Origin of the sequence: Pseudomonas sp. NBRC 111133, assembly GCF_001320605.1 — a bacterium.
GTDB lineage: Bacteria > Pseudomonadota > Gammaproteobacteria > Pseudomonadales > Pseudomonadaceae > Aquipseudomonas > Aquipseudomonas monteilii.
The window spans coordinates 57,672-155,731 of sequence record NZ_BCBJ01000068.1 but is presented as its reverse complement, the minus strand read 5'-3'; the positions used below and the strand labels follow the sequence as shown (position 1 = coordinate 155,731).

Below are 98,060 nucleotides of genomic sequence, written 5' to 3'. Positions count from 1 at the left end.
TAAATCAGAAGCCGGATTCCGCCGCGGGGTGTTGTGCCCCGCTTTCTCAAGACTGTTAAAGAGATTACTACATGGACGCCCAGCATGAACCTGCTCATGATGAGATGAGGGAATTCCTGCGCCAAGAGCGCGAGGCCTTTGAGGAACGAAACTACTGGCTGCAGCATGCTTTAGGTGCAGAAAATCATTGGCTTTTCGTACAAGCTTATGACGCCTGGAAGCTGGAGCTTTATCTGCCAGCATGTACCGGTTTTCTGACCGGGATCGAGGCGTCGCTTCGTAACACAATGGCCCAGGTTCAGAACCCTGCTCCAGTCGAAAATGTCGACGATATCTCGACGCTTAGTAACTCTCTCCTGCGTCAAGCGAGGGCCAGTGGCATGGTGATCGATGACTTAGCATTCCCAGGAGAGCAAAATTTTGAAGTCAATCTCCCTACTCGATCAATCCATGTTGAGATCGTAAAGGTCAGACATACTCTCTGCCACGGCAACATCCTTCAGTATGTGAGAACCGAGGATGATTTGGGCACTTTCTTTACGCCAGAATGTTGCCGTGACCTTGCTAATAGCCTTCACACGATCTCACGCAACTGGGTGGCGAGTTTGGGAGCGTTCAGAAGAGAAACCCTGGGCCTTCGCTAAGCATTCACTGAGTAGCAAGGCTCCATGCAAGCGGGGCGCGCAGGCCGGCACGGCCGACGAGCGTGAGGATGGAAGCCCGCAGGGCCGAGACACAACGTGGCTCGGTTCACGACAGCCGGCCGCGAATGCGGCACGCCCACAAATGATGAGCAAGCCTTGCTACAACTCGCACGTCATGTCGTTGCAGGACGTAACAACATGGACTGGTATCAGCGTGAACAATCAAACTAAAACGCCTTGAGCTTCAGTCAGCTGCAGGTGATCCCGGAGGGAATTCCTACCACCCTCTCGCCGAAACGTAGCCATCACATAGCGACTACGCTCTACCGTGGTCAGCACCCAAAACCGCCCCTCCTTCTCCACTCGTTCGACCTTCGCAGTCTGGACGACACGACCATCAGCATTACGACCTGCAGGATCGTCACCTTCAAACCCAAACACCACACCTCCTCCGACGCGAGACATGATGAAGGCATCTGTTAGGTAGGCAGTGACAGGTTCAGCGAACCCCTGCTCCATCGCCCGGGCGATACGCCGCAGGTCGAAGTCAGAATGACGCTTGCTGTGAAAGTCGAGATTGATGGAGGTGGTCATTGAGTGTCCTTACAACATGAAGCGCCGGCAGAGTGATCGCTGAGAGCATCAGCTTCGAAAGCCGGCGACGCGGATCTTAAAAGAAAGAGAAGATGGTGCTGAGACTGGCTTTCTGACGACGGCCAGGCCCCAACAAAACGTAGACAGTATTCCTAGTGGAAGCGAAGACATCATCCACTAAAGAGGTACACATCGTCGACCGCACCCAACCACCTTGTGGGAAGCGCCCCTCACTGTCATCAACAACACAGTGGGCAAACACAATCAGCGGCACCAAGCCCGCGGCTTTCACCCTGGCCTGCTCATCCTGGGTTAAGTCAGGTTCAAAAAGCGTCCAGCCTTCGACGATACAGTACGACCTGCGTGGGAAACGCTCAGCAACCAAGGCGCGAGCAGCTTCAGCAGAAATCTCTAGGCCCGCGGCTGGTACATGATCCTCTGTGAGCAGATCACTCTCGGCAGAGCTGCCCGCCTTGGCATCACTCATTGCAAGCTCCTCTCAGCGCTGAGAGCGTCGTACAAAACCCGCATGTTGGTGAGCGAGGCCACATCTAGATTCGAACGGTAGGAGTCGTGGTAGACCGCCCCATCTTCAACCGAAATAACACACACGGCATCACGATCCTGGTCATCGCCGATCGCCAATTTGGCAACCTTCTCCATCTGCCATGTCCCGCTACCGTTCATGTTCGCAGGGGTAACGACCTGGATGCCCCTGACGTAGACTTCATTGTCCTGAGCTTGGAGGACTTGCAGCAGGTTCAGCTCGTCATTGATCATGAGCTTAAACTCATGGCCATTCCCCTCCCCAACCATCACCACCGAGAGGTGGAACCAGGAGCTGCCCAGCTTACCGTCATTCATTGCAAGCTCCTCTTAGCACTGAGAGCGTCGTACAGAACCCGCATGTTGGTGAGCGACGCCACATCTAGATTCGAACGGTACGAGTCGTGATAGACAGCTCCACCGTTGACCGTGACTACACACACGGCATCACGATCTTGGTCATCGCCGATCGCCAGTTTGGAAACCTTCTCCATCTGCCATGCCCCAGTACCGTTCATGTTGGCGGGGGTAACGACCTGAATGTCCTTGACGTAGACCTCATCGCCCTGAGCTTGGAGGACTTGCTGCAATTTCAGCTCGTCATTAACCATGAGCTCAAACTCATGGCCCTTGCCCTCGCCGACCATCACCACCGAGAGGTGGAACCAGTGCTTCCTGAGAATCCGGGTAACGGCATGCCAGTGAGCGAGGCCATGGCCAAACATACCTGGTAGGCCTGCCAAATCATTGTCGTCTGTTCTGAACATCAATCGCCTCGGTGAAGCCATCGCCAAGGCGATGCAATGAAAATTTTGGGTTAATGCCTTACTGCGGGAATGCGTGGTGGCTCCGACGAGCCCTTATCACACTGAACGCTCGCGGGCACGAGGAGAGACGGTGTGGTCACATGGCCTTTGTGGGTCATAGCCCAAGGCGCTGCAGCACATGCATGACCGTACGCCTGTCAAAAGATTTTCCATAAATTGGCGGCTGAGCGCTGAGCTGGGGATCAGTCGTCCGACCCCGTCGCGCTTGGTCAACAAGGCGATCCGTGCAGAATAGGGAATATATTCCATGGATTGAATTTAATCAATGTGGCTCTATCCTCAGCTTTGGGAGCCACCATGCCACTGAGAGAGTCATTAGCCGCAGTCCTCCGGCTCGTGAGGATTTCCCGCGGCCTCAGCAAGGACGATTTCCAAGGGCTGGTCGATCCCAAGCATGTGTACAACCTCGAAACCGCCAGAAGCGGGGTGACCCTCGACACGCTCGAAACAGTGGCCTCGGTACTCCAGGTTGATGCCCTCACCCTCCTCACTGTCGCTGCGAGCCTTGAGCGAAACCAATCTCACAGTGAGTTGCTCATGCACCTCCAACTGGACGCTCAGCGACTGGGGGAATTAGGTGTGATAGCAAGATGGCCTGGAGAATTTCAGGATGGATCACTTGTAAAGACCAAGCCCGGTCGGAGGACGCCCCCGGACACAGTAGAGGCTATTCTGGATTGCCGCGACCGAGGGTTGAGCCAAAAAGAGACTGCAGATGAAGTGGGAGTGCATCGGTCTACTGTCGGTAGGATCTGGAAAAGCGTACAACCTTTATAGCGTTCACGATCTGAGCATACGTAAGTGGTGTGGTTCAGATGTCGGCGGAAAAGCCTCATGCTCGCCAAGCGCTCACCTTAAGGACAACAACACAGCATTGAGCCCACCCATAAAGTCGGCGATGTTCTCGGTCTCATACTTCCTGAGGGCTTGCAGCTTGTGGGATATCACCTCACCCTCTTCCCTACTTGTACAGACTCGTGCAGCTAAAGAACCTAGCATGCGTGGGCTTTTGGGCAATGAACGCCGCACCATACGATTCCCACGAATGGCATTATTTATATCCTTGGCTGGATAGAGGCCTAAGAGCCAACCCATCAACAACATTGCACCTCCTCGTTGAACCCCGTTGGCAGAGTGCATTCCAAAATCCAGTCGCTCTTGCACATCCAGATGCCAGCGATATGGAGATCTTGGTGGATGACCAAATCCAGATGCTGCTACTCCTTCTGCTGCATGGAGCGTACGCCTACTTAGTAGAAGTCCATATAGACTATGGATTACATCAGACTCCAACGGATGAGTTGCGACACGTTTTTGTATCCAAGCTTGAACCTTTCCAGCCAACAACGCCAATCGTCTTTCCTCAGGCTTCGCCGGACTACGCCCTCGCCACAAATTGTGCAGATAGCAATCCCACATACGGCTTTCGATTGGCGGGAGCGTCGGTGGACATGTAAGTAACCTCTGGTGTTCAGGGCAATATGCAGATGTGAGATTACACCAGTCTTTTTTCCAAACAGGAAAACGAAACGAGAAAAAGCTGTGAGCAAGGCAGTCCTCGCAGGATAGGTTCCTGTAGCGCAACTTTGTTAATGGCAACCCACTACTTCGAAAGTAGCTATCAATAAAGGTAGTGCACTCATAGTAGGTATCATGAAACACAGAGATCAGTTCACTGGACTCATCAAACTCCACGTCAGAGCCAAAGGTTTGCTGCCATTCAGAAATCACACCAACTTCAAGTGGATCTGGGGCAGAGCACCTCTGAATGACCATGCGAAATAGGTGCGGATTTTTTAGTTGATCTAAAGAAAGCCCCCGGCATACCCATGATAGAATGGTTTCACCTGTAACAATTTTAGGGTGTTCAATGTTGCTATGAATATTCAACATTTAAAATCTCCAAAGGTGTGAAATATGCCTGGGAGTAGCAACTTGACCTTTGGCCAAGACGCCACTCATTGCCAGAACTTTTATTGTCTGTATTACAGACCCGGTAGCGCCGCATGCGGAGTAATGGAGAGACGCCAAGAAATCTTCCTCGATCACTTGCTGCCTCTCAATGTTATAAGCTCTTGCCACATAGACCACAAATTGTCGAAATTCACTTCCGATTGGCCAGCACTGTAACTCTAAAACGCAATGCCGACTGAATTGGAAGTCCCTAGCCATTGCCCCTACACTGTTAAAATTTGTTACAGTCACTACAAATTTAAGATAGTTGATTTCACGCCTTAAAAACAGAATAAATTCACAAAGTTCTGGATACTTTGATCTCGGCCCGCTCACAAAAGCATCAGCATCGTCAATCACTAAAACCACAGATATCCCACTGCTGTTAATTTCACGCAGGAGGCTTAGTAGTGTTCTAGGTGAATCTTTGACAATCCAATCTGGTAGTCCTAGCGCGCTAACGAGTGATTGCCGCAGTGAGCCACATAGATGCGTGTGGGAAGAGCGAATGACTATCGGCCATATTTTTCGAGCGCTATCAATCCGCGAGAATAGGAACGATAGCACTGTGCTTTTCCCGGAAAGTGGTTTACCTTGCAAAAAAACCAGATCATTCAGGTGGAGAGCGCTGAAAACCTGTTTCTTCGCTTGCATCTGAAGTTGACAGTGAAGGATTTTCATCTCAACTCATTCAGCCGGCAGCTCTTGAAGCCACTTCGATTTTCCCGCCTGCTGGAGAATTTCTATTGTGATCTTCTCTGTGCCGGACGAGATAGCATAAGCTCCAGCAGCCTTCAGTAGGTCGCATATTCGACCGATAACACCTTCCGTTTTCAAATAAATCTCGGTACTCAGCTCAGCAGAAGATAAGCGCGACGGAAACGCCAACGGCATGATGCTTTCCCAAGTATCGAGAAAATTCAGATATTCCGAGTCGCTCTGCTGCCATCTGGTCACCTCGTACTTTTCAAAGCGCCGTTCGTACTGAGGGTCAAAGCTGAGAGCATTAAGTGCCTCGGACACGCCAAAAACAAAAAAGCTCATGTAAAGCGGAGGGCCACACATGCCTCGAAGCATTGACAAAAATGCCAATTGTTCTTGGTTGGACAATTGCAGTACGGAATCCTGAAACTCATCCATAAAAATAGCTCTGACATCATTTGCCAAGCAATAATCCGTGATGATTTTGATGTCAACGCCAGCTTTACCAGGATCAAGGCCCAATGCGCCCATCAATTTCTCGCCGGGACGGGGGCGTACCCTTGTATTTTTTGTGTCGCGCACAAAATTTACATAGCGGATTTTACGGCACCATTCCTGATCCAACCCTCTCACTGCATTGCAGATCGTGGACTTTCCATAGTTGCTGCTCGCAGTCACTATAAGACAAGGTGCTTCCATGCATCCCCTTGGGATGTGAATCATGTTATAAGCTATCGTCTGAACATTTCTCAGGTGCTCAGTAGAAATAACAACATCCTTTCGCATGAAGTCCATGCGGTCTCGGTCAGATAGATCCATTGCAAAGCGTCGACTTTCCTCCAAGTGCTCGTACGGCATTACTCACCCCTTTCAATCGTTTTTATTATTACAAAACAAGGCGACTCCATTCATCATCATGGAAGGCGTCGCCTAGTGGTTAATCAAGTCAACGGCAGGGGTGATACATCACCCTTTCCAGTCGAGCTTTTTGCGAGTTTGATCAGAGGCAAGCGGCTTCAAATCAGTGTCAGCGGGCAAATCTTTCTCAATCGACTGCATTGATTGAGAAATCTGGGATTTCTTCGCATTACTCTGCCGGATTCTTTTGGTTTCCTTGACGGCGTTATCAACATCGTCAAGAGACTGAAGCCTTAGCTTATGGAGGTCAGGAGATGCAAGCTCACCGCGCCGACGCCTACCAGACTTAGTGCGAGCCACGTACTCGCTCATTGAGATAGGCTCTTTGGTTACATCGGCGTATGGGATATCATAGTATTTCCCATCCAATCGCAGCCAGATTTTGCCGAGATTAAGCGGGTTATACTTAAAAACGAGTCTCTGTCCGACCAGTTTGCGAACCACTAATGAAACATAGAACTCGCCATTGAATTCTACGCCCTTGGTCTGGACGGTTCTTGAGATAGACGGGAAAAAATCCAGCAAAAAAGTTCGAAAATCACCCGGCACCGGAGGTACATAATTTTGGCCAAGCTTGGCCATCTCCTCATCCCACACCTCGGATGGAGTCTTGCGTCGCAGCCCCTCGTGAGCTCGACCATGATAGATAGCCACTTGATCAGCAAACCATCTACATAGCTGCTTGTAGGTTAGAGCCGACTCTTTGGCAGAGTCATATTCCGCCTTAGTCAGCACATTTGAATACGTCGTTCCCGGCAGCATGTGTGCTTTGCCCATCAAGGTACCGATTAACCTCTCGACATGCCCACCGTAATGCTTTTTGCCAATAGGTCTAAGAAGCAAATCGATTCTGTAGTAATTCAAAGTTGCTTCGAAAGCGTCTGAAGTAAACTCTGCAGCGTTATCAGCACCTACTGCTGCTGGCGTGCCCCAATAGCGATGCATGGTGCCTTGCCCACCACCCATCATTAATGGTTGCTCTGTCTTTGGATAACAAGCAGAAAGCAGTGCCATCGCAACACTCACTGCGCTCGGCGCATGCAGCGCCAAGTAATACCCTAGAACTATGCGGCTTTTAAGGTCAATAACCACAGTCAACCAAGGTCGCATTAGGGGAAGGCCCTTGGCATCTGTAATTATTACGTCCACTCTTGTATGATCAATTTGTACCATCGACAAAATGGTTTCGACATCAACAGAGCCTGGCTTCATGACAAACTTCTGCAGCATCTGCTCTCGACCATGACGCAACGAGTAGGCAGCGCGTTCACCAAATGCATCAAGTCTCTTCTTGAGCGTATTGGCGCTCGGTGGTTTAAGCCCGGACACCTCACATTTCGACTCAATATACTCATACAGCTCTGAAAAAGTGCTGAGTTTTTTTGTTTGCTTGAGATACCGCGCGATCCCGTCGTCGATGATCTGTTCATGAAGATCGCTCAACATCCGAGTAGCCGCTTTCCTACCTCGCACATTTCTCATCAGCGAGACCGCACCCAACTCTGGGTCATACCTTCTGAGCAGACGTGTTAGTGTTGCTTCGGAAACCTCGATTTCAAGCAGCAATGCAGCGCGCGCGAGTTTGCCTGAGCGATATCTCTCAATGCCCTCTGCGCGCCTCATTGCAACTTGCATCTCTTTAGGGTTGCTTTTTGATTGCTCAAGCCAAGCCAGTCGACGCTCGTCAATGTAGTTCTTGCGTTCGTTATCGACCTCTAACAACGCGACCTCAGTGAAAGGAACACTAAAAGAATTGTTCAGCTCCAGATTTTGAAGTGCGACAGAACCGTCTGGAGAGATCCCTACCACTCGGAAAGTTTTCTCGTCATGTGTTACCAGGCAACCTTCTCTTACCGGTCTTTTCATTTTCAACTCCAGCAATTCAATGCACGCTGAAGTTAAACCACCGAATCAACAACGTCAAAGCTCGACGGAAAGCGACTCTTCTTAAAATAATTATTGAATATTGACAGCGAATCACCCCATTAAAAGCCAAGCAAATTTCAGGCCACTATCTAAGTGGCTCTTTCATAACAAAAAAAATCAATCTGTCAATATATGCAAAATAAAACAATTTTTACTATATTACCTATAAACACGAGCACGACTAATGCGCAGGTGATATTGCATGAAAAAAAATCAAGTAATCCAGCCGAAGTTTTAGGTCGCACGCAACGCCCGAGGAGCTCCTTGAATATTGATGAGGGTTAAAAAAGACTGATTTAAGCTCAAGTGAAAGTGATTGTTTGCTACCGGCAAACCCTCGTTAGCGCGGAAAACCATTCAGTATTTTCATGGGGTTACGAAATGATCATCTTTGAGCGCACGCGCAATATCGCTGCAAGTGTTATTTTTCTTGGCCTCAAGCAATGTCACGCCTGAAGATGATCATATGCTCTATAGAAGCCCTGTTAATGATCACCTTCAGATGATGAGAACGCTGAAAACCTTGAACTAGACGGGGTTGAGGGTACGGTCATTTTCTCTTGAGCGTCACACGGGCTACGCACCCTTACGGGGAATCTGGCATGACGATTATCGTAACCGGCGCTGCAGGCTTCATCGGCAGCAATCTCGTCCAGGCACTTAACCGGCGTAACGAAACGGAGATCATCGCCGTCGACGACCTGACCGATGGCGACAAATTCCGTAACCTGGCCGACAGTGAAATCGCTGATTACCTGGACAAGGACGATTTTCTCGATCGTTTTGCCCGTGGTCAGTTTGGCAAGGTTCGCGCGGTGCTGCACCAAGGCGCATGTTCGAGCACCGTCGAGGCTGATGGTCGTTTCATGATGGACAACAACTACCGGTACAGCCACGAATTGCTTGTATCTGCGCAGCACCAGCAAACGCCGTTCTTATATGCGTCGTCGGCAGCTGTGTACGGTGCAGGACGAGATTTTCGCGAACAGCGCGAATGCGAGCGACCGCTGAACGTTTATGGCTATTCCAAATTCCTGTTCGATCAACAGGTACGCCGTCAATTGACTACAGCACGCAGCCAGATCGTCGGTTTGCGTTATTTCAACGTGTACGGCCCCCAGGAACAGCATAAAGGCGCCATGGCGTCAGTGGCCCTGCACTGCTTCAACCAGTACCAGGCCCAAGGAAAAGTGACGCTGTTTGGCCGTTATGGTGATTATCCCAGCGGTGGCCACCTGCGTGATTTCGTCTCGGTGGATGATGTGGTCAAGGTCAACATGTTCTTCCTTGATCACCCGCAATCAAGCGGCATCTTCAATGTCGGCAGCGGTCGCGCCCAGCCTTTCAATGACGTTGCGTTGGCTGTAATCAATCGGCTGCGTGAGCAACAAGACCAACCCCCGTTGTCACTTGAGACGGCCTTGCTCGAAGGTGTACTGGAGTACTGCGAGTTTCCGGATCATTTGCGTGGCAAATACCAGTGTTTTACCTGTGCCGACCTCGAGCGCTTGCGCGCTGCCGGGTACAAGGCACAAACGTTGACAGTCCAGCAAGGCGTGGCCCGCTACTGCGACTGGTTGTTGGGTGTCCAGCGTCCGCCGCCTGCTCCATTCAAGCAAGCGGCGGAAGCTTAACATTGCGAGAAAGTTGGATTGGGCGGCGATTTCTTCTAATGCATAGGTAGAAATTGGCTGGTAATGACCGTTAACTACACTAAATAGTCATTTAGCGTAGTTATATAAAAGGGCGCATAACTGCCCTCTCTTTGCCCTTACGCCAATCCACCAAAACGCTTGTAAAAGCTTTCGTTAACATCCGGCAATGGTCCGTCTGCCGTCTCCAACGCTGCATTCAGCCATTCCTCTGCTTTGGCAAACACCAACCGGTAGAGGTTACGGCACAGCTGTCGTGCGGCCCTTCCCTCCCAGTCCCCTGGCAGTAACTCCTCTGGCAGTTGCGGGTCGCGCAACAGCAACCGGCGGTACTCGTGAATCAGCAGCGTGCGTGCCAGGAAGCAATCTTGCGCATCAAGCACCGTCTGCTCTTTCAACCCCTGCCACAGCGGCCTGAACAGCTGGATGAATTCGCTGTACTGCTGCCCCAGCTCTTCGATACGCCAGCTCTCCCGCACCTGGGCGCGCATGGCTTTTGACGCGAGTACTTCCTGTGTGTGGGTTTCAAAGACGATGCTGTCGTCGCTGGCCTCGAGTTCGCGCAACGTGGCAGCCAGGTCGGCACGGTCTGCCCGTGGGCAACCCAACAGGTTCGGCGCCATTACGCCAAACCCCTGCCACTCCAGTTCTTCACGCAAGGCCTTGCGTTTACCTGCCTCCAGTTGCGACAGCAGCACCAGCGTCCACGCCCCGTCCCAAGCGGGTTGGCTTGGGCTGTAGACGCGTTTGAAGGCTTTCTCGAAGCGCCTGCGACCCGTGCCCGTCAGGCTGTAGTAGCTGCGCCGGCCAACCTTTTCAGCCGTGAGCCAGCCTTCTTTGGTCAGGCGAAAGATCGATGTGCGAATCAGCCGTTCATTGATGCCGATTGGCTCCAGCAGGTTGATCAGGCTACCTAGCCAAACGGTACCGCCGTGGGGCTCGATGGCATCGCCATACAAGGTGATGATCAGGGAACTGGCGCGGATCGGCGTCTGCTCCTGGAAGCGAGTGATCAAGTTGTTCAGTGGGGCGAGATTGCTCATGGGCGAACTGTGCGCGGATAAAGCACCGACTATACCTGTGCGGCGGGCCGCCTGGCCATTGCGTGACGCAACCAGGCTCATGCCGTCGCCTGGCCTTTGGGCCTGATACCTGTGTCTTCCATACGCAGCCGCCCTGCTTCAACCTCGGCCAGTGGCGGGCATTCGACCATGGTGTTCATGCAACGCTGCGCCAGTTGCTGGTATTGCGCAGTGCCGCGCTGCTTCCAGGCCAGCTCCTGCTCGCTCAGGCGCCGTTTCATCTGGGCTGGCGAGCCCATTACAAGGCTTTGAGCTTCGCACTCGAAGCCGGCTTTGACGAAGCTGGTAGCCGCTACGATGCAGCGTGGTGCGATATGTGCACCATCCATCACCACCGCATTCATCCCGATCAAGGTGTCCTGGCCCACTCGGCACCCGTGCAACACGGCGCCATGTCCGATATGCCCGTTGCGTTCTACCACGGTATCGCCGCCCGGAAAGCCATGCATTACGCAGGTGTCCTGCAGGTTGGCACCCTCCTCCAGCACGATACGGCCGAAATCACCCCGTAGCGATGCCAATGGGCCTATGTAGCAACCAGGGCCGACGATGACATCGCCGATCAGCACTGCACTGGGGTGTACGTAGGCTGATGGATGCACCACGGGCGTCAGGCCGTCCAGTCGATAGCAAGGCATGGGAAAACTCCTGAAATTATTTGAAATGCTGTTAGAGCTTGTATCACAAGCAGCTTGGTCGTCAATCGTGTATCGGTTCTCTGATGGGTGGAAAATTGGGGGTAACCTAGGCGATAACGATGACCAATAGTCAGATGAAACGTTTTACCGGAAGGTTATCGATGCCCGTTTTTGAGCTTTAGAAACGAGCAAAGAGATACATAATAGTATTTTTGCCGTTGCACATCGGTATCGCATGATGCATATACTGGCTGCACCTGGTCGTGATCCAGCATCACGCCTTGCAAAAAATAATTCCAAGAAATGCCGGCGCCACGATGTGCCGTGCGTGTAGCCAGAGGAACCCGACATGCCGCGATATCTCGATGTGCAGGCGCCCGAACGTGGCGTTCAGCTCATCACCTTGCAACGGCCTGAGGCCCTGAATGCCCTGTGCACCGAGCTACTGGCAGAGCTGGCTGCGGCCTTGCAGCTTGCCGAGGGCGACGAGCAGATACGCGCCGTAGTGATTACCGGCAGCCCCAAGGCATTTGCCGCAGGGGCCGACATCCGTGAGATGGCCGAGCGCAATCTGGTCGGCATTCTCAACGACCCTCGTGTAGCCCATTGGCAAACGATCGCCGCATTCGCCAAGCCGCTGATTGCCGCCGTGAACGGCTATGCACTGGGTGGCGGTTGCGAGCTGGTGATGTGTGCCGACATCGTCATTGCCGGTACCGACGCCCGTTTCGGTCAGCCGGAAATCAACCTCGGCATCATCCCCGGCGCCGGCGGCACTCAGCGGCTGTTGCGCGCTGTCGGCAAGCCGTTGGCCATGCAGATGGTGTTGACAGGTGAAGCGATCACCGCCCGCCACGCCCAGCAGGCCGGCCTGGTCAGCGAAACCACTCAACCGGAATTCACCGTGGAGCGCGCCCTGCAGGTTGCCCGCAGCATTGCCGCCAAGGCGCCCCTGGCTGTGCGCCTGGGCAAGGAGGCGTTACTGAAAGCCGGCGACACCGACCTGGCCAGCGGCCTGCGTTTCGAACGGCATGCGTTCACCCTGCTTGCCGGTACCGCCGACCGCGATGAAGGCATCCGGGCATTCCAGGAAAAGCGCCAGGCCCGCTTCCAGGGCCGCTGACCATTTTTCCCTCGACTGACGGAGTGAGTCTGTCATGACTTACCAGCACATCCTGTTTTCCATCGAGGACGGCGTCGCCCTCCTCTCGCTTAACCGCCCCGAGCAACTGAACAGCTTCAACACCGCCATGCACCTGGAAGTGCGCGAGGCACTTAAGCAAGTACGCCAGAGCAGTGATGCGCGAGTACTGCTGCTGACAGGCGAAGGCCGTGGCTTCTGCGCCGGCCAGGACCTGTCCGACCGCAACGTTGCCCCAGGTGCCGAAATGCCAGACCTGGGCGAGTCCATCGACAAGTTTTACAACCCGCTGGTGCGCACATTGCGCGACCTGCCGCTGCCGGTGATCTGTGCGGTCAACGGCGTGGCCGCTGGCGCCGGTGCCAACATACCGCTGGCCTGCGACCTGGTACTGGCTGCCCGCTCTGCAAGCTTCATTCAGGCGTTCTGCAAGATCGGCCTGGTGCCAGACTCTGGTGGTACCTGGCTGCTGCCGCGCCTGGTCGGCATGGCACGGGCCAAGGCCCTGGCCATGCTGGGCGAACGCCTTGGCGCCGAGCAGGCCCTGCAGTGGGGGCTGATCCATCGCGTAGTGGACGATGCCGCACTGCGTGATGAGGCCCTCACCCTCGCCCGCCAGCTTGCCACCCAGCCCACTTACGGTCTGGCCCTGATCAAGCGCGGCCTCAATGCCAGCTTCGACAATGGCTTCGATGAACAGCTGGAGCTGGAACGCGATCTGCAGCGCCTGGCCGGGCGCAGCGAAGACTACCGCGAAGGTGTGAGCGCCTTCATGAACAAGCGCACGCCAGATTTCAAGGGGTGCTGAACATGAGTGCACTCGCAAGCGATGTGCAGGTGGCGGTGATCGGTGCGGGTGCCATGGGGGCCGGCATCGCCCAGGTCGCGGCCCAGGCCGGTCACCCGGTGAAACTGTACGATAACCGCCCAGGCGCTGCTGCCCAGGCGGTGGCCGGCATTGATCGGCAACTCACCCGGCTGGTGGAAAAAGGCAAGTTGCAGGCAGCCGAGCACGAAATGATCCGCCTGCGGCTATGCCCGGTCGACACCCTTGAAGCATTGGCTGATGCCGGCTTGGTGATCGAAGCCATCGTCGAGAACCTGCAGGTCAAGCAGACGCTATTGCGTCAGCTCGAAGCCCTGTGCGCCGACGATTGCATACTCGCCAGCAACACCTCGTCGTTGTCCATCACCAGCCTGGCCGCCGGCCTTGCACGCCCGCAACAGGTAGTTGGCATGCATTTCTTCAATCCGGCGCCGCTGATGGCGTTAGTCGAAGTGGTGTCGGGCCTGGCAACCGAACCGGCAGTGGCCTCCTGCATCTACGATACCGCCCAGGCCTGGGGTAAACAGCCAGTGCACACGCGCTCGACACCGGGTTTTATCGTCAACCGTGTGGCGCGGCCTTTCTATGCCGAAAGCCTGCGCCTGTTGCAGGAAGGTGCAGCCGACTGCGCCAGCCTCGATGCACTGTTGCGCGATGCGGGTGGTTTCCGCATGGGGGCGTTCGAGCTCACCGACCTGATAGGGCACGACGTCAACTACGCCGTCACCTGCTCGGTGTTCGATGCGTTCTATGGAGATTTCCGCTTCCAGCCTTCGCTGGTGCAAAAAGAGCTCGTGGATGCCGGACGCCTTGGCCGCAAGACTGGCGAAGGCTTTTATAGCTACGTCGAAGGCGCCGAACGGCCAGCACCTGCTGAACTGTGCAGCCTCACCAGCGCCGAAGCCTGCGTCATCGAGGGACACTTGGGTGTCATGCAGCCACTGGTCGAGCGCCTGAGCCTCAACGGCATCGCCGTCACCCGGCGTGCAGGTAGCGGTGTGATCCGGGTCGGCGATGCCACCCTGGCACTGTCCGATGGCCGGCTCGCCAGCCAGCGCGCCCGTGAAGATGGCCTGCGCAACCTGGTGCTGCTCGACCTCGCACTGGACTACAGCACTGCCACGCGAATAGCCATCAGCTGGTCGGCGGACATCACCGAAAGCGCACGCGACCACGCCGTGGCCCTGCTGCAGCGCGCCGGGCTCAAGGTCACGGCGGTCGCCGACCTGCCTGGCCTGGTGGTGCTGCGCACCGTGGCAATGCTTGCGAACGAAGCCGCCGATGTCGTGCTGCAAGGTGTCGGCAGCGCCGCCGACATCGACCTCGCCATGCGCGCCGGCGTCAATTACCCCTGCGGCCCGCTGGCTTGGGCCGGGAATATAGGTATTGCCCACACCCTGCGCGTGCTCGACAACCTGCAGCGAAGCTACGGCGAGAGCCGTTACCGCCCTTCCCTGTTGTTACGCCGCTGCGAAGCCAAAGGAGGCACCCTGCATGACTGAAGTGGAACTGGCACACGCCTGTGCCGACGCCATGTACGCCCGCGACCAAGCCACCCAGAGCCTGGGCATCACCCTGCTGGATGCCGGCCCAGGCAGCGCCAGCCTGCGCATGCCGGTACGTGCCGACATGATCCAGGGTCATGGCACCTGCCATGGCGGCTTCCTGTTCGCGCTGGCCGACTCGGCATTTGCCTTCGCCTGTAACAGCTACGATGAGGCCACCGTGGCGCTGGGCTGCAGCATCGACTACCTGGCCCCGGCGCTGCGCGATGACGTGCTCACCGCCAACGCCAGCGAGGTCAGCCGCAAGGGCCGTACTGGCCTGTACGACGTGCGCATCGATAACCAGCGCGGTGAGCTGGTGGCGATGTTCCATGGCAAATCCTACAAAGTGCGCGGCACCGTGCTCGCGCAGGAGACGCAAGATGAATGAACACAGTCTGCCCGATGCCTTGATCATCGACGCCGTGCGCACCCCTATTGGCCGCTACGCCGGCGCCTTGAGCGGCGTGCGGGCCGATGACCTCGCCGCAATCCCGCTCAAGGCGTTGATCCAGCGTCACCCCGAACTGGACTGGAAAGCCGTCGATGACGTCATGCTCGGGTGCGCCAACCAGGCCGGTGAAGACAACCGCAACGTGGCGCACATGGCCAGCCTGCTGGCCGGGCTGCCACTTGAAGTGCCTGGGACCACCATCAACCGCCTGTGCGGTTCCGGCCTGGATGCCATCGGCAATGCAGCCCGCGCCCTGCGCTGTGGTGAAGCCGGGCTGATGCTGGCGGGTGGCGTGGAATCAATGTCCCGTGCGCCATTTGTGATGGGCAAGTCAGAGCAGGCATTCGGTCGTGCCGCCGAGCTGTTCGACACCACCATCGGCTGGCGTTTCGTCAACCCGCTCATGAATGCTGCCTACGGTACCGATTCGATGCCGGAAACGGCCGAGAATGTGGCGGAACAGTTCGGTATTTCGCGCACCGACCAGGATGCTTTCGCCCTGCGTAGCCAGCACAAGGCAGCGCAGGCTCAGGCCCGCGGCCGCCTGGCCCGGGAAATCGTGCCGGTCGAAATCCCGCAGCGCAAAGGCCCGCCCAAAGTGATCGAGCACGACGAGCACCCTCGTGGCGATACCACGCTCGAGCAACTGGCCCGGCTCGGGACGCCTTTCCGTGAAGGCGGCAGCGTAACAGCGGGCAACGCCTCCGGGGTCAATGACGGCGCCTGCGCCCTGCTGCTGGCCAGTAGCGCGGCTGCCCGCCAACACGGCCTCAAGGCGCGCGGCCGTATCGTCGGCATGGCCGTGGCCGGGGTCGAGCCCCGGCTGATGGGCATCGGTCCGGTACCGGCAACCCGCAAGGTGCTGGAATTGACGGGTTTGTCGCTGTCCGACCTCGACGTCATCGAGCTTAACGAGGCCTTTGCGGCCCAGGGCCTGGCGGTGTTGCGCGAACTGGGCCTGGCCGATGACGACCCGAGGGTGAACCGCAACGGCGGTGCCATTGCCCTGGGTCACCCGCTGGGCATGAGCGGTGCACGCCTGGTGACCACTGCCTTGCATGAGCTGGAAGAAACCGCCGGCCGCTACGCCCTGTGCACCATGTGCATCGGCGTTGGCCAGGGCATTGCGATGGTCATCGAGCGCCTCTGAGCGGATCAGACCATCTGCCTGTTACCCAACCGAACGCAGCCGTATATGCTGCGCTCATGACACTCACCGCGCGGCCTGCAACCGGTGCCGCGCGGCGTACAAGAACAATTCGAGTGAAGCCATGAACATGTACCATGATGCCGATCGTGCCCTGCTGGACCCGATGGAAACCGCCAGCGTCGATGCCCTGCGTCAGCACCAGCTGGAGCGGCTGCGCTGGAGCCTGAAGCACGCCTACGACAATGTGCCGTTGTACCGCAAGCGCTTTGCCCAGTGCGGCGCCCACCCCGACGACCTCAAAAGCCTTGAAGACCTGGCGAAGTTCCCCTTCACCGGCAAGAACGACCTGCGTGACAACTACCCCTACGGGATGTTCGCCGTGCCTCAGGAAGAGGTGGTGCGCCTGCACGCCTCAAGCGGCACTACAGGCAAGCCGACGGTGGTTGGCTATACGCAGAATGACATCGACACCTGGGCCAATGTCGTCGCCCGCTCGATCCGCGCGGCCGGAGGGCGTAAAGGTGACAAGGTGCATGTTTCCTACGGCTATGGCCTTTTCACGGGTGGCCTTGGCGCGCATTACGGCGCCGAGCGCCTGGGTTGCACGGTAATCCCGATGTCTGGCGGCCAGACCGAGAAGCAGGTGCAGCTGATTCGCGACTTCCAGCCTGACATCATCATGGTCACCCCCTCCTACATGCTCAACCTGGCTGACGAGATCGAGCGCCAGGGTATCGACCCGCACGACCTCAAGCTGCGGCTGGGCATTTTCGGTGCTGAACCCTGGACCGACGAGCTGCGCCGCTCCATCGAAGGGCGGCTGGGCATCAATGCCCTCGACATCTATGGTCTGTCGGAAATCATGGGCCCTGGGGTGGCGATGGAGTGCATCGAAACCAAGGACGGCCCGACCATCTGGGAGGACCACTTCTACCCCGAGATCATCGACCCGATCACCGGCGCAGTGCTGCCAGACGGCCAGCTCGGCGAGCTGGTGTTCACCTCGCTGAGCAAAGAGGCGTTGCCGATGGTGCGCTACCGCACCCGCGACCTCACCCGGCTGCTACCGGGCACCGCTCGCCCTATGCGGCGGATCGGCAAGATTACCGGTCGCAGCGACGACATGCTGATCATTCGCGGGGTCAACGTGTTCCCGACCCAAATTGAGGAGCAGGTACTTAAAATAAAACAACTCTCAGAGCTTTATGAGATCCATCTGTATCGTAATGGAAACCTGGACAGTGTCGAGGTGCACGTGGAGTTGCGCGGAGAGTGCCAGCACCTCGATGACGGCCAGCGCAAGCAGGTGATCGGTGAGCTGAGCAAGCAGATCAAGACCTACATTGGCATCAGCACCCAGGTGCACCTGCAGCCTTGCGGCACGCTCAAGCGCTCAGAGGGCAAGGCCTGCCACGTGTTTGATAAACGGTTGGCCAGCTGATTCATTCGGCTGCCTTTTCGGCCCCGGCTCAGTCCGGGGCTTTTTTTTGCGTGTTGCACGCCCTCACAGGGGCTGCAAGATCCCTTCGGGGACGGTTTTGCCCGCGAAGAGGCCTGAAAGCGATACAGAAATCTTATTTGATACACACAAAACAGTTTGACGTTATGTTTTGTATCGCTTACAAATGACTCATGCCTTAGCAGGAGTCGCAGCACATGTACGCACAGCTAGTGGAAACCGGAGCCAAGCGCGTCAAGTCGCTGGAAGAGATGTCGCCCGAAGAGCGCAACTTCCAGGAAAAGATCGACGCTGAAATCAAGATCGAAGCCAAGAACTGGATGCCTGAGGCCTACCGCCAGACCTTGATCCGGCAGATCTCCCAGCACGCCCATTCGGAAATCGTCGGCATGTTGCCCGAAGGCAACTGGGTCACCCGCGCCCCCAGCCTCAAACGCAAGCTGCAACTGATGGCCAAGATCCAGGACGAAGCCGGCCACGGCCTCTACCTGTACAGCGCCATGGAAACCCTGGGCGCCGACCGCGATGAAGAAATCGCCAAGCTGCACAGCGGCAAGGCCAAGTATTCGAGCATCTTCAACTACCCCACGCTCAGCTGGGCCGACATGGGCGCAGTGGGCTGGCTGGTGGATGGCGCCGCCATCGTCAACCAGGTGGTCTTGCAGCGCACCTCCTACGGCCCCTACTCCCGCGCGATGATCCGTATCTGCAAGGAAGAAAGCTTCCACCAGCGCCAGGGCTACGAAATTCTCCTGACCATGATGCGCCACGGTACCCAGGCCCAGCGCGACATGGTGCAGGACGCCATCAACCGCTTGTGGTGGCCCTCGCTGATGATGTTTGGCCCCAGCGACGAACATTCCCCGAACAGCGCCCAGTCCATGGCCTGGAAGATCAAGCGCCAGACCAACGATGAGCTGCGCCAGCGCTTCATCGACCAGACCGTGCCGCAGCTCGAACTGCTCGGCTGCACCGCCCCCGACCCGGAGCTGAAGTGGAACGCCGAACGGGGTCACTACGACTTTGGCGAAATCCAGTGGGACGAGTTCTACGAAGTGATCAAGGGCAATGGCCCGTGCAACCAGGAACGTGTCGCCACCCGGCGCAAGGCCATCGAGGACGGTGCCTGGGTACGCGAGGCTGCCGTGGCCTACGCGCGCAAGCAACAGAACAAGAACGCCGCCTGAGCGGCGATTGATGCGGAGATCGAAAATGTCTGTCTGGACCCTCTACGAAGTGTTCGTGCGCAGCAAGCACGGCCTTAACCACAAGCACGTCGGCAGTGTGCATGCCGCCGATGCCGCCATGGCCATCGAGAACGCCCGCGAGCTTTACACCCGCCGCAGCGAAGGCGTCAGCCTGTGGGTGGTGCCCTCGGCGCTGATAACCGCGTCGTCCCCCGACGAGAAAGACCCGCTGTTCGCCCCTTCGGACGACAAGGTCTACCGCCATGCCAGCTTTTACGAACTGCCCGACGAAGTCGGACACATGTGAGGTTGGCCATGCACAACGAAGCCCTTATCCCCTACCTGCTGCTGCTTGGCGACAGTGCCCTGGTACAAGGCCAGCGCCTTTGCGAGTGGTGTGGCCACGCCCCGGCCATCGAAGAAGAACTGGCCCTGATGAACGTCGGCCTCGACCTGGTCGGCCAGGCGCGCAATTGGCTGGAGTACGCCGCTGAGCTGCTGGATGACGGCCGCGACGCCGATGCCCTGGCCTTCCGCCGTGACGAGCGAGCCTACCGCAACCTGCTGCTGGTCGAGCAGCCTAACGGCGATTACGCCGTGACCATGACCAAACAGTTTCTCTACGACGCCTGGCACTTCGCCCTGCTGCAGGGGTTGGCTGGCTCCAGCGATGAACGTATCGCCGGTATCGCCGCCAAGGCCTTGAAGGAGGTTACCTACCACCTGCGCCGCTCCAGTGAGTGGGTACAGCGTTTGGGTGGCGGCACGGAAGAAAGCCGCCAGCGCATGCTCGCCGCCATTGCGGCACTGTGGCGTTTCACGGTCGAGCTGACGGCTGGCAGTGACAATGAAGTGCAGCTGGCCAAAGCGGGTATCGCTGCCGACCCCGTTGCCGTGGGTGCTGCCTGGCTCAAGCAGGTGAGCGAAACCTTCAGCTCGGTCGACCTGCCGCTGCCAAAGGCTGCCAGCCACTTCTACCTAGACGGTCGCAAAGGCTTGCACACCGAGCACCTGGGCCTGCTGCTGGCCGAAATGCAGTTCCTGCCAAGGGCCTACCCCGATGCAACCTGGTGAGCTGATTGCCGGCGACCGGGGTGCACGGGCGCTGCAAGGTGACGACCTGGCCCGGGCATGGGCGGTGCTTGGCCAGGTCATGGACCCGGAAGTACCCGTGGTCAGCGTGGTCGACCTGGGGATCGTTCGCGACCTCGACTGGCGCGCCGGCCACCTGCACCTGGTGGTTACCCCGACCTACTCCGGTTGCCCGGCCACCGAGGTGATCGAAGGTGATATCCGCCAGGCGCTGGAACAGGCCGGTTTTGCCGCGCCAGACCTTGAGCGCCGGCTGACACCGGCATGGAGCACTGACTGGATCAGCGAACTGGGCCGCGAGCGCCTGCGGGCTTACGGCATCGCGCCCCCCCAAGGCAGCGCCAGCAAGCGCAGCCTGCTGGGCGAGGTGCCCCAAGTGTGCTGCCCACAATGCGGCAGCGCCCATACCGAATTGCTCAGCCAGTTCGGCTCCACCGCGTGCAAGGCGCTGTACCGCTGCCGCGAGTGCCTGGAGCCGTTCGACTATTTCAAATGCATTTGAGCCGTGGAGAATGCCATGAGCCAGTTTCACAGCCTGACCATCAAGCAAGTGCGCAACGAGACCCGTGACGCGGTGTCGATTGCCTTCGACGTGCCCGAGCACCTGCAGGCGCAGTTCCGTTTCACCCAGGGCCAATACCTGGTCATGCGTACCCGGCTGGACAATGAAGAAGTCCGCCGTTCCTACTCCATCTGCAGCGCTGTCCAGGACGGTGAGCTGCGCGTGGCCGTAAAGCGCGTGCCAGGCGGGCGTTTCTCGGCGTTTGCCAATGATGTACTCAAAGCCGGCCAGCAACTGGACGTGATGCCGCCGTCGGGCAGCTTCTTCGTGCCGCTGGACCCTGCCCGCCACGGCAATTACCTGGGCGTGGCCGCCGGCAGCGGCATAACCCCGATCCTGTCGATCATTGGCACCACCCTGGACCGTGAGCCGCACAGCCGCTTCACCTTGCTGTACGGCAACCGCTCCAGCTCTGGCGCGCTGTTCCGCGACAAGCTCGAAGACCTGAAAAACCGGTACCTCGACCGCCTGAACCTGATTTTCGTGTTCAGCCGCGAGCAGCAGGATGTCGACCTGTACAACGGTCGCATCGACGCTGACAAGTGCGGCCAGCTGTTTTCGCGCTGGCTGGACGTTCCTGGCTTGGACGCGGCCTTCATCTGTGGCCCCCAAGCGATGACCGAGACCGTACGCGACAGCTTGCAGGCCAACGGCCTGGGCAAGGAGCGCATCCATTTCGAGCTGTTCGCCGCTGCCGGGAACGAAGCACGACGTGAAGCCCGCGAAGCGGCGCGCCAGGTGGACGCGGCGCTCAGCCACATCACCGTGATCAGCGACGGCCGCGCGCTCACCTTCGACTTGCCACGCAACACCCAGAACGTGCTGGACGCCGGCAATGCCATCGGCGCCGAGCTGCCCTACTCCTGCAAGGCCGGTGTGTGCTCTACCTGCAAGTGCCGGGTGATCGAAGGCGAAGTGGAAATGGACAGCAACCACGCACTGGAAGACTACGAAGTGGCGGCCGGGTATGTGCTGTCGTGCCAGACCTACCCGGTGAGCGACAAAGTGGTCCTCGATTTCGACCAGCTTTGAGACCAAGTCGCTTGCTTCGCGGGCAAGCCCGCGAAGAGGCCATCAGCGACACCGCAACACCCGCGTGACCTCAACAAAACAATTACAACACCCAGAGATCGCAACCCATGACACCCGAACGCATAGAAAGCATCGCCAACCACCCCGACTTCCAGCACCTGGTACAGCGCAAACGCCGCCTCAACGGCAGCCTGACCTTGGCCATGCTGGTAATTTACTACGGCTTCGTCCTGCTGGTGGCGTTCTCGCCCACCACCCTCGGCCAGTCCCTCAGCGGCGGCGTAACCACCGTGGGCATGCTGGTGGGTGTGCTGATGGTGCTGCTGTCCTTCGCCCTGACCGGCATCTACGTGCACCGCGCCAACAATGTGCTCGACCCGCTCAACGATAAGGTCAAGCAGGAGTGCGCACAATGAACTGGACTGCCATCTCGATGTTCATGGTGTTCGTCTGCTTCACCCTGCTGGTCACCCGCTGGGCGGCCCTGCGCACCCGTTCGGCCAGCGACTTCTATACCGCTGGCGGGGGGCTGACCGGCATGCAGAACGGCCTGGCGATCGCTGGCGACATGATCAGTGCCGCTTCCTTCCTGGGCATCTCGGCCATGATGTTCATGAACGGCTACGACGGCCTGCTGTATGCCCTTGGCGTGCTGGCCGGCTGGCCAATCATCCTGTTCCTGATCGCCGAGCGCCTGCGCAACCTGGGCAAGTACACGTTCGCCGACGTGGTCAGCTACCGCCTGGCACAAACGCCGGTACGCCTCACATCGGCGTTCGGCACCTTGGTCGTCGCATTGATGTATCTGGTCGCGCAGATGGTCGGCGCTGGCAAGCTGATCGAGCTGCTGTTCGGCATCAGCTACCTGTACGCGGTCATGCTGGTTGGCGTGTTGATGGTGGCCTACGTCACCTTCGGCGGCATGCTCGCCACCACCTGGGTGCAGATCATCAAGGCCGTCATGCTGCTGTCGGGCACCAGCTTCATGGCCTTCATGGTGCTCAGGCATTTTGGCTTCAGCACCGAAGCCATGTTCGCCAGCGCCGTGGCCGTGCATGCCAAGGGGCAGGCGATCATGGCCCCGGGTGGCTTGCTGTCCAACCCGATTGATGCCATTTCCCTTGGCCTGGGCATGATGTTCGGCACCGCTGGCCTGCCGCATATCCTGATGCGCTTCTTCACCGTGAGCGACGCCAAGGAAGCACGCAAGAGCGTGTTCTATGCCACCGGCTTTATCGGCTACTTCTACCTGCTGCTGATCGTCATTGGCTTTGGCGCCATCGTCATGGTCGGTACCGAGCCGTCCTACCGCGATGCCACCGGCGCCATCATCGGCGGCAGCAACATGGTCGCCGTGCACCTGGCCCAGGCCGTGGGCGGCAACCTGTTCCTTGGTTTCATCTCTGCCGTGGCCTTCGCCACCATCCTGGCCGTGGTTGCCGGCCTGGCGCTGTCTGGCGCATCGGCCGTGTCCCACGATCTGTACGCCTGCGTGTTCCGTCAAGGCAAGGCCACCGAGCAGGAAGAAATGCGTGTGTCGCGTATCGCCACCCTGCTGATCGGCCTGCTGGCGGTGATCCTCGGCCTGATGTTCGAGTCGCAGAACATCGCCTTCCTCTCCGGCCTGGTACTGGCAGTGGCGGCCTCGGTCAATTTCCCGGTGCTGCTGCTCTCGATGTTCTGGAAGGGGCTGACCACCCGTGGCGCGGTATGCGGCAGCATGGCTGGCCTGGTTTCGGCCGTGCTGCTGGTGGTGCTTGGCCCGGCGGTGTGGGTCAACGTGCTGCACAATGAAGCAGCAGTGTTCCCTTACAGCAACCCGGCGTTGTTCTCCATGAGCCTGGCGTTCCTTAGCGCCTGGGTGTTCTCGGTCACCGACAGCTCCGAGCGTGCCACTGAAGAGCGTGGCCGCTACCTGGCCCAGTTCATCCGCTCCATGACCGGTATCGGCGCCGCCGGCGCTAGCAAGCACTGACTTCAAGGACGAACAACCATGTCGGGTAAAACAACAACAATGAACCGCACGCACTTCATGTCAGCTGCCTGGCTGGCCACCCTCGCATTACCATTGCCAGCGATGGCAGACTTTATCAGCGACAGCCACGCACGGCTGGAGCTGCGTAACCACTACATCAACCGCGACTTCCGCCAAAGCAATGCCCCGCAGGCCAAGGCCGAGGAATGGGGCCAGGGCTTGACCGCGAAGCTGGAGTCGGGCTTCACCGAAGGCCCGGTCGGTTTTGGTGTTGATGCCATGGGCCAGCTGGGTATCAAACTCGACTCCAGTCGCGATCGCCGCAACACCGGCCTGCTGCCCTTTGGCCCGAACAGCCATGAACCGGTCGACGACTACAGCGAACTGGGCCTGACCGGCAAAGTACGCGTGTCCAAAAGCACACTGCGCCTGGGCACGCTGCAACCCATCTTGCCGGTGGTGGTCTACAACGACACCCGCCTGTTGGCGTCCACCTTCCAGGGTGGCCTGTTGACCAGCCAGGACCTTGATGGCCTCACCTTCAACGCCGGCCGCCTGACCAAGGCCAACCTGCGCGATTCCTCGGGCCGGGACGACATCGGCTATGGCGCTGCCACCAGCGATCACCTGGACTTCGGCGGTGGCAGCTATGCCATCACCCCGCAAACCAGCGTCAGCTACTACTACGCCAAACTCGAAGACATCTACCGCCAGCAATTCGTGGGCCTGATCGATACCCGCCCATTGAGCGAAGGTGTGAGCCTGCGCAGCGACCTGCGGTACTTCGACAGCCGCAACGACGGCGCCGAGCGTGCCGGCAACATCGACAACCGCAACTTCAACGCCATGTTCACCCTCGGTGTGCGGGCGCACAAGTTCACCACCACCTGGCAGCAGATGTCCGGCAACAGCGCTTTCCCGTTCGTCAACGGCGGCGACCCGTTCACGGTCAACCTGGTCACCTACAACACCTTCACCCGTGCCGGGCTGGACTCATGGCAAGTGCGCTATGACTACGACTTTGTGGCGATGGGTATCCCCGGCCTGAGTTTCATGACCCGCTACACCGACGGCCGCCACGCCGAAACCGCCACCGTCAGCAATGGCCGCGAGCGCGAACGCGACACCGACATCACCTACGTCATCCAGAGCGGCCCGTTCAAGGACGTGAGCCTGCGCTGGCGCAATGTCACTTTCCGTTCCGGCAACGGCCTGACCAATGCCGTGGACGAAAACCGCCTGATCATCGGCTACACCCTGGCGCTGTGGTAACAGCGCGCCCCTACATTTGAACAGCATGGAGAACAGCATGTCTGCCGCCCCTACCCTGCAAAGCTTCATTGCCGGCCGTTGGCTGGGCCAGCATGGCGCTCAGGCCCTGCGCAGTGCCCTCGACGGCCACGTGCTTGCCTACAGCCATGAAGAGCGCCCGGACTTCGCCGAAGCCGTGGACTATGCCCGAGCCCGTGGCCTTTCCAGCTTGATGTCCATGGACTTCCAGCAACGCGCCCAGCGCCTCAAAGCCCTGGCCTTGTACCTGGCCGAACGCAAAGAACAGCTTTACGCCCTGTCCCACCACAGCGGCGCTACCCGTGCCGACAGCTGGATCGACATCGAGGGCGGTAACGCCACGTTGTTCTCGTACGCGGGCATTGGCAGCCGTGAGTTGCCGTCGGGCAACCTGGTGCACGAAGGCCCTGCCATTGCGCTGGGCAAACAAGGCCACTTCGCCGGCAGCCACATCCTGGTGCCGCGTGCAGGCGTTGCGGTGCACATCAACGCGTTCAACTTCCCCATCTGGGGCATGCTGGAAAAATTCGCGCCGACCTTCCTGGCCGGCATGCCTTGTATCGTCAAGCCTGCGACCTCCACCAGCTACCTGGCCGAAGCCGTCGTACGCCTGATGAACGCCTCCGGCCTGCTGCCGGAAGGTAGCCTGCAACTGGTGATCGGCAGCACAGGCGACTTGCTCGACCGCCTGCAAGGTCAGGATGTGGTGACCTTCACCGGCTCTGCCGATACCGCTGCCAAATTGCGCGTCACGCCGAACCTGATACGTAACTCGGTACCTTTCACCGCAGAGGCGGACTCGCTGAACTGTGCCATCCTCGGGCCGGACGTCAGCCCGGACAGCGAAGAGTTCGATCTGTATATCAAAGAGGTGGTACGTGAAATGACCACCAAGGCCGGGCAGAAATGCACGGCCATCCGCCGGGCCATTGTGCCGGCCAGGCACATCGACGCCGTTGCAACACGCTTGCGCGAGCGCCTGAGCAAAGTCGTGGTTGGCGACCCCTCGCTGGAAGGTGTGCGCATGGGTGCCCTGGCCTCCCACGACCAGCAGCACGACGTGGCCGAGCGGGTACGCAGCCTGCTGCAAAGCTGTGACCAGCTGTTCGGCGCCAGCGATGGCTTTGCCCCGCGCGGCGAAGGTGTGGCCGAGGGCGCGTTCTTCGCACCGACCCTGCTGCAAGCCCGCGACCCGCACGCCGAAGGCGGCGCGCACGACATCGAAGCGTTTGGCCCGGTCAGCACGCTGATGGCCTACGATGACCTTGACGAAGCCTTGGCGCTGGCCGCACGGGGCAAAGGCAGCCTGGTGGCAACCCTGGTCACCGCCGACCGTAGCGTGGCTGCCAAGGCCATTCCGGTGGCGGCTGCCTGGCATGGTCGCCTGCTGGTGCTCGACAGCGAGGCCGCAAAGGAGTCCACCGGCCACGGTTCGCCACTGCCGCAACTCAAGCACGGCGGCCCTGGCCGGGCCGGTGGTGGTGAAGAGCTGGGTGGCCTGCGTGCGGTCAAGCACTACCTGCAGCGTGCCGCTGTCCAGGGCTCGCCGAGCATGCTCACGGCAATCACCGGCGAATACGTACGCGGTGGCGAAGTGATCGAAACCGAAGTCCACCCGTTCCGCCGCTACTTCCAGCAGCTGCGCATCGGCGAGTCGCTGCTGACCCACCGCCGCACGGTGACCGAAGCCGACCTGGTCAACTTCGGCTGCCTCTCGGGTGACCACTTCTACATGCATTTCGACGAAATCGCGGCCAAGGAATCGCAGTTTGGCAAGCGCATTGCCCATGGCTACTTCGTGCTGTCGGCGGCAGCCGGCCTGTTCGTGTCGCCAGGTGCCGGGCCGGTGTTGGCCAACTATGGCCTGGACACCCTGCGCTTCATCAACCCAGTGGGCATCGGCGACACCATCCAGGCGCGCTTGACCTGCAAGCGCAAGATCGACCAGGGCAAGACCAGCCCGCTGGGCCAGCCGCAGGGTGTGGTGGCGTGGGATGTTGAAGTCACGAACCAGCTGGGTGAGCTGGTGGCCAGTTATGACATCCTGACCCTGGTGTTGAAGCAGCCGGAGTGATGGCTTGACCTCCCCGGCCACTTAACCGGTTCAACCGCGAAGTGGCCGGCAGCTTCAGGTGTGGCCTCAACGCATTGCCGCCGGGTCGACCACCGACGGGTTCGGCTTGCTCCCCGAAATCCGCCACGTCACGGCGGTAATGCCGTAGCGCTCGGCCATGGGTCGGCTGATCTTTCTGATCTTCTCGCGGCCGAACTTGGGAATGATGCCAATGCCCGCATCGCAACTTGCCCAATGCCAGGCCTCGGCATTGTCCAACCGCTCCAGACGAATGATGAAACTGCGCGGCTGGCCATGCAGTTGGTAATCGATGATGTACAGTTGTGGGCTAGGCATCGCAGGGGGCCTCCTCTTCTCCATGGATGACAACCTGATTGATTCGGGCAGGGCCAGATAATTCAAAAAATTGTCGAACAATTAGAACCCGTTACCCTACGGTGGGGATATTCAGTCACTGGCTGCGGCTACGCCCATGACTGTTCTGCCCCCCTTTGCGGCCCGCTTCCGATGCCCGCTGGCGGTCATTGGCAAAATTGCCGCCAGAAGCCTGCCCTCCCTTTTGTCCGGCGCGGGAGGCGCGCTCCCTGTCGTTGGCGAAGTTGCCTGGGTTGGTTTCCTTGGTGCCACCACGTTGGCCGGTTTGCGCTTGATCCAGTGCCATGTCATTACTCCTTGCGAGGAATTGGCGGTTGCATGGCCTGTACCATGCCCTACTTCCGAGCCGCCAATTGCAAGGTCTGCTCAATCGTTTTGCCCGCAGGTGACGAGCGGCACGAAACTCCCACGGGCAAAATTTTTGCGCGGCAAAGCTGCCGGCTTTTGACCGTCAAGCATGAACACTCCACTGGACCGCATCCACATCGATCGGCATTTCATCAATGGCATGGATCATCCCGTTCTCCAGCGCCTCCCGTGGCCCCAAGATGCGCGGATAGGCCATCAGATACCGCGGCACATCCAGTACCTCAGCGGCGCCTTCGGTTCGTTCGGCGACGATCTGCGCATACAAGCGCAAATCGTAATCCAGGCTCATGGCATATTCTGCCATCCGTGAATGGTCCACCGAGCCATGCAAGGTCCAATGAAACGGGTGGAACAGGAACTTGCTGTAACTGCATGCCGTACGCCGCTCCCCGGCCAAGAACAGAATATTACCCATGGACTCCACCGTGCCCAGGTTGTGCGTCTGCACCTGGACCGGTAACGCCCGCAGGAAGTTGTACAGGGTAAACCCGTAGCTGCACTCGCCCCCCATGGTGGCGATGTTCAATTGCAGTACATCGGCCCCCTGCTGCAACGCCCGTGAACAGGTATTGACCAGGTTGCCGCAGGTTGACGAGTTGATAGGCCCGGTGAAATGGATGATATGTCGTGCCATGTTTGCCTCCAGGGTTGGCAGGTCACTCCTTGGACTTGGCGTGTATGCGGTGGAAACGTCAACCGCCGCAAAGTTCAACCCGACCTCACCCTGTTGGTGCAACGCCCTGCAGTGGCCGTCTGGCCTGGCGTTGCGACGCAGGTCACACGCGGCTGAACAACACCCGCTTGAACGCCTCAGCCGCCAGATGCACCTGCACCGCCCAGTCATCTGCAGCTTCGCTGCCGGCATCGTCGGAAATGTACTTAAGGCATACAAACGGAATGCGTTCGTCGCGTGCGATCAACGCCAGCACATAGGCTTCCATGTCGACCACGTCATAAGGCGCATCGCCATGGTTGATCTCGAAGTTGTCACCGCTACCACAGGTTTCCAGCGTCAGGCCCGGGATTGCGGTGCCGTGCTCCAGAACCACCGGGATGTCCGACAGCGGTGTTTCATAACGGGCAAAGCCCAGTGGGGTCACGTCCATATCGCGTTGCACGAAGCGGTTACAGCACACCACTTCGCCCTTGCCATGGCGCTGGCTGCCCGCCGAGCCCAGGTTCACGATCAGCTTTGGGCGGTGCGCGGCAATGGCTTTGGTCAGGGCGATGGCAGCATTCACTTTGCCAATACCGGTGAATACGGTACGCACCTCGCTGAATACATTGCCAGCCTCGGCCTCGAGGGCGAAGACGAATAGCGTGTCATCCAGTGAAATGTCAGGGAATTGCTTGATCAGCATCATGGAGCAGATGATTCCGGGTGGCTGCAAAGGGCGCCGCCATTGTCGGCCAACCCTGGCTAATTGCAAACCCCCGGTTCATTGCAGTGCCAGGTCGCCCCGGCACTGCCATCAGGTCACTTACGAGCGGCCGCCCTTACGGCCCGACTCGCTATCGTGGGGCATGTTGCCGCCCGAAGACTGGCCGCCCTTGCGCCCGGCTTCGGAAGCCTTTTCACGGTCGTTGGCGAAGTTGCCCGGGTTCTTGCTACCACCCTGGCTGCCTTGTTGATTGCCAGTACGGCTGTTTTCTTTGTTGGCCATGGTTTTGAAACCTCGTATGACTTGGATGTGCACGGCACGTTGCCGTACACAGGTTGTGAGTACGGCCCCCTCGGGGGATTCGGTTTATTGCGAAGGGTTCGGACCGGTGGCGTTAAATAAGCGACAACGCCATATTTGGGGCGCCTGTCAGTCGTGCGGCGGGCTATCCAGGCGTGCTTGTCGGCGGCCAAGCCAGCCGCCGGTCACTGCCCAGCCTAGGGCAATCAATGCGCCGGTCAGCATCGCCAGTTGCGGGTGCTCGCCCATCACGTCCAGTGCCCGCTTGACCCATCCGCTCAAGGCATCGCCACCCCGGTAGACCACCGTATCGATGAAGTTCTTGGCCTTGTACTTGTCCTCGGCCGGCAGCACCGTGAACAGCATCTCCCGCCCAGGCCGCACCAGTGCGTATTCGCCAGCTCGGCGCACCACCATGACCACCACGAATACTGCGAACACCGGTGCCAGCGCCAGCCACACAAAGCCCACAGCCATCACCAGCGGCACCGCTACCAGCAATACCCCCACGCCCAACCGACGCGCCAGGCGACCCGTGAGGAATACCTGGGTAAGGATGGCCAATGCCTGCACGACGGTGTCGATCACGCCGAATACCTGGGTTTGCCGGGTGCGATCGGCAAATGTTTCGCTGACGATGCGTGCCTGCTCGAAATACAAGAAGGTGCTGACGCTGGCCAGCAACACGACGAACAGTGCGATACCCAGCAGATACGGCGAGCACAGTACCGCGGTGGCACCGGCAAACGGGTTACCGCCCAAAGGTCGCGATCCCGAGCGTTGGGGTTGTTCCGGAAGACGTTGGCGTGCTCGCCAGCGTTGCAGGAACAGGGCCGCGCCACTGCTGCCCAGCAACAATACCGCCGCCAGCACCAGCAGCCCGGCATGGCCTAGCGGCGCCACCAGCAACGTGCTCAGCAGGGGGCCACTCAGCCCGCCCAGGCTGGCCCCAGCGGCCAACAGGCCGAACAAACGCTTGCCCTGGGCGGTGGAAAACAGATCAGCAAGTACGCTCCAGGCCAGGGAGATGGTCAGCAGGTTGAATACCGACAGCCAGATGTAGAAGCCCCGAGCCGCCCACAAGTCGTCAGGGGCGACTGCGAACAGGACGGCGAACAGCAGCAGGTTGCTGGCAAAGAAGCCATAGGTCCACGGCAGGATGAGCCTGCGTTGCACCCTGGACGCCAGCCAGCCGAACAGTGGCAGGCACGCCATGGTGGCGATGAAGGTGCCGGTGAACAGCCACTGCAGGTTGTCCACCCCACCGGCAATACCCATGGTTTCGCGCACAGGGCGCAGCATGAAGTAGCCGGTGAACAGCAGGTAGAACAGCAGCAAGCCGGCGATGACCGCCGGCCCTTCGCCGGGCTTGATGTTCAGGCCTTGATCGAGCCGCCGCCGCCACGCTTGCATGGAGTCAGGCAAACTGCTTGATCAGCGCCTGTTGCTGCGCCTGGCTAAGCAGGGGTTCATGCCCGGCCTTGAGTTGGTCGAGCTGGCGTTCGGGCCGGCCGGTGGCAGGGATGACCGTGGTCACCGCAGGATGGCTGATGGCAAATTTCAGAAACAGCTGCGCCCAGCTACCGATGCCTGCTTCTGCGGCCCAGCCGGGCAACGCCCGGTCCTTGACCCTGGCAAACAGGCGGCCATCGTCGAAAGCGCGGTTGATCAGCACCGCAATACCTTTGTCCTGGCAAAGCGGCAGCAGTTCGCGGGCTGCGTCGGGGGCGTTGACCGAGTAGTTGATCTGGATGAAGTCCAGCGGCTCGCTTCGCACGATGCGGGCGACTTCGTCCTGGCCACTGTTCAGGTAATGGGTGATGCCGACGTAACGGGTCTTGCCCTGCTGCTTCAGCTCACGGGCATAGGGCAGCTGGGTCTGCCACTCACGCAGATTGTGAATTTGCAGCAAGTCGACTTTGTCGGTACGCAGGCTCTTCAGGCTGCCGGCCCACTGTGCTCCGGCCTCGGACCGGCTGTTGGCCGCGATTTTGGTGGCTATGAAGCACTGCCGGTGCCAGCCACCCTCCTCGAGCAACTGGCCAAGTACGCTGTCGGCACCCCCATAATTGGGCGACGTATCGATCACCCGGCCACCGCCTTCGAAAAAGGCCTTGAGCACGATTTTGAGCTGCTCGTACTGAGCCGAGCCAGCGTGCACTTCGAAGCTGCCCGAGGTACCGGCACCGATCACCGGCAACGCTTCACCGGAGGACGGCACTTTACGGGTCAGCAAGCCGGCCGGGCTGGCAGCATGCAGCCAAGGGGCCGCCGCCAGCAAGCTCAAGGCGGCACTGGCGCGTAGGACATCACGACGTGCGTACATGGAAAGCTCCCGTCATGAATCGGAAACTTTCAAGGCTAGTCGCTCTGCTCCGCGCCAGCGGGTGTTTCTGTATCTGGATGTTTAGTGATTAGGCCTGCAGCAGCTGGCTCAGGTCGACACCCGCGTCACCCATCGGCGGGCACCAGTAATAGCCACCGGTCAGTGGCCGGCTGAAGCGGTACAGGCCGTCGATGATGCCGTCCTCCAGGCCGCTCATGCGCCGCAGTTGTACCTCGAATGCATCGAAGCTGTGGCCCAGGGCGACAAAGGCCAGGCCGGCACCGCGCTGGTCGGCCCAGGCGACCGAGCGACGCACCATGAACGCCTCGGGCTCGAAGCTTTCCTGGGCGGTGCGCTTGACGTGTGCGGACTCGGGCGCATCGTCGAGCTCTTCGTTGTCGCTCAGGCGGCGGCCGATAATGTTGTCCTGGTCGGCCTGGGGCAGCGACTTGAAGTAGTCAAGGTCGTGCTTCCACAGCTGGAACGCGGCAAAGCTGGAACCATCGCTGGTAATGGCCGCCTGCACCGCATCTTCGTCCACCGGGTTTTCGGTGCCGTCTTCGTAGCCTGTCAGGTCATGGCCGCCACGGTGCAGGAAGCCATCAACGCTGTCCGCCAGGCGCAGGGCCGGAGCCAGCACCTGCTCCAGGGCGTTGGCGCGCAGCAGCAGGTCGCCGCGCTCGTTCCCGCGCAACCACAGCCACAGGGCGTGCTGAGTGCTCGGGTTTTCAACGGCGGCGTCCAGCAGCGGGAAGGCGCGCAGGCCCGGCACTTCGCGGCCCAGGGCCTTGGCCAGCGGGGCGCCGACACCGAGCAGCAGCTGTTCGCCATCGACCTGCGGCAGCAAGGCATCGAGCGCAGCTGGCAACGCTTCGGGCGACTGCAGGGTGAAGAACAGGTGGCGGGCATGGGCCGGCACAGGGTTGGCAAGCAGACCTTGCTGGAACGGCATGACAGGCTAATCCTTGGTAAAAACAGGAATGCTACTGCGCCTGCAGGCCTACTGCAACGCGGCATGCAGCCCGGCCAGCCGCTGCGCTTGGTAACAAATGGTTACCAATAGCGGGCCCTTTGCGATTAGCTATCAATCCGCGCCTGCCTACACTCCTCGAGATCCTTCGCCCAAGAGATTGCCCATGACAGCCTCGCCCTTGCTCACCGCCGTTCTGCCGCTCGCCTTGGGCATCATCATGCTCGGCCTTGGGTTGTCGTTGACCCTGGCGGACTTCGCTCGCGTCGTGAAGTACCCCAAACCGGTGATGGTGGGCCTGGCCTGCCAGATCCTGCTGCTGCCGCTGGTGTGTTTCCTGATCGCCAACGGTTTTGGCCTGGAGTCGGCCCTGGCGGTAGGGCTGATGCTGTTGGCGGCCTCGCCAGGCGGCACCACGGCCAACCTGTTCAGCCACCTTGCCCATGGCGATGTGGCGCTGAACATCACCCTCACGGCGGTCAATTCGCTGATCGCAATCCTGACCATGCCATTGCTCGTGAACCTGTCGTTGAGCTGGTTCATGGCTTCGGATCAAGCCATTCCGCTGCAGTTTGCCAAAGTGATGCAGGTGTTTGCCATTGTGCTGCTGCCGGTGGCACTGGGCATGCTGATTCGCCATTTCGCCCCGGTTTTCGCCGCGCGTATGGAAAAACCGATGAAGCTGGTGGCCGCGCTGTTCCTCGCCTTCACCATCGTCCTGGCCCTGGCCAAGGACTGGCAGACCGTGGTCGAGTATGCGCCGGTGGTGGGCCTGGCGGCGCTGCTGTTCAACCTGTTGAGCCTGGCAGTGGGTTACTGGGTGCCGCGCCTGTTGAATATTCCCAAACGCCAGGCCATTGCCATTGGCATGGAAATCGGCATCCATAACGGGACCTTGGCCATTGCCTTGGCGTTGAGCCCTTCGCTGCTGAACAACGCGACCATGGCGGTACCGGCGGCGCTGTATAGCCTGATCATGTTCTTTACGGCAGCGGGGTTTGGCTGGTGGGTAAGCCGTGGGCATGTGGCGGCTCAACCCGAAGGCGAAACGGTGAATTGAGGCCCGTTCAGGTAGTTACCGCTGGTTGCGTTTGCTGCGCAGCTGCTGCTTCAACACCTTCAATGGGGGCGCATAGAAGAAACCGAACGAGACACTTCCCGTGCGCCCCTTCACCGCATGGTGCAACCGATGCGCCCGGTGCAAGCGTTTGAGGTAGCGGTTGACCGGCCGAGGCTTGCGCGGCCAGTGCCGGTGATAAAAACCGTCATGGGCCACCACGTACAGCACCCCGTACCCTGCCACCCCACCGCCCACCCACTGCAACGGTGCATAACCGCTTTTGCCCAGCGCTACCAGTCCCGTGGCGATCAGGCCCAGGGCCACGAGGTACAGGTCATTGGTTTCAAGCATGCCCAGCTGAGGCTCATGGTGTGAACGGTGCAGCCACCAGCCCCAGCCATGCATGATGTACTTGTGAGCCAGCGTGCCAACGCCCTCCATGGCCACCAGGGTGCCGAACAGTACGGCGAGATTGAACAGCATGGAACGGTCCGGGTGATGGCAAAGAGAGGCGCAAGGTTAACGGCTGCCCAAGTTTTTTTCCATGCGGGCGTGACCGGCTGCAGGCCATTCAAGGATGAAGCCCTTGTCATGTTTTCGCCCTTGACCTGCTCTGCCCCGGGGCGTATGGTCCGCGACGCAATTTTGCCTTCCTCAACAGGAGACCTGCCTTGGACAGTAGCCCCAGTCGCTTGCGACAGGCCCGCGTGGCGCACTAGCCCGGCAGTGTCCTGCACTGTCTGGCCGCCCTGGCAAGACGGTGGTTTCCTGTAACCCCCGCTTTTCCTCCCTTCCTCGTGGTCCTGCGCATTGTTCTGGTTTTTCAACCGCGCCAACTGATGGCGTTCATGCGGGTGTATGCCTGCGCAAGAGGTTTGCTATGGATTGGAAAGTATTTCTGCTGCGCGTCAGCATTGCCTTGCTGTTGGGGGCGTTGATCGGTGCCGAACGGCAATTGCGCCAACGCCTGACCGGGCTGCGCACCAATGCGCTGGTCAGCACCGGTGCTTGCCTGTTCGTGCTGATGACCCAGGCGGTGCCAGGCATGGCTCCTACCGATGCATCGCGCGTCGCCGCCTATGTGGTGTCGGGCATCGGCTTTCTCGGGGGTGGAGTGATCATGCGTGACGGCTTCAACGTACGAGGCCTGAACACTGCAGCCACCTTGTGGTGCACGGCGGCAGTGGGTGTGCTGTGCAGCCTTGGGCTGCTGTTGGAGGCGGCATTGGGTAGCCTGGTGGTGCTATGTGCCAATATCCTGCTGCGTGATATCGCCCAGCGCCTGGACCGTCAGGACGTGGTGCCGGCCAGCGAGGTGGAGCAGCACTTCGAAGTGCGAATCGTCTGCCGTGCCGAGGACGAAATCCAGGTGCGCAGCCTGATGCTGCATAGCCTGGGCGATCCGCAACTGCGGCTGCAGTCACTGCAAAGCCAGGACCTGGACAGCCCGCCGCGCCTGGAAGTACGCGCCGAGCTGTTGGGCACCGCGCAGGCACCCGCGCAACTGGAGCGGCTGGTCAGCCGGGTGAGCCTGGAGAAAGGTGTAAGCTCGGTGCGCTGGCAATTACAGCCGCAGGCACTGGCGGCGGATTACTGAAACAGGAGTGATTCATGCGTATCCGCCCTACCCTCAAGCGCGATATTCAACACCTGCCGGACGTAGAGCGTTCGGCAGCCCAGGCGTTTGCCGGCTGGCCAACGCTGGCCTGGCTGGCGCAAGGTGATGTGATGGATTGCGTTGCGCACAGGGCTTTCGTCGACGCGGGCGGTAGCTGGGTGGCCGAGGACGATAATGGGTGGCTTGCCGGTTTTGCTTGTGCCCGGCGTGAAGGGCAGGCTCTGCACCTTTATGAAATATCGGTGCGCCAGGAGGTTCAAGGGCAAGGCGTGGGGCGGCGTTTGCTGCAGCAAGTGGCTGATGCCGCGCGTGACGCAGGCCTGCGCGAGCTCACGTTGACCACCTTTGCCAAGGTGCCCTGGAATGCGCCCTTCTATGCACGGTTCGGGTTCGAGGTGCTCGATGAGCGGCTGCTGAGCCCCCGGTTACGGGAAATCCTGGCCAATGAACGTGCGCACGGCCTCACTGAGCGTTGTGCAATGCGCCGTTACGTCGAACATTAGACGGCCCGTCACTCTGCATGTGCCGGCAGCTGTGCCCTGCATTGCGCCAACGCCGCATCGCGTTCTTTTAACTGCTCTTCATACCGCAGCAACTGCCGCGCCTGTTCCGCGCACACGTCGCGCCTGGTTTCCAGGTGCTGCGCTTGCATATCCAGCTGCCGGCGCATTTCTTCGCTGGCACCTTGTGCCTGGGCCAGGATCGTCCGCAAGCCCTGGATCTGCGCATCGCGTTGCTCCAGCAACTCGTCCTGCGCCCGGCACTCGCTGGCGGCCTGGCGGTGCTCACCCAGCAAACGCTCATTATCGCGGTGCAAGCGGGTCAGCTCGTCCTGCTTGACGATCATGCCCTGCTGCAGTTGGCGCACTTCCACCTGCATCTGCTGCAGTTGTGCTTCATGACGGCGCTGTTCCTGCTCGCGCTGTTCACGGCTGGCATTGCGGTAATGCTCCAGAGCATCGCGGGCATGGCAGTGTTTGTCCTCCAGTGACTTCACCTGTTCGTCCTTGTCGGCAAGGCGGACCTGCAACTCACCCAGTGACTGGTTGAGGCTGGCGCTGCGCAGCTGTTCGGCTTGCAGCGTGCTTTGCGTGGTCAACCGCTTTTCCGTCTCGTCGGCCAAGGCCGCTGCATCGATCTGATGCTGCTGCTGCGCTGCCGCCAGGGCCTGACGGACGATTTCCAGCTGGGCCTCAAGCTGCTCTCGCTGTTGGGTGAAGGTGCTTTCGGCCTGTTCGATCTTCAGGTCGGCCTCATCTTGTAGCTGCGTGGCCAATTGCCCGACCAGGCGGCTTAGCACATCGCTTAGCGCCGCGCCGCCTTCGGATGCCACGGGTTGCTGGCCGTTCAATTCCTTCAGGTAGCGGTGAATCGTGGTTTTCGAGCCGGTATTGCCCAGCTCGATACGTATGGCATCGATGCTGGGGTTCTCGCCGCGGGCAATCAACGCCTGACGTGCCTGCTGAACCACCACCTTGTTGATACCGCCCCGGGCCATGCGTGCTCCTACGATTTTGTACTGTGTTATGTAGCATGTAATTACGTACTGATTATGGCCATAACAACGCTCACCTGCAAACGTTTCCTAAGGAAGAATAATCACGGCTTATCGAATGTGATAGATGAAACAGCCGCCAATCAGCTGTACGCAGGCACCTGTCATTTCTGCCAGTTGTGCGAACCCATACCACTTGCTCAAATCCAGTTTCGTGCAAGTCAACTGGGCAGGAGGTAGTAAATGAAGCACACCATTGAAAACGAGCAAGACCCTGATGGGGCGGCGGATCACCAATCGCTCAGCAATCCGCCGTTTTTTGGTTTGTTCAGCAAGGAAACGCTCAACCTTCACTGGGACCGCTATCACAGCAGTCACACCGGCAAGGTCAGTGACAAGGTCAGTTATGAGGAAGCCACCGAAAACGGCTACTGGAAATTTGGGGCCATCGACCTCGGCAGTGCCTCGATGCGTTTTCAGGAGCGTGATCTGCTCGTCAACGTGCCTGTGCTCTATGATTTAGGTTTTAAAACCCGCAGGCAGCCTGGTTCTTCCAGTCAGCGCGTGTGGGACGCTCACCAACGTTACCCTTCGACGGATGCGCAACTGACCGTCAAACTGCCGTTTTTTGATAATCCTGCTCAATTCCATATTGCCGATGACGGCAAACTCATGCTGCGGCTGTCCAAGGGCACCTGTATTGAAACCGTGGGCAGTGGCTACGACAGCGCGCTGCTTCTAAAAGAGCTGACAAAGCGAAATGGGGTTCGCCTGCCTGATACTTCCCCCCCAAGAGGAACGCTGCGCGGCGAGCTGGCCGGTCAGTTCTCAGACGCAGGTAGCGCCGTGATGTACACCGCAGCCGAATCGTCGATGGCCGACGGTGCCAAAGCACACCCCATTGCCAGCGAGCCAGTGCCTTTCGCCATCTATTTTCACGACACGGCGTTCCCTGAGGTCGCTCAAAGCAAGCCTCCCCAGGACATGAACTGCGTGGTGTCCCTATTTGCGCCAAATGAAACCGTTACATTCCGGTACGGGGTTTACGACTCGCAAAGCGGTTACTATGGCGCTCAGTTCGGCATGGCCAGCGTATTCAGCGCCCCAGTTTCTGTCTCTCTGGCGGCACAAAAACCATCGATTACACCCTTGCTGCGGCAGGTAAATCCAGGCGACGAGAAGCAGGCACTCACCCTTGAACCCTCGAGCGCCAACGCACAATGGGCATTCGAGGGCTCACCCGTAGGTAAGCTTGAGAACGAGAGCGGCAACCGGTTCTATTACCCGCCGCCCCGGTTAACGCCAGCTGTCACGCTTAACGAAAACAACAAAACCAATGTACCTGCGGCATTGAAGGCAGATCTGGAGCACCCTCTTTATGCCGACGTGATCAATGCTACTGCAGCCGGTCAAACGGCAACGTCGACATTCCTGACCCAGTACGCTCCTGAAACGCACTTTTTCAAGGCGCACCTGGCTTCAGGCAAAGTGCGCCTGGCAATGTGGTATACCAAATGGGGCGCTACCACGCCCGTCGAGGTGAGTGCCGCGAAAACCCAGTGGGTTCGCATTGCGGGCAATGGCAATATTGATAGCAACGGTGTGTTCTCTCCGGCCTCAAGCCAGCCAACTCCGTTCACTGTCCTGCTGGCTAAAGATGTGACGGAAGACGACGGGTACTACTATTGGGCCTACATCGTATTACCGCTGCCGACACTGGAGCCCGAAAAGGTGCTGGAGTTGATCAACGGCTGACTCAAACCCTCGAGCGGATTGCTCGGCCCAGCACCCTGGGCCGAGGCTGAAGCAACGTCAGAGAAAACGTTGCACTTGCGCCGGCGTGCGCCGCATCAGTACCTTGCCATTGCGCACAGACACCAGCGCATGCCCCTGGCTACGCACCATTTCGTAGTCGTCAGGCGCCGACAGCAGTAACAGGTTGGCCGGCCGCCCCACCTCAATTCCGTAGCGTTCGCCCAGGTTCAGCGTGCGGGCGCTGTTGTCAGTGATCAGGTCCAGGCAGCGCTGCAGGTCTTCGTAACCGAGCATGTGGCAGATGTGCAGCCCGGCTTCGAGAATGCGCAGGATGTTGCCATTACCGAGCGGGTACCAAGGGTCGACGATGGAGTCCTGGCCAAAGCACACGTTCATGCCGGCGCGGTCGATCTCGGCCACGCGAGTGACGCCGCGGCGTTTCGGGTAGTTGTCGAAGCGCCCTTGCAGGTGAATGCTCTCGGTCGGGCAAGACACGAAGTTGATGCCCGACAGTTTCAGCAGGCGGAACAGCTTGTAGCAGTAGGCATTGTCATACGAACCCATGGCCACGGTATGGCTGGCGGTTACCCGGGCGCCCATACCGCGCACCCTGGCTTCTTCGGCCAGCACTTCAAGGAAGCGCGACTGCGGGTCGTCGGTCTCGTCGCAGTGCACGTCCACCAGGCAGCCGGTACGTTCGGCCAGGTCCATCAGGAACTTCACCGACGACACGCCCTGGTCGCGGGTGTTCTCGAAATGCGGAATGCCGCCCACCACATCGGCACCGATGGCCACGGCTTCTGTCATCAGCGCCCGCCCATTGGCATACGACTCGATACCCTCCTGAGGGAAGGCGACGATCTGCAAGTCGATCAACTCGCGCACGTCGTCACGCACCTCGACCATGGCCTTAAGTGCGGTAAGGCTCGGGTCGGTGACATCGACATGGGTCCGTACATGCTGGATTCCGTGGTCCACCAGCATGCCGATGGTTTTTCTCGCGCGGACCTTGATGTCGTCGTGGGTGGTGATTTCCTTACGCTCGGCCCAACGCTCGATGCCTTCGAACAACGTGCCGCTCATATTCCACTTCGGCTCGCCGGCGGTCAGGGTGGCATCCAGATGAATGTGCGGTTCCACAAAGGGTGCCACCACCAGGTTTTGACCGGCATCAAGGTCATCGATAGAAACGGGTGCCACCACCTCGGCCTGGGGCACGATGGTGGCAATGCGCTCGCCGCTCAGTTCGATGCGGTACAAACCGGGCTTGCCGCGCAAGCGTGCATTGATAATGTTCATGCTGTTACTCCTTGGGCTCGCTTATCGCCGCTACCTGCATAGTGGTCGAGCCCAAGGGGATCCGCCAGTGCCTGGCGCAGGTATCGATTTACTGGCTGTCCAGCCCCATCTGCCAGAAATCAGCCTCCAGGCTGGAAGCTTGCCCAAAAATCCCCACCAGGTCTGCGAAGCGCTGTTCGGTCATGCTCCGCGCTGCCAGTTCATCCAGGTGCTTACGCGCTGCCGCCGCCACGCCTTGATAGCCTTCCCCGGCATATTCACCAATCCACTCGCGGTACGGGTGGTTGCTCAAATCGCCGATCCGTTCCGCCAGGGTCCGGCCGATTTCGGCATAGCCGATCACGCAAGGCGCCAGCGCCACATGCAGTTCCAGCAGGTCGCCGGCGGCACCGCAGTCCAGTACATAGCGGGTATAGGCCACCGTGGCCTGGTGCTCGGGCGCAGCTTCGATATCGGCCTGGGTCAACCCCCAGCGCGCGCACAGGCGCAGGTGCAGTTCGGTTTCATCCAGGATCGCTGCCAGCCCGGCCTGCGCGGCGCGTATGTCCGCCGGGCGGCGGCTTTTATAGGCGGCCAACGCCCAGGCACGGGCGAACTGGATAAGGAACAGGTAATCCTGCACCAGGTAAGTCCGGAACGCGTCCTCACTCAACGTGCCCTCGCCCATCTGCCGCACAAAGTCATGGTCGACGTAGCTGTTCCACTGTTGGGTCGCGACAGCCTTGAGGCGCTCGAAGATATCCATGCTCACTTGCCCTCCGGGTAGACGGCATCGAAGAATGCCAGCTCCAGCTCGACGGTGCGTTGGTAGAAATCACTGGCCAGTGCGGCTTCCTGCGGGCCAACGCGGTCCAGCTCGGCTTGCAGGAAGGCAACGAAGGCCTGGAAGTCCGGGTTGTCGTGAAGGGTGATCCACTCGGCATGAACGAAGTTGTCCGGCATCGGTTTCGGCGCCTTCAGTGCCCAGTCCAGGTACAGGCCTTCGGCAACATTGAGCACCGCCAGCGCCGCCGCATAGGAGCGGGTAGCTGCCGCTTCGCGCATGATCGCCTTGAAACCTGCGGTTGGCGCAGTGTCGGCAGGTTCAGTGCGCTGCGCCGGGCTTACCTCCAGGGCCTCGAAGGCGCGCAGGAAGTAGGTGTTCTCATCACTGGAGATCATCCCGGCGAAACGGCCGAAGCGCAGGCGGGCCTCGAACGTGTCGGCGGTGGCGATGGCCGCGCCCAGCAAGGTCAGGAAGCTGTCGAGGAAACGGTGGTCCTGCACCAGGTAGTCGACCATGATCGGGGCCGGCAGGCTGCCGTCGCACAATTGGGTCACGAAACGGTGGCCAACGGCCGCCGACCAAGTCGGCTCGCTTTGGCGGCGCAGGTACTGGCTGAAACGTTCGGTCATGTTGCTGTCCTTGACGGGGGTGACAGCGAGACCTTGGTGGTGAGCATGGACGGGCCTCGCAGTGAGGCCGGCAAAAAGGCAGGTTACGAATCCCATCCCTTCGCCGGCATGATCCGGATCAGGTTCGAAGGGTCACCGCGCTGCAACGTTCAGCGGTTTCTCAGCCCGTTGCCGGGCTCCCCTTGGTGGCGTTCAGGTATACCCCAGTGAGTCGGTGCTGTCACTACCCAACCCCCAAAGCCTGGGCACCGGGTGACCCGCTAGTGGGGACATATCCCCATCTTTGACGCCCTGTTATTTAGCGCACATCAGACGCCACAAGGATTTGTTTAACAAAGCATTACTGAAATAGATGTTGGCACAGCCGTTGCTCAGGGCATTTTACCGGGCAAAACGCCTTTGATGGCTCTAAGCCATACAGCCGCGAGCGAGGTATAAGGCAATGAAAACACCTGTCGTGATCCACCCAGCCAGGCATGCATTCCAGCTGTCCACCGTCACCGCGCTGATGCTCAGCCTCGGGCTGATCACGGCTACAGCGGCCCCCCTCGACGATAACAGCCCGCCGCCGCCAACCGATCCCTCCGCCTACACCGACCAACCGGCTGATCCGACCCCGGCCTTGTTGAACCTCAATACATTGCCTGAAGCCAACCAAGGTTCGCTGGAGCTGACCAATGGTGTGTATGGCGACCGCGATACGGTGCGCACCGACAACGTACTACCGCCTGCCCTGCAAACGTCGGACAGGTACCCTACCAACGGCAAGCCCAGCCCGCTGTTTGGTGCGCAGCCGTTCACCCAGCAGCTGTTGCTGTTTGAAGAATTCGGCACAGAAAAGCTCGACCCCACCCTGCCACCGCCCAGCCTGACCTTCCCGGTTCCCACCCTGGGGGCCGCCCCGGCGCAGGACCCCAATGTCGTAGCCCGCAGCAGCCCCAGTGGCACTGCGCTGGAGGCTTTCCTCAAGCAACCCGGGCTTTACCCGTTCCCGACCCAGTACGCCAACGTGCTCGACCGCAACCCGTGGAAGGCGCAGATCGAGATGTTCCTGAACCGCCAGCCGGTCGGCTCCCCGGCTGAAGGCCGTCCACCAGGAAAAAGCTGGTCACACCAGCGCTGGAACGAGTTTTACCCGCAAGCTGCGTTCAAGACCGCGCAAGCCGGTGCGCGCATCAACCAGGGCCTGCGCGACCGCAATCAACTGCACAACTATGCGGTCGGTGAATTTGCCCCGGGCGGGCTGTACTACCAGACCTCCGACATCCCGACCACGCTGGGCACCACCAAGGGTATCGACACCCGCTTCCACCCGAACATGCCGCTGCAGAACCACAAGTCGCTGTGGACGTTCGATGGCACCTTCCCGGTCAAGTTGCTGATGGTGCGCTATGGCCAGCCGGTTCTGATGCGTCATTACAACGCCCTGCCGATCGACCCTTCGGCCAACGGCGGTTTTGGCTTGCACACCATCTCGACCCACGAGCACAACGGCCACTCCCCGGCCGAAAGCGACGGCTTTGCCAACGCTTACTTCTTCCCCGGCCAGTACTATGACTACCGTTGGCCGGTGCAGCTGGCCGGCTACGACACCATCAACACCCGCGCACAAGACCCGCGTGCCGCGTTCCCTTGCTCACCGGGTGAAACCCTGTTCGCCAATGACGGCTCGCCAGGGCTGAAAACCTGTCAGAACGGCAGCATAAAGATCCGTGGCGACTGGCGCGAAACCATGAGTACCCACTGGTTCCACGACCACATGATGGATTTCACGGCGCAGAACGTCTACAAGGGCAACGCCGTGATGATGAACTACTACAGCGCCCTGGACCGCGGCAACGAGGCCCTGCAGGATGGCGTGAACCTGCGCTTCCCCAGCGGTTCGGGCATGCCTTGGGGCAACCGCGACTACGACGTCAACCTGGTGATGGCCGACAAGGCCTGGGATGCCAACGGCCAGCTGTGGTTCAACCCGTTCAACACCGATGGCTTCCTTGGCGACCAGATGCTGGTCAACTGGCAGTACCAGCCCAAGCTCAAGGTGCGCGCGCGCAGTTACCGCTTCCGTCTGCTCAATGGCTCGGTATCCCGCTACTTCAAGTTCGCCATCGTGCGTGAAATCGCCGGGACCAGCGGCGAATTCAAGGGGCCATCCGGCTCCAACGTCTCCTATGCGCGGGTGCCGTTCCACATGATCGCCAACGACGGCAACATCATGGAGCACGCCGTGCCATTCGACGGCACCATGGACCTCAACGGTGACGGCAACCTGCAGGACAACAACGGTATCCTGCCGCTGCAAGGTATCGCCGAGCGCTACGACATCATCATCAACTTCGCCAAGAACGGCATCAAGGTGGGCGACAAGCTGTACTTCGTCAACCTGGAGGAACACCGCACCGGCAAGGGCCCGGAAGGTGCCATTTCGCTGGCCGACGTGCTGTCGGAGAAATACAAGGCCGTCATCAAGCAGACCAGCAAAGGCCCACAGTGGGATAACGGCGACCCGCTGGTCGGCAAGTTCCTGCAGTTGATCGTGCAGCCCTACAGCGGCCAGGACGTGAGCATGGACCCGGTGGTTTATGAGCCGGCAAAACCGGGCAAAGCCGAAGGCCTGAAGATGCTGCCGCTGCCCATTGACCGCAACTCGACCGCCGACCAGGCCAAGATCAAGGATGCCCGCCACCGCGAGTTCATCTTTGGTCGCTCCGACGGCACCGACACCACCCCCTGGACCATCAAGACCGATGGTGGCTTCGGCTACAGCATGGACCCACGGCGCATCAGTGCTGCGCCACAACTGGCCCAGCAGTCCACCGATGGCGGCTTCAGCGGCGACGGCACGCTGGAAGTGTGGAAGATCGTCAACGGCGGCAATGGCTGGAGCCATCCGGTGCATGTGCACTTCGAGGAAGGTGTGATTCTTAGCCGCGACGGCAAGGCGCCGCCAGAATGGGAGAAATGGGCACGCAAGGACGTCTACCGCATCGGGCCAGATGCCGATTCGTCGGAAGAAGTGGAAATGGCTATTCGCTTGCGCGAGTTCGCCGGTACCTACATGGAGCACTGCCACAACACCCAGCACGAAGACTCCTCGATGCTGCTGCGCTGGGACATTGAACACCCAGGGCAGTTCCAGGTGATGCCGACCCCGCTGCCAGGTTGGGATGGCGTGCAATACATGGCGTCGGTGGGCCTGCCGACCTTCCGCACCAAAGGCAAGGACGACAACGATGATGCTGCCAACAAGCCACCGGTCGCGGCCAACGACAGTGCGGCAACCACAGCGGGCAAGCCGATCACCCTGAACGTGCTGGCCAACGACACCGACCCGGAAGGTAACCTGCCATTGACTGTCGTTGGCCTCAGCCAGCCAGACTCCGGTCAGGGTAGCGTCAGCACCAATGGCACCACGGTGACCTACACCCCGCCGGCCACGGTCGCCACACCGTTCACCGCCAGCTTCAACTACACGGCGCGGGATGCCAAAGGGGCCGAGTCGGTGAACCCGGCCACGGTCAACATCGCGGTGAGCCAGGCGGCAGCGGTCGATCAGGTCCAGGTCGCCAGTGCTTCGGTCCAGGTACGCAGTGGCAACCGCTACACCTGGGAAGTGGCGGGCGCCACCACGGTGGCGACCGGCAACAGCATTACCGTGACCGCTGCCACTACCAGCGGCCCGCTGAGCCTGGGCAATGCCACCCTGACTGCGGCCACCACCGGCGCTCGCTGGAAGCTGTCGGTGACCACTACCGGTACTGGCCCGGCAACACCGGCCACGGTAACCGTGAAATCGGCGTTGGGGCAGAGTGTGACCGTGCCCATCAGTATCAAGTGACTGCAAAGCGGGGCCGCCTCGCGGCCCCAGCCAGCCAACCGACGAGGACTGCATCATGCCCGGCTCATGGCGTTTCCTGCTGGTGCTCGCGCTGTTCGCCGCCAGCATCCCGTTGTGGCCGTTGCAGCCGCAACAACCGGTGACCAAAGAAGCTGAAAGCCCTTGGGGTGCCGACTACTTTCCCAACATCCCCCTGCTCACCCAGGACGGTGAGCAAGTGCATTTCTTCGATGACCTGATCAAAGACAAGGTTGTCGCCATCAACTTCATCTTCACCGGCTGTTCCGATTCCTGTCCGGTAGAGACCGCACGCCTGCGCCAGGTGCAGAAGATTCTTGGTGACCGGGTCGGCAAGGACATTTTCCTGTACTCCATCAGCATCGACCCTTACAACGACACGCCCGCCACCCTCAAACGTTACGCTGAAAAGTTCGGTATCGGCCCCGGCTGGACACTGCTCACCGGTGAACCTGACGACATCGAACGGTTGCGCCGCAGCCTGGGGCTGTGGATTGACGGCCTGGAAAACGGCCGTTCCAAGGACCACAACCTGAGCCTGATCATCGGCAACCAAGCCACCGGCCGCTGGATGAAGGCTTCACCCTTCGAAAGCCCGTACATCCTCGCCGATCGCCTGGGCAACAGCCTGCACAACTGGAAGCAGGCCAGTGCCCTGAACAATGACTACGCCCAAGCCCCGGAAGTACGCCCGCCAAGCAGTGGCGAGCAGATCTTCCGCACCCGTTGCTCATCCTGCCACACGCTGGGCAATACCGAGTTGGGGCAACCCGGTATAGGTCCCGACCTGCTGGGCGTTACCCGCCAGCGTGATGCCAACTGGCTGACCCGCTGGTTGAAAGAACCCGACCGCATGCTGGCAGAAAAAGACCCCCTGGCCATGCTGCTGTACGAGCAGTACAACCGCCTGGCGATGCCCAACATGCGCCTGGGTGATGCCGAAGTCAGCGCCTTGATGACCTACATGGAAGAGGAAACCGCACGCCTTCAGGCGCCCTTGGCGGATACGGGAAACCCTTAAAGGCGATTAGCTATCAGTCATCAGCCTGTCATCTTATTGTCGTATTTTTCGAGCATCACCCAGGGTCGGGAACTATCAGCAGTGATTCGCCGTTCGCTTTCATCCACCCGCCTTCTGCGGCTGCTGATCCTGATGCTGTGTGCAGCCACTTTGGCCTTTCTTTGGGGGCTGCACATCCTCTCCGTAACCGCCGCCCACCCGGCGTGCGGCCTTGGCCTGTATACACCCTCGGCATTGCCCTATTCGCGGCAGTTCTGGCTGAACCTGGGCATGACCCTGCTGATCCTCGGCAGTTTGCTGTGCACCTTGCGCCTGCTGCGCAAGCACCAGGAGGCTTTCAACGCACTGGAGCAGGCCCAACAGGTCAACCAGCAACTGATCGGGCGCCTTGAGGACGAACACCGGCGCAGCAGCCACGCCGCCGCCACCGACCACCTCAGCGGGTTGCACAACCGTCGCCAGTTTGTCGAGGTGGCGGGCCACGCGCTTACCCGGCAACGGGGCAAGCGCCGGCTGATGGCGATACTGTTCATCGACATGGACCGCTTCAAGTCGATCAACGACTCGCTCGGGCACAAGATCGGCGACCTGCTGCTGCAGGCTGTGGCCGGGCGCATCCAGCGCCTTCTGGACCCCGGCGACGAGGCTTCGCGCTTTGGCGGCGACGAATTCGTGGTGCTGCTGGCAGGCGAACGCAGCGAGGAACAGATCAATACCTGGGTTCGCGAACTGGTCCAGCGGTTGTCGGCCACCTATGCCCTGGATGGCCAGGAGGTCAATACCAGCCCCAGCGTGGGCGTAAGCATCTGCCCTCGCGACGGCCAGGACATCGACAGCCTGATCCGCAGTGCCGACGCGGCGATGTATTCGGCCAAACAGGCCGGGCGCGCGCAATATCGCTTCTTCGACCCCTCACTGAACCTGGCCGACATTCAGGCCTTCACCCTCGAACAGGCGTTCGGCAGTGCCTTGGCCGAGCGCCAGTTCGTGCTGCACTACCAGCCACAGATTCGCCTCGACACCCAGCAAGTGATGGGCTACGAAGCGCTGGTGCGCTGGGATCACCCCGAATTCGGCCTGCTGTACCCGGACCGCTTCATCGACCTGGCCGAACGCAGTGGCTTCATTGTCGAGCTGGGTTGGGAGGTGTTGCGCCTGGCGTGCGAGGCATTATCGGGGTGGGATGCCCTGGGCCGAGAGACGCGGCTGGCGGTCAATGTCTCCGCCCTGCAACTGCGCCAGGACGACTTCGCTACGCGGTTGCTGAACGAACTGCAACAGTATGCAATTGCGCCGCAGCGGCTTGAGCTGGAAATCACTGAAACCACCATCCTCGACCCGGAAAGTACCGCCGTGGCGCACTTGCACACCCTGCGCAGCGCGGGCCTGGGCATCAGCCTGGACGATTTCGGCCGCGGTTACGCCGGCTTCGCCCACCTGCATTCGCTGCCGCTAAGCAAGCTGAAAATCGACCGCTCGCTGATCGCCCCCTTGTCCAACAGCCATGACGACAGCCCGATCGTGACCTCCACCATCATCCTGGCCAAACGGCTGGGCCTTGAAGTGGTGGCCGAAGGTGTGGAAACCCGTGAGCAGGTGGTGTGCCTGAAACTGGCGGGTTGCGATATTGCCCAGGGCTATCACTTCAGCCGACCGCTGTCGCCGGCACAGTTGCGCGACTACCCGCACTTCAACGGCATCGAGGCCTCGCACGATACCATGGGGCTGGTGCCGGCCCGGCAGGATGGTGTTGCCCCGACGCCGCATTAGGTGCTTGTCCTGGGATTTCGGTTTATCGTGTGCCCATCACCCACCGACAGCCGCACCATGACCGATATCGAGCGCTACCTTCGCGCCGCCACCCGTGACAACACCCGGCGCAGCTACCAGGCCGCCATCGAGCACTTCGAAAGCCACTGGGGCGGCTTTCTCCCGGCCACCGCCGAGAGCATCGCCCGCTACCTGGTCGAACATGCCGAACACCACGCCGTCAGTACCCTGCGTCAGCGCCTGGCCGCGCTCAGTCAATGGCACGTCGCCCAAGGTTTCCCCGACCCGACCAAGGCACCGCTGGTACGTCAGGTTCTACGCGGCATCCGCACCCTGCACCCGACGCCGCCCAGGCAGGCCGCCCCGCTGTTGCTGCAACACCTGCAAACCGCCGTGGCATGTTTTGAAGAGGAGGCTCGCCAGGCCCGCGAACACCACGACCTGGCCGCCCTGCGCCGGGCACGCCGCGACACTGCGTTGCTGTTGCTGGGCTTCTGGCGAGGTTTTCGCGGTGATGAACTGGCACGCTTGCGCATCGAACATATCCAGGCCGAAGCCGGTGTCGGCATCACGCTGTTCCTGCCGCGCAGCAAAGGTGACCGCGAAGCCTTGGGCGTGCAGCACCGCACCCCTGCCCTCAAGGCCCTGTGCCCGGTAACGGCCCACCTGCAATGGCTGGAAGTTGCCGGCATTGCCCATGGGCCGGTGTTTCGCAAGCTTGACCGCTGGGGCAACCTCGGTGAAAGCGCGCTCAACAGCAACAGCCTGGTCGGCCTGTTGCGGCGCATGCTGGAACGTGCCGGGGTACCGGCGGCGCTGTATACCGGCCACTCGCTACGGCGTGGCTTTGCCACCTGGGCCACAGCCAATGGCTGGGAACTAAAATCACTGATGAGCTACGTGGGCTGGAAAGACGCCAAGTCGGCGCTGCGCTACATCGACTCGGCGCAGCGTTTTGGCGAGCTGGCCGTGTTGCCGGCCAGCCAGGCCCAAGCGCTTATTCCTTGAAGCTGTGCCGGGCGACACCGCCAATTGTCGGGTGGACGGCATACAGGTCGCCAGCATCCGGATAATGGAGCAGGTCTTCAGGGCTCATGTCGAAACGCGCGGTGCTGATGAACAAGGTATTCATGCCGGGCCCGCCAAAGCAGCAACTGGTGGGGCACGGTACCGGCATCAGTACCTGATCGGTCAGGTGGCCGTGGCGGTCGTAGCGCAGCAGGCAGCTGCCATGGTACTGGCACACCCACAGCCCGCCTTCGCGGTCCAGCGCCAGGCCATCTGGCCGCCCCAGTTCGGCAGGGGTTTCGGCAAACAGCGTAACAGCGCCCAGCCGGCCCTCCATGAGGTACTCGGCACGGTAGATGGCGCGCGCCGCCGAATCGACGAAGTACACCGTCTGGCCGTCTTGCGACCAGGCAACCCCGGTGGGCAAGGCCATGTCATCGTGGATGACCTCGTCGCTCAACTGCCCGTCAAAACGGAACAGCGCCCCGGTATTGCCGCTAAGGGCATCGTCCATCAACCCGGTAACGAAGCGCCCTTGCGGGTCACAGGCGCCGTCGTTGAAGCGGAAGGTGGAGCGTGGATGGACCGATGCCGAATGCTGGCATACCTTGCGCGCCGCCACATCGAAGATGGCCACGCTGGCATCTTCGGTGAAAATCAGGTTGCCCCGGTCGGTCAGCGCAAGGGCGCCAATGCGCGCGGCTGACGCGTAAAGGTTCTCGACTTCGCCGTTTGGCGTCAGGCAGTTGATGCGCCCGCCAGAAATATCGATGAAGTACAACGCGCCGTTACGCTCATCCCAGACCAGGCTTTCGCCCAGGTCGGCGCGGGTATTGGCGACCTTGACTGGCACGCCGCTGCATTCCTTGATGCGGGGCGATCGTCCGGCCTGCCCCATGCCATAGACCAAGCCCAGGCCCTGTGCGGCATCGGTGACGGCCGCACCTTCGTTGTGGAAAGGCTCTGTAACGGGCATTTCTGGCTACCTTCGATTCTCCTTTTTACGATAACAACAAAAAATTCAATGACTTAATATTAAAAGCATGCAACTTTGATATCTCAGGGATATCACCACCGAGTCGCCACGCTGAAGGAATGCTTGATTGATCGAAACACGCTTGCTCAGGCAGTTCATCGCCGTGGCCGAAGAGCTTCATTTTCACAAGGCTGCCGAGCGCCTGCACATGGCACAGCCGCCGCTGAGCCAGGCGATCAGCCGCCTGGAAGAAAAACTCGGTTTCAGCTTGTTCTTGCGCAATACGCGCGGGGTGCGTCTGACCCCGGCTGGCACAGCCTTTCGCGATACGGCTTACCGCGTGCTTGCCGAGCTGGAACAGGGCATCGAGTACGCCCGTAATGTCTCTGCGGGTGTCAGCGGGAAACTGACCATCACGGCCATTTCCATCGCCTATTACGACTCGCTGCTCAACCGCTTGCGGCGCTATCGTGAGACTTACCCGAACGTGCAGCTGACCCTGCGCGAGATGCCATCGGCGACGCAGGCCAAGGCGCTGCTGGCCGGCGAGGCGGATATCGGCTTCATGCGCAGGCTACCGCTGCCGGTGGGTACGCTGGAGTCACGGCTGCTGCTTGACGAGCAGATAGTCATGGCGCTGCCCGCCAGCCATGTGAAAGCGCAGCAAGGCGATGTCGACCTGCGCGAGTTTGCCAATGAGGACTTTGTGTTTACCCCGCAAGCGTTGGGCGGCGGCTACCATGCCCAGCTGGTTGCCCTGTGCGAGTCGGCCGGCTTCTACCCTCGGGTGGTGCAGGAAGCCGCACAGATTCATACCCTGCTGGGACTGGTCGCCTGTGGTTTCGGTGTGGCCCTGGTGCCGGCTTCATTCGCCCGATCGACTCCGCGCGAGCGCGTACAGTTCTGTGCGATCCGCCCGATAGACGAGCAATCCACCCCAGGCATCGGCCTGTACATGAAATGGAACGCCCAGAATGCCTCGCCTGCGCTGGCCAATTTCATCGCCCTGTTCGAAGACGCAAAAACGCGTTGATCAGGCGCGCGCGGCGCAGCGCCATAACCGGCCCACGTCACAAGCCCGAGCCTGCAGCAGTTCTGCCGCGTTGGCACACGCTTGCTCCAGGCTCATCGGCCCGCTGGCCAACGCAAATGCAGCATCGACCCCATGGGCATACAACTGCTGGTAGCCCTCACCCAGTGTCCCGGCCAGCACCACCACCGGCACACCGTGGCGCTTGGCGACCCGGGCAACCCCCATCGGCGTCTTGCCGCGCAGTGTCTGGGCATCGAAACGCCCCTCACCCGTCACCACCAGGTCCGCGCCCTGCACCAAGGCGTCAAGGCCGGCCAGTTCGGCCACCACCTCTACCCCCGGGCGGAACTGTGCCCCCATGAACGCACGGGCGGCGAAGCCCATACCACCGGCAGCGCCGCACCCAGGGTAGTCGCGCACATCGTCGCCCAGCAGCTGTGCACAATGGTCGGCAAAATGCCCCAGCGCCTGGTCCAACGCCTGCACCTGCTGCGGGTTAGCGCCCTTCTGCGGGCCGAAAATCGCCGATGCGCCGTTGGCGCCGCACAGCGGGTTGTCGACGTCCGCCGCGACTTCGAATTGCACCTCGGCCAGGCGCGGGTCGAGGTGACTGGCGTCGATCCGCGCCAGCTTCGCCAGTGCCAGGCCACCTTCCTCCAGCGCTTGCCCCTCGGCATCCAGCAGGCGCAGGCCCAGCGCGCGCAGCATGCCGCTGCCTGCATCGTTGGTGGCGCTACCACCGATGGCCAGTACCACCCGCTGTGCGCCGGCGGCCAAGGCGGCGGCAATTAGCTCGCCGGTGCCCCAGGTGCTGCTGCGGCACGCATCACGCTGGTCGGTTGGCACCAGCTGCAAGCCACTGGCCTGGGCCATTTCGATGATGGCCGTGCGGCTTTGTGGCAGCCACCCCCAACCGGCTTCGACGCTGTGCCCCAGTGGCCCACGTACCGCTTGGAGGCGCAGTTCGCCGTGGCTGGCCGCCAGGATCGCCTCCATGGTGCCTTCGCCGCCGTCGGCCATTGGGCACTCGACCAAGGCTGCGTCCGGCCACGCCCGGCTCAGGCCAGCAGCGATGGCACGGGCGACACCGGCAGCATCGAGGCTGTCCTTGAACGAGTCGGGGGCAATGACGATCTTCATGGGGATTCTCCTGTCCTGATGAGCGGCATGCTGACAGGTGCCCGCCAGGCTGGCCTCGGTCAAATGCACAAACCGCCGGGCGGGTTGTTTGGGCAGATGCCTTCGTGGCGGCGCCTGCAGGCGCCGCGTCAGTCAGCAGGCAACAGCTGCAACCCCAGGTACAAGCTCAGCATCCCCTCCATGCGCAGCGGGTCGACCTCACCCAGTTCGGCAATCCGTTCCAGCCGATAGCGCAGGCTGTTGCGGTGGATGCCCAAGGCATCGGCACAGGCCTGGCTCTGGCCGTCATGGGCACACCACGCGCGCAGGGTGGTGAGCAACTGCCCACTGTTGTCCTTGGCGCGAATGCGCTGCAACGGTTCCAGCAGTTCATCCAGCGCATCGTCGTTGCGATGCCGCCACAGCAGCGCCGGTAGCCGGTAGCGATGCAGGCTCAGCAAGCGCTCGGCGGGGAGTACCTCGCGCCCGTAGGCCAGCAAGTCTCGCACTCGGCGATAACCTCGGCGCAGTTGTTCCAAGCTCTGCGCGGTACTGCCCAAAGCCAGGCGCTCCACGCCCCAGCCATGGCGTTGCAGCCGCTCGAGCAGGCGTGGCTCATCCAGCGTCACACCTGCGGGCCGACACCACAGCAACGACCGCCGCGCCGGGCTGACACACCAGCTGTCCGGGTAGCGGCTCAGCAACCACGCGGCAAGCGCCTCGGCGGGCGGCCCCGAGGCCAGCTCGAACAGGCAAGGCACCCGTGGCAACTGCGGCTTCAGGCCCAGTTGCCGGGCTTCGTCGAGCAAGCGTGGCGAGTCGCCGCTGCCGCCTAGCAACAGCGCCAGCAGGTCATCACAACGCTGGCGTCGCCATTGCTGGTCGGCTTGCAAATGGCGCTGGGCCAGCAGCATCTCGGCGGTCATCCGTACCAGTTCACCATAGGTGCGCACCTGTTGCGGGTCACCCGTCAGGCCCAGTACGCCCATCAGCCGGCCATCGAGCATCAGCGGCAGGTTCACCCCGGGCTGCACGCCCTTCAGGCATTTGGCCGCATCAGTATCCAGCTCGACGATACGGCCATTGGCCAGGACCAGTTGCGCGCCTTCATGGCGGGTGTTGATACGCTCCGGTTCACCGCTGCCCAGGATCAACCCCTGGCTGTCCATGACATTGACGTTGCACGGCAGAATGGCCATCGCCCGGTCAACGATATCCTGCGCCAGGTCATGGTCGAGTTCGAACATTGCGGGGTCCTTTAGGTGTCAGGCTTTTGGGCTCGGGCACAGCAGCCTGGGCCAGGCACTGTGCAAAAGCACAAAGACAGGCCGACTGCAGTCCCCGAGACTCGTCAGGGCGAGCGCCGGCACAGGCGACGCGGCGACAACCATAACAACAGAGAACCCGATCATGGCACACAGCCTCGCCCCTGACCAAGGCACGGACACCACCCGCAACGCGCTGTATCGGCGCATCACCCTGCGGCTGATTCCGTTCATTTTCATCTGCTACCTGTTCAACTACCTGGACCGCGTCAACGTCGGCTTTGCCAAGTTGCAGATGCTCGACGCCCTGAAGTTCAGCGAAACGGTGTACGGCCTAGGCGAAGGCATCTTCTTCATCGGTTACGTACTGTGCGGTTTGCCAAGCAACCTGGCGCTCAACCGGTTTGGCCCTCGGCGCTGGATTGCACTGATGATGATCGCCTGGGGCAGCCTCTCCACCTGCCTGCTGTTCGTCACCACCCCCACCGAGTTCTACACCTTGCGCCTGTTCACCGGCGCCGCCGAAGCCGGCTTCTTCCCAGGTGTGGTGCTGTACCTCTCGCGCTGGTTCCCGGCGGCCCGTCGCGGGCGCATCATGGCCCTGTTCATGTCGGCGATCCCGGTGTCGGGCTTGCTCGGTGGGCCGTTCTCCGGCTGGATCCTGCAGCACTTCGCCGCTGGCCAACACGGCCTGGCCGGCTGGCAGTGGATGTTCCTGATCCAGGGCCTGCCGACCGTTGCCCTGGGCATACTGGCGGTGTTTTTGCTCAGTGACGGCTACCAGAAAGCGCCTTGGCTGAGTACGGCGGAACGCCAGCTGATCGCAACCGACCTGGAAGCCGATGCTGCCAGCAAACCAAGCACTGCCGGCGACAGCGTACTGGCCGTTTTGACCAACCCGCTGATCTGGACCTTCGGTTTCGTCTACTTCTGCATCCAGAGCGGTGTGTACGCGATCAACTTCTGGCTGCCATCGATCATCAAGAACATGGGCTTCGACAACCCGCTGCTGATCGGCTGGCTCAGCGCCGTTCCGTACCTGCTGGCGGGTGTGTTCATGATCCTGTGCGGGCGCTCGGCCGACCTGCGCAACGAACGGCGCTGGCACCTTGTGGTGCCGATGCTGATGGGTGCGATCGGCCTGCTGATTGCGGTGAACTTCGCGGGTAACCCGACCATTGCCATTCTTGGCCTGTCGATTGCCACCATGGGCGCGCTCACCGGCCTGCCGATGTTCTGGCCAATGCCCACCGCGCTGCTCAGTGCCGGTGCCGCTGTGGCCGGTTTGGCCATCATCAACTCGGTGGGCCAGATGGCGGGGTTCCTCAGCCCGTACTTGGTGGGGTTCATTAAGGACCAGACCGGTTCCACCGATGCCGCACTGTATTCGCTGGCGGCGCTGATCGTGCTGGGTAGCCTGGTAGCCTTGCGGGTAACGCGGGCAGGTGCGCTGAGTACTGCAAAGGCCAGTTGAGCCCATTCGCGGGCTCGCCCGCTCCCACAGGACCGCCACAGTGTTCGAGCTCGTGGTGATCCTGTGGAAGCGGGCAAGCCCGCGAAAAGGCCAGCCCAGGCCACGCACAATCCACACCCTCCACCGATCGTCAGCTCAACGCATCCCCTGCCCGACCCAGGCGTCAAATGGTTCCAAAGACCCCTTTGGAGAACCTCATGACCCAGCACGCCGTCGCCCTCCTGAGCGAGCTCGACGAACACCGTCCTCTGCGTGTTCAGGCCGGTAGCGAAGAACTTGTCCTCATCCGCCAGGGCGACCAGGTTCGGGCCTACCAAGGCCATTGCCCCCACGCAGGCGCCCCGCTCGACGAAGGTGTGGTTTGCGGTGGCCTGTTGGTGTGCCCTTGGCATAAAGCGGCCTTCGCGGTTGACGATGGCGTGGTCTGCGAGCCCCCGGCGCTGGCCGACCTGCGTCGCTACAAAGCCTGGGTCAAGGGCGATGAAGTCTGGGTCGATGACCAGCCCCTGCCAGCCATCGAGCCGCCACGCCACAGCGATGCCCGCTGCTTCGTCGTGGTGGGTGCTGGCGCCGCTGGCAGCGCTGCAGTCGCTACGTTGCTGGCCCACGGCTTCGCCGGCCGGCTGGTGTGGGTCGATCAGGAACGCCAGCCCGCCTACGACCGCACGGCCCTGAGCAAATTCGTGATTGCCGGGCAGATGCCGCCCGATGAAGTCCCCGCCCTGCTTGATGCCGACGCCTTGCGCAAGGGCCAGTTGGAGCGCAAGCACGGCAAGGTGCGCACACTCAACAGCCAGAAACGCCAGCTGACGCTCGCCGACGGCCAACAAATCGATTACGACGCCTGCCTGCTGGCCACCGGCGGGAAAGCACTGCGCCCGGACATCCCCGGCGCCGAGCTGCCCGGGGTGTTCACCCTGCGCTCACGGGAGGATGCCGCCCAGTTGCTCGATGCCGCCGAACCCGGCCAACCGGTGGTCATCATCGGTGACGGTTTCATCGGCCTCGAAGCCGCCTCGGCATTGCGCAAGTACGGCCTACAGGTGCACGTGGTCACCCGCCACGAAGTCCCCCTGGCCCGGCAGCTGGGTGAACGCATCGGCCGCAGCATCCGTGAGATGCATGAGCGCAAGGGTGTTACCTTCCACGGCCCTACTGAAGTTCAGCGCATCGAGGGGCAGGACAACGTCGAAGCCGTGCAACTGGCCAACGGAGAACGGCTTCAAACACCCTTGGTGCTGCTCGGCACGGGGGTAAAACCGGCCACTGCCTTCCTCCAGGGCGTGCCGCTGACCGAGGACAAGTCCGTGAGGGTCGACGCAGAACTGCGCGCTGCCGATGGCCTGTGGGCGGCGGGGGATATCGCCACCTTCCCGCTCACCGGTCGACCTGTGCGCATCGAGCACTGGCGTCTGGCCCAGCAACACGGGGTGATCGCTGCAGCCAACATGCTTGGCGAGCAGCGCCGCTATGCCGATGTGCCTTTCTTCTGGACTTTCCAGCACGGCCGCACTTACGAAGTGCTTGGCCACCCCCGGGACTGGAACCGGATCGAGTTCGTCGGTGAGCCGGAAAAAGGCGATTTCATTGCGCTGCAGTGTGTGGATGAACGGGTTGAAGCCGTGGTCGCCAAGGGTTATTCCGATGCCATGGCAACGCTGTCGCAACGCATGAAACGCCCGTTAAGCCTACAAGAGGCTTTGGCGCTAATTGGCTGAGGTCCGCCTTTCAATGCGCCCCGGTTGTGTGTAAAACAGCGGGATCAGCCGACTGAAAAGGACCCAAGCGCATGATCTACCGCCCCCTCGGCCGCAGTGGCCTGCAGGTATCCGCCCTCACCCTGGGTAGCATGATGTTCGGCGAGCAGACCAGTACCGAAGACGCCCTGCGCATCATCGACAAGGCCTGGGACCAGGGCATCAATTTCATCGACACTGCGGACGTTTACAACGCCGGGCGCTCGGAAGAAATCGTCGGTGAAGCGGTGGCACGCCACCGTCAGGACTGGATCGTCGCCAGCAAGGTCGGCTTCGGCCCGGCCGATGGCCTGCCCAACCGCAGCGGGCTGTCGCGCAAACACATCTTCAATGCCCTGCAGGCCACCCTCACCCGCATGGGCATGGACTACCTGGACATCTACTACCTGCACCGTGAAGACCACAAGGTGCCGCTGGAAGAGACCGTGCTGGCCATCGGCGACTTGCTGCGCCAGGGCAAGATCCGCTACTGGGGCGTGTCCAACTTCCGTGGCTGGCGCATTGCCGAGGTCTGCCACATTGCCGAGCGCCTCGGGGTGCCCAGGCCGGTGGTGAGCCAGCCGCTGTACAACATCGTCAACCGTCAGGCCGAGCCCGAGCAACTCACTGCCGCCGCCGCCCATGGCCTGGGCGTCGTGCCGTTCAGCCCGTTGGCGCGTGGCGTACTCAGTGGCAAGTACGCGCCGGGGGCGGTGCCGGATGCCGGCAGCCGCGCAGGGCGCCAGGACAAGCGCATCATGGAAGTGGAGTGGCGCCAGGAGTCGCTGGCCATCGCCCGGCAGATCCAGGCTTACGTTGAGGCCAAGGGCGTGGGAATGGTTGAGTTCGCCATTGCCTGGGTGCTGAATAACCAGCTGGTGAGCTCGGCGATTGTCGGGCCGCGTACCGAAGCGCAGTGGGACACCTATGGCGGTGCATTGGCGGTGAAGATCACGGCGGAGGATGAAGCGTTCATCGACTCGCTGGTAACGCCGGGGCATGCATCCACGCCGGGGTTCAATGATGTGGCGCATTATGTGAGCGGGCGCTTGGCGCGCAGCTGACGCATTGGGGAGCCCTGCGCCGGGCTCCCGGTCCCCCCTTTCCCCAATCACCCCGGTATCGTGCGATGGCGGCCACAGCGAGGTCACGCACTGCTGCCAGGCCACCGTGCGGGTCAACAACTGTGAGTCTTCCTTGGGTGCGCCAATAGGCACCGCAACGTCTACGCCCTCCTCGACCAGGTCGACGAAGCGGTCGGTGAAACGATGAGTCATCGAACCGGCATAAATGGGGCCGAAGCCAGCTAATGCAAGGCCACAGGCTGGCTAGGGCGTGTTCGGGGCTTGCCTCATGTACGCGTCTGTCCAGGCGGCCAACGGCAGTGGTGGCTGCTGGTCGACAATACGCCGCCAGATCAAACGCAGGTCATTACCGTTGAACATCGAGCCAGGCCCACTGCCTTGCCACCGCGAAGGTACGTCGGCAACCCAGTGCCCCTGGCGGTCACGGTGGGCCATGTTGAAACGGAAGGTGTAGTTGCCAGGGATGCCCATGCGCAAGTCGGTCACCACCAGCGCGTCGCCCACCTGGTCGTAGCGCAGCCAGTCATCGGTAAACCAGCGCAAACGCTGGTGCAAAGGGCTTCCTGCCAGTGCTTTCGCCAGCTGCAGATTACGCGGCAAACGCTGCATTTCAGGCGCTTGCCGGTCAAACCCGCTGCTGATGCCCTCGTAGTAATCACCCTCCTGGGTCTTGGCCAGTACGCGCCAGACCAGACTGTTGAAAGCGAACGGCACGGCGCGCACTTCACTGGCGACAATGCCTTGCTGATCCAGTGCCGCCTGGAAGCGCTGCTCTGCCGCCATACGCCCGGCAAGGCCGAAACCCAGGTAAGCGGTACTGAACACCAGCGCCAAGGTCAGCAGACGTGTCGCCTTTGCAGTCACGCCCTTGAAGATGGCGTAGATAACCGCCGCCAGCAGCGGCAAGGTGTAGACCGGGTCGATGATGAACACCGCCGCCCAGCTTTGCGGGGTGGCCTGCAAAGGCCAGAACAACTGCGTACCGTAGACCGTGAAGGCATCTAGCAACGGATGAGTAACCAGTACCAGCCAGAACGCCACAAACAACCTGGACAAGGTGTAACCCTTGCCAGGCCAGCATTTGTGGACCAGCCAGGCCAGTAGCAAGGCCAGCCCGGTAAGCACGAACAGCGAGTGGGAGAACCCGCGGTGGTAGGTCATCTGCGACACCGGGTCGGCGTAGCGGATGATCACGTCCAAGTCGGGCAGCGTGCCCAGCGCAGCGCCATACAGCAACGCGCGCCGCCCCTGGATGCGGCCAAGCACGGTACCCTGCAGGGCCGCGCCGAGTAAGGCTTGGGTGATGGAGTCCAAGGGTCGCGCTCCTGAAAGGGATATTTGCGCAAGCTACCTTCATACGACCTCGGTGCACAATTCCCTTGGCTGGCTCAGAACAGCTGCCAGGTGTACACCAACGTCAGGCGGTTTTCGTCGATGTCACTGCGGTAATTGGAGCGCGCCATGGCGTTCCTCACCCGAATCCCCAGCCCCTTCAGCACGCCGCTCTGCACCGCATAGCCAATGTCCAGGTCACGTTCGCGATCCCGCCCTTCGTAACCCAGCCCGGTATCGACATTGTTACCGGTTATGTACCGCACAGTCGCCGTCAGGCCCGGTACGCCCAGGGCGGCGAAGTTGTAGTCGTAGCGCACCTGGTACGAGCGCTCATCGGTGTAGGCAAACTCATACGTCGGCACCTCGTTACCCAACGGCGAAATGTTGGCGAATACCCGAGGGAACGGGCTGTCGCCATAGATGCCCTGGTAGCCGGCATGGAAGCTGTGCCCGCCATGCCGGGCGGTGAACATCGAGAAGAATGCCTGGTTGTCGATATTGCCCAGCAGCGCATCGCCATCCTCACGCGCGGTGAAATAGCCCAGGTTTGCGCTAAGCACCCAGTCCCCTACTGGCTTGCTGTGCTTCAGGCCGACAAAGCCTTGTTCATAGATGTCTTCCAACTGCCCGTACCACAGGCTGACGCTGCTCTGGTTGGCGTTGAACGCATAGTCCCCGCCCACGTAGTTGAAGGCATCGCTTTCAGCCTGGCGCATCGGCACATGGCCGAGCATGGCGTTCATCTTGCCGTCGCCGCCTTCGTTACGCAGGTGAGTGCTTTTCAGGTGGCCGGCCTGCAAGGTCAGCCCGTCGATTTCCGACGAACTCAAACTGGCGCCCTGGTAAGTCGGCGGCAACAGGCGGATATCACTGAATGTCAGTACCGGCAGGTTGGGTTGCAGTTCACCGATGCGCACTTCGGTCTTCGACAGGCGGGCCTTGAAGGTAGGCGCCAGGCGGCTGTACTCGTCGGCGGCACGGCCATCGCCATGCACCGGCAGCAGGCCGGTATTGGCCCGGTCGGGGCTGCTGTCGAGCTTAATACCCAGCAGGCCCAGCGCGTCCACGCCAAAACCGACGGTACCGGGGGTGTAGCCCGACTTGAAGTCGAGGATGAAGCCCTGGGCCCACTCCTCGGCCTTGGACTGCTTGTTGGCCCCGACGATGTCAGAGAAATCGCGGCTGAAATAGTAGTTGCGGGCACTCAGGGTGGCCTTCGAGTCCTCGAAAAAGCCGCCTTCGGCAGCCAGCAGTGGTTGGCTGAGCAAAGTCAGGCCCAGGGCGACACAAGGGGTGTGATTCATTCCGAAGCTCTCTTGATCTTGTTTTTATGGGTAAAGCGTTGGGAACACTGCAGTTCATGGGGTACGGCGCAGCACCTCCCGGGCACGTGGCCGATGCAACCTGAGCAGCGCATGGGCCAGCAGGCCGAACAGCAGCCCCCAGAACGCCGCCGACAACCCCAGGAACGCCACCCCCGAAGCGGTGACCAGGAAGGTGAACAGCCCGGCGTCGCGCTCGGCCGGCTCTGCCAGGCTGCGGGCCAGGGCCTCGCTGATGGCACCATACAGGGCCAAGCCGGCCAGGGCAGCGATCAGCGCAGCAGGAAAGGCGGCGAACAGCGACATCAACGTGGCGCCGGCAATGCCCAGCAGCAGGTACAGCGCACTGCCAGCCACCGCCGCCACATAACGCCGCCGCGGGTTTTCATGGGCTTCATGGCCGGTGCACAGGCTGGCGGTAACCGCCGCCAGGTTCAGCCCGTGGCAGCCGAACGGCGCCAGCAGCGCTCCAGCCAGGGCACTGGCGCTGATCAACGGGCTGGCGGGTGTGGCGTACCCGGCGTTGCGCAGTACCGCCATGCCTGGCATGAACTGCCCGGTGAGCGCCACCAGCACCATTGGCAAGGCCAGGCTGAATACCGCCGAAAGGCTGAACTGCGGCGTGACCCACTGTGGCGAAGCCAGTTCCAGCACCAGCGCCTCACTGCGAAACGCCCCGCTGGCAACGGTCACCAGGGTTCCCACGCACAGCACCGCCGCCACCGCATAGCGTGGCTGTAGCCGGCGCATCAGCACGTAGGTAACGAACATCGCCAGCACCAGTAGCGGCTGCACTGGCAGGGCGCGGAACACGTCGATGCCGAAGCTGAACAGAATGCCCGCCTGCATGCCGGCAGCGATGGACCCCGGCAGGCGCCCGATAATGCGGTCGAAGGCCCCGCTGATGCCGATCATCAGCAGAACCAGATTGGCCACCAGGTAAGCCCCCACGGCTTGCTCCAGGCCGAGTTGCGGCAAGGCGGTGACCAACAGCGCGGAACCTGGAATCGACCAGGCGATCACCACAGGTACCCGGTAGTGCAGGCTGAGCAGCGCACCGAGCACGGCACTGCCCATGGACACGGCCCAGACCCAGGATGACAACTGCTGGTGGGACAGGCCGGCGGCTTCGGCGGCGTGGAAGATGATCACCAACGGGCCTGCGTAGGAGATCATCGTGGCGATGCAGCCAGCGACGATGGCGGACAGCGAGCTGTCCTTGATCAGGGTTTTCATGGCACCTCTGGCGCGGCATTGGCCGGGCGCGGTGCCCGGCGCTTGTTCTTCGGGTTACGCCTGCGTCGCAAGGGCCTGGGCGTGCCGACGGCCACTGGCCAGGTGCACGGCCATGGCCAGCGCAGCGATTGCGCCAGGGATGGCGAACGCGATGAAGTTAAGTTGCAGCGGCAGGTTGATGCCCATCAGCGCGCCGCCCAGCAGCGGGCCGACGATGGCGCCGTTACGCCCAATGCCCGAGGCCCAGCCCAGGCCGGTGGAGCGCACCGACAGCCCATACATCTGCGCGGCGCCGGCATACAGCAGGATCTGCGTGCCGATGGTGGTGGCGCCGGCAATGAAGATCAGCAGGTAAAGCACCGGCATCGGGCTGTTCACCCCCAGCAGGCTGATCGACAGCGCAGCGGCAATGAAGAACGCCATCTTCACCTTGACCAGGTTGTAGCGGTCGCCCAGCCAGCCGCCCAGAATTGCCCCGGCCATGCCGCCAAAGTTCAGCGCCAGCAGGAACGACAGGCTCGAACCCAGGCTGTAGCCCGCGTTGGCCATCAGTTTCGGCAGCCAGGAACTGAGTGCATAGACCATCAGCAGGCAGCAGAAGAACGCCAGCCACAGCGCCAGTGTCCGTATGGCCAGGCCATTACGGAACAGCTCCAGCACCGATGCCCCGCTGCCTTTGCGGTCAGCGGCCTGCAACACGTCATCCGCCTGTACATCGCATTCCGGGTCCAGCCGCTTCAACAGTTTGCGAGCTTCTTCGGTGCGGCCCTGGCGCACCAGGAAGCCGATCGACTCAGGCAGGTAGTAGAGGATCACCGGCAACAGCAGCAGTGGCACGGCAGCGGCGAAGAACATCGACTCCCAACCAAAGCGCGGCAGCATGAAGATACCCACACCTGCCGACAGCATGCCGCCCAGCGAATAGCCGCTGAACATGATTGCCACCAGCGTGCTGCGCAAGCGCTTGGGCGCATATTCGTTCATCAGTGCCACAGCGTTGGGCATCAGGCCGCCACAGCCCAGGCCGGCAATGAAACGGTAGATGCCGAACTCGCTCGGGCTGCTGGCAAAGCCATTGAGAATGGTTGCCCCCGAGAACAAGGCGAAACAGATGGCAATGCCCTTCTTGCGCCCGATACGGTCGGCCAGGCTGCCGAATGCCAAGGCGCCGAACATCATGCCGAACAGCGCGTAGCTGCCCAGCGCACCGGCCTGCAACGGGGTAAGCCCCCACTCTTTCATGATGACCGGCAGTACCACGCCGTAGATGAACAGGTCATAGCCGTCGAAGATCAGCAGCAGGCCGCACCAGGCCATGACCATCCAGTGGAACGGGGTAAAGCGCGCGTTATCGATGATCGGGTGTACGTCAAGGGTTCGCATGGCATCTGTCGCTCTTGTTTTTGTTGTAAGGGAAAACTGTTGCCTGGAAGTTGCTGCTCAGCCGAGGTCGCCGCCTCCTACCGGCAAGGTCACGCCGGTGATGTATGAGGCTTCGTCAGAGGCAAGGAACAGAATCGCGCCCACTTGCTCGTCGATGCTGCCGTAGCGGTGCATCAGGCTGCTGTCGAGGGTCTGGTCGACGATCTGCTGGTACCAGTGTTTTTCCTGTTCGCTTTGCTCGGCGCTGTTGCGTGGCACGCGACGGGGTGGCGCTTCGGTGCCGCCGGGTGCGGTGGCGTTGACGCGGATACCACGGCCAGCGGTTTCAAAGGCCAGGCAAGCGGTGAGCGCGTTGACGCCGCCTTTGGCCGCGCCATAAGGCACGCGGTTGACGCCACGGGTGGCGATGGACGAGACGTTGACGATGGCGCCGCTACCGCGCTCGAGCATGTAGGGCAGCGCGGCATGGCAGCACCACAGGGTGGGGAACAGCGAGCGGCGCACCTCGGCTTCGATCTGCGCCACCTCATAGTGTTCAAAAGGCTTGGCCCAGATGGTGCCGCCGACGTTGTTGACCAGGATGTCGAGGCGGCCGAAGGTTTCCACTGCACTGGCCATGACACCGGCGCAGTCGGCGTGTTGTTCGAGGTCGGCGGTGAGGGTGAGCATGCCCTCGCCGGCCAGCTCGTGGACCAGTTCGGAACGGTCTACCGCGACCACTTGCGCGCCTTCGGCCTTCAGCCGCCAGCACACGCCCCGTCCGATGCCCTGTGCGGCACCGGTGACCAGGGCGACCTTGCCTTGGAATCGGTTGTTCATACGCAAATCTCCGGTTCGCAATAGCCCCTGAGGGAGCAACTGTCTTGCTCCAATCTGAAGCCCGCGCGATCACTGTGGGAGCGGGCTCGCCCGCGAACACGGGCAGAGCCCGTGCCATCCACCGCGCTGCCTGCTTCGCGGGCAAGCCCGCTCCCGCAGGGTCGGCGTATTGCTTGGAATAATTGGGAGTTGTCAGGCCGCTGCCGCGAACTTCTCGTAGTAGAAATTGGCCGGGGTAATGCCCTGCTCGCGCACGTACTGGCTCACCGCCTCGACCATCGGTGGCGGCCCGCACAGGTACAGGTCCACATCGCCATCGTTCAGGTGGCGCGGCTCGATGTGCTGGGTCACATAGCCCTTCTGCGGGTACTGGCTGTCCGGGTTGGCTACGCAGGCGCTGAAGGTGAAGTTGGGGATACGCGCTGCAAAGTCTTGCAGCCGATCCAGCTCGACCAGGTCGAAGTCATTGGTCACGCCATAGATCAGATGCAGCGGGTGTTCACTGCCCTGCTCGGCGATCTTTTCCAGCATCGCGGTGAACGGGGCCAGACCAGTGCCGCCAGCCAGCAGCAACAGCGGGCGCTGGATAGGCCGCAGGTAGAAGCTGCCCAACGGCCCCGCCAGGCTCATGCTGTCGCCGGCCTTGGCCAGGTTGGTGAGGAAGCTGCTCATCAAACCGCCCGGCACGTTGCGGATCAGGAAGCTGACTTCGCCGTCCTTCTGCAACGAACTGAACGAATAGGCACGGCTCTGCTCGCTGCCCGGCACCTTGAGGTTGACGTACTGCCCCGGCAGGAAGGCCAGGCGGCTGAGGGCCTCGCCCTTGATCGACAGGGCGATGGTGCTGGCCGACAGCTGGCGTACATCGCTGATGGCCGCCTCGAAGCTGGCCTGTTCGGTCTTGCACAGCTGCGACGAAGCCGGAATGCGGATCACGCAGTCGCTTTCGGCGCGCATCTGGCAGGTGAGCACATAGCCTTCAGCGATTTCGTCTTCGCTCAGGGCGTCTTCGATGAAGTTGTCGCCCAGCTCGTAACGCCCGGATTCGGCCTTGCATTTGCAGGTACCGCAGGCGCCATCGCGGCAGTCCAGCGGGATGTTGATGCCTTGGCGGTAGGCCGCGTCGGCCACGGTTTCATAGCCGGTGGCTTCAATGAAACGGGTAACCCCGTCTTCGAAATTCAGTGCGATCTGGTAGCTCATGTTGCACCTCGCGGGCGAGCCGGCCCACGGCGCGTCGCAGGACGCACCGGGCAATGCTCGTAAAACCCTGTATCAGATGTGGTAGATGTCGATGACCTGGCGCACGTAGTCGTTCTTCAGCACCACCTTCTTGGCCTTGATCAGCGGCTGCTCGCCGCGCAGGTCGAGGGTGTAGAAGCTGGTACCGAAGTAACTGTCGGTGGTCTTGTAGCGGAAGCTCAGGGTGTGCCAGTTGAAACGCACCTGGCAGCTGCCCTCGCCTTGCTCGACGATCTCGATGTTGCTGATGTTGTGCGAGGTGCGGGTGTCGGGCACGGTCGCACTGGAGCGCTCGGTCTTGATACGGAACACGCGGTCTTCCAGGCCGCCACGGTTGCCGTACCAGATCAGCGAGATTTCGCTTTGTGGGTCTTCGGTGAGGGCGTCATCGTCATCCCAGCTCGGCATCCAGAAGCTGGCGTCGCTGGCGTACAGCTCCAGCCACTCGTCCCACTGGGCGTCATCCAGGTAGCGCGCTTCGCGGTAGAGGAAGTCGCGCACGGTTTCATACAGGCTCATTGCACGGCCTCCACAGGGATCAGCTGCTGTTCGTCCTTCAGGGCCTGGATCATGGTGTCCTGCCAGTATTTGTGTTGCAGCACGAACAGGCCTTCGTCCTCGGTGCGCACGCCAGACAGCAGCGGATGGAGCTCGATCTCTTTAGCCGCTTCATCGGCGCCTTCGACCCAGTGCTTCGCGCCACGGGACATGTCGTTCCAGCCAGTGCCGCCGCCGTAGCCGGTCTGGCAGGAGCGGAACTCTTCCAGGTCGTCCGGGGTGGCCATGCCGCTGACGTTGAAGAAGTCTTCGTACTGGCGAATGCGCTTGGCGCGGGCATCGGCGCTCTCGCCTTTGGGCGCGATGCAGTAGATGGTGATTTCAGTCTTGTTTACCGAAATCGGCCGGGCAACGCGGATCTGCGAGCTGAACTGGTCCATCAGGTACACGTTCGGGTACAGGCACAGGTTGCGCGAGTTCTCGATCATCCAGTCGGCACGGGCCTGGCCGAAGTCGGCAGCCAGCTGGTCACGGCGCTCGTAGGCGGGGCGGTCTTCCGGGTTGGCCCAGCGGGTCCAGAGCAGCAGGTGGCCATGGTCGAAGGAATAGAAGCCCCCGCCCTGCTTGGCCCAGGAGCCGGCGCTCATGGTCTTGATCTCGTCACCGGCCTCACGCTGCTTGCGCTGGTTCTGGGTGGCGGCGTAGTTCCAGTGCACAGAGCTGACGTGGTAGCCGTCGGCGCCGTTTTCGGCGGTGAGCTTCCAGTTGCCTTCGTAGATGTACGAGCTGGCACCGCGCAGCACTTCCAGGCCTTCTGGCGACTGGTCGACGATCATGTCGATGATTTTGGCCGACTCGCCCAGGTGCTCGACCAGCGGTTTCACATCGGCATTCAGGCTGCCGAACAAAAAGCCCCGGTACGACTCGAAGCGCGCCACCTTGGTCAGGTCGTGGGAGCCGTCGCAGTTGAAGCTGTCGGGGTAGCCGGCGTTGCTTGGGTCTTTCACCTTCAGCAGTTTGCCGCTGTTGTTGAACGTCCAGCCGTGGAACGGGCAGGTGTAGCTGGACCGGTTGCCGCGCTTGTGCCGGCACAGCATGGCGCCTCGGTGGCTGCAGGCATTGAGGAAGGCATTGAGCTCACCGTCCTTGTTGCGCGCGATGAAAATCGGCTGGCGCCCCATGGTCAGGGTGAGGAAGTCGTTTTTTTCGGGGATCTGGCTTTCGTGGGCCAGGTAGATCCAGTTGCCCTCGAAGATGTGTTTCATCTCCAGGTCGAACAGGCGTGGGTCGGTGAACATCTCCCGCTTGCAGCGGTAGATGCCCTTTTCACGGTCGTCCTCGAGCATGGCATTGAGGTAGTCGAATCCCAGGGACATGGCCAGGGTCTCCCTTGTTATTGTTTAGACCTGGTCAGTTTGGGCGCTGGTATTAGGCGGGAGTATCCGGTTTGTGCGCAGTGATATCCGTTTTGTGCAGGTTGAGGCGTCTGGCTTGAGAGCCTCTTCGCGGGCTTGCCCGCTGCCACAGGATTACCACTGTCCCCAAGCTTGTGGAATACCTGTGGGAGCGGTCGAGCCCGCGAAGAGGCCGGCGCGGTTCAGCGCCGATTGCGGAAGGTTTCGGAAGGCAATTCGCCAAACTGCTGCCGGTACACCTCGGAAAACCGCCCAAGGTGCAGGAAGCCATAATCCATGGCCAGTTCCGTCACACTGCGCACCGCGCAACTGGAGTCGCCCAGGCAGGCACGCACCTGCTCCAGCTTGCGCTGGCGCACATACTGCTTGGGTGTGATGCCCAGATGCCGGTCAAACAGGGCATATAACGAACGCAGGCTCATGCACGCTTGTTCCGCCAGCGCCTCGGCCGTCAGTTCAAGCTTCAGGTTACGGTCGATGTGGTCAATGATTCGCTCAAGGTTTGCCCCTGGCGAACCCAGGCTTTCACGACGAATATTGTTATTCATCAGGGTCAACAGCTTGCTGGCGACAATCTGGCTGTAGTGCCCCTGCACGCGCGGCAGCGAATCACTCACTTCCGCTTCGTGGCAAACCATGGCCAGCAGGTTGACGAACCCTTCCAGTTCATCCAGCCGGTAATGGTTGCGCAAGAACCGCACGCCACCTTCTGGCCGGTGCCAGCGCTGCTCATCGCAAATCGAGTCCAGCAACCGGGTGGGCACCTTGAGGATGAACTTCTCGCAGTCTTCCGAATAGGTCAGGTCAACCGGGTCATCCGGGTTGATCAGCAGCAACTCGCCCGGTACCAGGTGCTGCTCGCGCTTATGCCCCCGCCAAAGGCAGTTGCCGTTGAGCAACACTTGCAGGTGGTAGATGGTTTCCAGCGCTGGCGAGGTAACGCGCACACTGCCACCGTAGCTGATGCGGCACAGGTCGAGTTCGGCAAATTTGCGATGGCTGAGGCTGGCCTGAGGGTGCGTGGTGCGCGACAGTCCGATGCAATGCTGGCCTACATGCTGGTTCACATAATCGGACACAGCATAAGGGTCGGCGTGATGAAACACGCTACTGCGCTCGCTCAGCAGGCGGCTTTCCATAGGCAAGGCACTCGGTATCGTTATTGTTCTGGTCGCCGCTTCCTACACCCTTGTGGGCAGTGGTTGCGGTCGTCACGGTCATTCTATCGGGCCGGTTGTGGGGTGATGAGGGCAGGTGACAACCGGCGGATAGGCACACTACAGCAAAAAGGCGGGGGTTGGGCAATGCGGCTTTGGCAATGGATGGGCGGATACAGGACAAGAATGATGATTCACATGTTCGGTGATCGAACAGTTGTTCCTATGCTGGCCTCTTCGCGGTTAAACCTGCTCGTACACCGGCCTATGGTGCTCCTTCGATCAGTGTTGGAGCGGGTTTACCCGCGAAGAGGCCGGCATAGGCAGTAACGAATGCAGCGTACAACCGCTTCCTGTCGCCCTACCCATCCTTGGCTCCGCGCCCGGAATTGGCGCGGGGCAATGGAAAACAGCTCACGAAAGCGCCGACAAAAATGCGGGAAGCTAACAAACCCGCTGGCCACAGCCACCTCGGTCAACGACGTGCTGGTGTGCTGCAGCAACTGCCGCGCATGGGACAATCGCAGCTCCAGATAATACCGTGGCGGCGTGGCCTGTACATGGCGGCGGAACAACCTTTCCAGGTACCGACGGGACAACCCTGCGTGCTTGGCGATTTCATCGATGCCAATCGGGTCTTCTATATTGGCGTGCATCAGCTCCAGCGCTAGGCGCAGCGGCGCGCCGCCGCAGTGTTCGAGCAGCGCCAGCATCATGTTCAGCGCACTGCTGGCACCTGCGCAGCTAATGCGGCGACAGTCAAGCACGTGGGCCTGGCGGCTAGGCAGCCAAGGGGTGGCGTTGGGCTGCTGGTGCGGCCTGTGGAGCAAGAACTGGTGTTGAAAGATACCTTCCACTTCCTGGCGTTCAATGAAGACAAGAAACATGACTCCACTTGCCGGCGGTTGCGGGACTGGTTGCTGGACGAGTTTCAGCCGCTGCTGGAGTCGTTGCGTAATCAATGAACGCGCTGACGGTGTTGCCTTGGTCACTGCACGGGCAGAAAGTTCATTAGCAGCAGGCTTTGAGCGTAGTTCAAACCAATCCGCCGATAACGTTCATCCAGCAACTCCGCCAGCAGATCCAGCCGCGCAACGATTTTGCCGAACTCCACGGCAAAACTCAGGTTACTGCCCTCTTCCGAGATCTCGTTGGAAAACAGCAACAGCACCCCATTGGCGTCCTGCCGCTGGCTGAGCATCCAAGTAGCCTTCTCGATATTACGCGCTGCGTTGTTGACGAACAGCGGGTCGATGGTATCGGTCATGTAGAACTCGGTACGCCCACCATGCGCGGTAATCAGCATGCTGCCGATGGCGTAAATGAAGGCACCAACGCGATCACCGCGAAACTCCGGGCTCAGGGCGTAGCTCAATGCCGCCAGGTCGCGGCGGTTGCCCAGTTGCGGCAATGGCTGGCGTTGCTCGATGGCCATGCGAATCTGTCGCTCGGCGGTGGCGGCGTCGATGTAGCCAGACATTTTCCACTGGTTGGGATTGCGCTGGTACAGTTTGTTCATCAGCAGGTACAGGCTTTGCAAGTTGTCGCGCATGGACAGCGTGGCCATGCGGTCGACGCTGGTCTGGAACAGCTCGCTGGGCTTGCCGTTGCCGAACTGATTAACGATGTCACGGCCTTGCTCCTGGGTGCAGGCGCACAGGCATGTGAGGGCGCCTGCCAGTAGCAGGCGGGAGAAGAAACTTGGGTAGCTTGCAACCATCGGCACCGGGTCGATATTCGGCGGCTGCATTGGGGATCAGAGCAGCCTAGCCAAGCATAGAGCCCGGAAATCGGAAAAAGTGCGGAGGCTGGGATTAGCGGCAACCTGTGCGGGCCTCTTCGCGGGCAAGCCCGCTCCCACAGGAGTACCGCAGACTCTGATAACTGTACAGTACCTGTGGGCGCGGGCTTGCCCGCGAAGAGGCCCGCACAGGCGACGCATCAATCACAGGGCGTGGCGCAACATCTCCACCACCTGCGCATGCAGCGCCGGGTCCCCACATGCCACCACGCAACCACCATTCTGCGCCGAGCTGCCATCCCACGCAGTGATCACACCACCCGCCCCTTCAATGATCGGCATCAGTGCCTGCACGTCATACGGCTGCAGGCTGGCCTCCACGATCACATCGACAAAGCCCGAAGCCAGCATGCAGTAGGCATAGCAATCACCGCCATAACGCATCAACCGCGCCTGACCGGCAACGGCCTCGAACGCAGCCTTGCGCTCGGCGGTATCGAACATGTCGGGAGTGGTGCACATCAGCGTGGCCGAGGCCAGGTCGGCGCAGGCACGGGTTTGCAACGGCGTGCCGCTGCGCCAGGCACCTTCAGGGGTGCCGACAAAGCGTTCGCCGGTGAATGGCTGGTTCATCACACCTACAACCGGCCGTTCGCCGTCATTCAGGGCGATCAACGTCCCCCACAACGGCAGGCCGGTGATGAAGGCACGGGTGCCATCAATCGGGTCAAGCACCCAGGTCAGCGGGCTGCTGCCGACCGCGACACCCGCTTCCTCACCCAGAATACCGTGGTCGGGGTAGCGGGCCTGGATCAGCTCGCGCATGGCGTCCTCGGCCGCCTTGTCAGCCACGGTGACCGGGTCGTACAACCGCCCCCCCTTGTCCTCGACAGCCAGGCTGGCACGGAAATAAGGCTTGATCGCCACCGCGGCGGCATCGGCCAGCTGCTCGGCGAAGGTGCGGAATTCACCGATCTGTTCAGCACTCAGGGACATGGGACGGCCTCAGGACAATGATTAGGGGCAGCATCATACCCGACACAACGAGCATCGCCAGCCTGCCGCTCATGCAGCCTGAGGCGAACTAGACTGAACAAGACCAGATCACCGGGGGGCTGCCACACGTAGCCCAGTTTGTCGGCCACAGCCGGGCCGATGTGATTGTCATGGGCAGCCACCGGCATGACGCGATGCAGACGTTCCTGGGCGGAACCACGGCCCATGTACTGGAGCATCCGTTGTGTAATGTGCTGGCGATCAAGTCCGTTCACTGAGCTCTGGCATACCTAAACCGGCCGCTTCGTGGGCAAACCCGCTCCGTCAGGGATATCAACGGTGGGAGCGGGTTACCCGCGTAAAGGCCGGTGTGTATTTCACTGGTTGATATTTGGTACACCAGTGCCATACAAAAAGAATGCATTTGATAATGATTCGTAGTAATTTCGCGACGCTTCCTCACCCGCTCCCTCAGCGCCTTACTCCAGGATCGTACCGTCGATGCGTCGCACGTTCGTTTCGCTTTGTGTGCTTCATGCTGTCTCCCCGCTGGCCTTTGCCGAGCCCGAACCGCTCAGCGACCCTGTCCAGATTGAACTCCAGGCTTTAAACATCACCAGCAACGCCGACAGCGAACGCGCCGATGGCCCGGTCTTTGGCTACAAGGCCACCCGCTCGTCCAGCGCCACCCGCACCGACACGGCGCTGCACGAAACGCCGCAGTCGGTCAGCGTGGTGCCCAAGGATGTGTTGACCGATACGGCCAGCACCCGCCTGCAAGACGCCCTGGATTATGCCGGTGGTGTGGGCCGCGCCAACAACTTTGGCGGGCAGGGCCTGACCACGGTCACTGTCCGCGGTTTCACCACTGGCGAGTACTACCGCAACGGCTTCCCGATGAACCGCGGTTACCCGAATGCGCCTGATGCCAACAACGTCGAGCGTCTGGAAGTGATCCGCGGCCCGGCCAGCAGCCTGTACGGCCGTGGCGACCCCGGCGGCACCTTCAATGTGGTTACCAAGCAGCCGCAGGCTGAACAACAGGTCACCCTGGGCAGCCAGTTCGACGATCAAGGCATGCACCGCGCCACCCTCGACGCCACCGGTGCCTTGAACCAGGACGGCAGCCTGGCCTATCGCCTGAATGTGTTGGGCGAAGGTGGCGACAGCTTCCGCGACAACATCGAAAGCGAACGCTACAACGTCGCGCCGGTGCTGAGCTGGCAGGTGAACGATGCGACCAAAATCGTCTTTGAAGGCGACTTCATGCGTAACAACCACCCGCTTGACCGCGGGCTGACGCGTTACACCAACCAAGCTGGAAGCGCCTCGCGCGATACCAACATCTGGGGCAAAGGCAGCGACAACAGGCTGCACAACGATAACAACATGGCGCAGTTGCGTTTCGAGCATGCGCTCAATGATGACTGGACCTTGGGCGGCGGCATGCAGTGGCTGGACGGTACCCTCAAGGGCAACGCCATCGAAGCCAACACCCTGCAGGCCGATGGCCGTACCCTGGGGCGTAACTTCAACTACCGCAAGCTGGAATGGCGTGACCGCGACTACCAGTTGAACCTGACCGGACACTTCGACACCGGCGGTTTCAGCCATACCCTGCTGACCGGTGTCGAGTATGAAGACTACGATTACAATTCGATCATCCAGCGCTCAGGCGGCAGCGCGACTGATTACACCATCGACTTGTTCGACCCGGTGTACAACCAGGCGCGCCCGGCCCTGAACCGCACCACCACGCATGACAAGGAAAACCTCAAGACCTGGGCATTCTTCGTTCAGGACCAAGTTGCCTTGACCGAGCGCCTTAAAGCCTTGGCGGGCGTGCGCTTCGAACGCTTTGAACATGACTACGTCAACAAGCTCAACAGTGCGGGGGACTTCGATAAAGGCGAGAACGGTGTAACCCCGCGGTTCGGCCTGCTGTATGACCTGACCGATACCGTCGCGGTCTATGCCAACACCGCACGCTCATTCAAGCCCAATAGTGGCGCTCCTGCCGGTGCAACAGGGCGTGGTTTCGACCCCGAGAAAGGCAAGTCCTACGAGCTGGGTGTGAAATGGGAGGCACTTGATCGCCAGTTGAGCGTTGACGCGGCGATCTACCACATCGTCAAGGAAAACGTGCTGACTCGCGACCCGAACAATCTGAACTACAGCATTGCCGCCGGTGAGGTGCGCAGCCGCGGAGTGGATATCAACGTCGCCGGCAACATCACGCCTGAATGGCGCGTCATCGGTGGCTACTCGTATGTCGATGCCGAAGTTACCAAGGACAACCGCCTGCCCACCGGCACGCGCCTGGCCAACATTCCGCGCAACAGCTTCAGCTTACTCAATACCTACGAGTTCCAGGACGGCTTCGCGAAGGGGCTGGGGTTGGGGGTAGGCGTCAAGTACGTGGATGACCGTAGCGGTCAGACTGAAGCAGTCACCTACAACATGGACAATTACACCGTGGTTGACCTGCTCAGCTTCTACCAGCTCAACGAGCATGTGCGCCTCAATCTAGATGTGAAGAATGTCTTCAACAAGGAGTACGACGAAGGGGCATTCAACACCTATGCCTACCCAGGCAACCCTCGCACGGTACAGGCAGGGGTTTCCTACACATTCTGAGTAGCCGGGGCTGCTTTGCAGCCCTTCGCCGGCAAGCCAGCTCCCACAGGTACTGCATATGACTTCAGTGCAGTCCACGGCGTGGGAGCTGGCTTGCCGGCGAAGGGCCGCACAGCGGCCGCTTGCGTCAGAATCCCTTGCTGTAGAACAGCGAGTACGACTCGATCCCGTCGTTAGGCTGCTTGATGCCCGCATTGGAGTAATGCATCGCACGGATCCCCACCTTCTGCTCCCCCGGCAACTTCAAGCCAAAACCGATGCGGTCTTCGAAGTTGACCGAAGAACCCAGACGCTGATCGCCCACGTCGGTCTTGGAAAACGCCGCCAGGCCAATGCCGGCCTCGATGTACGGCGTGTAGGTGAAACCGCTGAACTCATAGGTGAATACCGGGCTGAACGACAGCGAATGTGCGCCACTGGCGTCCCCGCCCTCCCAGTAGGTGTACGCAGCGTCCCAATACCCGCTCAGATAACCGGTGTTGCTTTCCAGCCATTTCTTGTCCCAGTCGAACGACATGCCAATACGGTAGGTCATGTCACCTTGGCCTGTGGCGCCAACGGCACCGGACACCTGCGCGGCCTGGGCCAGATTGGCCCCTGCAAAGGCCAGCACTGCGGCGGCCAGCGATGCTGCCAGACGGGTTTTCATCAACGACTCTCCTGATGGTCTACACGGCAAGTGGGGGCTTGAGCCCCTCGATTTTATGCGGTGCCCGGCACTTCCAGGCCGGTCACACGAAGTAATAGTTTTTGATTATTGTCCAGATAATCAGAAAGTTGAAAGTGAATTGCCACTATTGGCTAATTCGCTTCTTCAAGATGTGCCTTGCCGTGCGCAGGGCTTCAGTCGTATTCCGCCTCAGGGGTTCGAGCACATCCCGGACCAATACCTAACCCTGCTCGTCCAACATCTCCAGTTGAAGGCTCAGGCTCATGGCGATGTGCTCCGACTCGGCAGGAGTACATGCGTACTCCCGCCCGTTATCCATTAACGCCAGTTAAGGCTCACCGTCGCAGGGGCCTTTCCGTTAACAGTCACCATTTGCTGCACTGTCTGCCCTTGAGCGTTACCGGTGACTTTGTATTTGCCAGGCGGCAACTGCACATACAGCAGTGGCCCGGCATCCATGACGCTGAGCACGGGCTGCCCCTGGGCGCTCTGGATATCGACATTGGCACCGCTCTGGAACTTGCCTTCCGGCCCTGTAGAAAGCTCTACGTGCAAGTCGTAACCCGGGGTCTTGCGCAGGGCGTTGGCCTCATCCTGGCCGATGCCTCCCTGGAGAAAGCGCACGCCGTTCTGTTCCTGTGGTTGTAACTGAACGGCCTGTATATCGATGGGGGCATTGAGGTTGGCGGCGACTGCCAAGGTCCATGGCATGGCCAAAGCGACCAGCAGTGCCGCACCGAGGGCATAGTGATGGTTACGCATGGTACGACCCTCCTTCAGAGGATGGCTTACCTAGTATCTGATCCTTCAGGCGTACCGGTGTTCGTGCCGATGTCTGGTTACCGTCGTGATATTCGGCACTAACGCATGAAACGAACGTAAATTTATATGAATATCAGGATGTTGTGCGTGCTTCTTCAAGCAGCTTCACAAACATGCTCAAGCTGCGCGATACCGTGCCCCGACGCCACACCAGCCAGGTTTTCAGGTAGCGGAAATCCTCCGACATCGGCCACGCACTGACGGTGCTGCACCCGGGCATATTGTCGAGCATGCTGCGCGGCATCATGGCCAGGCCTGCGCCAGCGCTGACGCAGGCCAGCATGCCGTGGTAAGACTCCATCTCGTGGATCTTGCCCGGCACCGCCTGGTCCTGCACGAACCAGTTTTCAAAGTGATGGCGGTAGGAGCAGTTGGCGCGGAAGGCGTAGATGCTCTCCCCGTTCACGTCCTGTGCACGGGTGACCGGGGCATGGTTGAGCGGCGCGATCACCATCATCTCTTCCTCGAACACGGGCATGCCCTCCAGTGTCGGGTGCAGCACCGGGCCATCGACGAACGCTGCCACCAGGCGACCCGACAACACGCCTTCCAACATCGTGCCCGAAGGGCCGGTAGACAGGTCCAGGTCGACCTTGGGATAGCGCTGGTTGTAGGCCGCCAGCAGTGCCGGGATGCGCACGGCTGCGGTGCTTTCCAGTGAGCCCAGGGCGAAGGTGCCCTGCGGGTCTTCACCGGCCACGGTCAACCGGGCCTCGTGAACCAGGTCGAGAATGCGCCGGGTGTATTCGAGAAAATTCCAACCCGCAGGCGACAGGCGCAGGCGGCTCTTTTCGCGAATGAACAGTTCAACGCCGAGGTCTTCCTCCAGCTGCTTGATGCGCGTGGTCAGGTTCGACGGCACCCGATGGATGTGCTGCGCGGCGGCACTGATGCTGCCCTGCTCTGCCACGGCCTTGAAGATCTCCAGTTGCACCAGGTCCACAGCCTTTCTCCAAACGTGAATGTTTCGCTCATTATTATTCAGTTTTCATTAAAGCCATAGCCCACTAGTCTGGCGTCACTGATTAACAACAACGAGAGTGTCCGCCATGAGCGCGATCAGCAGCCTGACCCACGCCATCTCCCTCGACCCGTACAGCGGCGAGCAGATCGGCGCCTACCCGTTCGACACCGACGCCGCACTGGAAGCGGCGCTGCAACGTGCCAAGCTTGGCTACCGCCAGTGGCGCCAAGTGTCGCTGGGGCAGCGCAGCGAGTACCTGCTCGCTCTGGCCGGCACCCTCGAAGCCAAGGCCGAAGCCTTCGCCCAGATGATCAGCCGCGAAATCGGCAAGCCAGTCGCCCAGGCCCGTGGCGAAGTCAGCAAGTGCGTTGGCCTGTGCCGCTGGTACGCCGAGCACGGTCCGGCCATGCTCGCGCCGGAGCCGACCCAGGTTGAAAAAGCCCGTATCGAATACCGCCCGCTTGGCCCGATCCTGGCCGTGATGCCCTGGAACTTCCCGGTCTGGCAGGTATTGCGCGGCGCCGTGCCGGCGATCCTTGCGGGTAACACGTATGTACTCAAGCATGCGCCGAACGTGATGGGCAGCGCCTACCTGCTGGGCGAGCTGTTCAAGGATGCCGGGCTGCCAGAGGGCGTGTTCGAAGTGCTGAACGTGACCCCGGATGGCGTCACCCGCGCCATCAACGACACGCGCATTGCTGCCGTGACCTTGACCGGCAGCGTACGTGCCGGCATGGCGATCGGTGCCCAGGCCGGTGCCGCGCTGAAGAAGTGCGTGCTGGAGCTGGGTGGTTCCGACCCGTTCATCGTGTTGGCCGACGCTGACCTGGATGCCGCCGTCAAGGCTGCGGTCATCGGCCGCTACCAGAACACCGGCCAGGTCTGCGCCGCGGCCAAGCGCCTGATCGTCGAAGAAAGCATCGTTGACGAATTCACCCGCAAGTTCGTTGAAGCCACCCGTGAACTGAAAGTGGGCAACCCGCTGGACGACGACACCTACATTGGCCCGATGGCCCGTTACGACCTGCGCGATGAGCTGGACGGCCAGGTGCAAGCGACCCTCGCCGAAGGCGCCACCCTGCTGCTGGGCGGCAACAAGGTCGAGGGTGTGGCCAACTTCTACGCGCCGACCGTGTTCGCCAACGTCACGCCGGACATGACGGCGTTCAAGCAGGAGCTGTTCGGGCCGGTGGCCGCAATCATCACTGCCCGTGATGCCGACCATGCGGTGGAGCTGGCCAACGACAGCGAGTTCGGCCTGGCCGCAACGATCTATACCGCCGACTATGCGCTGGCCGAGCGCATGACCACAGCACTGGATACCGGTGGCGTGTTCATCAACGGTTACTGCGCTTCCGACCCCCGTGTGGCGTTTGGCGGCGTGAAGAAGAGCGGTTTCGGGCGTGAGCTGTCGCACTTTGGTGTGCGCGAGTTCACCAATGCCCAGACTGTCTGGCTGGACCGCAACTGATTCAGAACCTTTGGGGCTGCTTAGCAGCCCCAAAGGCTTCAATCGCGAACCTGGTCCTTGACCCAGTCCAGCATCCCTCCCGGCACGATCAATTCATGCCGCGCCCGCGAACAGGCGGTGTACAACCCCGCCAGCATCCGCGCACGCTCATTGCGGTTGCCCGCCACCTGAGGCGCCACCATCAGCTCCGGTGACACCATCACCCGGGCGAATTCCATGTTCTTTACATCCCTTACCCGCCCCAGGAACAACTTGGGTGCCTTGTCCCAACGGTAACGGCTCTTGGCCTTGGCAAAGTGCTCCGGCGTGTAGCCCTTGCGCAGCATGTTGGCCACGGCAACGAACGCCTTGTCATCGCCCTTGTCCTGCTCCAACGCCTGCCAGCTGGCATAGCGGAACAGCATCGGGTGCCGCGGCCGTGTGCCGTAACGGTACAACTCGATGCAGTCTTCGACGAACAATTCGAAGTCCTTGCGCGCGCTTTTGAGCAGCACGAACGGCACGCCCTGGTGAGTCAGGCGCTGGAACCAGCCAAACAGGCCCCATTCGTCATCGACGATCAGCGCCGTGGGTTGTTCCGGCACCGTCACGGCATCGAAGAAACTGACCCGCGTGTAGTGCTCGGCACTGCCACTGAAAGCGGCCTGAATCGCGGCCGGGTGCGCCTGAATCAGCGGGTTCAGCACGTTGTCCATCGCCGGCCCGGCACGCAGCGAATGGTCGATACAGCGCTGGCGAATGAAACCGCCATGGTGCGGGCTGAGGCCGTTGAGGTTCTGCAGCTCGTCCCCCAGGGCAATGATCGACTGCGGGCTGCGATCAAGCACGGCAAGCATCGGTGCGGACAACTCATGGGCTTCGTCGACGATGACGTGGGTATAACGGCTGTCGATCACATAGTCGATCAGCGACAGCAGCTTTACCCGGTGGTAGTCGCGCACCGGTAGCTGGATTTCTCGTGCCGACGGGCGAATCAGTTCCTGCCAGTACGACCTCGCCTTTTCCAGCAGCACCTCCTGGTCAAGCGGCGAGGTGCCCGGCCCGGCCCAGGGCAAATGGTGCAATTGCAGCTGGGTGTCGGCACTGTGGCAGAACGTGCGCACGGCGCGCACGCACAAGGCAACCACATCGCGTGCGGCAACCGGGCCGATGTCGGGAATGGCCAGCCAGCGCACCACCTGCGCGTCCTGCGGGCGCCACGACAGCTTGGTACGGTACGGGTCGCGCAAGCGCCAGCCATTGCTGGTGAGGTCACGGTTCAGCAGCTCGTCCGCCAGCTGGCCGAAGGTCATAGCGGTGTAGGCGGCAGGGTCCTTCACCCGCGCTTGCAGGGCGCGCAACTGGCCCTCGGTCAATGCCAGCAGCAACGTGCGCTGTGGCTCCAGCAGCCGGGCGAACTGGTGAATCAGGAAGGTCTTGCCGGTGCCGGCGAAGCCCTGCACGGCCACCGACTCGTCTATTCCACTGAGAAACTCGCGCAGCAGGCGGTTTTGCTGATCGCTGAGCATCAGGTCACTGGCCAGGGACGGCAAGTACACCGGGTGCAGCGGTGTGGCCCGCTGGCGGTAGGTGTCGGCGAACAGGAAGCTCCACTGGCCTTCGGCATCCAGCAGCTCGTCTACGGTGTACTCCACCTCGGCCGACAACAGGGCAATGCCGTTTTCACCCAGCATGCCAAGGCCCATGGCAAAGGCTTCGCGATCGAAGTGCTGCGCCACCTGGCCCTGGAAACGCCCGGGCGCAGCGCTTTCGACTTCGTTGGCGATGCGCACGATTTCGGCGAAACGGCGCTCTTGTGCGTCGGCCGATGCGGTGCCGGGCTGGCGTGGGAGGTTTTGCACGAACAACACTGCGGCGGCGTCGAGCACGCTGGCAGTGGTGAAAAATTCGGTGTTGAGTTTGCTGGCGAGGCGGTCGGCCTGGTCGCTGGGCAAAGGCAGGTAAAACATCGGTACCTCGGGTGGAAACAGGGCGGCACGATAGCAACTTTCAGTAGGGAATGCTGGGTTTAACCCCTGCCCCGCTTCAATGTCTCGCTGGGAAACTCTTGGAACAACTGTTTGTAACGCTCTGAAAACCTTCCCAAATGCCAGAATGACCAGCGCATCGCTACTTCGGCGACCGTCACGCCACCACCGCGCAACAAGTCGCGCCGCGCACCGTTCAGCCTGCGCAAACGCAGCCACTGCGCCGGTGGCATGCCGGTAAATGCCTTGAACGCCTGCTGCAACTGGCGCAGGGAAACCCCGGCAACCCCTGCCAACTCCACCAGGTTCAGCGTCTCTTCCGGGCAGTCGGCTGCCCACTCGCTCACCCGGCGCATGATCGCCCGCTCTTCGTCACGGCGCCCCAGCGCCACACCCTGCAAGCGTTGGCAGGCATTGTCGAGTATAAACAGGCAGTCCTCCAGCAATTGCTCCGCCAGGGCCTGCCCTTGCAGCGGGCAATCCGCCTCGCCCAGGCGCGTCAGCGTGGCGCTCAGCCAGCTACCGAACAGGGCATTCTGCCCGCTGCCCAACGGCACCATGAACAAACCCTCGAGGCGCTGTGGGTCCAGCCCGTGCTGGGCCAGAAAGGCCTGGTCGAACACCACCGCCACTTCCTGGTAGTTCTCCGGCGTGATCCAGATATTGCGGCTTTGCTCGTTGAGCAGGTACAGGCTGTTCTCGCTGCGGTCGAAGCAGAACGCCAGCGAACCGCTCGGTGCGCGGAAAAACTGCTCCACCCGGGTGTTCAGCCGCTCTTCGTACACCTCCACACCATCGAGCCCCAGGCAGCGCAGTTCACCGCTGAAATGCCCGGGTGACATCTGCCGATACTGTTGCTGCCAGCCAGGGGTGGCGCGCACTTGCTCGGTAACGTCGGTGGTATGAAAAGCCTGGACCTGCAACGCATTGGCGGTTGTCACGCATTGTCCTGTATGCACTCTTTTGGTGCATTCATTACTGAAGAAAGTGGATAGATTGCCCCGGGGGGCTACGACCAAGATAGTCTCCAGCGCGTCACCTGGGAAGCGTGATGCCCCGCAAACCCCGCGACGGCTTTCTCGGGCTTACACGTTCCCACACTAAAACCCAACCAAGAGGTCTGTATGAACGCCCCCTTCGATCAGCTGTACACCTGGCTGAAAGAACACCGCATCACCGAAGTCGAATGCGTGATCAGCGACTTGACCGGCATTGCCCGTGGCAAGATCGCGCCCACCGCCAAGTTCCTCCACGAACGTGGCATGCGCCTGCCGGAAAGCGTGCTGCTGCAGACGGTCACCGGCGACTACGTTGACGATGACATCTACTACAACCTGCTCGACGCCGCCGACATCGACATGGTCTGCCGCCCCGACCCGAGCGCTGTGTACCAGATCCCGTGGGCGATCGAGCCGACTGCGATCGTGATCCACGACACCTTCGACAAACAAGGCAACCCCATTGAGCTGTCGCCGCGCAACGTGCTGAAGAAGGTGCTCAAGCTGTACGCCGACAAAGGCTGGCAGCCGATCGTCGCACCGGAAATGGAGTTTTACCTGACCAAGCGCTGCGAAGACCCGGACTTGCCGCTGCAGGTACCGCTGGGGCGCTCGGGCCGTGCCGAAAGCGGCCGTCAGTCGTTCTCGATCGATGCCGCCAACGAATTCGACCCGCTGTTCGAAGACGTCTACGACTGGTGCGAGATCCAGGGCCTGGACCTGGATACGCTGATTCACGAAGACGGCCCGGCGCAGATGGAGATCAACTTCCGCCACGGAGACGCGCTGGACCTGGCCGACCAGATCACCGTGTTCAAACGCACCATGCGTGAGGCAGCCCTCAAGCACAACGTCGCCGCTACCTTCATGGCCAAGCCGATCACCGACGAGCCGGGCAGCGCCATGCACCTGCACCAAAGCGTGGTGGACATCGCCACCGGCAAGCCGATTTTCGCCAATGAAGACGGCAGCATGAGCCCGCTGTTCCTGCACCACATCGGCGGCTTGCAGAAGTACATCCCCAAGCTGCTGCCGATGTTCGCCCCCAACGTCAACTCGTTCCGCCGCTTCCTGCCGGACACTTCGGCGCCAGTGAACGTCGAGTGGGGTGAAGAAAACCGTACCGCCGGCCTGCGTGTGCCTACTTCCGGCCCCGAGGCGATGCGCGTGGAAAACCGCCTGCCGGGTGCAGATGCCAACCCGTACCTGGCGATTGCCGCCAGCCTGCTGTGCGGCTACCTGGGCATGGTCGAGCAAATCGACCCCAGCGCACCGGTACAAGGCCGTGCCTACGAACGGCGCAACCTGCGCTTGCCGATCACCATCGAGGATGCGCTGCAGCACATGGAAGACTGCGAAACCGTGCAGCAGTACCTGGGCAAGCAGTTCGTCCAGGGCTACGTGGCGGTCAAGCGGGCCGAGCACGAGAACTACAAGCGCGTGATCAGCTCGTGGGAGCGCGAGTTCCTGATGCTCAGCGTCTGACCCACCTTGGGGGGCTTAAAGCCCCCTGCACCGAACTCGAAGAACAAGACCTACGAGGTGTCCCATGCGTCATCTGCAAGCCCTGATACCCGCTGCATTCACCCTGCTGTTCGCCACCACCGCCCACGCCACCCCTTCGGTCAGCGTGTACAACTGGACCGACTACATTGGTGACACCACCCTGGCCGATTTTCAGGCCAGCAGCGGGATCAAGGTGGTGTATGACGTGTTCGACTCCAACGAAACCCTCGAAGGCAAACTGCTGGCCGGGCGCACCGGTTATGACGTGGTAGTGCCGTCGAACCACTTCCTCGCCCGCCAGGCCCAGGCTGGTGCTTTCCTGCCGCTGGACCGCAGCAAGCTGCCGAACTGGCAGCACCTTGACCCCAAGCTGCTCAAGCAGCTTGAACAGAACGACCCCGGTAACCAGTACGCGGTGCCGTACCTGTGGGGTACCAATGGCATCGGCTACAATGTCGACAAGGTCAAGGCGGCACTGGGCGTGGACCATATCGACTCGTGGGCGGTGCTGTTCGAGCCGGAAAACCTGAAAAAGCTCAAACAGTGCGGCGTGGCCTTCATGGACTCGCCCGATGAACTGTTCCCGGCTGTCCTCAATTACCTGGGCATGGACCCGCGCAGCGAAAAGCCGGCCGACTACGCCAAGGCCGAAGCCCGCCTGCTGGAGCTGCGCCCCTACATCACCTACTTCCATTCATCCAAATACGTCTCCGACCTGGCCAATGGCGATGTCTGCGTGGCCTTCGGCTACTCCGGCGACGTGTTCCAGGCCGCCAACCGTGCCGTGGAAGCGAAGAACGGCGTGAAAGTGGCCTACAGCATTCCCAAGGAAGGCAGCAACCTGTGGTTCGACCTGCTGGCCATCCCCAAGGACGCCAGCAACCCCGAGCAGGCTCTGGCATTCATCAACTACCTGCTCGACCCCAAAGTGATCGCCAAGGTCAGCGCAACCGTCGGCTATGCCAATGCCAACCCGGACGCCAAGGCCTACATGGATGCATCGCTGGTCAACAACCCTGAGATCTACCCTCCCCAGGACGTGCTGGACAAACTGTACATCTCCAGCACCCCGAGCCCGAAGATCATGCGCGTCATGACCCGCTCCTGGAGCAAGATCAAGTCCAACCGCTGAGTCGAGAACGCCCATGTCTTTCAATACTCAACACGCCGCTTCGTACTACGCCGCCACGGCGCGCGATGCGGCACCCTACCCCAGCCTGGACGGCGAACTGACGGCTGACGTGTGCGTGGTCGGCGGCGGGCTGACCGGGGTCAATACCGCCCTGGAGCTGGCCGAACGTGGCCTTTCGGTGGTGCTGCTGGAAGGCCGGCGCATCGGCTGGGGCGCCAGTGGGCGCAATGGCGGCCAGCTGATTCGCGGTATTGGCCACGATGTCAGCGGATTCGCCCGGCATGTGGGCCAGGACGGCGTGCGTTACCTGAAGCAGGCCGGCATCGATTCAGTGGCGCTGGTGGCCGAGCGTATCGCCCGCTACGGTATTGCCTGCGACCTGCGTTGGGGTTTCTGCGAACTGGCCAATACACCGGCCCAGTTCGCTGCTTTCAAGGATGAACAGGACGACCTCGCTGCGCTGGGTTATCGCCATGCAACACGCCTGGTCGGTGCCGGGCAGTTGAACGAGATTGTCGCCAGCGACCAGTACGCCGGCGGTCTGGTCGACATGGGCTCGGGCCACTTGCACCCGCTCGACCTGGTGCAGGGCGAGGCCCGTGCCGCGCACGGCCTGGGTGTGCGCATTTTCGAGCAAAGCCCGGTAGTGCGCATCGAGCACGGGCCTTGCGTCACCCTGCACACGGCTCGCGGCAAGGTGCGGGCCAGTAGCCTGGTACTCGGGTGCAACGCTCACCTCGACGAGCTGGAGCCACGCCTGAGCGGCAAGGTGCTGCCAGCCGGCAGTTACGTGGTGGCCACCGAACCATTGCCCGAAGCACTGGCCAGCAGCCTGATTCCGCAGAACATGGCGCTGTGCGACCAGAAGGTCGGCCTGGACTACTACCGCCTCACCGCCGACCGCCGCCTGCTGTTTGGCGGCGCCTGCCACTATTCCGGGCGCGACCCCAAGGACATCGCGGCCTATATGCGGCCCAAGGTACTGAAGGTATTCCCCCAGCTGGCCAATGTACGCATCGATTTCCAGTGGGGCGGCATGATCGGCATCACCACCAACCGCTTCCCCCAGGTTGGGCGCCTGAGCCAGTACCCGAACGTGTACTACGCCCAAGGCTACTCCGGGCATGGGCTGAACGTGACTCACTGGACGGCGAAGCTGCTGGCAGAGAGCATTGCCCTCGGCCATAGCCATGGCCTGGATGTGTTCAGCGCCGTGCCACACCTGACCTTCCCAGGGGGCAAGGCCTTGCGCTCGCCGCTGCTGGCACTGGGCATGCTGTGGTACCGGTTGCGCGAAGCGTTGGGTTAATCAACAGACGGGATGCTGCTTGGGCAGGCGCCTCCTGGATCAGCAGGCGCCGGCACTGGTCATTGAAATATAAAGTGAAGTCTAAATTATTAGACTTAAACGACTGTATTTATTGATTTTTATTAAAATCGTATAATCAGCTTAAAGAATAACCTGTAGCCCTTTGTTCTTTATGATATTAAGCAGCTTTAAAGCGGGTCCCGATGGACGCGTTTCCCCTTGCTCCCATTTGCGTACCGTTGATGCACTCGTATGAAGGTGCATAGCGAAGACCGGTTGGCTGAAATTGAGTGCCTCGCGCAACCGGCGTATATCCACCGCACTGAAATCCAGCACTGGCGCGGGACACAGCGCTTCGTAATCCCGAAGGGTAACCTTGCCAATCGCCCCCGCCTCATGAAGGGCAACGAGGTCCTCACGTAATGACTCAACCAGTTCGCTGCTCACAGCAGACCTCCACTAATACACCCGCCTGCAACGCCCGACAGAGCGCCAGCGGTGATAAATCAAGAAAAACCTTGCCCGCGAATCTCAACGCTTTCTGCTCTTCCAGCGTGATGTTTGCCTGGTCGCTTTTGGCGAAGCCATGTAGAAAAACACATCGATTGCCAATTCTGGCCGATAGCAAGGTTCGATAGCCGCCACGCTTGCCCGCCCCTTGCGCTGCCACACGCTTTTTGAACAATTCGCCACCCAGCCTTGCATCGACCAAGCCTTTTCGCATCTCTTCTACTGCCTGGCACAGCGATTCATCAGTGAGCCTGTGGGCCGCCTGCCAGCGCGCGAAGTCCTTGCGCTTGAAAATCTCCATGAGTTACCTCTTACCATACCCGCAGCGGGCATAGTTTCCAAGAGTGATAACAATTTTAAAGCCAGCCACTTCCGATGGCTTTGTAGGAATTTGCAACGTCGTCAGACCCGACTGCCGTACTGCTTATCGCAACTGATTGAACTCCCTGGCTGGCCAACTGTCGCGCACCTGCTAGCGTTGTTCTGGCCGACCTCTCATGGATGCACCTCCATCATGAAATCACTGCCTCGCATTACCCTGTTGTGTGCCGCGCTGCTTGCCGTGGCCGCCTGCTCCAGCAAAAGCGTGGACCCCAAGGACTATTCCGGCTTCCTCAAGGATTACAGCCGCCTGCAGGAAGCCAAGAGCCCTTCGGGTGACCCGGTGATGCGCTGGATCGACCCCAACGTTAACGTCAACCAGTACAGTCAGGTGTTCATCGAGCCCAGCCAGTTCTACCCCAAGCCACAGCCAACGGCGGTGATTTCGCAGCAGACGCTGCAAGAAATCACGCGTTACTTCAATGAAGCCTTGCGCCGTGAAATGGGCAGCGTGATGCCGCTGGCCAAGGGGCCAGGCCCGGGAGTGATCGTGGTGCGCCCTGCCATTACAGCGGTGTCGACCAGCAACGAAGGCCTTAAGCCTTACGAAGTCATCCCTATCGCATTGATTTCGGCGGGAGTGAACACTGCCATGGGTGGCCGTGATCAGGAAGTGGATGTCGGCGTGGAGGCAGCGTTCCTTGATGGTGCCAGCCAGAAGGTGCTGGCCCAGGTGGTGCGCAAAGGCACGGGGCAGGAACTGGAGAACGATACCCAGAAGCTGACCTTGAATGACGTAAAGCCAGTGCTGGATGGTTGGGCCAAGGACATGCGCGCCAGTTTTACTTCTGTTAAGCAGAAATCGCGCTAGTGCTTGCCGTGTTGAAGGAAACGCTAATTGTCAGTTTGACCGCTTCGCAGAGCACGCACTGCTGACGGTGACAACGGAGGGGCGCTGGGAGTGGCAGGTTCGCGAATTGCATCGCCACTTCCAGCCGGCTGTGATAGCCAAGAAGGAGCACTGGGCGACACGGGTACGTAGTTAGCCTTAGTGCCGGTTACATGGTGACTTGAACTCACCATTTCTGCCGGCGTAAACCTGTAGCGATTGCCCCTGTAGGTGAAGGTATTACTTTCATCCTTTCTAGCCGGCACGATAATTAGCGAGGGAGAATTGGCTCTTCCACTCGCGAATTCCGACGATAGATCATGCATCAAAGAGTCCCTGACAGATCGCTTCGATAGCGTGGGGAGATCGTTTGCTCTCAATGCCTTACCTAATCCTGATGAAACCCTCAAAGGTAGCTTGACGCCTAAAATTTTGACATGCGCTTCCCCGGAAGGATCATGGAAGTTGATGGGATCTGCAGAGCAGTAGCAATAGGCATTCATACCCCCACGGTCAAAAGGGCTCTGCGAGTCAGGAGCAAGGAACCGCATGAGCCTTGGCCTATAAAGACGTTTACCTTGACCCAGCGGGTAACTGTCCATCAACACGTCGCGCCACTGCCCATTGAACCCCACCGGCGTCAGCGCTTGTCCCGACGACGACGCACCATATGGGGAATAAGCCTCCCGAGTTAAAATGCCTGACTCCCATACAGCGACCACAGAATTGCGCCCGATGGTTTGAACCAGCCCTGCTCTCTCTCGCTGCTGCGACAACAGCCGATCGTTTGCGTAGAGCAGCCGTGTGTGAGCAGTACCGACCTGACACACCAAAGACCGCCCCTCATAAAAAAGCTTTTCGACGTATTTCTTCATTTGTGTAATTCCCATACACAGCAATCCGAATGTCTGTTGCTTCATTATCCGGATATACTTGAGCATGTGGAACTAGCAGTTTTATCAGGCCCACTAACACTCTACGAATGCAACCGCCAAACCGCCGCGCGAAGTTTCCTTGTAATTGGCATGCATGTCCGCCCCGGTATCACGCATGGTGCGGATTACCCGGTCAAGTGAGATGAAGTGCTCGCCATCCCCACGCAACGCCATCTGTACGGCATTGATCGCCTTTACCGCAGCAATCGCATTGCGCTCGATGCACGGCACCTGCACCAGGCCACCGACCGGGTCGCAGGTCAGCCCGAGGTTGTGCTCCAGCGCAATCTCGGCGGCGTTCTCAAGTTGTGGCGGTGTTGCACCCAGCACTTGCGCCAGGCCGGCAGCGGCCATCGAACACGCTGAGCCCACCTCGCCCTGGCAACCGACTTCGGCCCCCGAAATCGACGCGTTTTTCTTGCACAAAATACCGACCGCTGCGGCGCCGAGCAGGAAGTCCACCACATCCGCGTCATTGGCACTGGGGTTGAACTTCATATAGTAGTGCAGCACCGCCGGGATAATACCGGCCGCACCGTTGGTTGGTGCAGTGACCATGCGCCCACCGGCAGCATTCTCTTCATTGACCGCCAGGGCGAACAGGTTCACCCACTCCATGGCGCTGAGGGTCGAGCCAATCACGTTGGGCTTGCCCAGTTCCTGCAAGCTGCGATGCAGCCGCGCGGCGCGGCGTTTGACGTGCAGCCCACCCGGCAGGATGCCTTCGTTGCGCAGGCCGTTCTGAACGCACGCCTGCATGGCGGCCCAGATACGCAGCAAACCTTCACGCACTTCGGCTTCCGGGCGCCAGGCACGTTCGTTGGCCATCATAAGTTGCGCAACGCTCAAACCGTGCGTTTTGCACAAGGCCAGCAGCTGGGCCGCACTGTCGAATTCGTAGGGCAGGACCACTGCGTTGCTTTCGGCGGCAGGGGCATCGATTTCGGCCTGCTCGACGATAAATCCACCGCCCACTGAATAGTAGGTCTGGCACAGCAGGCTGCCCTGCCCGTCCAGCGCCTCCAGGCTCATGGCATTGGGGTGATAAGGCAGGTTTTCGTCGAGCAGCAACATGTCACGGCCATACTCGAAGGTCATCGGGTGGCTGCCATCCAATATCAGGCAATGCTCCTGCAGCACCTGGCTGATACGCGAATCGATGGTGGTCGGATCGATCCGGTCTGGCCATTGGCCCATCAGGCCCAGCAGGCAGGCGCGATCGGTGGCATGGCCAACCCCGGTAGCCGACAGCGAGCCATACAACCGCACTTCAACGCGCGTGACCCGCGTCAGCACCCCCTGCTCACGCAGGGCCTGGGCGAACGTCGCGGCTGCCCGCATCGGGCCGACGGTGTGAGAGCTGGACGGCCCGATGCCGATTTTGAAAAGGTCGAAAACACTGATAGCCATGCTAATGCCTGACCATGCCCTGAGATGAATCCACGGCACGGTTATCTGAAGAAATTGAGCGGTATTGCGATTTTGCGCGATACTGACGCGCTCATTCACGAATGACCAACGAATCTTTCTAAGCAAGGCTTTAGTGGTGCTAAACGATGCGACGACAACTCAATGGTCAGGTGTTCGTCTGGCTGCATGTATTCGCCTGCGCAGCCCGGCACCTGTCCTTCACCCGCTGCGCCGAAGAGCTGCACATTACCCCAGGTGCTGTCAGCCAGCAGATGCGCCAGCTGGAAGAGCGCCTGGGTTACCGGCTGTTCCTGCGTCGGGCACGGGGTGTGGAGCTGAGCGCCGAAGGGCAACGCCTGGCCCAGACGGTGACAGAAGCCTACGGCAGCATCGAGGCCGAATTGTTGCGCCTGGATGCCGGTGAAATCCGCGGCACCTTGCGCGTGCGCTCGATCCCGTCTTTTTTGGCCAAATGGCTCACCCCGCGCCTGCCGCGTTTTCAGCAGCGTTACCCGGACATCGAGCTGCGCCTGGTGGCCGAGGACAGTGCCCAGGCATTGACCCCAGGCGATTTCGACCTGGCTATCGACCTGAACGATGGCAGCTACCCTGGCATGCTCTCGACCCCGCTGCTGGACGAGCAGATCTTTCCGGTGTGCTCACCTACCCTGCTACGCGGGCGCCCGCCGCTGCATGGGCCGGCGGACCTGGCGCACTACCCGCTGCTGCACGACATCACGGCATGGCGTGGCAGTTCGGAGTATGCGGAGTGGGAGTTCTACCTGGAGGGTATTGGCGCCGCCGGCCTGGATGTGCGGCGTGGGCACACCTTCAACCGCAACCACCTGACCATCGAAGCGGCCATCGCCGGCATCGGCGTAGCGATCGCCCGTCGCACACTGTTGAATGACGAACTGGAGCGCGGCGCATTGATCGTGCCGTTCGGCGTGCCGATCGCCAACCACAAACGCTACGTGGTGCATTACCCGCCAGGCGGGTTGAACCAGCCTGGGGCCCGGGCGGTGCATGACTGGCTGGTGGAGGAAGCGCGAGGATTCCGGGAATTGCACCCGCTGAACAAGGAATAGCCAGCCTGTACACGGCCGCTCCTACAGGGATCTTGCCAGCTTTCAATAACTAGTAAGCCTGCTTGCCGGTAAAGGCATTAAGGGTGCGCACCAGAATCACGAAGTCCAGCCACAGCGACCAGTTGTTGATGTACTCGATGTCAGAGTCCACCCGCTGGATCATCTGCTCGATATCCTTGGTCTCTCCCCTGAAGCCACGTACCTGGGCCAAGCCGGTCATGCCCGGCTTGATGTTGTGGCGGGCAAAGTAATCAACGATGTCCTGGGAATACAAGGTGTCATGCTGCAGCGCATGCGGTCGCGGCCCGACCAGCGACATTTCCCCGGTCAGCACATTGAACAGCTGTGGCAATTCATCCAGGCTGGTGCGACGAATGAAGGCGCCAATCCGGGTAAGCCGCGGGTCATTCTTCTGTGCCTGCTTGACCACATCACCTTCGGGCTGGTGGACATGCATGCTCCTGAATTTCCAGATCCTGAACGACTCCCCGGTCCAGCCCGTGCGTTCCTGGCGGAAGAACACCGGGCCGGGGCTGGTGAGTTTGATGGCCAGCGCAACCGTCAGCAATACAGGCGAAGCGCACAGTAGAATGACTGCTGCCAGCACCCTGTCCTCAAGGTTTTTTAGAAAAAGGCTCATGCCCGTCAGGGGCGTTTCCGACAAGGTCAGCACAGGAATCCCGGCAATTTCCCGCACACTGTGGTTGATCAGGCGCAACGAAAAGATATCCGGCACCCAGTTCACCGCGATGCACTTGTCGAGCAACTTGAAGTACACATCGTTGATGACCTCGGAGCCACCGAGCGGCGTAACCAGGTAGACGGTGCGTATACCATGCTGGGCGACGATTTCATCCAGGTCTGCAATGTGCCCCAGCACAGGCAGGCGCTGCTTGCCCTCGCCGTTGTCACGCCCCTGCCCGTCGCCCTTGCCGAGCAGTACGCACCCCAATACCCGCTCACCAAACCAGGGGTTGTTGCTGATTTTCTGATAAAGAAAATTCGCCAGGTCGCCGTCGCCGATAATCAGCGCGTTATCCAGGCGTGCATGGGCAGTAAAACGCTTTTGCAATTCACGAACGGCAAAGTGCAGGAACAACTGCGCGATGTAGCCAATGATGAACAACTGCACCACCAACAACCGCGAGTACGTTTCACTCTGCTTGGTCAGGAAGGCCATGACCACGAGAAAACAGAACGTTGCCGACCAGGCCTTGAACAGGCGGAAGGCTTTGATCGAAAGCCCGACATTGGTGCGGTAGATCGCATAATGGTCGTAAATGACGGCCAGTGCGCCAATCAGCAACAGCAGCATGATTACATAATCGGAGGTAATGTAACCAAACTGATCGTAGATGAGATACCAGGCAATACTGGTGACTGCAATGCCATCGAGCCCTGCCTGAATGGCGTTACTTACGCTGCTTCTTCTTTGGAGTAAGGAACGACTGCTTCTGGGTTCGAAAACCATTTCAGACCTCATGTGTGTGAGCGTAGCCAGTGCCTTCCATCAAGCATCAAGTCTTGAAAACAGCGTGTACAACGGCAGATAAGCAAGATCGTGCAGCCCCCAAGCCACTGCTCTCACTGTAGCAGCCACCCGCCATCAGCGCGGATTTTGGCCGATTCACACAGTGCCACTGGCCGAATCGGCGGCCTTGCGGTAAAGCAGGGTGCGCAGCAGGAACAGCGGGTTGCCCACCACATAGCGCATGAACAGGCGTTTTGGCTCGCGCAACAGCCGGTACGCCCACTCTCCCCCCAGCCGCCTTAGCCAATGCGGTGCCCGGCTGACCTTGCCGCCGAGAAAGTCCAGGATTGCCCCACCACACACGATCAGGCACGGCCCGCCAACGGCTGCCAACCTGGCCGCCACCGCCTCCTGCTTGGGCATGCCCATGCCCAGCACGATCAGTTCGGGCTGCTGTTCACGGGCCAGCTGCAGGTAGGTTTCGAGGCTGGCGAAACCGTCATGTACCGACACGGGTACTACACCAAACTCGGCTTCACACCGCTGCACGGCCTGGTTCAGGTAAGGTTGTCGGGTGCCCCAGAATGCGACCTTGCGCCCACGGTATGCGGCCATGAGCCTGGGAATGAAGTCAGTCCCGTTCATGTTAAGCCCGGGTGCTAGGCCCAGGCGCCGATACAGGATGGCCATGCCGGAGCCGTCCCGCAGCAGCACGTCGGCTGCCGACAGTGCCTGGCAGTAGGCGCCGTCACGGACCACCAGGTTCATCGCATGGGCATTGACGAAGCCCAGCACGGTCGCGGCTTGCGGGGCAGCCAGCCTGTCGAGCAGGCGCTGTGCCGCGCCGCTGTCGGGCACCACCTCTAGCGCGTCGATTATGCGTTGCCAGCGATTCTGCCATTGCCACAGTGCCATCACTCGTCATCCCGTTTTGAGCGCACCCACTCGACCTGGCGCTTGATCAGGAACCCCAGGTACAAAGGGATTTTCTTTGCTGCGTAGAACGGTGCGTAAAGCAAGACGGAAAACGGGATCAACTCACGGCAGAAGCGCGCCCAGGCCAGCAATACCGCAAGGCTGAGCATGGCCAACGCTATCAGGGCGATCCACGCTGGCGCGGCAACATCGAACAGCAAGTACGCAAGCCAGGCCACCAGATTGAGCCCCAGCAGGGTCAGTACCAACAACGCCAAAGGCGGTACCAGCAAGTCGAGGGTCATGGCCAGCAAGCTGCCATTGCCTTGGCTCACGGCGGCCAACGCACGCTTGGGTGCATCGGCCAGCATCAAGCCCAGGTGACCATGCTCCCAGCGGGTGCGCTGGCTGTTCAGGCCTTGCTGGCTGGCAGGAAACTGGCTGGTGACCAATGCCTCAGGGCAGAACACGGGAGGCTTGCCCTGCTGACACAGGTCCAGGCCCAGTTTCACGTCCTCTACCAGGTGCCCATTGGCAAGGTTGATCAAGCTCAGGTCGTGCCAACCGAATGCCATGCCCGCACCCATCAATTGGCAGGGTAACCCCAGCCGCGCCCAGCCACGCGGGCGCACCAGGTTTTTTACCCGCCAGGCAAACTCGGCGACCTGCACTTTCAGCCCGGCCCCCCCGGGCGCACGCATCAGGTACAGCGCCTGTACCGGGCGCTGGGTCTGGTGATAGCGACGCGCGAGGCAGTCAATCGCCCCCTCACCCACCTGGCAATCGGCATCCACCACTATCACCACCTCGGGAGGCTGTTCAGCCAGGTGACGCACGCCGAAGTCCAGCGCATAGCCTTTGCCACGCAGCACCGAGTCGAAGCGTTCCACCACCTCGGCGCCGGCGTCGCGGGCCAGCTGCGCGGTGTCATCGGTGCAGTTGTCTGCCACCACCAGCAAGCGGTCACCCTCAAGCAATTGCGGGGCAATGCTCGCCAGCGTTGCGCGAATGATCGCAGCCTCATCGTGGGCAGGTACCAGCACCGCTACCCGGGGGCGCCGACTATGACCCAGATACTGCGAGCGTGGTGGCAGACATGCCAGCAGCATCTGTACAAAAAAAATCGACACAGGCACAAGGACGATGACCGTCAGCAGGCCCAGTAACCAACTCAATACACTTATCATGCGGATGCCTTGAAGTAAGCGGCCAGCCGGGCTGCTTCGGTGTCGATATCATGCCGCTGCAGCACACGCTGGTAGGCGGCCTCGCCCATGCGCTGCAGCACGTCGGCCGGTTGGCACAGGCAATCCGCCATGGCTTCAGCCAGCTCGTCGACAGCGCCAGCGGGGAACAGCCAGCCGTTCTCACCCGGGCGCACCAGTTCGGGGATGCCCGCCACATAGGTGGTCAGCACGGGCCGGCGCAAGGCCATGGCCTCCATGATCACTACCGGCAGGCCTTCGGCGAAGCTGGGCAATACCAGCGCGCGGGCGCCAAGGATTTCTTCGCGCACCTGTGCACTGCTGATCCAGCCAGTGATGCGTACGCGCTGCTGCAGGCCATGCCGGGCAATCAGGGCCTCGATCTGCTGGCGCATTTCACCGTCACCCGCCAACACCAGTTCGAAGTCAATCGACTGTGCAGCAAGCTGACGCGCCGCCTCAAGCAACAGCAGCTGGCCTTTCTGCTCACACAGGCGCCCCACGCAAACAAGCCGTGGTACCGACGGCACATCGACCGGCGCCACCTCATGGAAACCCCGCTCCAGGCCGCAATGCACCACCTTTACCTTGGGCCAATGCTCGTGCGCCACCCAGCGGAACAGTTGGCTGCGCCCGTACGAACTGACCGCTGCGACAAAGGCGGCTCGCCGCACCTTTTCACCCATGTGCAGGAACTGTGGTTTGTCGAACTCTTCCGGCCCATGCACGGTAAAACTGTAAGCCGGCCCGCCCAGTTGGTTGGTCAGCATGACCACCTCGGTGGAGTTGGTGCCGAAATGGGCATGCACGTGTTTCGCCTCACTGCCCTGCAGCCACTGCAGCACCTGGCAAGCTTCGGCCAGGTAGACCAAGTGGTAGGGCCAGGCGCGGTCGGCGCGAAGGCCAAGGCGCATGGCCAGCCACAGGGCCTGGAAAAACCGCCCGGGCTGTGCTCGCAGCACCTGTAACGTGGGCCTGAGCAAGCCCTTTACACCAGCCCGCAGCACATAACGGGTCTTGTCGCGCTCGGCCGTATCCTCGGCATCCTGCAACTCGGCGTCCCATCCCCGCAGGGCGATGCGTTGCACCTCTACACCCTGACGCTCCAGCGCCAGGATCTCGCGGCGGATGAAACTGTGGCTGACCTTCGGGTACTGATTGATGAAGTAAGCAATGCGCATACGAATCCAGATCCCAACCCGCTTGATGACCGGCCTCCCCTGGCAACCTTCACTTCAGGCTGTCGACTACGGGTGGTCTGTCTACTGCCGATGCACTCACAGCAAATGCATCCCCCTGTTTTCCTTGTAGTCCAAGGTTGTGACTGCTGCCCGGCAATGCGGCCTGCAGGCGGATAAAAACATCGTCGAGCAGCGCCTGGCGGCGGCGGTACATCGCACGCTTTTTGGCCGGGATGTCTTGCTCGGCCCGTTGTGCCGGTGCCAGGGTGATAGTGAAGAAGTCGTCGCGGTTCGACGCCGTAGCGCCATTTTCCTGCCAGATGACGTCGTAGTTGGCCGCCAGATCGTGGGCCTTGTCGCTGCCAAAGTACGGGTGGCGATGGTGCCGGCAGGCATCGCTGACGGCATACAGGTGCGCAACGCCCAGCATGCGGGCCAGGCATTTCAACGCTTCGAGCAGCAGGCTGCGCGGGCGCAGCCCTTCAAAGTCCTTGGTCAGGTCACGGTAGATGGCCAGCGAGGTTTCACTGTCGATGCCCTTGTGAATGCCCTGGACGGCACCGATGAACATCGACAGCACCCCCTGATCGCGGCACAGGGTAAACGCCAACGATGCCACGCGCAGGTCGCCCTGGAACAGATTCAGTACCAGTTCACCTTCGCGCTTGAACCAGATCGGCCGGTCCAGCACCAGGCGGCAGCCCGGCGAATAACTAGCCAGTTCGCACAGCGTCAGGCTTTCGTCTCGCCCCAGTAGCAACAGCGCCGGAAACTGCCCGGCCAGCACTTCGAAGTGCGAAGCCACCACCTCCATGCGCTGCGGGGCCTCCCAGCATTTGCTGAGGTAAGGCCACTGCACCACGCCGATGCAATCCACACCCAGCCGCTGCAGCCCCTGCTGACCCAGCGCCGCCGTCATGCGCTGCATGAAGGCGTTCAGCTCAGGCCATTGTCTGACAATCTCTCGGGTCAACTTGTACTTGTTGTTCAATGCCCGCAACGAGTAGCCCGGTTGCAGGGTAAACACGCTTTTCACGAGGGCGCCGAGCATCATGGGTCTCTCTCACTTGTACTCGATCAAAGCCGATTTGCCAGCCGCGAAGCGGTGGCGCATGAATTTCAGCTGGCCGAGCATTTCCGGGAACTTGCCCAGCACCAGGAATACCGCCTGCAGCCAGTTCTCGCGCGCCGATTTGCCACCACGCCGGGCCAGGCGCACAGCCTGCAGTGGATAAATCAATAGCAAAAGCAGGCACCAGCCACCCAACAGCAGGCAAGCCAGCACTATCACCACAGGAATGCCCAAGCCCCACAACCAGGCCCGGCGTGACTCGCGTAACCAGTGCTGCTCTGGCGGCTGCCCATGCAGGTAGGCCCCTTCGGCATAGGCATGGCCGGCACGCAGGCTGCGCCGCCACCATTGGCTGAAACGGGTCATGGCCGCGTCGTGCAGGGTCATCTCGGCGTCCAGGCGCCAGACTTTCCAGCCATGGCCTCGCAAGCGCACGCACAGCTCGGGCTCCTCGCCAGCGATCAGGTCAGCGCGGAAGCCGCCCGCGGCAGCGAAGGTATCTGCGCGCATCAACGCATCGCCGCCACAGGCCTTGGCTTCACCGATGGGGGTGTCCCATTCCAGATCGCACAACAGGTTGTACACCGATCGTTCCGGGAAGCGCTCACGGCGGCGGCCACACACCACTGCCACCTCGGGGTGCTGATCGAGAAATGCCTGCGCCGTGGCCAGCCAGCGGGCATCCACCTCGCAGTCACCATCGACGAACTGTACCAGCTGCATCGACGGCAACAGCCGCTGCAAGGCGCTAAAGCCTTCGTTGCGGGCGCGCGCGGCAGTGAACGGAACACGCATGTCCAACGCCAGTACCTCCACACCCAGGCTGCGGGCCAGCTGCGGCGAACCGTCGGTGGAACCCGAGTCGACGTACACGACCTTGCCCACACCTTGCATCAGCGAACGCAGGCATCGCTCCAGGCGTACGCCTTCGTTGCGGCCGATGACCACCACACCGATTACCGTTGCCATAAGCCTCACTCAACGGGCGCCGTGCCAGCCGGCTGCCTGGTCTTGATGGTGGCCGGCACCCCTACCGCCAACGCGTTGTCCGGCACATCCACCAGTACCACGGCATTGGCGCCGATGATCACGTTGTTGCCTATGCGAATACTGCCCAGCACCTTGGCCCCGGTGCCGATATCGACGTTGTTGCCGAACACCGGGGCAATCGGCTCGTCGACATTCTTCAGGCCCACCACCACGCCGTTGCGGATGCGGCAGTCATCGCCAAAGCGGGCATAGCCGCTGACAACGATGCCGCCAAAATGGTCGATGACGAAGTTGCGGCCAATCACCACTTCGCACGGCAGTTCGATGCCGGTGATGATTTGCACGAATTTGAACAGCACCTTGTAGATCAACGAGCACAGCTTGCGCAGCAGCGCCGGGCGCACGGTATAGCGCCAGCGGCCAAAGCGATACACCAGCAGTACCCAGAACCCCTGGGCGCCCCAGTCACCGCCGTGGGCCCGCAGGTCAGCACGAATATTCTCGAACATGGCTCCACCTACCTTGTCGCCTGGCTGGCGTACCGGGTCTTGAACAACAATGACCAGGTTGCCTGGCAATGACGCCAGCAGGCCTGTATCGCGCCCCAGCCGCGTCGTTTCAACAGCGCCTTGAGTGCCAGCACCAGGTCACCCAAGGTGACCAGCAGCATGTGCAGGGCCAGCCCCGCCACGCCGTGGTGCTTGCGGAAGTACAGCAACTCGCTTTCGATCTGGTACGCTGAGATCTGTCGGCTTGCCGCCTCCAGCTCGGCCACCGATTTGGAGCTTTCACCGCCGATGTGCACCACGGTTGTATGCGGATAGAACACCACCTTCCAGCCCGCCGCCTTCACCCGCTTGCAGTGGTCCACCTCTTCGTAATAAAGGAAGTAGCGAGGGTCGAACAGGCCCACCTTGTCCAGCACTTCGCGGCGTACCAGGTAGAAGCAGCCGGGCAACCAGTCACATTCGCGAACCGATGCGTGGTCCCAGTTCATTTCGTCGACCATTTTCAGCCCCGGGAAAAACCGCCCCAACCCGGTACGCCCGACAAAAACATTGAGCGGCGTGGGGAAGTAGCGGCAACTGGGCTGCAGGTCACCGTCTCGGCCCTCAAGGCGCACTCCCAGCACGCCGCACTCCGGGTGGGCCTCCATGTAGTCCAGGGTTTTCTGCAAGGAGTCGGCGGCGACAAAGGCATCGGTATTGAGCAGCAACGCGTACTTGCCCTTCAGGTGTGCCAGCAGCTGGTTGTTGGCCCGGCCGAACCCCACATTCTGTTGGTTGCTCAGCAGCAGTGCTTCGGGACACACCTGGGCCATGCGCTGCACCGAGTCATCGCGTGATGCGTTGTCCACCACCAGGTAGCTGGCCAGCCGCTCGCCGTCGGCGCGGCGCAGGGCGTCGAACATCGGCTGCAGCAGCCCGGCGGTATTGAAGTTGACCACCATGACATCCACAGGTTTGCTAGCCATTTTTGCTGTCTCCGAAGAAATACT

At 60.9% G+C, this 98,060-nt stretch carries 89 protein-coding genes, 6 pseudogenes and 1 riboswitch (1 of these 96 only partly in view); of the genes and pseudogenes, 38 read left to right on the top strand and 57 right to left on the bottom strand.

Translation table 11 applies throughout. The annotated features are described in order from the left end of the window. The first annotated feature begins 71 nt into the window (after positions 1-71). The gene (locus APH36_RS15830) at positions 72-644 is read left to right on the top strand and encodes a hypothetical protein (RefSeq protein ID WP_041505931.1); all 573 of its coding nucleotides are present in this window, start codon (positions 72-74) and stop codon (positions 642-644) included. Positions 645-866: 222 nt separating this feature from the next. Here APH36_RS15830 and APH36_RS15825 read toward each other — a convergent pair whose 3' ends face one another. From APH36_RS15825 to APH36_RS15785, 8 genes are all read right to left on the bottom strand, one after another. Then, on the bottom strand, positions 867-1,238 hold the full coding sequence (locus APH36_RS15825; protein WP_041505930.1) for a hypothetical protein: 372 nt from the start codon (positions 1,236-1,238) through the stop codon (positions 867-869). 76 nt (positions 1,239-1,314) lie between these two features. After that, positions 1,315-1,725, bottom strand: a complete 411-nt coding sequence (locus APH36_RS15820) for a hypothetical protein (protein WP_041505929.1) — start codon at positions 1,723-1,725, stop codon at positions 1,315-1,317. Next, positions 1,722-2,102 (bottom strand): hypothetical protein, encoded by a 381-nt coding sequence (locus APH36_RS15815; RefSeq protein ID WP_052484798.1) that lies wholly within the window; start codon positions 2,100-2,102, stop codon positions 1,722-1,724. Before APH36_RS15815 ends, APH36_RS15820 begins: the two co-directional genes overlap by 4 nt. After that, positions 2,099-2,551, bottom strand: coding sequence for a hypothetical protein (locus tag APH36_RS15810; RefSeq protein WP_041505928.1), 453 nt, complete (start codon positions 2,549-2,551; stop codon positions 2,099-2,101). The genes APH36_RS15815 and APH36_RS15810 overlap by 4 nt, the downstream gene beginning before the upstream one ends. Before the next feature lie 909 nt (positions 2,552-3,460). Continuing rightward, positions 3,461-4,504, bottom strand: a complete 1,044-nt coding sequence (locus APH36_RS31705) for a hypothetical protein (protein ID WP_147286514.1) — start codon at positions 4,502-4,504, stop codon at positions 3,461-3,463. Further along, positions 4,505-5,245, bottom strand: coding sequence for a hypothetical protein (locus APH36_RS31700; protein WP_147286513.1), 741 nt, complete (start codon positions 5,243-5,245; stop codon positions 4,505-4,507). Positions 5,246-5,251: 6 nt separating this feature from the next. Then, positions 5,252-6,124, bottom strand: coding sequence for a TniB family NTP-binding protein (locus APH36_RS15790; RefSeq protein ID WP_041505924.1), 873 nt, complete (start codon positions 6,122-6,124; stop codon positions 5,252-5,254). Between the two features lie 108 nt (positions 6,125-6,232). Then, a complete protein-coding gene (locus tag APH36_RS15785; protein WP_041505923.1) occupies positions 6,233-8,050 on the bottom strand; it encodes a Mu transposase C-terminal domain-containing protein in 1,818 nt (605 codons plus the stop codon). Positions 8,051-8,712: 662 nt separating this feature from the next. Between APH36_RS15785 and rfaD the strand changes: the two genes are divergently transcribed. Further along, the gene (rfaD, locus tag APH36_RS15780) at positions 8,713-9,744 is read left to right on the top strand and encodes an ADP-glyceromanno-heptose 6-epimerase (RefSeq protein WP_060499420.1); all 1,032 of its coding nucleotides are present in this window, start codon (positions 8,713-8,715) and stop codon (positions 9,742-9,744) included. A gap of 137 nt (positions 9,745-9,881) precedes the next feature. Here rfaD and paaX read toward each other — a convergent pair whose 3' ends face one another. Next, positions 9,882-10,805: a phenylacetic acid degradation operon negative regulatory protein PaaX gene (gene paaX, locus APH36_RS15775; protein WP_177337105.1), complete on the bottom strand. Its 924-nt coding sequence runs from the start codon at positions 10,803-10,805 to the stop codon at positions 9,882-9,884. A 77-nt stretch (positions 10,806-10,882) separates the two neighbouring features. Next, on the bottom strand, positions 10,883-11,482 hold the full coding sequence (gene paaY, locus APH36_RS15770; RefSeq protein WP_060499418.1) for a phenylacetic acid degradation protein PaaY: 600 nt from the start codon (positions 11,480-11,482) through the stop codon (positions 10,883-10,885). 349 nt (positions 11,483-11,831) lie between these two features. On the opposite strand from paaY, the gene paaF reads away from it, so the two are divergent. From paaF to paaZ, 15 genes and pseudogenes are all read left to right on the top strand, one after another. Continuing rightward, positions 11,832-12,605 (top strand): 2,3-dehydroadipyl-CoA hydratase PaaF, encoded by a 774-nt coding sequence (paaF, locus tag APH36_RS15765; RefSeq protein ID WP_060499417.1) that lies wholly within the window; start codon positions 11,832-11,834, stop codon positions 12,603-12,605. Positions 12,606-12,639: 34 nt separating this feature from the next. After that, a complete protein-coding gene (paaG, locus tag APH36_RS15760; RefSeq protein ID WP_060499416.1) occupies positions 12,640-13,431 on the top strand; it encodes a 2-(1,2-epoxy-1,2-dihydrophenyl)acetyl-CoA isomerase PaaG in 792 nt (263 codons plus the stop codon). Between the two features lie 2 nt (positions 13,432-13,433). After that, complete coding sequence (paaH, locus tag APH36_RS15755; RefSeq protein ID WP_060499415.1) at positions 13,434-14,951, top strand: 3-hydroxyacyl-CoA dehydrogenase PaaH; 1,518 nt, start codon at positions 13,434-13,436, stop codon at positions 14,949-14,951. After that, positions 14,944-15,384: a hydroxyphenylacetyl-CoA thioesterase PaaI gene (paaI, locus tag APH36_RS15750; protein WP_060499414.1), complete on the top strand. Its 441-nt coding sequence runs from the start codon at positions 14,944-14,946 to the stop codon at positions 15,382-15,384. The genes paaH and paaI overlap by 8 nt, the downstream gene beginning before the upstream one ends. After that, entirely contained in the window at positions 15,377-16,597 is a 1,221-nt protein-coding gene (gene pcaF, locus APH36_RS15745) for a 3-oxoadipyl-CoA thiolase (RefSeq protein WP_060499413.1), read from the top strand. Before paaI ends, pcaF begins: the two co-directional genes overlap by 8 nt. Before the next feature lie 121 nt (positions 16,598-16,718). After that, entirely contained in the window at positions 16,719-18,038 is a 1,320-nt protein-coding gene (gene paaK, locus APH36_RS15740; RefSeq protein WP_060499412.1) for a phenylacetate--CoA ligase PaaK, read from the top strand. A gap of 215 nt (positions 18,039-18,253) precedes the next feature. Continuing rightward, entirely contained in the window at positions 18,254-19,243 is a 990-nt protein-coding gene (paaA, locus tag APH36_RS15735; protein ID WP_060499411.1) for a 1,2-phenylacetyl-CoA epoxidase subunit PaaA, read from the top strand. A gap of 25 nt (positions 19,244-19,268) precedes the next feature. Then, positions 19,269-19,550, top strand: coding sequence for a 1,2-phenylacetyl-CoA epoxidase subunit PaaB (gene paaB / locus APH36_RS15730; RefSeq protein WP_004374528.1), 282 nt, complete (start codon positions 19,269-19,271; stop codon positions 19,548-19,550). An 8-nt stretch (positions 19,551-19,558) separates the two neighbouring features. Continuing rightward, positions 19,559-20,317: a 1,2-phenylacetyl-CoA epoxidase subunit PaaC gene (gene paaC, locus APH36_RS15725; RefSeq protein ID WP_060499410.1), complete on the top strand. Its 759-nt coding sequence runs from the start codon at positions 19,559-19,561 to the stop codon at positions 20,315-20,317. After that, positions 20,304-20,837 (top strand): 1,2-phenylacetyl-CoA epoxidase subunit PaaD, encoded by a 534-nt coding sequence (gene paaD, locus APH36_RS15720; protein WP_016715219.1) that lies wholly within the window; start codon positions 20,304-20,306, stop codon positions 20,835-20,837. The genes paaC and paaD overlap by 14 nt, the downstream gene beginning before the upstream one ends. A 15-nt stretch (positions 20,838-20,852) precedes the next feature. After that, on the top strand, positions 20,853-21,929 hold the full coding sequence (gene paaE, locus APH36_RS15715; RefSeq protein ID WP_060499409.1) for a 1,2-phenylacetyl-CoA epoxidase subunit PaaE: 1,077 nt from the start codon (positions 20,853-20,855) through the stop codon (positions 21,927-21,929). Positions 21,930-22,036: 107 nt separating this feature from the next. Next, positions 22,037-22,345, top strand: a complete 309-nt coding sequence (locus APH36_RS15710) for a DUF485 domain-containing protein (RefSeq protein WP_060499408.1) — start codon at positions 22,037-22,039, stop codon at positions 22,343-22,345. Further along, positions 22,336-23,904, top strand: a pseudogene (locus APH36_RS15705) (cation acetate symporter); the annotation flags it as partial. The gene APH36_RS15710 and the pseudogene APH36_RS15705, both read left to right, overlap by 10 nt. A 39-nt stretch (positions 23,905-23,943) precedes the next feature. After that, positions 23,944-25,176, top strand: a complete 1,233-nt coding sequence (locus APH36_RS15700) for an OprD family porin (RefSeq protein WP_060499406.1) — start codon at positions 23,944-23,946, stop codon at positions 25,174-25,176. A gap of 37 nt (positions 25,177-25,213) precedes the next feature. Then, positions 25,214-27,268, top strand: a complete 2,055-nt coding sequence (gene paaZ, locus APH36_RS15695; RefSeq protein ID WP_060499405.1) for a phenylacetic acid degradation bifunctional protein PaaZ — start codon at positions 25,214-25,216, stop codon at positions 27,266-27,268. Between the two features lie 66 nt (positions 27,269-27,334). Here paaZ and APH36_RS15690 read toward each other — a convergent pair whose 3' ends face one another. The 8 genes and pseudogenes from APH36_RS15690 to APH36_RS15655 all read right to left on the bottom strand — a co-directional run bounded on the left by APH36_RS15690 (position 27,335) and on the right by APH36_RS15655 (position 32,972). After that, the gene (locus APH36_RS15690; RefSeq protein WP_060499404.1) at positions 27,335-27,604 is read right to left on the bottom strand and encodes a DUF6555 family protein; all 270 of its coding nucleotides are present in this window, start codon (positions 27,602-27,604) and stop codon (positions 27,335-27,337) included. A 115-nt stretch (positions 27,605-27,719) separates the two neighbouring features. Beyond that, complete coding sequence (locus APH36_RS15685) at positions 27,720-27,929, bottom strand: general stress protein (protein ID WP_060499403.1); 210 nt, start codon at positions 27,927-27,929, stop codon at positions 27,720-27,722. A gap of 165 nt (positions 27,930-28,094) precedes the next feature. Beyond that, on the bottom strand, positions 28,095-28,646 hold the full coding sequence (locus APH36_RS15680) for an ATP-dependent Clp protease proteolytic subunit (RefSeq protein ID WP_060499402.1): 552 nt from the start codon (positions 28,644-28,646) through the stop codon (positions 28,095-28,097). Positions 28,647-28,788: 142 nt separating this feature from the next. Further along, a complete protein-coding gene (locus APH36_RS15675; protein WP_060499401.1) occupies positions 28,789-29,376 on the bottom strand; it encodes a nucleosidase in 588 nt (195 codons plus the stop codon). 117 nt (positions 29,377-29,493) lie between these two features. After that, positions 29,494-29,619, bottom strand: a pseudogene (locus tag APH36_RS15670) (general stress protein); the annotation flags it as partial. Positions 29,620-29,823: 204 nt separating this feature from the next. Then, a complete protein-coding gene (locus tag APH36_RS15665) occupies positions 29,824-31,107 on the bottom strand; it encodes an NTP/NDP exchange transporter (protein WP_060499400.1) in 1,284 nt (427 codons plus the stop codon). 4 nt (positions 31,108-31,111) lie between these two features. Next, a complete protein-coding gene (locus APH36_RS15660) occupies positions 31,112-32,020 on the bottom strand; it encodes an aldo/keto reductase (protein ID WP_060499399.1) in 909 nt (302 codons plus the stop codon). 88 nt (positions 32,021-32,108) lie between these two features. After that, positions 32,109-32,972 carry a Dyp-type peroxidase gene (locus APH36_RS15655; protein ID WP_060499398.1) on the bottom strand — a complete coding sequence of 288 codons (864 nt, stop codon included), beginning with the start codon at positions 32,970-32,972 and terminating at the stop codon, positions 32,109-32,111. Between the two features lie 184 nt (positions 32,973-33,156). Between APH36_RS15655 and APH36_RS15650 the strand changes: the two genes are divergently transcribed. Continuing rightward, positions 33,157-34,050, top strand: coding sequence for a bile acid:sodium symporter family protein (locus APH36_RS15650; protein WP_060499397.1), 894 nt, complete (start codon positions 33,157-33,159; stop codon positions 34,048-34,050). A 15-nt stretch (positions 34,051-34,065) separates the two neighbouring features. Here the strand turns inward: APH36_RS15650 and APH36_RS15645 are convergent, their stop codons facing one another. Further along, positions 34,066-34,533: a sterol desaturase family protein gene (locus tag APH36_RS15645; protein WP_060499396.1), complete on the bottom strand. Its 468-nt coding sequence runs from the start codon at positions 34,531-34,533 to the stop codon at positions 34,066-34,068. Positions 34,534-34,930: 397 nt separating this feature from the next. Between APH36_RS15645 and APH36_RS15640 the strand changes: the two genes are divergently transcribed. Both APH36_RS15640 and APH36_RS15635 read left to right on the top strand, forming a co-directional pair. After that, positions 34,931-35,647, top strand: a complete 717-nt coding sequence (locus APH36_RS15640) for an MgtC/SapB family protein (RefSeq protein WP_060499395.1) — start codon at positions 34,931-34,933, stop codon at positions 35,645-35,647. A 14-nt stretch (positions 35,648-35,661) separates the two neighbouring features. After that, positions 35,662-36,171 carry a GNAT family N-acetyltransferase gene (locus tag APH36_RS15635; protein WP_060499394.1) on the top strand — a complete coding sequence of 170 codons (510 nt, stop codon included), beginning with the start codon at positions 35,662-35,664 and terminating at the stop codon, positions 36,169-36,171. A gap of 8 nt (positions 36,172-36,179) precedes the next feature. Here APH36_RS15635 and APH36_RS15630 read toward each other — a convergent pair whose 3' ends face one another. Continuing rightward, complete coding sequence (locus APH36_RS15630; protein ID WP_060499393.1) at positions 36,180-37,166, bottom strand: DNA-binding protein; 987 nt, start codon at positions 37,164-37,166, stop codon at positions 36,180-36,182. A 240-nt stretch (positions 37,167-37,406) separates the two neighbouring features. Between APH36_RS15630 and APH36_RS15625 the strand changes: the two genes are divergently transcribed. Further along, positions 37,407-38,918: a hypothetical protein gene (locus APH36_RS15625; protein ID WP_060499392.1), complete on the top strand. Its 1,512-nt coding sequence runs from the start codon at positions 37,407-37,409 to the stop codon at positions 38,916-38,918. A 57-nt stretch (positions 38,919-38,975) separates the two neighbouring features. Here the strand turns inward: APH36_RS15625 and codA are convergent, their stop codons facing one another. The 3 genes from codA to APH36_RS15610 form a co-directional block, all read right to left on the bottom strand. Beyond that, positions 38,976-40,217, bottom strand: coding sequence for a cytosine deaminase (gene codA / locus APH36_RS15620; protein ID WP_060499391.1), 1,242 nt, complete (start codon positions 40,215-40,217; stop codon positions 38,976-38,978). Positions 40,218-40,305: 88 nt separating this feature from the next. Continuing rightward, positions 40,306-40,968 (bottom strand): thiaminase II, encoded by a 663-nt coding sequence (gene tenA / locus APH36_RS15615; protein ID WP_060499390.1) that lies wholly within the window; start codon positions 40,966-40,968, stop codon positions 40,306-40,308. Further along, positions 40,965-41,612 carry a TenA family protein gene (locus APH36_RS15610; protein WP_060499389.1) on the bottom strand — a complete coding sequence of 216 codons (648 nt, stop codon included), beginning with the start codon at positions 41,610-41,612 and terminating at the stop codon, positions 40,965-40,967. The genes tenA and APH36_RS15610 overlap by 4 nt, the downstream gene beginning before the upstream one ends. Positions 41,613-41,690: 78 nt before the next feature. Continuing rightward, positions 41,691-41,805, bottom strand: a riboswitch (TPP riboswitch). 249 nt (positions 41,806-42,054) lie between these two features. Between APH36_RS15610 and APH36_RS15605 the strand changes: the two genes are divergently transcribed. From APH36_RS15605 to APH36_RS15590, 4 genes and pseudogenes are all read left to right on the top strand, one after another. Further along, positions 42,055-45,450 carry an Ig-like domain-containing protein gene (locus APH36_RS15605; protein ID WP_060499388.1) on the top strand — a complete coding sequence of 1,132 codons (3,396 nt, stop codon included), beginning with the start codon at positions 42,055-42,057 and terminating at the stop codon, positions 45,448-45,450. A 55-nt stretch (positions 45,451-45,505) separates the two neighbouring features. Beyond that, positions 45,506-46,489, top strand: a complete 984-nt coding sequence (locus APH36_RS15600) for an SCO family protein (RefSeq protein WP_060499387.1) — start codon at positions 45,506-45,508, stop codon at positions 46,487-46,489. Positions 46,490-46,705: 216 nt separating this feature from the next. Beyond that, positions 46,706-48,259, top strand: a pseudogene (locus APH36_RS15595) (putative bifunctional diguanylate cyclase/phosphodiesterase); the annotation flags it as partial. A gap of 57 nt (positions 48,260-48,316) precedes the next feature. Then, entirely contained in the window at positions 48,317-49,267 is a 951-nt protein-coding gene (locus APH36_RS15590; protein ID WP_060499385.1) for a site-specific integrase, read from the top strand. Here APH36_RS15590 and APH36_RS15585 read toward each other — a convergent pair. Continuing rightward, on the bottom strand, positions 49,257-50,165 hold the full coding sequence (locus APH36_RS15585; protein WP_233458228.1) for an SMP-30/gluconolactonase/LRE family protein: 909 nt from the start codon (positions 50,163-50,165) through the stop codon (positions 49,257-49,259). The genes APH36_RS15590 and APH36_RS15585 overlap by 11 nt on opposite strands. A 205-nt stretch (positions 50,166-50,370) precedes the next feature. Between APH36_RS15585 and APH36_RS15580 the strand changes: the two genes are divergently transcribed. Next, positions 50,371-51,276 (top strand): LysR substrate-binding domain-containing protein, encoded by a 906-nt coding sequence (locus tag APH36_RS15580; RefSeq protein WP_060499383.1) that lies wholly within the window; start codon positions 50,371-50,373, stop codon positions 51,274-51,276. Here the strand turns inward: APH36_RS15580 and APH36_RS15575 are convergent, their stop codons facing one another. Further along, a complete protein-coding gene (locus APH36_RS15575) occupies positions 51,277-52,416 on the bottom strand; it encodes a glycerate kinase (RefSeq protein WP_060499382.1) in 1,140 nt (379 codons plus the stop codon). Between the two features lie 128 nt (positions 52,417-52,544). Beyond that, on the bottom strand, positions 52,545-53,642 hold the full coding sequence (locus tag APH36_RS15570; protein ID WP_060499381.1) for a sugar diacid recognition domain-containing protein: 1,098 nt from the start codon (positions 53,640-53,642) through the stop codon (positions 52,545-52,547). 163 nt (positions 53,643-53,805) lie between these two features. Between APH36_RS15570 and APH36_RS15565 the strand changes: the two genes are divergently transcribed. The 3 genes from APH36_RS15565 (at position 53,806) to APH36_RS15555 (ending at position 57,934) form a co-directional block, all read left to right on the top strand. Then, positions 53,806-55,134 carry an MFS transporter gene (locus APH36_RS15565; RefSeq protein WP_060499380.1) on the top strand — a complete coding sequence of 443 codons (1,329 nt, stop codon included), beginning with the start codon at positions 53,806-53,808 and terminating at the stop codon, positions 55,132-55,134. A gap of 197 nt (positions 55,135-55,331) precedes the next feature. Further along, on the top strand, positions 55,332-56,852 hold the full coding sequence (locus APH36_RS15560; protein ID WP_060499379.1) for an apoptosis inducing factor family protein: 1,521 nt from the start codon (positions 55,332-55,334) through the stop codon (positions 56,850-56,852). A gap of 71 nt (positions 56,853-56,923) precedes the next feature. Beyond that, the gene (locus APH36_RS15555) at positions 56,924-57,934 is read left to right on the top strand and encodes an aldo/keto reductase (RefSeq protein WP_060499378.1); all 1,011 of its coding nucleotides are present in this window, start codon (positions 56,924-56,926) and stop codon (positions 57,932-57,934) included. A 69-nt stretch (positions 57,935-58,003) separates the two neighbouring features. On the opposite strand, the pseudogene APH36_RS31695 reads toward APH36_RS15555, so the two are convergent. The 11 genes and pseudogenes from APH36_RS31695 to APH36_RS15505 all read right to left on the bottom strand — a co-directional run. Then, positions 58,004-58,138, bottom strand: a pseudogene (locus APH36_RS31695) (LysR family transcriptional regulator); the annotation flags it as partial. Between the two features lie 60 nt (positions 58,139-58,198). Next, positions 58,199-59,269 carry a metal-dependent hydrolase gene (locus APH36_RS15550; RefSeq protein ID WP_060499377.1) on the bottom strand — a complete coding sequence of 357 codons (1,071 nt, stop codon included), beginning with the start codon at positions 59,267-59,269 and terminating at the stop codon, positions 58,199-58,201. 74 nt (positions 59,270-59,343) lie between these two features. Continuing rightward, positions 59,344-60,594 (bottom strand): OprD family porin, encoded by a 1,251-nt coding sequence (locus tag APH36_RS15545; protein WP_060499376.1) that lies wholly within the window; start codon positions 60,592-60,594, stop codon positions 59,344-59,346. Positions 60,595-60,648: 54 nt separating this feature from the next. After that, positions 60,649-61,848, bottom strand: a complete 1,200-nt coding sequence (locus APH36_RS15540; protein ID WP_060499375.1) for a benzoate/H(+) symporter BenE family transporter — start codon at positions 61,846-61,848, stop codon at positions 60,649-60,651. A gap of 54 nt (positions 61,849-61,902) precedes the next feature. Further along, positions 61,903-63,231, bottom strand: a complete 1,329-nt coding sequence (locus APH36_RS15535) for an aromatic acid/H+ symport family MFS transporter (RefSeq protein ID WP_060499374.1) — start codon at positions 63,229-63,231, stop codon at positions 61,903-61,905. Between the two features lie 57 nt (positions 63,232-63,288). Further along, entirely contained in the window at positions 63,289-64,050 is a 762-nt protein-coding gene (locus APH36_RS15530) for a 1,6-dihydroxycyclohexa-2,4-diene-1-carboxylate dehydrogenase (protein WP_060499373.1), read from the bottom strand. Between the two features lie 192 nt (positions 64,051-64,242). Further along, positions 64,243-65,253, bottom strand: a complete 1,011-nt coding sequence (benC, locus tag APH36_RS15525) for a benzoate 1,2-dioxygenase electron transfer component BenC (protein ID WP_060499372.1) — start codon at positions 65,251-65,253, stop codon at positions 64,243-64,245. Between the two features lie 72 nt (positions 65,254-65,325). Then, positions 65,326-65,811, bottom strand: a complete 486-nt coding sequence (gene benB, locus APH36_RS15520) for a benzoate 1,2-dioxygenase small subunit (RefSeq protein WP_060499371.1) — start codon at positions 65,809-65,811, stop codon at positions 65,326-65,328. Continuing rightward, a complete protein-coding gene (gene benA / locus APH36_RS15515; protein ID WP_016715262.1) occupies positions 65,808-67,166 on the bottom strand; it encodes a benzoate 1,2-dioxygenase large subunit in 1,359 nt (452 codons plus the stop codon). Before benA ends, benB begins: the two co-directional genes overlap by 4 nt. A 221-nt stretch (positions 67,167-67,387) precedes the next feature. After that, a complete protein-coding gene (locus APH36_RS15510; RefSeq protein ID WP_060499370.1) occupies positions 67,388-68,344 on the bottom strand; it encodes an AraC family transcriptional regulator in 957 nt (318 codons plus the stop codon). Positions 68,345-68,661: 317 nt separating this feature from the next. Beyond that, positions 68,662-69,144, bottom strand: a pseudogene (locus APH36_RS15505) (helix-turn-helix domain-containing protein); the annotation flags it as partial. A 39-nt stretch (positions 69,145-69,183) separates the two neighbouring features. On the opposite strand from APH36_RS15505, the gene APH36_RS31690 reads away from it, so the two are divergent. Further along, complete coding sequence (locus APH36_RS31690; RefSeq protein WP_225850719.1) at positions 69,184-69,327, top strand: hypothetical protein; 144 nt, start codon at positions 69,184-69,186, stop codon at positions 69,325-69,327. A 23-nt stretch (positions 69,328-69,350) separates the two neighbouring features. Here the strand turns inward: APH36_RS31690 and APH36_RS15500 are convergent, their stop codons facing one another. Both APH36_RS15500 and hisN read right to left on the bottom strand, forming a co-directional pair. Continuing rightward, positions 69,351-70,082, bottom strand: coding sequence for a hypothetical protein (locus APH36_RS15500; RefSeq protein WP_060499426.1), 732 nt, complete (start codon positions 70,080-70,082; stop codon positions 69,351-69,353). Between the two features lie 225 nt (positions 70,083-70,307). Further along, positions 70,308-71,099, bottom strand: coding sequence for a histidinol-phosphatase (hisN, locus tag APH36_RS15495; protein WP_060499369.1), 792 nt, complete (start codon positions 71,097-71,099; stop codon positions 70,308-70,310). A gap of 128 nt (positions 71,100-71,227) precedes the next feature. Here hisN and APH36_RS30860 point away from each other — a divergent pair. After that, a pseudogene (locus tag APH36_RS30860) lies at positions 71,228-71,377 on the top strand (universal stress protein); the annotation flags it as partial. A gap of 223 nt (positions 71,378-71,600) precedes the next feature. Next, positions 71,601-73,736, top strand: coding sequence for a TonB-dependent siderophore receptor (locus APH36_RS15490; RefSeq protein ID WP_060499368.1), 2,136 nt, complete (start codon positions 71,601-71,603; stop codon positions 73,734-73,736). Positions 73,737-73,863: 127 nt separating this feature from the next. On the opposite strand, the gene APH36_RS15485 is transcribed toward APH36_RS15490, so the two are convergent. The 3 genes from APH36_RS15485 to APH36_RS15475 all read right to left on the bottom strand — a co-directional run bounded on the left by APH36_RS15485 (position 73,864) and on the right by APH36_RS15475 (position 76,171). Continuing rightward, a complete protein-coding gene (locus APH36_RS15485; protein WP_060499367.1) occupies positions 73,864-74,385 on the bottom strand; it encodes an acyloxyacyl hydrolase in 522 nt (173 codons plus the stop codon). 339 nt (positions 74,386-74,724) lie between these two features. Further along, on the bottom strand, positions 74,725-75,168 hold the full coding sequence (locus APH36_RS15480; protein WP_060499366.1) for a hypothetical protein: 444 nt from the start codon (positions 75,166-75,168) through the stop codon (positions 74,725-74,727). A gap of 133 nt (positions 75,169-75,301) precedes the next feature. Then, positions 75,302-76,171, bottom strand: coding sequence for a LysR family transcriptional regulator (locus tag APH36_RS15475; RefSeq protein ID WP_060499365.1), 870 nt, complete (start codon positions 76,169-76,171; stop codon positions 75,302-75,304). A 106-nt stretch (positions 76,172-76,277) separates the two neighbouring features. Between APH36_RS15475 and APH36_RS15470 the strand changes: the two genes are divergently transcribed. Further along, positions 76,278-77,663, top strand: a complete 1,386-nt coding sequence (locus APH36_RS15470) for an aldehyde dehydrogenase family protein (RefSeq protein WP_060499364.1) — start codon at positions 76,278-76,280, stop codon at positions 77,661-77,663. A 38-nt stretch (positions 77,664-77,701) separates the two neighbouring features. Here APH36_RS15470 and APH36_RS15465 read toward each other — a convergent pair whose 3' ends face one another. Then, positions 77,702-79,612, bottom strand: a complete 1,911-nt coding sequence (locus APH36_RS15465) for an AAA family ATPase (RefSeq protein ID WP_060499363.1) — start codon at positions 79,610-79,612, stop codon at positions 77,702-77,704. A 59-nt stretch (positions 79,613-79,671) separates the two neighbouring features. Continuing rightward, on the bottom strand, positions 79,672-80,571 hold the full coding sequence (locus APH36_RS15460; RefSeq protein ID WP_060499362.1) for a helix-turn-helix domain-containing protein: 900 nt from the start codon (positions 80,569-80,571) through the stop codon (positions 79,672-79,674). A 183-nt stretch (positions 80,572-80,754) separates the two neighbouring features. On the opposite strand from APH36_RS15460, the gene APH36_RS15455 reads away from it, so the two are divergent. From APH36_RS15455 to APH36_RS15445, 3 genes are all read left to right on the top strand, one after another. Further along, complete coding sequence (locus tag APH36_RS15455; RefSeq protein ID WP_060499361.1) at positions 80,755-82,113, top strand: glutamine synthetase family protein; 1,359 nt, start codon at positions 80,755-80,757, stop codon at positions 82,111-82,113. A 64-nt stretch (positions 82,114-82,177) separates the two neighbouring features. Next, on the top strand, positions 82,178-83,266 hold the full coding sequence (locus tag APH36_RS15450) for a polyamine ABC transporter substrate-binding protein (protein WP_060499360.1): 1,089 nt from the start codon (positions 82,178-82,180) through the stop codon (positions 83,264-83,266). Between the two features lie 13 nt (positions 83,267-83,279). Beyond that, positions 83,280-84,575 (top strand): FAD-binding oxidoreductase, encoded by a 1,296-nt coding sequence (locus tag APH36_RS15445; protein ID WP_060499359.1) that lies wholly within the window; start codon positions 83,280-83,282, stop codon positions 84,573-84,575. A 141-nt stretch (positions 84,576-84,716) separates the two neighbouring features. Here APH36_RS15445 and APH36_RS30855 read toward each other — a convergent pair whose 3' ends face one another. Continuing rightward, positions 84,717-85,022 carry a DNA-binding transcriptional regulator gene (locus APH36_RS30855; RefSeq protein WP_082426403.1) on the bottom strand — a complete coding sequence of 102 codons (306 nt, stop codon included), beginning with the start codon at positions 85,020-85,022 and terminating at the stop codon, positions 84,717-84,719. Next, positions 85,003-85,386, bottom strand: coding sequence for a type II toxin-antitoxin system RelE/ParE family toxin (locus tag APH36_RS15440; RefSeq protein ID WP_060499358.1), 384 nt, complete (start codon positions 85,384-85,386; stop codon positions 85,003-85,005). Before APH36_RS15440 ends, APH36_RS30855 begins: the two co-directional genes overlap by 20 nt. A gap of 213 nt (positions 85,387-85,599) precedes the next feature. Between APH36_RS15440 and APH36_RS15435 the strand changes: the two genes are divergently transcribed. Beyond that, on the top strand, positions 85,600-86,277 hold the full coding sequence (locus APH36_RS15435; RefSeq protein ID WP_060499357.1) for a DUF3313 domain-containing protein: 678 nt from the start codon (positions 85,600-85,602) through the stop codon (positions 86,275-86,277). A 23-nt stretch (positions 86,278-86,300) separates the two neighbouring features. Here the strand turns inward: APH36_RS15435 and APH36_RS33225 are convergent, their stop codons facing one another. Together APH36_RS33225 and APH36_RS15430 are read right to left on the bottom strand one after the other, a co-directional pair. Continuing rightward, complete coding sequence (locus APH36_RS33225; protein WP_164524526.1) at positions 86,301-87,170, bottom strand: RHS repeat-associated core domain-containing protein; 870 nt, start codon at positions 87,168-87,170, stop codon at positions 86,301-86,303. A 93-nt stretch (positions 87,171-87,263) separates the two neighbouring features. After that, positions 87,264-88,640: an L-serine ammonia-lyase gene (locus APH36_RS15430; protein ID WP_060499356.1), complete on the bottom strand. Its 1,377-nt coding sequence runs from the start codon at positions 88,638-88,640 to the stop codon at positions 87,264-87,266. A 146-nt stretch (positions 88,641-88,786) separates the two neighbouring features. Between APH36_RS15430 and APH36_RS15425 the strand changes: the two genes are divergently transcribed. After that, positions 88,787-89,728, top strand: coding sequence for a LysR substrate-binding domain-containing protein (locus APH36_RS15425; protein WP_060499355.1), 942 nt, complete (start codon positions 88,787-88,789; stop codon positions 89,726-89,728). Positions 89,729-89,777: 49 nt separating this feature from the next. Here APH36_RS15425 and APH36_RS15420 read toward each other — a convergent pair whose 3' ends face one another. The 9 genes from APH36_RS15420 to APH36_RS15380 form a co-directional block, all read right to left on the bottom strand. Next, positions 89,778-91,199, bottom strand: coding sequence for an undecaprenyl-phosphate glucose phosphotransferase (locus tag APH36_RS15420; protein WP_060499354.1), 1,422 nt, complete (start codon positions 91,197-91,199; stop codon positions 89,778-89,780). Between the two features lie 156 nt (positions 91,200-91,355). After that, positions 91,356-92,114: a WecB/TagA/CpsF family glycosyltransferase gene (locus tag APH36_RS15415; protein WP_374754799.1), complete on the bottom strand. Its 759-nt coding sequence runs from the start codon at positions 92,112-92,114 to the stop codon at positions 91,356-91,358. Continuing rightward, the gene (locus APH36_RS15410) at positions 92,114-93,301 is read right to left on the bottom strand and encodes a glycosyltransferase family 2 protein (protein ID WP_060499353.1); all 1,188 of its coding nucleotides are present in this window, start codon (positions 93,299-93,301) and stop codon (positions 92,114-92,116) included. Before APH36_RS15410 ends, APH36_RS15415 begins: the two co-directional genes overlap by 1 nt. Then, entirely contained in the window at positions 93,298-94,500 is a 1,203-nt protein-coding gene (locus APH36_RS15405) for a glycosyltransferase (protein WP_060499352.1), read from the bottom strand. Before APH36_RS15405 ends, APH36_RS15410 begins: the two co-directional genes overlap by 4 nt. A gap of 49 nt (positions 94,501-94,549) precedes the next feature. Next, on the bottom strand, positions 94,550-95,554 hold the full coding sequence (locus tag APH36_RS15400) for a VirK/YbjX family protein (protein WP_060499351.1): 1,005 nt from the start codon (positions 95,552-95,554) through the stop codon (positions 94,550-94,552). 9 nt (positions 95,555-95,563) lie between these two features. Then, positions 95,564-96,541: a glycosyltransferase family 2 protein gene (locus tag APH36_RS15395; protein WP_060499350.1), complete on the bottom strand. Its 978-nt coding sequence runs from the start codon at positions 96,539-96,541 to the stop codon at positions 95,564-95,566. Between the two features lie 5 nt (positions 96,542-96,546). Continuing rightward, a complete protein-coding gene (locus APH36_RS15390; RefSeq protein ID WP_060499349.1) occupies positions 96,547-97,071 on the bottom strand; it encodes a serine O-acetyltransferase in 525 nt (174 codons plus the stop codon). An 8-nt stretch (positions 97,072-97,079) separates the two neighbouring features. Beyond that, on the bottom strand, positions 97,080-98,036 hold the full coding sequence (locus APH36_RS15385) for a glycosyltransferase family 2 protein (protein ID WP_060499348.1): 957 nt from the start codon (positions 98,034-98,036) through the stop codon (positions 97,080-97,082). Then, a protein-coding gene (locus tag APH36_RS15380; RefSeq protein WP_060499347.1) for an acyltransferase crosses the window boundary here: on the bottom strand, positions 98,029-98,060 show its end. 586 nt of this gene lie beyond the right edge of the window; the window shows 32 of its 618 coding nt (coding positions 587-618); its start codon lies off the right edge, out of view — the gene reads right to left on this strand; it ends in the stop codon at positions 98,029-98,031. The genes APH36_RS15385 and APH36_RS15380 overlap by 8 nt, the downstream gene beginning before the upstream one ends.

Bases quoted from the DNA above. Each gene is read 5' to 3' on its own strand.
- paaK (WP_060499412.1), top strand. From the start codon at position 16,719: ATGAACATGTACCATGATGCCGATCGTGCCCTGCTGGACCCGATGGAA.
- paaB (WP_004374528.1), top strand. From the start codon at position 19,269: ATGTCTGTCTGGACCCTCTACGAAGTGTTCGTGCGCAGCAAGCACGGC.
- APH36_RS15455 (WP_060499361.1), top strand. From the start codon at position 80,755: ATGAACGCCCCCTTCGATCAGCTGTACACCTGGCTGAAAGAACACCGC.
- APH36_RS15590 (WP_060499385.1), top strand. From the start codon at position 48,317: ATGACCGATATCGAGCGCTACCTTCGCGCCGCCACCCGTGACAACACC.
- APH36_RS15400 (WP_060499351.1), bottom strand. From the start codon at position 95,554: ATGATGCTCGGCGCCCTCGTGAAAAGCGTGTTTACCCTGCAACCGGGC.
- APH36_RS15430 (WP_060499356.1), bottom strand. From the start codon at position 88,640: ATGGCTATCAGTGTTTTCGACCTTTTCAAAATCGGCATCGGGCCGTCC.
- APH36_RS15395 (WP_060499350.1), bottom strand. From the start codon at position 96,541: ATGGCAACGGTAATCGGTGTGGTGGTCATCGGCCGCAACGAAGGCGTA.
- paaF (WP_060499417.1), top strand. From the start codon at position 11,832: ATGCCGCGATATCTCGATGTGCAGGCGCCCGAACGTGGCGTTCAGCTC.
- APH36_RS15810 (WP_041505928.1), bottom strand. From the start codon at position 2,551: ATGTTCAGAACAGACGACAATGATTTGGCAGGCCTACCAGGTATGTTT.
- APH36_RS15830 (WP_041505931.1), top strand. From the start codon at position 72: ATGGACGCCCAGCATGAACCTGCTCATGATGAGATGAGGGAATTCCTG.
- APH36_RS15710 (WP_060499408.1), top strand. From the start codon at position 22,037: ATGACACCCGAACGCATAGAAAGCATCGCCAACCACCCCGACTTCCAG.
- APH36_RS15625 (WP_060499392.1), top strand. From the start codon at position 37,407: ATGAAGCACACCATTGAAAACGAGCAAGACCCTGATGGGGCGGCGGAT.
- APH36_RS15435 (WP_060499357.1), top strand. From the start codon at position 85,600: ATGAAATCACTGCCTCGCATTACCCTGTTGTGTGCCGCGCTGCTTGCC.
- APH36_RS15510 (WP_060499370.1), bottom strand. From the start codon at position 68,344: ATGGAAAGCCGCCTGCTGAGCGAGCGCAGTAGCGTGTTTCATCACGCC.
- APH36_RS15635 (WP_060499394.1), top strand. From the start codon at position 35,662: ATGCGTATCCGCCCTACCCTCAAGCGCGATATTCAACACCTGCCGGAC.
- paaY (WP_060499418.1), bottom strand. From the start codon at position 11,482: ATGCCTTGCTATCGACTGGACGGCCTGACGCCCGTGGTGCATCCATCA.
- APH36_RS15450 (WP_060499360.1), top strand. From the start codon at position 82,178: ATGCGTCATCTGCAAGCCCTGATACCCGCTGCATTCACCCTGCTGTTC.
- APH36_RS15645 (WP_060499396.1), bottom strand. From the start codon at position 34,533: ATGCTGTTCAATCTCGCCGTACTGTTCGGCACCCTGGTGGCCATGGAG.
- paaX (WP_177337105.1), bottom strand. From the start codon at position 10,805: ATGAGCAATCTCGCCCCACTGAACAACTTGATCACTCGCTTCCAGGAG.
- APH36_RS15660 (WP_060499399.1), bottom strand. From the start codon at position 32,020: ATGTACGCACGTCGTGATGTCCTACGCGCCAGTGCCGCCTTGAGCTTG.
- benB (WP_060499371.1), bottom strand. From the start codon at position 65,811: ATGAGCCTGTATGAAACCGTGCGCGACTTCCTCTACCGCGAAGCGCGC.
- APH36_RS33225 (WP_164524526.1), bottom strand. From the start codon at position 87,170: ATGAAGAAATACGTCGAAAAGCTTTTTTATGAGGGGCGGTCTTTGGTG.
- APH36_RS15415 (WP_374754799.1), bottom strand. From the start codon at position 92,114: ATGGCACTGTGGCAATGGCAGAATCGCTGGCAACGCATAATCGACGCG.
- APH36_RS15480 (WP_060499366.1), bottom strand. From the start codon at position 75,168: ATGCGTAACCATCACTATGCCCTCGGTGCGGCACTGCTGGTCGCTTTG.
- codA (WP_060499391.1), bottom strand. From the start codon at position 40,217: ATGAACATTATCAATGCACGCTTGCGCGGCAAGCCCGGTTTGTACCGC.
- APH36_RS15465 (WP_060499363.1), bottom strand. From the start codon at position 79,612: ATGTTTTACCTGCCTTTGCCCAGCGACCAGGCCGACCGCCTCGCCAGC.
- benA (WP_016715262.1), bottom strand. From the start codon at position 67,166: ATGTCCCTGGGATTCGACTACCTCAATGCCATGCTCGAGGACGACCGT.
- APH36_RS15500 (WP_060499426.1), bottom strand. From the start codon at position 70,082: ATGGTTGCAAGCTACCCAAGTTTCTTCTCCCGCCTGCTACTGGCAGGC.
- APH36_RS15565 (WP_060499380.1), top strand. From the start codon at position 53,806: ATGGCACACAGCCTCGCCCCTGACCAAGGCACGGACACCACCCGCAAC.
- paaA (WP_060499411.1), top strand. From the start codon at position 18,254: ATGTACGCACAGCTAGTGGAAACCGGAGCCAAGCGCGTCAAGTCGCTG.
- APH36_RS15665 (WP_060499400.1), bottom strand. From the start codon at position 31,107: ATGCAAGCGTGGCGGCGGCGGCTCGATCAAGGCCTGAACATCAAGCCC.
- APH36_RS15690 (WP_060499404.1), bottom strand. From the start codon at position 27,604: ATGCCTAGCCCACAACTGTACATCATCGATTACCAACTGCATGGCCAG.
- APH36_RS15785 (WP_041505923.1), bottom strand. From the start codon at position 8,050: ATGAAAAGACCGGTAAGAGAAGGTTGCCTGGTAACACATGACGAGAAA.
- APH36_RS15680 (WP_060499402.1), bottom strand. From the start codon at position 28,646: ATGGCACGACATATCATCCATTTCACCGGGCCTATCAACTCGTCAACC.
- APH36_RS15675 (WP_060499401.1), bottom strand. From the start codon at position 29,376: ATGATGCTGATCAAGCAATTCCCTGACATTTCACTGGATGACACGCTA.
- APH36_RS15655 (WP_060499398.1), bottom strand. From the start codon at position 32,972: ATGCCGTTCCAGCAAGGTCTGCTTGCCAACCCTGTGCCGGCCCATGCC.
- APH36_RS15560 (WP_060499379.1), top strand. From the start codon at position 55,332: ATGACCCAGCACGCCGTCGCCCTCCTGAGCGAGCTCGACGAACACCGT.
- APH36_RS15445 (WP_060499359.1), top strand. From the start codon at position 83,280: ATGTCTTTCAATACTCAACACGCCGCTTCGTACTACGCCGCCACGGCG.
- APH36_RS15545 (WP_060499376.1), bottom strand. From the start codon at position 60,594: ATGAATCACACCCCTTGTGTCGCCCTGGGCCTGACTTTGCTCAGCCAA.
- APH36_RS15605 (WP_060499388.1), top strand. From the start codon at position 42,055: ATGAAAACACCTGTCGTGATCCACCCAGCCAGGCATGCATTCCAGCTG.
- APH36_RS15610 (WP_060499389.1), bottom strand. From the start codon at position 41,612: ATGACCGAACGTTTCAGCCAGTACCTGCGCCGCCAAAGCGAGCCGACT.
- paaC (WP_060499410.1), top strand. From the start codon at position 19,559: ATGCACAACGAAGCCCTTATCCCCTACCTGCTGCTGCTTGGCGACAGT.
- paaZ (WP_060499405.1), top strand. From the start codon at position 25,214: ATGTCTGCCGCCCCTACCCTGCAAAGCTTCATTGCCGGCCGTTGGCTG.
- APH36_RS15425 (WP_060499355.1), top strand. From the start codon at position 88,787: ATGCGACGACAACTCAATGGTCAGGTGTTCGTCTGGCTGCATGTATTC.
- APH36_RS15420 (WP_060499354.1), bottom strand. From the start codon at position 91,199: ATGGTTTTCGAACCCAGAAGCAGTCGTTCCTTACTCCAAAGAAGAAGC.
- APH36_RS31700 (WP_147286513.1), bottom strand. From the start codon at position 5,245: ATGAAAATCCTTCACTGTCAACTTCAGATGCAAGCGAAGAAACAGGTT.
- APH36_RS15535 (WP_060499374.1), bottom strand. From the start codon at position 63,231: ATGCGAACCCTTGACGTACACCCGATCATCGATAACGCGCGCTTTACC.
- APH36_RS15600 (WP_060499387.1), top strand. From the start codon at position 45,506: ATGCCCGGCTCATGGCGTTTCCTGCTGGTGCTCGCGCTGTTCGCCGCC.
- APH36_RS15820 (WP_041505929.1), bottom strand. From the start codon at position 1,725: ATGAGTGATGCCAAGGCGGGCAGCTCTGCCGAGAGTGATCTGCTCACA.
- hisN (WP_060499369.1), bottom strand. From the start codon at position 71,099: ATGTCCCTGAGTGCTGAACAGATCGGTGAATTCCGCACCTTCGCCGAG.
- paaH (WP_060499415.1), top strand. From the start codon at position 13,434: ATGAGTGCACTCGCAAGCGATGTGCAGGTGGCGGTGATCGGTGCGGGT.
- APH36_RS15390 (WP_060499349.1), bottom strand. From the start codon at position 97,071: ATGTTCGAGAATATTCGTGCTGACCTGCGGGCCCACGGCGGTGACTGG.
- APH36_RS15470 (WP_060499364.1), top strand. From the start codon at position 76,278: ATGAGCGCGATCAGCAGCCTGACCCACGCCATCTCCCTCGACCCGTAC.
- APH36_RS31705 (WP_147286514.1), bottom strand. From the start codon at position 4,504: ATGTTGAATATTCATAGCAACATTGAACACCCTAAAATTGTTACAGGT.
- APH36_RS15700 (WP_060499406.1), top strand. From the start codon at position 23,944: ATGAACCGCACGCACTTCATGTCAGCTGCCTGGCTGGCCACCCTCGCA.
- paaI (WP_060499414.1), top strand. From the start codon at position 14,944: ATGACTGAAGTGGAACTGGCACACGCCTGTGCCGACGCCATGTACGCC.
- APH36_RS15385 (WP_060499348.1), bottom strand. From the start codon at position 98,036: ATGGCTAGCAAACCTGTGGATGTCATGGTGGTCAACTTCAATACCGCC.
- APH36_RS15640 (WP_060499395.1), top strand. From the start codon at position 34,931: ATGGATTGGAAAGTATTTCTGCTGCGCGTCAGCATTGCCTTGCTGTTG.
- APH36_RS15585 (WP_233458228.1), bottom strand. From the start codon at position 50,165: ATGGGGCAGGCCGGACGATCGCCCCGCATCAAGGAATGCAGCGGCGTG.
- rfaD (WP_060499420.1), top strand. From the start codon at position 8,713: ATGACGATTATCGTAACCGGCGCTGCAGGCTTCATCGGCAGCAATCTC.
- APH36_RS15555 (WP_060499378.1), top strand. From the start codon at position 56,924: ATGATCTACCGCCCCCTCGGCCGCAGTGGCCTGCAGGTATCCGCCCTC.
- APH36_RS15575 (WP_060499382.1), bottom strand. From the start codon at position 52,416: ATGAAGATCGTCATTGCCCCCGACTCGTTCAAGGACAGCCTCGATGCT.
- pcaF (WP_060499413.1), top strand. From the start codon at position 15,377: ATGAATGAACACAGTCTGCCCGATGCCTTGATCATCGACGCCGTGCGC.
- APH36_RS15570 (WP_060499381.1), bottom strand. From the start codon at position 53,642: ATGTTCGAACTCGACCATGACCTGGCGCAGGATATCGTTGACCGGGCG.
- APH36_RS15540 (WP_060499375.1), bottom strand. From the start codon at position 61,848: ATGAAAACCCTGATCAAGGACAGCTCGCTGTCCGCCATCGTCGCTGGC.
- APH36_RS15490 (WP_060499368.1), top strand. From the start codon at position 71,601: ATGCGTCGCACGTTCGTTTCGCTTTGTGTGCTTCATGCTGTCTCCCCG.
- APH36_RS15485 (WP_060499367.1), bottom strand. From the start codon at position 74,385: ATGAAAACCCGTCTGGCAGCATCGCTGGCCGCCGCAGTGCTGGCCTTT.
- APH36_RS15685 (WP_060499403.1), bottom strand. From the start codon at position 27,929: ATGGCACTGGATCAAGCGCAAACCGGCCAACGTGGTGGCACCAAGGAA.
- APH36_RS15410 (WP_060499353.1), bottom strand. From the start codon at position 93,301: ATGATAAGTGTATTGAGTTGGTTACTGGGCCTGCTGACGGTCATCGTC.
- paaG (WP_060499416.1), top strand. From the start codon at position 12,640: ATGACTTACCAGCACATCCTGTTTTCCATCGAGGACGGCGTCGCCCTC.
- APH36_RS15405 (WP_060499352.1), bottom strand. From the start codon at position 94,500: ATGCGCATTGCTTACTTCATCAATCAGTACCCGAAGGTCAGCCACAGT.
- paaD (WP_016715219.1), top strand. From the start codon at position 20,304: ATGCAACCTGGTGAGCTGATTGCCGGCGACCGGGGTGCACGGGCGCTG.
- APH36_RS15790 (WP_041505924.1), bottom strand. From the start codon at position 6,124: ATGCCGTACGAGCACTTGGAGGAAAGTCGACGCTTTGCAATGGATCTA.
- benC (WP_060499372.1), bottom strand. From the start codon at position 65,253: ATGAGCTACCAGATCGCACTGAATTTCGAAGACGGGGTTACCCGTTTC.
- APH36_RS15825 (WP_041505930.1), bottom strand. From the start codon at position 1,238: ATGACCACCTCCATCAATCTCGACTTTCACAGCAAGCGTCATTCTGAC.
- APH36_RS15815 (WP_052484798.1), bottom strand. From the start codon at position 2,102: ATGAATGACGGTAAGCTGGGCAGCTCCTGGTTCCACCTCTCGGTGGTG.
- APH36_RS15650 (WP_060499397.1), top strand. From the start codon at position 33,157: ATGACAGCCTCGCCCTTGCTCACCGCCGTTCTGCCGCTCGCCTTGGGC.
- APH36_RS15630 (WP_060499393.1), bottom strand. From the start codon at position 37,166: ATGGCCCGGGGCGGTATCAACAAGGTGGTGGTTCAGCAGGCACGTCAG.
- APH36_RS15440 (WP_060499358.1), bottom strand. From the start codon at position 85,386: ATGGAGATTTTCAAGCGCAAGGACTTCGCGCGCTGGCAGGCGGCCCAC.
- APH36_RS15530 (WP_060499373.1), bottom strand. From the start codon at position 64,050: ATGAACAACCGATTCCAAGGCAAGGTCGCCCTGGTCACCGGTGCCGCA.
- paaE (WP_060499409.1), top strand. From the start codon at position 20,853: ATGAGCCAGTTTCACAGCCTGACCATCAAGCAAGTGCGCAACGAGACC.